This window comes from Kocuria oxytropis (assembly GCF_040981195.1).
Taxonomy (GTDB): Bacteria; Actinomycetota; Actinomycetes; order Actinomycetales; family Micrococcaceae; genus Kocuria; species Kocuria oxytropis.
The window spans coordinates 1-115,343 of the sequence record NZ_JAVFXA010000011.1 but is presented as its reverse complement, the minus strand read 5'-3'; the positions used below and the strand labels follow the sequence as shown (position 1 = coordinate 115,343).

97 protein-coding genes and 2 pseudogenes (1 of these 99 running past the window's edge) are annotated in these 115,343 nt (G+C 73.2%); 50 read left to right on the top strand and 49 right to left on the bottom strand.

All coding sequences use genetic code 11. From position 1 onward, the window contains the following. Positions 1-517, bottom strand: partial view of an FAD-binding oxidoreductase gene (locus QYM41_RS12525; protein WP_368800094.1) — the start only. It extends 878 nt beyond the left edge of the window; 517 of the gene's 1,395 nt are visible here — the first part of the coding sequence; it begins with the start codon at positions 515-517; its stop codon lies beyond the left edge, outside the window. 99 nt (positions 518-616) lie between these two features. Here QYM41_RS12525 and QYM41_RS12520 point away from each other — a divergent pair, with 99 nt between their 5' ends. The 3 genes from QYM41_RS12520 (at position 617) to QYM41_RS12510 (ending at position 7,332) form a co-directional block, all read left to right on the top strand. Then, positions 617-3,541, top strand: coding sequence for an ATP-binding protein (locus QYM41_RS12520; RefSeq protein ID WP_368800093.1), 2,925 nt, complete (start codon positions 617-619; stop codon positions 3,539-3,541). A 252-nt stretch (positions 3,542-3,793) separates the two neighbouring features. Then, entirely contained in the window at positions 3,794-3,994 is a 201-nt protein-coding gene (locus tag QYM41_RS12515) for a helix-turn-helix transcriptional regulator (protein ID WP_368800092.1), read from the top strand. A gap of 92 nt (positions 3,995-4,086) precedes the next feature. Further along, entirely contained in the window at positions 4,087-7,332 is a 3,246-nt protein-coding gene (locus QYM41_RS12510) for a DEAD/DEAH box helicase (protein WP_368800091.1), read from the top strand. Between the two features lie 254 nt (positions 7,333-7,586). On the opposite strand, the gene QYM41_RS12505 is transcribed toward QYM41_RS12510, so the two are convergent. Together QYM41_RS12505 and QYM41_RS12500 are read right to left on the bottom strand one after the other, a co-directional pair. Next, the gene (locus tag QYM41_RS12505) at positions 7,587-8,495 is read right to left on the bottom strand and encodes a CPBP family glutamic-type intramembrane protease (protein WP_368800090.1); all 909 of its coding nucleotides are present in this window, start codon (positions 8,493-8,495) and stop codon (positions 7,587-7,589) included. Between the two features lie 135 nt (positions 8,496-8,630). Then, positions 8,631-9,980, bottom strand: coding sequence for an alkaline phosphatase PhoX (locus QYM41_RS12500; protein ID WP_368800089.1), 1,350 nt, complete (start codon positions 9,978-9,980; stop codon positions 8,631-8,633). A 273-nt stretch (positions 9,981-10,253) separates the two neighbouring features. Here QYM41_RS12500 and QYM41_RS12495 point away from each other — a divergent pair, with 273 nt between their 5' ends. After that, positions 10,254-10,925 carry a DNA alkylation repair protein gene (locus tag QYM41_RS12495; protein ID WP_368800088.1) on the top strand — a complete coding sequence of 224 codons (672 nt, stop codon included), beginning with the start codon at positions 10,254-10,256 and terminating at the stop codon, positions 10,923-10,925. Positions 10,926-11,092: 167 nt separating this feature from the next. After that, positions 11,093-12,310, top strand: a complete 1,218-nt coding sequence (locus QYM41_RS12490; protein WP_368800087.1) for an MFS transporter — start codon at positions 11,093-11,095, stop codon at positions 12,308-12,310. Here the strand turns inward: QYM41_RS12490 and QYM41_RS12485 are convergent. Beyond that, positions 12,305-12,853: a hypothetical protein gene (locus tag QYM41_RS12485; RefSeq protein WP_368800086.1), complete on the bottom strand. Its 549-nt coding sequence runs from the start codon at positions 12,851-12,853 to the stop codon at positions 12,305-12,307. The genes QYM41_RS12490 and QYM41_RS12485 overlap by 6 nt on opposite strands. A gap of 334 nt (positions 12,854-13,187) precedes the next feature. Here QYM41_RS12485 and QYM41_RS12480 point away from each other — a divergent pair, with 334 nt between their 5' ends. Together QYM41_RS12480 and QYM41_RS12475 are read left to right on the top strand one after the other, a co-directional pair. After that, the gene (locus QYM41_RS12480; RefSeq protein WP_368800085.1) at positions 13,188-13,757 is read left to right on the top strand and encodes a dihydrofolate reductase family protein; all 570 of its coding nucleotides are present in this window, start codon (positions 13,188-13,190) and stop codon (positions 13,755-13,757) included. Between the two features lie 147 nt (positions 13,758-13,904). Further along, complete coding sequence (locus QYM41_RS12475) at positions 13,905-14,444, top strand: FCD domain-containing protein (protein ID WP_368800084.1); 540 nt, start codon at positions 13,905-13,907, stop codon at positions 14,442-14,444. A 40-nt stretch (positions 14,445-14,484) separates the two neighbouring features. On the opposite strand, the gene QYM41_RS12470 is transcribed toward QYM41_RS12475, so the two are convergent. From QYM41_RS12470 to QYM41_RS12440, 7 genes are all read right to left on the bottom strand, one after another. Continuing rightward, positions 14,485-16,269, bottom strand: a complete 1,785-nt coding sequence (locus QYM41_RS12470) for an RCC1 domain-containing protein (protein ID WP_368800083.1) — start codon at positions 16,267-16,269, stop codon at positions 14,485-14,487. 177 nt (positions 16,270-16,446) lie between these two features. Further along, positions 16,447-19,077: an AAA family ATPase gene (locus QYM41_RS12465; RefSeq protein ID WP_368800082.1), complete on the bottom strand. Its 2,631-nt coding sequence runs from the start codon at positions 19,075-19,077 to the stop codon at positions 16,447-16,449. Further along, positions 19,074-20,213, bottom strand: a complete 1,140-nt coding sequence (locus QYM41_RS12460) for a metallophosphoesterase family protein (protein WP_368800081.1) — start codon at positions 20,211-20,213, stop codon at positions 19,074-19,076. Before QYM41_RS12460 ends, QYM41_RS12465 begins: the two co-directional genes overlap by 4 nt. A gap of 274 nt (positions 20,214-20,487) precedes the next feature. Continuing rightward, complete coding sequence (locus QYM41_RS12455; protein ID WP_368800080.1) at positions 20,488-21,429, bottom strand: sugar kinase; 942 nt, start codon at positions 21,427-21,429, stop codon at positions 20,488-20,490. After that, positions 21,426-22,061, bottom strand: coding sequence for a bifunctional 4-hydroxy-2-oxoglutarate aldolase/2-dehydro-3-deoxy-phosphogluconate aldolase (locus QYM41_RS12450; protein WP_368800079.1), 636 nt, complete (start codon positions 22,059-22,061; stop codon positions 21,426-21,428). Before QYM41_RS12450 ends, QYM41_RS12455 begins: the two co-directional genes overlap by 4 nt. Further along, the gene (locus QYM41_RS12445) at positions 22,058-22,813 is read right to left on the bottom strand and encodes an SDR family oxidoreductase (protein WP_368800078.1); all 756 of its coding nucleotides are present in this window, start codon (positions 22,811-22,813) and stop codon (positions 22,058-22,060) included. The genes QYM41_RS12450 and QYM41_RS12445 overlap by 4 nt, the downstream gene beginning before the upstream one ends. Further along, entirely contained in the window at positions 22,810-23,835 is a 1,026-nt protein-coding gene (locus tag QYM41_RS12440; protein WP_368800077.1) for a zinc-dependent alcohol dehydrogenase, read from the bottom strand. The genes QYM41_RS12445 and QYM41_RS12440 overlap by 4 nt, the downstream gene beginning before the upstream one ends. A 156-nt stretch (positions 23,836-23,991) precedes the next feature. On the opposite strand from QYM41_RS12440, the gene QYM41_RS12435 reads away from it, so the two are divergent. The 11 genes from QYM41_RS12435 to QYM41_RS12385 all read left to right on the top strand — a co-directional run bounded on the left by QYM41_RS12435 (position 23,992) and on the right by QYM41_RS12385 (position 34,876). Next, a complete protein-coding gene (locus QYM41_RS12435) occupies positions 23,992-24,996 on the top strand; it encodes a TRAP transporter substrate-binding protein (RefSeq protein ID WP_368800076.1) in 1,005 nt (334 codons plus the stop codon). Continuing rightward, entirely contained in the window at positions 24,996-25,529 is a 534-nt protein-coding gene (locus QYM41_RS12430; protein ID WP_368800075.1) for a TRAP transporter small permease, read from the top strand. The genes QYM41_RS12435 and QYM41_RS12430 overlap by 1 nt, the downstream gene beginning before the upstream one ends. Further along, positions 25,526-26,833: a TRAP transporter large permease gene (locus QYM41_RS12425; protein WP_368800074.1), complete on the top strand. Its 1,308-nt coding sequence runs from the start codon at positions 25,526-25,528 to the stop codon at positions 26,831-26,833. Before QYM41_RS12430 ends, QYM41_RS12425 begins: the two co-directional genes overlap by 4 nt. Before the next feature lie 21 nt (positions 26,834-26,854). After that, on the top strand, positions 26,855-27,688 hold the full coding sequence (gene kduI / locus QYM41_RS12420) for a 5-dehydro-4-deoxy-D-glucuronate isomerase (RefSeq protein ID WP_368800073.1): 834 nt from the start codon (positions 26,855-26,857) through the stop codon (positions 27,686-27,688). A 7-nt stretch (positions 27,689-27,695) separates the two neighbouring features. After that, positions 27,696-28,493: an IclR family transcriptional regulator gene (locus QYM41_RS12415; RefSeq protein WP_368800072.1), complete on the top strand. Its 798-nt coding sequence runs from the start codon at positions 27,696-27,698 to the stop codon at positions 28,491-28,493. An 81-nt stretch (positions 28,494-28,574) separates the two neighbouring features. Next, on the top strand, positions 28,575-29,219 hold the full coding sequence (locus tag QYM41_RS12410; RefSeq protein WP_368800071.1) for a maleylpyruvate isomerase family mycothiol-dependent enzyme: 645 nt from the start codon (positions 28,575-28,577) through the stop codon (positions 29,217-29,219). Positions 29,220-29,436: 217 nt separating this feature from the next. After that, positions 29,437-30,075, top strand: a complete 639-nt coding sequence (locus tag QYM41_RS12405) for an HD domain-containing protein (protein WP_368800070.1) — start codon at positions 29,437-29,439, stop codon at positions 30,073-30,075. 54 nt (positions 30,076-30,129) lie between these two features. Then, positions 30,130-31,104: a GlxA family transcriptional regulator gene (locus QYM41_RS12400; RefSeq protein WP_368800069.1), complete on the top strand. Its 975-nt coding sequence runs from the start codon at positions 30,130-30,132 to the stop codon at positions 31,102-31,104. A gap of 94 nt (positions 31,105-31,198) precedes the next feature. Then, positions 31,199-31,609 carry a VOC family protein gene (locus QYM41_RS12395; protein WP_368800068.1) on the top strand — a complete coding sequence of 137 codons (411 nt, stop codon included), beginning with the start codon at positions 31,199-31,201 and terminating at the stop codon, positions 31,607-31,609. A gap of 169 nt (positions 31,610-31,778) precedes the next feature. Then, complete coding sequence (locus QYM41_RS12390; protein WP_368800067.1) at positions 31,779-32,888, top strand: DUF8462 domain-containing protein; 1,110 nt, start codon at positions 31,779-31,781, stop codon at positions 32,886-32,888. A gap of 131 nt (positions 32,889-33,019) precedes the next feature. Continuing rightward, positions 33,020-34,876 carry a calcineurin-like phosphoesterase C-terminal domain-containing protein gene (locus QYM41_RS12385; protein ID WP_438612598.1) on the top strand — a complete coding sequence of 619 codons (1,857 nt, stop codon included), beginning with the start codon at positions 33,020-33,022 and terminating at the stop codon, positions 34,874-34,876. A gap of 99 nt (positions 34,877-34,975) precedes the next feature. On the opposite strand, the gene QYM41_RS12380 is transcribed toward QYM41_RS12385, so the two are convergent. Beyond that, complete coding sequence (locus QYM41_RS12380; protein WP_368800066.1) at positions 34,976-36,046, bottom strand: GAF domain-containing protein; 1,071 nt, start codon at positions 36,044-36,046, stop codon at positions 34,976-34,978. 205 nt (positions 36,047-36,251) lie between these two features. Between QYM41_RS12380 and QYM41_RS12375 the strand changes: the two genes are divergently transcribed. After that, positions 36,252-38,060, top strand: a complete 1,809-nt coding sequence (locus QYM41_RS12375) for a flavin-containing monooxygenase (RefSeq protein WP_368800065.1) — start codon at positions 36,252-36,254, stop codon at positions 38,058-38,060. Between the two features lie 22 nt (positions 38,061-38,082). On the opposite strand, the gene QYM41_RS12370 is transcribed toward QYM41_RS12375, so the two are convergent. From QYM41_RS12370 to QYM41_RS12360, 3 genes are all read right to left on the bottom strand, one after another. Continuing rightward, positions 38,083-38,901 (bottom strand): hypothetical protein, encoded by an 819-nt coding sequence (locus tag QYM41_RS12370; RefSeq protein ID WP_368800064.1) that lies wholly within the window; start codon positions 38,899-38,901, stop codon positions 38,083-38,085. Between the two features lie 84 nt (positions 38,902-38,985). Continuing rightward, positions 38,986-39,807, bottom strand: coding sequence for a hypothetical protein (locus QYM41_RS12365; RefSeq protein ID WP_368800063.1), 822 nt, complete (start codon positions 39,805-39,807; stop codon positions 38,986-38,988). Positions 39,808-39,899: 92 nt separating this feature from the next. Beyond that, positions 39,900-40,472: a GIY-YIG nuclease family protein gene (locus QYM41_RS12360; protein ID WP_368800062.1), complete on the bottom strand. Its 573-nt coding sequence runs from the start codon at positions 40,470-40,472 to the stop codon at positions 39,900-39,902. A 168-nt stretch (positions 40,473-40,640) separates the two neighbouring features. On the opposite strand from QYM41_RS12360, the gene QYM41_RS12355 reads away from it, so the two are divergent. Together QYM41_RS12355 and QYM41_RS12350 are read left to right on the top strand one after the other, a co-directional pair. Further along, positions 40,641-41,003: a PadR family transcriptional regulator gene (locus QYM41_RS12355; RefSeq protein WP_368800061.1), complete on the top strand. Its 363-nt coding sequence runs from the start codon at positions 40,641-40,643 to the stop codon at positions 41,001-41,003. After that, positions 41,003-42,352, top strand: coding sequence for a permease prefix domain 1-containing protein (locus tag QYM41_RS12350; RefSeq protein ID WP_368800122.1), 1,350 nt, complete (start codon positions 41,003-41,005; stop codon positions 42,350-42,352). Before QYM41_RS12355 ends, QYM41_RS12350 begins: the two co-directional genes overlap by 1 nt. A 518-nt stretch (positions 42,353-42,870) precedes the next feature. Here QYM41_RS12350 and QYM41_RS12345 read toward each other — a convergent pair. Further along, positions 42,871-43,725, bottom strand: a complete 855-nt coding sequence (locus QYM41_RS12345) for an urea carboxylase-associated family protein (protein ID WP_368800060.1) — start codon at positions 43,723-43,725, stop codon at positions 42,871-42,873. A gap of 528 nt (positions 43,726-44,253) precedes the next feature. Between QYM41_RS12345 and QYM41_RS12340 the strand changes: the two genes are divergently transcribed. Then, entirely contained in the window at positions 44,254-45,492 is a 1,239-nt protein-coding gene (locus tag QYM41_RS12340; protein ID WP_368800059.1) for an RNA-guided endonuclease InsQ/TnpB family protein, read from the top strand. 94 nt (positions 45,493-45,586) lie between these two features. Here QYM41_RS12340 and QYM41_RS12335 read toward each other — a convergent pair whose 3' ends face one another. From QYM41_RS12335 to QYM41_RS12315, 5 genes are all read right to left on the bottom strand, one after another. Next, positions 45,587-46,552: a 5-oxoprolinase subunit C family protein gene (locus QYM41_RS12335; RefSeq protein ID WP_368800058.1), complete on the bottom strand. Its 966-nt coding sequence runs from the start codon at positions 46,550-46,552 to the stop codon at positions 45,587-45,589. After that, a complete protein-coding gene (locus tag QYM41_RS12330; RefSeq protein WP_368800057.1) occupies positions 46,536-47,444 on the bottom strand; it encodes a 5-oxoprolinase subunit B family protein in 909 nt (302 codons plus the stop codon). Before QYM41_RS12330 ends, QYM41_RS12335 begins: the two co-directional genes overlap by 17 nt. Next, positions 47,441-48,829, bottom strand: a complete 1,389-nt coding sequence (locus QYM41_RS12325) for an acetyl-CoA carboxylase biotin carboxylase subunit (RefSeq protein ID WP_368800056.1) — start codon at positions 48,827-48,829, stop codon at positions 47,441-47,443. Before QYM41_RS12325 ends, QYM41_RS12330 begins: the two co-directional genes overlap by 4 nt. Before the next feature lie 3 nt (positions 48,830-48,832). Continuing rightward, positions 48,833-49,072, bottom strand: a complete 240-nt coding sequence (locus QYM41_RS12320; RefSeq protein ID WP_368800055.1) for an acetyl-CoA carboxylase — start codon at positions 49,070-49,072, stop codon at positions 48,833-48,835. A gap of 75 nt (positions 49,073-49,147) precedes the next feature. Continuing rightward, a complete protein-coding gene (locus QYM41_RS12315; RefSeq protein WP_368800054.1) occupies positions 49,148-49,903 on the bottom strand; it encodes a 5-oxoprolinase subunit PxpA in 756 nt (251 codons plus the stop codon). 259 nt (positions 49,904-50,162) lie between these two features. Between QYM41_RS12315 and cspE the strand changes: the two genes are divergently transcribed. From cspE to QYM41_RS12285, 6 genes are all read left to right on the top strand, one after another. Further along, complete coding sequence (gene cspE / locus QYM41_RS12310; RefSeq protein ID WP_035923571.1) at positions 50,163-50,369, top strand: transcription antiterminator/RNA stability regulator CspE; 207 nt, start codon at positions 50,163-50,165, stop codon at positions 50,367-50,369. 152 nt (positions 50,370-50,521) lie between these two features. Then, positions 50,522-51,439: an aminoglycoside phosphotransferase family protein gene (locus QYM41_RS12305; protein WP_368800053.1), complete on the top strand. Its 918-nt coding sequence runs from the start codon at positions 50,522-50,524 to the stop codon at positions 51,437-51,439. Between the two features lie 65 nt (positions 51,440-51,504). Beyond that, complete coding sequence (gene nagB, locus QYM41_RS12300) at positions 51,505-52,305, top strand: glucosamine-6-phosphate deaminase (RefSeq protein ID WP_368800052.1); 801 nt, start codon at positions 51,505-51,507, stop codon at positions 52,303-52,305. Between the two features lie 176 nt (positions 52,306-52,481). After that, on the top strand, positions 52,482-53,000 hold the full coding sequence (locus tag QYM41_RS12295) for an excalibur calcium-binding domain-containing protein (RefSeq protein WP_368800051.1): 519 nt from the start codon (positions 52,482-52,484) through the stop codon (positions 52,998-53,000). 19 nt (positions 53,001-53,019) lie between these two features. Beyond that, a complete protein-coding gene (locus tag QYM41_RS12290; protein ID WP_368800050.1) occupies positions 53,020-53,727 on the top strand; it encodes a class F sortase in 708 nt (235 codons plus the stop codon). Between the two features lie 230 nt (positions 53,728-53,957). Then, positions 53,958-54,539, top strand: coding sequence for a hypothetical protein (locus QYM41_RS12285; protein ID WP_368800049.1), 582 nt, complete (start codon positions 53,958-53,960; stop codon positions 54,537-54,539). 116 nt (positions 54,540-54,655) lie between these two features. On the opposite strand, the gene QYM41_RS12280 is transcribed toward QYM41_RS12285, so the two are convergent. Together QYM41_RS12280 and QYM41_RS12275 are read right to left on the bottom strand one after the other, a co-directional pair. After that, complete coding sequence (locus QYM41_RS12280) at positions 54,656-55,861, bottom strand: MFS transporter (protein WP_368800048.1); 1,206 nt, start codon at positions 55,859-55,861, stop codon at positions 54,656-54,658. Positions 55,862-55,983: 122 nt separating this feature from the next. After that, the gene (locus tag QYM41_RS12275; protein ID WP_368800047.1) at positions 55,984-57,486 is read right to left on the bottom strand and encodes a GntP family permease; all 1,503 of its coding nucleotides are present in this window, start codon (positions 57,484-57,486) and stop codon (positions 55,984-55,986) included. A 192-nt stretch (positions 57,487-57,678) separates the two neighbouring features. On the opposite strand from QYM41_RS12275, the gene QYM41_RS12270 reads away from it, so the two are divergent. Both QYM41_RS12270 and QYM41_RS12265 read left to right on the top strand, forming a co-directional pair. Further along, entirely contained in the window at positions 57,679-58,473 is a 795-nt protein-coding gene (locus QYM41_RS12270) for a FadR/GntR family transcriptional regulator (protein WP_368800046.1), read from the top strand. Position 58,474: 1 nt separating this feature from the next. Next, complete coding sequence (locus QYM41_RS12265; RefSeq protein ID WP_368800045.1) at positions 58,475-59,251, top strand: SDR family NAD(P)-dependent oxidoreductase; 777 nt, start codon at positions 58,475-58,477, stop codon at positions 59,249-59,251. A 78-nt stretch (positions 59,252-59,329) separates the two neighbouring features. Here the strand turns inward: QYM41_RS12265 and QYM41_RS12260 are convergent, their stop codons facing one another. Together QYM41_RS12260 and QYM41_RS12255 are read right to left on the bottom strand one after the other, a co-directional pair. Continuing rightward, positions 59,330-60,307 carry an aldo/keto reductase gene (locus QYM41_RS12260; RefSeq protein ID WP_368800044.1) on the bottom strand — a complete coding sequence of 326 codons (978 nt, stop codon included), beginning with the start codon at positions 60,305-60,307 and terminating at the stop codon, positions 59,330-59,332. A gap of 275 nt (positions 60,308-60,582) precedes the next feature. Continuing rightward, entirely contained in the window at positions 60,583-61,449 is an 867-nt protein-coding gene (locus tag QYM41_RS12255) for an alpha/beta fold hydrolase (RefSeq protein WP_368800043.1), read from the bottom strand. Positions 61,450-61,581: 132 nt separating this feature from the next. Between QYM41_RS12255 and rocD the strand changes: the two genes are divergently transcribed. Further along, entirely contained in the window at positions 61,582-62,847 is a 1,266-nt protein-coding gene (gene rocD, locus QYM41_RS12250; RefSeq protein WP_368800042.1) for an ornithine--oxo-acid transaminase, read from the top strand. A 68-nt stretch (positions 62,848-62,915) separates the two neighbouring features. On the opposite strand, the gene QYM41_RS12245 is transcribed toward rocD, so the two are convergent. Further along, the gene (locus QYM41_RS12245) at positions 62,916-63,422 is read right to left on the bottom strand and encodes a glutathione peroxidase (RefSeq protein ID WP_368800041.1); all 507 of its coding nucleotides are present in this window, start codon (positions 63,420-63,422) and stop codon (positions 62,916-62,918) included. Positions 63,423-63,676: 254 nt separating this feature from the next. Here QYM41_RS12245 and QYM41_RS12240 point away from each other — a divergent pair, with 254 nt between their 5' ends. The 5 genes from QYM41_RS12240 (at position 63,677) to QYM41_RS12220 (ending at position 69,184) form a co-directional block, all read left to right on the top strand. Beyond that, positions 63,677-64,474: a VOC family protein gene (locus QYM41_RS12240; protein WP_368800040.1), complete on the top strand. Its 798-nt coding sequence runs from the start codon at positions 63,677-63,679 to the stop codon at positions 64,472-64,474. A gap of 131 nt (positions 64,475-64,605) precedes the next feature. Next, positions 64,606-66,312 (top strand): carbon starvation CstA family protein, encoded by a 1,707-nt coding sequence (locus QYM41_RS12235; protein ID WP_368800039.1) that lies wholly within the window; start codon positions 64,606-64,608, stop codon positions 66,310-66,312. Between the two features lie 4 nt (positions 66,313-66,316). Next, complete coding sequence (locus QYM41_RS12230) at positions 66,317-66,592, top strand: cory-CC-star protein (RefSeq protein WP_368800038.1); 276 nt, start codon at positions 66,317-66,319, stop codon at positions 66,590-66,592. Continuing rightward, on the top strand, positions 66,583-67,611 hold the full coding sequence (locus tag QYM41_RS12225) for an ArsA family ATPase (protein ID WP_368800037.1): 1,029 nt from the start codon (positions 66,583-66,585) through the stop codon (positions 67,609-67,611). The genes QYM41_RS12230 and QYM41_RS12225 overlap by 10 nt, the downstream gene beginning before the upstream one ends. Positions 67,612-67,624: 13 nt before the next feature. Continuing rightward, a complete protein-coding gene (locus tag QYM41_RS12220) occupies positions 67,625-69,184 on the top strand; it encodes a molybdopterin-dependent oxidoreductase (protein ID WP_368800036.1) in 1,560 nt (519 codons plus the stop codon). A 296-nt stretch (positions 69,185-69,480) separates the two neighbouring features. Here the strand turns inward: QYM41_RS12220 and QYM41_RS12215 are convergent, their stop codons facing one another. The 3 genes from QYM41_RS12215 to QYM41_RS12205 form a co-directional block, all read right to left on the bottom strand. Further along, entirely contained in the window at positions 69,481-70,587 is a 1,107-nt protein-coding gene (locus QYM41_RS12215; protein WP_438612597.1) for an IS110 family RNA-guided transposase, read from the bottom strand. A gap of 303 nt (positions 70,588-70,890) precedes the next feature. Next, positions 70,891-71,916 carry a LacI family DNA-binding transcriptional regulator gene (locus QYM41_RS12210; protein ID WP_368800034.1) on the bottom strand — a complete coding sequence of 342 codons (1,026 nt, stop codon included), beginning with the start codon at positions 71,914-71,916 and terminating at the stop codon, positions 70,891-70,893. Next, the gene (locus QYM41_RS12205; protein ID WP_368800033.1) at positions 71,913-73,640 is read right to left on the bottom strand and encodes a glycoside hydrolase family 13 protein; all 1,728 of its coding nucleotides are present in this window, start codon (positions 73,638-73,640) and stop codon (positions 71,913-71,915) included. Before QYM41_RS12205 ends, QYM41_RS12210 begins: the two co-directional genes overlap by 4 nt. Positions 73,641-73,880: 240 nt before the next feature. Between QYM41_RS12205 and QYM41_RS12200 the strand changes: the two genes are divergently transcribed. The 5 genes from QYM41_RS12200 (at position 73,881) to QYM41_RS12180 (ending at position 80,215) form a co-directional block, all read left to right on the top strand. After that, the gene (locus QYM41_RS12200) at positions 73,881-75,017 is read left to right on the top strand and encodes an ABC transporter ATP-binding protein (RefSeq protein WP_368800032.1); all 1,137 of its coding nucleotides are present in this window, start codon (positions 73,881-73,883) and stop codon (positions 75,015-75,017) included. A gap of 58 nt (positions 75,018-75,075) precedes the next feature. Further along, positions 75,076-76,296: a sugar ABC transporter substrate-binding protein gene (locus QYM41_RS12195; protein ID WP_368800031.1), complete on the top strand. Its 1,221-nt coding sequence runs from the start codon at positions 75,076-75,078 to the stop codon at positions 76,294-76,296. After that, a complete protein-coding gene (locus QYM41_RS12190; RefSeq protein WP_368800030.1) occupies positions 76,296-77,930 on the top strand; it encodes an ABC transporter permease subunit in 1,635 nt (544 codons plus the stop codon). Before QYM41_RS12195 ends, QYM41_RS12190 begins: the two co-directional genes overlap by 1 nt. A gap of 1 nt (position 77,931) precedes the next feature. After that, on the top strand, positions 77,932-78,954 hold the full coding sequence (locus tag QYM41_RS12185; RefSeq protein WP_368800029.1) for a sugar ABC transporter permease: 1,023 nt from the start codon (positions 77,932-77,934) through the stop codon (positions 78,952-78,954). Positions 78,955-79,198: 244 nt separating this feature from the next. After that, on the top strand, positions 79,199-80,215 hold the full coding sequence (locus QYM41_RS12180) for a magnesium and cobalt transport protein CorA (RefSeq protein ID WP_058872993.1): 1,017 nt from the start codon (positions 79,199-79,201) through the stop codon (positions 80,213-80,215). Between the two features lie 9 nt (positions 80,216-80,224). On the opposite strand, the gene QYM41_RS12175 is transcribed toward QYM41_RS12180, so the two are convergent. Continuing rightward, on the bottom strand, positions 80,225-81,046 hold the full coding sequence (locus tag QYM41_RS12175; RefSeq protein ID WP_368800028.1) for an ABC transporter permease: 822 nt from the start codon (positions 81,044-81,046) through the stop codon (positions 80,225-80,227). Then, positions 81,043-82,092 (bottom strand): ABC transporter ATP-binding protein, encoded by a 1,050-nt coding sequence (locus QYM41_RS12170; RefSeq protein WP_368800027.1) that lies wholly within the window; start codon positions 82,090-82,092, stop codon positions 81,043-81,045. The genes QYM41_RS12175 and QYM41_RS12170 overlap by 4 nt, the downstream gene beginning before the upstream one ends. 124 nt (positions 82,093-82,216) lie before the next feature. On the opposite strand from QYM41_RS12170, the gene QYM41_RS12165 reads away from it, so the two are divergent. Both QYM41_RS12165 and QYM41_RS12160 read left to right on the top strand, forming a co-directional pair. Then, positions 82,217-83,545, top strand: coding sequence for an MFS transporter (locus QYM41_RS12165; protein ID WP_368800026.1), 1,329 nt, complete (start codon positions 82,217-82,219; stop codon positions 83,543-83,545). 435 nt (positions 83,546-83,980) lie between these two features. Further along, complete coding sequence (locus tag QYM41_RS12160; RefSeq protein WP_368800025.1) at positions 83,981-85,657, top strand: ATP-binding cassette domain-containing protein; 1,677 nt, start codon at positions 83,981-83,983, stop codon at positions 85,655-85,657. Positions 85,658-85,773: 116 nt separating this feature from the next. On the opposite strand, the gene QYM41_RS12155 is transcribed toward QYM41_RS12160, so the two are convergent. Then, the gene (locus tag QYM41_RS12155; protein ID WP_368800024.1) at positions 85,774-86,448 is read right to left on the bottom strand and encodes an SDR family NAD(P)-dependent oxidoreductase; all 675 of its coding nucleotides are present in this window, start codon (positions 86,446-86,448) and stop codon (positions 85,774-85,776) included. Positions 86,449-86,668: 220 nt separating this feature from the next. Here QYM41_RS12155 and QYM41_RS12150 point away from each other — a divergent pair, with 220 nt between their 5' ends. Next, complete coding sequence (locus QYM41_RS12150) at positions 86,669-87,574, top strand: PT domain-containing protein (RefSeq protein ID WP_368800023.1); 906 nt, start codon at positions 86,669-86,671, stop codon at positions 87,572-87,574. A 153-nt stretch (positions 87,575-87,727) separates the two neighbouring features. Here the strand turns inward: QYM41_RS12150 and QYM41_RS12145 are convergent, their stop codons facing one another. From QYM41_RS12145 to QYM41_RS12130, 4 genes and pseudogenes are all read right to left on the bottom strand, one after another. Further along, positions 87,728-88,573 carry an IclR family transcriptional regulator gene (locus QYM41_RS12145; protein ID WP_368800022.1) on the bottom strand — a complete coding sequence of 282 codons (846 nt, stop codon included), beginning with the start codon at positions 88,571-88,573 and terminating at the stop codon, positions 87,728-87,730. Positions 88,574-88,701: 128 nt separating this feature from the next. Continuing rightward, a complete protein-coding gene (locus tag QYM41_RS12140) occupies positions 88,702-90,708 on the bottom strand; it encodes a BCCT family transporter (RefSeq protein ID WP_368800021.1) in 2,007 nt (668 codons plus the stop codon). Next, positions 90,705-91,806: pseudogene (locus QYM41_RS12135) on the bottom strand (aromatic ring-hydroxylating oxygenase subunit alpha). The gene QYM41_RS12140 and the pseudogene QYM41_RS12135 overlap by 4 nt, the downstream one beginning before the upstream one ends. A gap of 65 nt (positions 91,807-91,871) precedes the next feature. After that, complete coding sequence (locus QYM41_RS12130) at positions 91,872-93,101, bottom strand: NAD(P)/FAD-dependent oxidoreductase (RefSeq protein WP_368800020.1); 1,230 nt, start codon at positions 93,099-93,101, stop codon at positions 91,872-91,874. Positions 93,102-93,458: 357 nt separating this feature from the next. Between QYM41_RS12130 and QYM41_RS12125 the strand changes: the two genes are divergently transcribed. The 4 genes from QYM41_RS12125 (at position 93,459) to QYM41_RS12110 (ending at position 98,314) form a co-directional block, all read left to right on the top strand. Further along, positions 93,459-93,821, top strand: a complete 363-nt coding sequence (locus QYM41_RS12125; RefSeq protein ID WP_368800019.1) for a bifunctional 3-phenylpropionate/cinnamic acid dioxygenase ferredoxin subunit — start codon at positions 93,459-93,461, stop codon at positions 93,819-93,821. Between the two features lie 47 nt (positions 93,822-93,868). Next, positions 93,869-96,337: a GcvT family protein gene (locus QYM41_RS12120; RefSeq protein WP_368800018.1), complete on the top strand. Its 2,469-nt coding sequence runs from the start codon at positions 93,869-93,871 to the stop codon at positions 96,335-96,337. 136 nt (positions 96,338-96,473) lie between these two features. Beyond that, a complete protein-coding gene (locus tag QYM41_RS12115) occupies positions 96,474-97,637 on the top strand; it encodes an S-(hydroxymethyl)mycothiol dehydrogenase (protein ID WP_368800017.1) in 1,164 nt (387 codons plus the stop codon). After that, positions 97,634-98,314, top strand: a complete 681-nt coding sequence (locus QYM41_RS12110; RefSeq protein ID WP_368800016.1) for an MBL fold metallo-hydrolase — start codon at positions 97,634-97,636, stop codon at positions 98,312-98,314. The genes QYM41_RS12115 and QYM41_RS12110 overlap by 4 nt, the downstream gene beginning before the upstream one ends. Before the next feature lie 299 nt (positions 98,315-98,613). On the opposite strand, the gene purU (QYM41_RS12105) is transcribed toward QYM41_RS12110, so the two are convergent. Genes purU (QYM41_RS12105) through glyA form a run of 7 tightly spaced genes read right to left on the bottom strand, consistent with a single transcriptional unit; the run spans position 98,614 to position 107,302 of the window. After that, positions 98,614-99,486, bottom strand: a complete 873-nt coding sequence (gene purU / locus QYM41_RS12105) for a formyltetrahydrofolate deformylase (protein WP_368800015.1) — start codon at positions 99,484-99,486, stop codon at positions 98,614-98,616. A gap of 22 nt (positions 99,487-99,508) precedes the next feature. Continuing rightward, positions 99,509-100,909, bottom strand: coding sequence for an L-serine ammonia-lyase (locus QYM41_RS12100; RefSeq protein ID WP_368800014.1), 1,401 nt, complete (start codon positions 100,907-100,909; stop codon positions 99,509-99,511). Beyond that, a complete protein-coding gene (locus tag QYM41_RS12095) occupies positions 100,909-101,586 on the bottom strand; it encodes a sarcosine oxidase subunit gamma (protein WP_368800013.1) in 678 nt (225 codons plus the stop codon). The genes QYM41_RS12100 and QYM41_RS12095 overlap by 1 nt, the downstream gene beginning before the upstream one ends. Then, positions 101,579-104,494 carry a sarcosine oxidase subunit alpha family protein gene (locus QYM41_RS12090; RefSeq protein WP_368800012.1) on the bottom strand — a complete coding sequence of 972 codons (2,916 nt, stop codon included), beginning with the start codon at positions 104,492-104,494 and terminating at the stop codon, positions 101,579-101,581. The genes QYM41_RS12095 and QYM41_RS12090 overlap by 8 nt, the downstream gene beginning before the upstream one ends. Then, on the bottom strand, positions 104,491-104,778 hold the full coding sequence (locus QYM41_RS12085; protein ID WP_368800011.1) for a sarcosine oxidase subunit delta: 288 nt from the start codon (positions 104,776-104,778) through the stop codon (positions 104,491-104,493). The genes QYM41_RS12090 and QYM41_RS12085 overlap by 4 nt, the downstream gene beginning before the upstream one ends. 14 nt (positions 104,779-104,792) lie before the next feature. Further along, positions 104,793-106,010: a sarcosine oxidase subunit beta family protein gene (locus tag QYM41_RS12080; protein WP_133409847.1), complete on the bottom strand. Its 1,218-nt coding sequence runs from the start codon at positions 106,008-106,010 to the stop codon at positions 104,793-104,795. Then, entirely contained in the window at positions 106,010-107,302 is a 1,293-nt protein-coding gene (glyA, locus tag QYM41_RS12075; RefSeq protein WP_368800010.1) for a serine hydroxymethyltransferase, read from the bottom strand. Before glyA ends, QYM41_RS12080 begins: the two co-directional genes overlap by 1 nt. A 150-nt stretch (positions 107,303-107,452) precedes the next feature. Between glyA and QYM41_RS12070 the strand changes: the two genes are divergently transcribed. Next, entirely contained in the window at positions 107,453-108,124 is a 672-nt protein-coding gene (locus tag QYM41_RS12070) for a GntR family transcriptional regulator (RefSeq protein WP_368800009.1), read from the top strand. Positions 108,125-108,354: 230 nt separating this feature from the next. Beyond that, entirely contained in the window at positions 108,355-109,020 is a 666-nt protein-coding gene (locus QYM41_RS12065) for a GntR family transcriptional regulator (protein ID WP_368800008.1), read from the top strand. A gap of 112 nt (positions 109,021-109,132) precedes the next feature. Here the strand turns inward: QYM41_RS12065 and QYM41_RS12060 are convergent, their stop codons facing one another. The 6 genes and pseudogenes from QYM41_RS12060 to QYM41_RS12035 all read right to left on the bottom strand — a co-directional run. Then, entirely contained in the window at positions 109,133-110,026 is an 894-nt protein-coding gene (locus QYM41_RS12060) for a bifunctional 5,10-methylenetetrahydrofolate dehydrogenase/5,10-methenyltetrahydrofolate cyclohydrolase (protein WP_368800007.1), read from the bottom strand. After that, positions 110,023-110,646, bottom strand: coding sequence for a cyclodeaminase/cyclohydrolase family protein (locus QYM41_RS12055; protein ID WP_368800006.1), 624 nt, complete (start codon positions 110,644-110,646; stop codon positions 110,023-110,025). Before QYM41_RS12055 ends, QYM41_RS12060 begins: the two co-directional genes overlap by 4 nt. A 249-nt stretch (positions 110,647-110,895) precedes the next feature. Further along, positions 110,896-111,816, bottom strand: coding sequence for a formyltetrahydrofolate deformylase (gene purU, locus QYM41_RS12050; protein ID WP_368800005.1), 921 nt, complete (start codon positions 111,814-111,816; stop codon positions 110,896-110,898). Positions 111,817-112,031: 215 nt separating this feature from the next. After that, on the bottom strand, positions 112,032-113,183 hold the full coding sequence (locus QYM41_RS12045; protein WP_368800004.1) for an aromatic ring-hydroxylating oxygenase subunit alpha: 1,152 nt from the start codon (positions 113,181-113,183) through the stop codon (positions 112,032-112,034). An 83-nt stretch (positions 113,184-113,266) separates the two neighbouring features. Next, complete coding sequence (locus tag QYM41_RS12040; RefSeq protein WP_368800003.1) at positions 113,267-114,457, bottom strand: NAD(P)/FAD-dependent oxidoreductase; 1,191 nt, start codon at positions 114,455-114,457, stop codon at positions 113,267-113,269. A gap of 426 nt (positions 114,458-114,883) precedes the next feature. Further along, positions 114,884-115,343, bottom strand: a pseudogene (locus QYM41_RS12035) (inositol-3-phosphate synthase); the annotation flags it as partial.

The following is a 115,343-nucleotide window of genomic DNA, read 5'->3' as shown; positions in this document are numbered from 1 at the left end:
CGGCGGCCAGCAGGTTGTCGATCGTCAGCCCGTGCTTGCGGGTCAGGTAGCCCATCCCGCCGCCCAGGGTCAGCCCGCCGACCCCCGTGGTGGAGATGATCCCGGACGGGCAGGCGAGGCCGAAGGCGTGCGTGGCGTGGTCCACGTCGCCCCACCGTGCCCCGCCTTCGACGACGACGCGGGCGCCGGCGGGATCCACCCGGACCCCGTCCATGGGGGCGAGGTCCAGCACGATCCCGCCCTCGCAGGTGCCCAGGCCGGGGCCGTTGTGCCCGCCGCCGCGCACGGCCAGGTCCAGGCCGGTGTCCCGGGCGGCGTCGACCCCGGCGATGACGTCGGCGACGTCCTGGCACTGCAGGACCAGCGCCGGTCTCCTGTCGATCATGGCGTTGTACACGGCGCGTGCTGCGTCGTAGCCGGGGTCATCCGGCAGGTACATCCGTCCGCGCGTCCGGCTCCGCAGGCGCTCCAGCGCCTCGGGCGTGAGCGCGCCGGCAGTGGTGGCTGGGGCAGCCATGACGGCACCTCCTTCGTGGTCGTGGGCCTGGTGCCCACGATGCTCCCCGGCCCTGTCACAGGCCTTTCATCGCGCGGTCAGTGGCGGAGAATGGGAGACATGGCACAGGACCCGGTGGAGATCGGCGTCCTGGGGGCGCTCGAGGTCCGGCGCGCCGGGACGCCCGCCGCGCTGCCCGGTGCGCGGCCGCGGGCGGCCCTCGCCGCGCTCGCCGTGCACGCCCCGCACCCGGTCTCCGTGGACGCGCTCGTCGCGGCGGTGTGGGGCGATGACGCCGTGCCGGCCCGGCCGCGCGGCGCCGTGCACACCGTGGTGTCCCGGCTGCGCGCGGTCTTGGGCGGGCAAGCCGTGCGGGCGGGACCGGCGGGCTACTGCCTGGCGCTGCCGGACGGGGCGGTCGACGTCGACCGCTTCGAGGCGCTCCGCCGCCGGGCCGCCGGACTGCCGCCGGACCGGGCGGCCGGGGCGCTCGACGAGGCGCTGGCGCTGTGGCGAGGCCCCGCCTACGCCGAGTTCGCCGACCGAGGCTTCGCGGTGGCCGAGGCCGCGCGGCTGGAGGAGCTGCGGTTGCGCACCGTGGAGGATCGGGCCGTGCTGGCCCTGCGGACGGGGGCCGTCGACGACGCCGTGTCCGCGCTCGAGGAGCTCGTCGCCGAGCAGCCGCTGCGGGAGCGGGCCCACGGGCTGCTCATGACCGCCCTCTACCGCGCCGGCCGGGCGGCGGAGGCCCTCGACCGGTTTGCCACGCTGCGCCGCACCCTCGCCGGCGAGCTGGGCCTGGACCCCGCACCGGCCCTGCGGGAGCTGCAGCTGCGGATCCTCGGCCACGACCTGCCGGAGGGGGCGTCGCCCGCGCGCCCGGCGCCGCCGGTCCGGCCGGTGCCGCCGGCCTGGCGGCCGGCCGCGGACGCCTTCGTCGGGCGGGAGGACGACGTCGAGGAGCTGCTGCGGGCCGTGGCCGCGCACCGCCTGGTGTGCGTGACCGGTCCTGGCGGGATCGGCAAGTCCCGGCTCGTCGCCGAGGCCCTGCCCGAGCTGTCCCGGCGGCTCGCCCGCCCGGCCGTGGTGGTCGAGCTCGACGACGCCGCCCCCGCGCAGGCGGACGCCCGCGTCGCGGCGGCCCTGGGCCTGGGCACGACTGACGGGCTGCGGGCGGCGGTGCTCGAGTACCTCGCGGCCTCCTCGCTCGTCCTCGTCCTCGACGGCTGCGAGGGGGTCCTCGGGGCGGTCCGCGACCTGACCGAGGCCGTGGGCCGGGCGGCGCCGCGGGTCCGCGTCCTGGCGACGAGCCGGCACCGGCTGGCGCTGCCCGCCGAGCAGGTGCTCCCGCTGGCGCCGCTGCCGCTGCCGGACCCGGCGGACGCCCCGGACCGGGCCGCGCTCACCGCCTCCGTGCGGCTGTTCCTCGACCGGCTGCGCCGCGTCCGGCCGGCCGCCCCGCTTCCCGCGCCGGTCCTGCACGACATCGGCGAGCTGTGCCGCCGTCTCGACGGCCTCCCGCTGGCCCTGGAACTGGCCGCCGTGCAGGCGGCCGTGCTCGGCGTCCGGCCCGTCCTCGAGGGGATCGGATCGGGTCTGCAGCTCGACGACGGAGCGCACGGGCCGCTGCGGGCCGTCGTCGCCCGGTCCTACGCCCTGCTCGCGCCGCCCGACCGGGCGCTGCTCGGCCGGCTGTCCGCGTTCACCGGCACCTTCGACCTCGAGGCCGCCGAGCAGGTCGCCCCGGAGCCGGGCGAGGCCCGGGCCGGTCTCACCCGGCTCGTCCAGGCCTCGCTCGTGCTGCCCGTGGAGGACGGCGCGGTCACGCGGTACCGGCTGCTCGGGATCATCCGGGCCTTCGCCGCCGAGCGCGCCGACGACGGCACGGCCGCGGCCTTCGAGGGCTGGGCGGCCGGGCACGCCGAGCGGTGCGCCCGCGCAGCGGCCGGTCCCGCCTGCGGCGCGGCGCTGCGCCGGCTCGAGCTGGCCCGCGGGGACCTGGCCTCCGCCGTCGCCGGCGCCCTCGCGGCCGGGCGCCTCGAACCGGCCGCCCGCACCGTGGGGGCCCTCGGCCTGTGCGTGCACTGGATCCCCGGCCCGGTGCTGTCCGAGGTGATCCTGCGGGTGGGGGAGCACCCGGGCCTCGAGGGCGTCCCGGGCGCCGCGCTGGCGCTCGGTGCCGCCGCGCTCGCGGCCGACGAGCGCGGTGAACCGGCCCGGGCGCGCCGGCTCGGGGCCCGGGCCCTCCGGGCGGCCTCGACGCCGGCCGAGCGGTACCTGGCGCTGGCGGCCCGGGGCATCGCGGCCATGTACGCCGGGGACCGGGGAGAAGCCGCGCGCTACTGGCGGGACGTCCTGGCGGTTCCCGGCCTGCCGGACGCGTACGCGGTCGACGCCCACGCGGTGCTGGCGCTGGCGCATGCGGCGGACGGGGCGCAGCAGGCGGCCGAGGAGCACGCGGCCGCGGCCCGCCGGGCGGCCGAGCGCAGCGGCGCGGCGTCCCGGGTCGCGTTCGCCCTCTACGCGAGCGGGGAGGTGCTGCTGCCCGCCGACCCGGGAGCGGCCACCGACGTCCTGCGGGAGGCCGCGCGGTTGGCCGACGGCGTGCGCGCCGAACAGGTCTCGGCGGTCGCCCGGGTGGCGCTGCTCTCCGCGCTCACCCGGACCGGGCAGGCGGCGGAGGCCCTCGAGCTGGCGCGCACGCTGCTCGAGCTGCAGCGGCGCGCCGGCCACTGGCCCCAGCTGTGGACCACGCTGCGGATCCTCGCCGAGCTGTTCGCCGGGGCCGGGCGGTTCGAGGCGGCCGAACTGGTCCTCGCCGCCGCCGAGACGGCCGAGTCGGCCCCCGGGCTGGCCGGCCCCGACGTCGAGCGCTACCGGGCCCTGCGGGCCACCGTCCGGGAGGAGCTCGGCCCGGACCGCGCGCACCGGATCGCCACGCTCGCGCGGCTGCTCCCGCGCACCGAGGTCCTCGACCGCGCCCGGGACACCGCCGAGGAGCTCTATGCGCGCTCGTCCCCCGGCCCGGAATCGGCCGAGAGGTAGGAGACGTGGTCATGTCCTGGGGGTCGGCCTTCCGGGTCGCAGCGACGGCGGTGAGGTCGTGGCTCGCGCAGAACGTCCGGTCGGAGCCGTTGACGGAGTGCCGGCCGGTGGAGGTGCCGCTCTCGCCTCGTGTGGTGCCGTGGAAGAGGGACGCGAGCCGGATCAGCAAGATATGGCCGATTTTCGCTCGTGTGAATCACCATGGGAGAGCGCCGGAGCACATCGGCAGGATGCTGCCGCCAGAGGAGGGTCGTGGGGGACGTCGAGGAGGTGGGCAGAGTGATCCGTGCCGCCCGCAAGGAGGACCGGCTGACCCAGAAGGACCTGGCCGACCCGGCCGGCACTTCCGAGCGGACGGTCCGGGCGATCGAGACCGGCACCGGCAATCCCGCGCTGACAACCGTGGCCGCCGCGGCCGGCGTGTTCGGACTGCGCCTGGCGGTCGAGCAGTGACCGACCTGCACCGGTTGTGGTCCGTGGCCGCCGACGCCCTGGCCCTGAAGACGGTCTCAGCCATGGACCTCACGGGGCGATAGCCTGGTCCGGTGGCTCCCACCCGCTCCGCCATCGACGAGCCCCGGCGCTGGTCCGACCTCCCGCATGCGGAGGCCGTCCGCGCCGCCGTCGGCACCGAGACCTTCGCCCGCGGCGCTGCCTACGCCCGGTCCGGGCGCGTCCACTTCCTGACCAGCGACCCCGGGCGCCGGATCCTCTTCGCCGCCGTGGACGGTACCGCGCGCCAGCCGTACCAGACGCTGGTGCAGGTCGGCGACGCCCGCGGCGCCCGGCCCAGCTCGGGGCGGTGCACCTGCCCGATGGCGGTGAACTGCAAGCACGTCGCCGCGGTGCTGGTCGCCGCGCTCGAGGACCTCGGGACCGCGGCACCCGCCACGCCCGCCTGGGAGCAGCGGCTCGCCGACGTCGTCGAGGAGGCTGATCCGGAGAAGGCGACGGGCACGCCCATCGGGCTGCAGTTCGAGGTCGAGGCCGAGCCCGGCGGGCGCGGCCGCCCGGAGACGCTGCGGGTGCGGCTGCGCCCGGTGGTGCCGGGGAAGAAGTCCGCCTGGATCCGGACCGGGATCAGCTGGCGTGACCTGGCCTACCCCTACGGGGCGCGGGGGCAGAGCGCCGGCCACCGCGAGGCCCTGCGCGCGCTGTACCAGGCCCACCAGTCGACGGCGTACTACTACGGCGAGCCGGCCGTCCTCCTCGACGAGTTCGGCCCGGCACTGTGGCCGCTGCTGCGCGGCGCCGTCGAGGCGGGGGTGCCGCTCGTGCCGGCCAAGCGGGCGATCGGCCCCGTCGTCCTCGCCGACGCACCGGCGTCCCTGTCCCTGGACCTGACCGCGGACGGCCAGGCCATGACGGCCGCCCCCGCCGTCCACGTCCCGGGCGTGGACGAGGACGGCGCCTCCGCCTCCCTCGTCGGCGACCCGGCCCACGGGGTCGTCCTCGCCCGCGCCGGGACCGGGCTCGTCCTCGCCCCGCTGCAACGGCCGCTGACCCGGCAGGCCTCCGCGCTGCTCGCCGCCGGGCCGCTGCAGGTGCCCGGGGAGGACGTCGCCCGCTTCCTCGCCGAGTACTACCCCGCGCTGGTGCGGATCGTGCCCGTCCGCTCACCCGACGGCTCGGTGGAGCTGCCCGAGATCGCCCCGCCCCGGCTGGGCCTCACCCTGTCCTACGACGGCCCCCAGGAGCTCGCCCTGTCATGGTCCTTCCGGTACGACGTCGACGGCGCCGTCCGCTCCGTGCCGCTCGACGCCGCCGGCGGGCCGGGGCGGGACCGTGCCGCGGAGCAGGCCCTGCTGCGCGGCCTCACCCTGCCCGGCGGCCTCGGGGCCGCGCTCGGGGCCGAGCCCGGCTCGCCCGTGCCGGCGCCCACCGCCCGGCTGCGCGGGGTCGACGCCGCGGTGTTCACCGAGGAGGGCGTCCCCGCGCTGCGCGAGCAGGGCGTCGTCGTCGACGTCGTCGGAGATCCGGTCGAGTACCGGCGCTCCGAGGCCGCACCCGTCATCCGGGTCTCGGCCTCGGACTCCGAGGAGGCCGACTGGTTCGACCTCGGCGTCACGGTCGAGATCGACGGCGAGCACATTCCGTTCGAGCCGCTCTTCGTCGCGCTCGCCCGCCAGGACAGCCACCTCGTGCTCGACAGCGGCACGTGGTTCTCGATCGACCGGCCCGAGCTGGACCGGCTCCGGCGGCTCATCGAGGAGGCCCGGCTGCTGACGGACCGCGAGCCGGGCCGGCTGCGGGTCACCACGTACCAGGCCGGGCTGTGGGAGGAGCTCGCCTCGCTCGGCGTCGTCGAGGAGCAGAGCGAGCGGTGGTCCGCTGCCGTCGGCCGCCTGCTCGCCGGGGAGGACGCCGACCCGCCCGCACCGCCCGCCGGGCTGGCCGCCACCCTGCGGCCCTACCAGCTCGAGGGCTACCGGTGGCTCGCCTACCTCTGGGACGCCGGGCTCGGCGGGATCCTCGCCGACGACATGGGCCTGGGCAAGACCGTCCAGACGCTCGCCGCCGTCCTGCGCGCCCGGGAGAACGGCACGCTTCCCGCACCGGTGCTCGTGGTCGCCCCGACGTCGGTGGTGGGCAACTGGGCCGAGGAGGCCGCCCGGTTCGCACCCGGCCTCGCCGTGTCCGCGGTCGAGCGGACGGAGCGCAAGGCCGGGCGTGCGCTCGCGGAGACCGTGGCGGGAGCCGACGTCGTCGTCACGTCCTACGCCTTGTTCCGCATCGACGAGCAGGCCTACCAGGGGCTGACCTGGAGCGGGCTCGTGCTCGACGAGGCCCAGTTCGTAAAGAACCACCAGGCCAAGACCTACCAGTGCGCACGGCGGCTCCCGGCGCCCTTCAAGCTCGCGATCACCGGCACGCCGCTCGAGAACAGCCTCATGGACCTGTGGTCGCTCCTGTCGATCGCCGCACCCGGGGTGTACCCGGACCCGAAGGACTTCACCGAGACCTACCGCAAGCCGATCGAACACGGCGAGGCCCCGGAGCTGCTCGGCACGCTGCGCCGCCGGATCCGCCCCTTCATCCGCCGGCGCACCAAGGAGCAGGTCACCGCCGACCTGCCGCCCAAGCAGGAGCAGGTGCTCGGCGTCGCGCTCAACCCGCGGCACGCCAAGGTCTACCAGACCCACCTGCAGCGCGAGCGCCGGAAGGTCCTGAGCCTGCTCGACGACGTCGACAGGAACCGGTTCACGATCCTGAAGTCCCTGACCCTGCTGCGCCAGCTCGCCCTCGACCCCGCCCTGGTGGACGAACAGTACGCCGCGGTGCGCTCGAGCAAGACCGACGTCCTCCTCGAGCAGCTGCAGGACGTCGTCGGCGGCGGGCACCGCGCCCTGGTCTTCAGCCAGTTCACCGGCTTCCTCAAGGCCGTCCGCGACCGGCTCGACGCCGAGGGCATCACCCACGTCTACCTCGACGGGCGCACCCGCAACCGGTCCCGGCGCATCGAGGAGTTCAAGGCCGGCACGGCGCCGGTGTTCCTCATCAGCCTCAAGGCGGGCGGGTTCGGGCTGAACCTCACCGAGGCGGACTACTGCTTCATCCTCGACCCCTGGTGGAACCCCGCCGCGGAGGCGCAGGCCGTCGACCGGACCCACCGGATCGGGCAGGACAAGACCGTCATGGTCTACCGGCTCGTGGCCGATGAGACCATCGAAGAGAAGGTCGTCGAGCTGCAGGACCGCAAGCGCGACCTGTTCGACAAGGTCGTCGACGAGGGCGGGGAGCTGTCCGCGCCGCTGAGCGCGGCGGACATCAAGGAGCTGCTGGCGCCGTAGCGCAAACGGCCGGGGAGACACGACGGCCCCGACCGTGGCGGCAGACCGGGCCGTTCGGGGTGAGCGGCCTGCGGGACGGGCGACGTCGTCGGACGATGCCACCGAACGGGACGGTGTGCGCGGCTGCGCCTGACACCGTCCGGCCGGTGCGGCCCTCCTTCCTGACGGAGCCGCTCCGGAAGGTCCCGCCCTGCCGAGGGTGAGCAGTCCTGCCGCTGCCCGGATCCACGGTTCTCCGACGCCACCGCGTTCCCTCACGCGCCGTCGCCGGCGGCCGGCGGGCCGGGTCCGCCCGGGTCCGTCCGAGCGGCGGCCGCCCGCCGCTCGGCGTCCCGGCCCAGGGGCCGGGTGCCGCGGCCCCGGAGGCGCCGCTCCAGCGCGACCAGGAGCGTGAGCAGGAGCACCGCCACGATGACCTGCCACTCGCCCTCCACCGCCCCGAGACTGCCCGCGGCGTTCCAGGCGGCGTGCTGGATCCCGATGGCCAGCACGCTGCCGCCGGTGTCGAGCAGGTGCATGCCCAGCAGGTACCGGTAGACGGGCGCGAGCAGGACGAGCAGCGCGAGGTTCCGGGCGGTCTCTCCGCTCCACCCCTCGGCCAGGTACAGGGGCAGGTGGACCGCCGCGAAGGGCAGCGCGGTGAGGGCCGCCGCGACCACCAGGCCGTGCCGGGCGGTGAGCCGGGACTGGAGGAACCCGCCCCAGGCTGTCTCCTCCCACAGGTTCAGCACCAGCGCCCCGAAGACGAGGGTGTTGAACAGGTACCACCCCGCCTCGGCCGCCCAGCCGGCCGGCGGGGTGCGCAGGGACCCGGTGGCCGCCGCCAGGGCCAGGGTGAGCACAGGCATGCCCAACAGGACCACGGCCCAGCGCCCGGCGCCGAAGCGCCACGCGAAGGCCCGTCCCAGCAGCCGCCGGACGCCGCCTGGCCCGTCCGCCAGGCGGGTGGCCAGCAGGGCCGAGCCCAGCAGGGCGACGTACGTCATGACCAGCAGGAACGGCTCCATCGGCAGGCCGGCGAGCAGGGGGACCGTCAGCGCCGCCCAGCCCAGGCCCAGGGCCAGGAGCAGGAACACCGTCGCGGGGTGGCGCGCGGCCGGGGAACCGCTCCGAACCGGGGAACCTTCCCGGGACGCGCGGGACGGATCGGGTCGATGGGCCATGGAGTGTCCTCCTCCGGCCTGCTGCCGGACGCCGACCTGCCGCCGCGCGCCCTCGGACGTCCCTCTCACAGTGCGCGCCCGGTGGGGCGGTGGCAAGGGCGGACCCGGAGAGACGCGTGTGTGTCGACGGTCGCGCTACAGCGCGCCCTTCTCCCAGGGGCCGGTGACGGCGTAGGTGATGCCGGGGCTCTGCACGTTGAAGAACAGGAACCGGCCGTCCGGGCTGAACGTGGCGCCGGCCAGCTCACTGGTGTTGGGCGAGTTCAGCTCCGCCACGTCGAAGATCCGCCCCTCGGTGGTGACCCCGCGCAGCAGGTCCTTGCCGCCGCCGTCCTCGCACAGCACCAGACCACCGGTGTTCGGGGACACGCACAGGTTGTCCGGGGCCTGCAGCACCTCCGGGTCGGTCGACTCGTAGACCAGCACCAACTGGCCGCCGGAGTTCCCGCGGGGCCGGTACTCCCACACCTGGCCGAGACCGGCGTCGCCGCCGCTGGTGGAGTTGATGTAGATCGACCCGTCGCCGTACCAGGCGCCCTCGAGCCGGGCGAAGACCGCGCCGCCCTGCCGGTGGCCCTGCTTGAACACGGCGAGGGTGTCGGTGCTGTCCGGGTCCGGATCGGCGATGTCGACCCATTCGACCGGCAGCGGCTTGCCGACGCGCTGGCTGTAGCGGGTGTCGTACTGCGGCTGGTCCTTCACGGCCAGCATCTGCAGGGTCCCGCCGGCGGCCAGCCGGTCCCGGTCGTTCGGGAGGAACCGGTAGAACCCCGAGGTTCCGCGGTCCTCCGTCTCGTAGACGATGCCGGTCCTCGGGTCGATCGCGACGGCCTCGTGGGTGAACCGGCCCATGGCCTTGAGCGGCACCGGGTCCACCGGCGTGGTGGCGTCGGCGGGGACCTCGAACACGTAGCCGTGCGGGTGCGCCACGTCCAGGCCGGTGAACGTCTCCTCGCAGGTCAGCCACGTGCCCGCCGGTGTGGGGCCGCCGGCGCAGTTGCGGATGGTGCCGGTCAGGGACGGCCAGGTGCTGACCAGCGCCATGGCGGCGGGGTCGAAGACCAGGTTGGTGGTGCCGCCGGCGGCGTTCGGGTCGTAGCTGCGCGCGCCGAAGGCCGGTCCCTCGGCCTGCTCGTGGTTGCGCACCAGGTGGATCATGCCGTTCCCGCCGTCGAACGCGGCCATGCCGTCGTGCTTGCCCGGCGTCGGCGTGCCGTCGCTCATGGGGGTGCCGGTGTGGCCGAAGGCCACGTAGGAGAAGCCGGCCGGCAGCAGCAGCTCGCCGCCCGGAGCGGGCTGGAACGGGCCGTAGCCGCCGTTGTCCGGCGCCTGCATGGTGTCGTCGCCGCGCGCCCGCCCCTGGGCGGCGTGGGCGGTGTTGCCCATCAGCGCGGCCAGGGCGGCGGCGGCGCCCATCGCCCCGCCGGCCTTCAGGAGTCCTCGGCGTCCTACCGGTGCCGTCGTCGGGGTCTGTGCTGTCGTCATCTCGGTGCTGTCCTCACGGGGGTCGGGGGTGCTTCCGTCGACCGAGCCCACCAGGGGAATCCGAACAGCGGGCCAGCACGCCGTGAATGCCGTGCGTCGGGGACGTGGCGGCTTCCTTCGCGTTCGTGAACGCGGACTGTTGTGGTGCGGCGCGGTGGCCTCGTGGCCCGCGGACCGCGTGCCACGCCCGGGACGGCCGACGACGCCGGGAGCGCTCGCCGGCGTCGCGTCCCTCGTAGGCTGGGACGCACCCGAGACGGACAGGAGGCCGAGGTGGCCGGGACGACGGTGGAGGACGTGCTGGCCGAGCTGGCCGCCCTCGAGGACCCGAGGGTGCGCGCGGTGAACGAGCGGCACGGCGACGACCACGGGGTGAACCTCACGAAGCTGCGGGCGGTCGCCAAGCGGCTGGGAACGCAGCAGGACCTTGCCCGCCGGCTCTGGGAGACCGGGGACACCGCGGCGCGGCTGCTGGCGCTGCTGATCTGCCGCCCGAAGGCGTTCGAGCGGGACGAGCTGGACGCCATGATCCGCGAGGCGCGCACCCCCAAGGTGCAGGACTGGCACGTGAACTACGTGGTGCGGAAGGGCCCGCACGCCGAGGAGCTGCGCCTGGCGTGGTTCGCCGATCCCGACCCTGTGGTGGCGAGCGCCGGCTGGGCACTGACCACCGAGCGCGTGGCGAAGCGGCCCGAGGGCCTCGACCTCGCGGGCCTGCTCGACGTCATCGAGGCGGAGATGCGGGACGCCCCGGACCGCCTGCAGTGGGCGATGAACTCGTGCCTGGCGCAGATCGGGATCGAGCACCCCGAGCACCGGGCCCGGGCCCTCGAGATCGGGGAGCGCCTGGAGGTGCTCAAGGACTATCCGACGCCGCCGAACTGCACGTCTCCGTTCGCGCCCGTCTGGATCACCGAGATCGTCCGCCGCCGCGGCGAAGCCTAGATCGGGGCCGTGCCCGTGCCGCACGTGCGGCGGAGGGCGCGGTCCTGCGGGGCGGCGCCGGCGGCGCAGCCGCTCACGACCGATGGGACGGGAGTCCCCGAGATGCGGCTACCGTGAGGTGGACGCGACCACGTCGCGTCGTTCCCGGTCCGTCCCGAAAGGTCCGCATGCCCTCCGTCCCCGGTGCCGCACCGCGCCGCCGTCCCGCACTCTCCGCCCGTGCGGCCTTCTGGGTGCAGGCGTCCGTGCTCGTGGTGCTGCTGGCCGCGTCCAGCGCGCCGAGTCCGCTGTACCCGCTGTACCAGGAGCTGTGGGACTTCCCGCCGGTCGTGCTGACCGTCATCTTCGCCGCGTACGTGGTGGCCCTGCTGACCGCGTTGCTCACGGTGGGGTCGCTGTCCGACCACCTGGGGCGCCGTCCGGTGCTGCTGGCCGCCCTCGTCCTGGAGATCGCCGCGATGGTCGTGTTCGTGGCCGCCGACAGCGAGGCCACCCTGGTGGCCGCCCGCCTGGTCCAGGGCGTGGCGACCGGCACCGCCACCGGCGCCCTCGGCGCCTACGTGATCGAGCTCGAGCCGGAGGGTCGCCGGGGGCTGGGCACCGTGCTCACCGGGGCGGGGCCGATCCTGGGCCTGGCCGGGGGAGCGGTGGCCTCGAGCCTCATCGTCGCGGCCGCCCCGGGGATGATCGACGCCGTCTACCTGGTGCTGCTGGGACTGCTGCTGCTGCAGGTCGTCGGCACAGCGCTCGGCCCCGAGACCGTGGAGCGGGTCCCCGGGGCGCTGGCCTCGTTGCGCCCGCGCGTCTCCTTCCCGCCGGACGTGCGGTCCTCGGCAGTGTGGGTGCTGCCCGCCGCGGCCGCGTGCTGGTCCCTGGGCGGGCTGATCATCTCCCTGGGCCCCAGCCTGGTGCGCTCGCTGACCGGGGCGGACTCCGTGGTGCTCACCGGCGTGGTGGTCGCGGCCCTGACGGGCACCGGCGGGATCGCGATCCTCTGCTTCGGCTCGACCGCACCCCGGCGGGTTCTCGCCGTGGGCATGAGCGTCCTGGTGGCAGGCATGGCCGCCACCATCGCGGCGCTCGCCGTCGGGTCCGTGGGCCTGTATCTCGCGGCGACGGTGCTGGCCGGCGTCGGCTTCGGGACCGGCTTCCTCGGGGTGCTGCGCCTGCTCCTGCCGCAGGCGGCACCGCACGAGCGGGCGGGGCTGCTCTCGGCGATCTACGTGGTCAGCTATCTCTCGCACAGCATCCCGGCCGTGGCGGCCGGGGCCGTCGCGGGTGCCGCGGGCCTGGTGCCCACGGCCGTGGGCTACGCGGCCATGGTGCTGCTGCTGGCCGTGGTCGTGCTCCTGGGCCTGCTCCGGAACCGCTCGCGCCGCTCATGACCTCCGGCGGTGGTGGTAGATGAGCAGGCGCGCGTAGCCGTCCATGAGGCGGTCGATGAGGTCGACCTTCAGGCACTCGTGCTCGGAGATCCTCCGCAGGGTGTGCAGGGAGGTCCCGTCGAACTGCACGGGCGGAGGCAGCTCGAGTCCGTCACCGGGCGGCTCGACGTCCAGCCGCCACGCGCCCAGGTCCTGCTGCGGGGTGGCGCCGTGTTCCCGTCGGCGCGCCCACAGCCGGCCGTCCGTGCCGACGACCAGCCCGCGGACGACGTGCCACCCGTAGCCGCACGCCACCCGGGAGAGCGCGTGGCCGATCAGGGGGTAGGAGCGGGCGTCGCGGGGGACGTGCACGAGCCTGGCCGGCTTCAGGCCTTCTCGGCGCAGCAGCTCGCTCGCCTCGACCCCGACCTTCCGGACCTCGTCCAGGGCCAGTTGCAGCGCTGCCTCGTGGGCTCCGGACACCGGTGGGGTCCCGCGGCCGGGCTCCTGCCGTCTCGTGCTCTGTGCGGCGTCCCGGGGGCGGTGCTCGTCCTCGATGCTCATGTCACCCCTCACGTCGTCGGTGTCGATTCTATGTGCGTCACCTCACATCGACGACGACCAGGGGCGGGCGGGCCGGATGTGTCTCCGCCCGGGCCGGTGGGAGGGCCGGGTGGCCGAGGAGCACTTGTGCGGCACCGGCGACCGACGATGATGGAGGGTGAGCAGCCGCTCGGGCACCGGCCACGGCAGGGATCCCCGTGCCGCGGGGCCGTCGGCGCCGGCTCGGCCGGTCGTCCGTCCCATGGCCGGGTGCTCCGCACATCCGTGCCGGCCGAGGCAGCGCCGGATCCGGCGGTCCGTCCGAGCGGTGGCCGCGACGCACAGGAGGCCTCCGATGACCCGCACCGTCTTCTACACCGCCACCACCCTGGACGGTTACCTCGCCGACGAACGGGACTCCCTGGAGTGGCTGTTCCGGCAGGACTCCGATCCTGAGGGCCCGCACCGCTACGACGAGTTCATCGCCGGGGTCGGGGCGGTCGTGATGGGCCGCACCACCTACGAGTGGGTCCGCGCGCACCTGCAGGCCTCCGGCGAGGACTGGCCCTACGACATGCCCACCTGGGTGGTCACCCACGCGGAGCTGCCGGGCATCCCCGGAGCGGACCTCCGCTTCGCCCAGGGGGAGGTGGCACCGATCCACGCCGCCCTCGCGGAGGCCGCCGGCGGGAAGGACATCTGGGTTGTCGGCGGCGGCGACCTGGCCGCCCAGTTCGCCGAGGCCGGACTCCTGGACCAGCTGATGGTCTCCATCGCGCCGGTCACCCTTGGCGCCGGCCGCCCCCTGTTCCCCCGCCGCTTCGACCTGGAGCTGACGGACGTGGCCCGCAACCGCGCGTTCGTCTGCGCGACCTACAGCGTGGTGGGGCCGATGGCGTCCCCGAGCGGAGGACCGGCCTCCTGACCCCGGGGCGGCTCACATCTCGATCCGGTGGGCCTCCCGCAGGTTCACGAAGCGCTCGGGGTTCGAGGTCAGCACGATCACCTGGGTCCGCTCCCCGGCGGTGGTGATGGCTGAGGCGAGCCGGCGGAGCCGCTGCGGATCGGAGGGGTGCTGGTCAGGCGACGCGGACGCTCCGGAGGAACATTCGTCGCGGATCCCCCCAACACCGAGGCGCTGCGCCGGCTGGTGATCCCGGCGGCGGAGACCGTGGAGGTGCACGGCCTCATCGATCGCCGCATGCTCATGGAGTGCGCCCTGGCGCACTTCGCCGCCCTGCGGGCCACGCACGAGCAGGTCCAGCATCTCGACGAGCTGACCCGCCGCATGGCAGAGGCGCAGAGCTGGTCCGCCTACCACCAGGCCGACGACGAGTTCCACCGCTCCGTTGCTGAGGTCGCCGCCATAGGGACGGCCACGGCGGAGTACCTGAAGGTGCTCGAGCAGCTGTACGGCTACTTCATTCCTTATCCGATCGAGCAGCTGCACGTGTCGAACCACGACCACATCGGGCTGGTCCGGGCGCTGGCCGCCCGCGACTGCGCAGCGGCCGTGCGGATCTCCCAAGAGCACGTGGACCGGTTGCACCGGACCATGTTCGTGGGGCTCCTGGAGGCTCATCCGGTGGGGGACTCCTCCGGATCCGCGTGACGCGCCGCCGCCCGGCGGGCGGTGCGCCGCACTCTTCCGATCAGCCGTTGATCCGGCTCACCCGGGCCGGGACGGGGGAGTCCGCCGTGGTGCCGGTGCCCAGCTGCCCCACCTGGTTCCGGCCCCAGGCCCAGACCGTGCCGTCCTGCGTGAGCGCGTGCGCGGCCAGGTGCATCGGCTCGAGCTCCCGGACCGGGGGGAGGCCGGCGACCTGCACCGGGACGGACGAGTTCGTCGTGGTGCCGTTCCCGAGCTGCCCGAAGCCGTTCAGACCCCAGGCCCAGGCCGTGCCGTCCGCCGTGACCGCGTACGCGGACGAGCCGTTCACCGCGAAGTTCTCGACCTGGGAGAGCCCGGTGACCCGGACCGGGACGGAGGAGTTCGTCGTGGTGCCGTCCCCCAGCTGCCCGGCGTAGTTGCCGCCCCAGGCCCGGACCGTGCCGTCCTCCGTCAGTGCCTGCGCGAAGGCGAGGCCTGCCGCGAGGCTCTCGACCCCGGAGAGCCCGGTCACCTGGACGGGGACGGAGGAGCCCGTCGTGGTGCCGTTCCCCAGCTGCCCGGCGTGGTTGCCGCCCCAGGCCCGGACCGTGCCGTCCGAGCGGAGCGCATAGACCGAAGAACCGCCCGTCGCGAGGCTCTCGACCCCGGAAAGTCCGGCGATCCGGACCGGGACGGAGGAGTTCGTCGTGGTGCCGTTCCCCAGTTCACCGCTCCTGTTATAGCCCCAGGCCCAGACCGTTCCGTCCGTGGTCAGGGCGTACGCGGAGGCACCGCTCGTCGCCAGGCTCTCGACCGGGGGAAGCCCGGCGATCCGGACCGGGACGGAGGAGTTCGTCGTGGTGCCGTCGCCCAGCTCGCCGAAGGCATTCGAGCCCCAGGCCCAGACCGCTCCGTCCGTGGTCACCGCATACGAGGAGCGTCCGTCCGTCGCGAGGCTCTCGACGTCGGGAAGCCCTGTGACCCGGACGGGGACGCTGACCCGGGCGGGGGAGCCCGCCATGGTACCGATCCCGAGCTGCCCGGCGTGGTTGCCGCCCCACGCCCAGACCGCGCCGTCGGCCGTGAGGGCGAACACGGAGGCACCGCCCGTGGCCAGGCTCTCGACGTCGGAGAGTCCGGCGACCTGGACGGGGAAAGAGGAGTTCGTCGTGGTGTCGTTGCCCAGCTGACCGGCGTAGTTGCCGCCCCAGGCCCAGACGGTGCCGTCGGTCCGGACGGCGTAGGCCGCCTCGTAGCCAGCGCCGAGTTCAGCGGTCGGGACGTCCCGGCCCGGCAGGAGCGGGTCGAGGCGGTGGAGGAAGGCGGCCATCTGGTCGCGCAGCACGGGCTGGTAGGGGCGGAAGAGCCGGGTGCCGTCGGGTCCGGACCAGCCGGTGGAGATCCCGGTCTGGGCCAGCCAGGAGATCTCCTCGTAGAAGCCGTGGCTGGTGGGCACGTCCGCGAACGGTGAGGTCGCCGGTGCGTCGATGGCCGGGGAGCCGGCCGTGCGGTGGAGGAAGGCGGCCATCTGGTCGCGCAGCACGGGCTGGTAGGGGCGGAAGAGCCGGGTGCCGTCGGGTCCGGACCAGCCGGTGGAGATCCCGGTCTGGGCCAGCCAGGAGATCTCCTCGTAGAAGCCGTGGCCGGTGGGCACGTTCGCGAAGGGGACCGTCCCGCCGTGCTCGGCCTGCGGCACCGTCAGCGGGACGGCCTGCGGAGCCCCCGGCGGCGCCTGGGCGCGCACCGGAGCCGTGCCGGCCTGGGCGAGACCGGCGGTGCCCAGCAGCAGCAGGGCCACCAGCACACCGAGGATCGAGCGGAAGAGGCGAAATCCGGGACGGAGCATGTCCGCGACTCCTTGCCGGCAGGGGCACCGACCGCGGACGTGCTGCGAGGCCGGCGAGTACTGATGCAAATCATAGCGAGCCGTGCCTCCGGCCGTCCCTGTGTGACGGAGGCGCCCGGGAACGCACCGGTGGGGCCGGGACCCCGAGCGCCCGACTCGTGGCGGTTCCGGCCGGACTCACATCTCGATGCGGTGGGCCTCCCGCAGGTTCACGAAGCGCTCGGGGTTCGAGGTCAGCACGATCACCTGGGTCCGCTCCCCGGCGGTGGTGATGGCCGAGGCCAGCCGGCGGAGCCGCTGCGGATCGGAGTGGCCCAGGGCGTCGTCGAGCAGCACCGGCACGCCGTCCTCCGGGTCCACGAGCAGGGCGGTGGCGAGCCGGATGAGGATCACCAGCTGCTCCTTGGCGCCCGTGGACAGGGCGGCGAACGGGAGCCAGTCGCCGTGGAGCTTGCGCTGCTCGACCTCCAGGGACCCGCTCACCAGGACCTCGAAGTCCGGTCCGTAGACCGCCCTGCCCAGCTGCTCCACCTCGGTGCGGAACGGCTGGACGTACTGGGCGTGGGCGCGCTCGCGGTGCTCCAGCAGGGTCCGTTCCAGGAGCAGGGCGGCCTCCGCCCGTCGTTCGACCCCGGCGAGGTGGCGCCGGGCCGCCTCGAGCCGCGTCCCGGCCTGGTCGTGGGCCAGCTGCACCCGGTCCCGGCCCATGCCCTCGAGCCGGCCCTGCAGGGAGTTGTGGCGGCTGCGCCGCTCGGCCAGCAGCGTCTCGAGCCCCTCGATCTCGTCCGCGACGTGCTGCCGGTCCCCGAGCACCCGGTCGGCGTCGAGTCCGGCGAGGGCGGCCTCGTGGGCCTCGATCTCCTCCTGGACCGTGGCGAGCGCCTCGGCCGCCGCGGCGGCGGCACGGTCCAGGTCCTCGTCCGGCACCTCCCGGCGGGCGTCCTCGAGCCGGGCCCTGCCGGCGGTGAGGGCTCGCTCCTGCTCGAGCGCGGCGCCCTGGAGGGAGTGCAGCGTGGCCTGGGCGGACTGCAGGGCGGACCGGGCCGCCTCGGCGGCCGCCTCGGCGCGGTGCACGGCGTCCTCGGCCTCGGTGAGGGCGGCCTCGGCGGCCTCCACCGCCTCCTGGGCGGCGGCCGCGCTCGCCGGCAGCGGCACCTCGTCGTCGCGCCGGCCGCCGTACTGCTCGATCGCGGCGGCGAGGCGGTCCCGGTCGTCCCGCAGGCGGCTCTCGTCCTCGCCCCCGAGCAGGAGGTCGCGCTGGGCCGCGGCCTCGCGCACCTGCTGCGCCAGCTCCTGGGCCGCGCGCCACTGCGCGCGGGCCTCGGCGACCGACCCGACGCCGTGCCGCGCCAGCAGCGCGGTGCACCGCTCGCGGGCGGTGCGGGCGGCGTCCCGGCGGGTCTCGATGCCCTGCTCCGGGAGGACCCGCACCCGCCACTCGCCGGGGATCTCGACCTCGACCTCGTCCGTCACCGGCACGGACCACGGCTCCTCCGGGCCGACCTCCTCGGTCCCGCCGCCGCGCACGATCGGGCGCGCGCGGCCCAGCGCGGTGAGCTCCACCCGGGCGCTGCCGGCCGCCAGCTCCGCCTCGGCCGTCTCCGCCGCGCGCTCGGCCCGCTCGAGCTCGTCGACGATCTCCTCGTCGATCTCGGTGCCGGGACGGGAACCCAGCTCGGCCAGCTGCGCCCGGACCGCCTCGAGCGAGTCCAGGATCTCGGCGGTGCGGCGGTGGCGCTCGACGTCGTCGAGGTGCTCCCGGTCCTCCCGCGCGGACCGGTGGGCGGCGCGGGCCTCCTGCACCGCGGCCTGGGCCGCGGCCCGGCGCTCCTCGGCCGCCTCGGCGTGCTCGTGCACCGGGGCGAGCTCCTGCTCGCAGGCCAGCAGTTCCCCGGCGAGCGCCGTGCTGCGCTCCTCGTCGGCGGCGAGCGCGGCCACGAGCTCCGCGCGGCGGGCGGAGCGCTCGCGAGCCCGGTCCAGCTCGGCCCGGGCGGCGTCGCGGCGGCGCTGCGCCTCCTGCCGCTGCCGCTGGACGGCCTCGATCTCCCCGGCGGCCCGGTCCAGCTCCGTCTTCTCCGCGCGGGCGGTGCCGAGCTTCCGGCCGGTGGCGGCGATCTCCTCGGTGAGCTCCGCCAGCTCCTCCTCGACCACCGTGATGCCCCGGAGCTCCTCGGCGGTCTCCGCGGCGGCGGCCTCGGCCGCACGGCAGTCCGTCTCGGCCTGGACGAACCGGGCGTTCTTCTTCCGCGTCGAGGTCCAGTACTTGTCGCACTCGGCGCGCACGCGCTCCAGGAGGGAGGCGACCTCGCGGTCGTCGCCCTGGGCCTGGCCGGCGTGGCACTCCAGGGCCCGGCGCAGCGCCGCGCTGTCGGTGAGGGCGTTCTGGGTCAGCCCGCCGGCCTGCATGAAGCGCAGGGCCTTCCACAGCGCGGTGTCGGCCCCGGCCCACAGCTGCTCGGCGGCGTCGTGGGCCTCGCGGCCGGTGAGCGTGCGGCCCTCCCCGCCGACGTGCCGGAGGGTCGTGGACGGCCGCTTCAGCCACTGCTTGGTGTAGACGACCCGGGTGGGCCCGATCGAGAACTCCGCCTCCACGAGGACGGGCACGTCCCGTCCGGCGGGCTTCGCCTCGGCGATCTTCTTGTGCCGGCTGCTGTCCGGCAGCTCGATCAGCGCGTCCAGGGCGTCGATCATCGAGGTCTTGCCGATCTCGTTGCGGCCGGTCAGCACCACGACCCCGCTGTCGGGGAACTCGACCTCGCGGGCGGTCACGCCGCGGAAGTTCTCCAGCCTGAGACGGTGCAGCTTCATCGGACAGCTCCTCCCACGAGGCGGTACAGGAGTCTGAGGGCGTCCCCGGCGGCGGGCGCGTCCTCGGAGTCGGAGGCGGCCAGCTCGCGCAGCTCGGTCACGGCGTCGGCGGCGTACCCGCCGACGTCGAGGTCCTCGAACTCGTGCTGGTCCGGGACGACCGCGAGGTCGGTGTGCCGCTCCCAGGCGTTGAGACTCGCGAAGACCTCGGCCTGCTGCTCGAGCAGCCGGTCCAGCTCCGCGGACTCGGACAGGTTCAGGATGCCGGTGAACACGGTCTTGAGGATGATCCGCTCCTTCGGGCTGAGCGCGGCGAGCTCGGTCCGCAGCGCCTCGACGTCGCCGGCGCCGTCGAGATGGCGTTCGAGCACCCGGTGCTCCCACCGCCCCACCTCGTGGGAGGTGACCCGGGCGTCGGAGCCGTCCAGCGCCACCTCGAGGACGTGTCCGCGGCCGGGCTCGCGGAAGCCCGTGGACTCGTGGGTGCCGGAGTAGTGGATCGCCCCGCGGTCGTCCTCGGGCCAGCGGATGTGCCGGTCGCCCAGCGCCACGTAGTGGATCAGCCCACTGGCCAGCGCCTCGTCCAGGGGCGCGCGGCGCACGGTGACCTGGGAGGTGCGGTCGGGGTCGAGCTCGTCGAGCATTCCGTGGCCCACCACGATGCGCAGGGTGCCGTCCGCGGTCAGGCCCTCAAGGGCCGGGGCCACGGGGTCGGAGTCGGGCCGCTTGCTGCGCCAGGGCGCGGCCACCAGCTCCACGCCCTCGGCGACGGACCAGGGGCCCACCTCGTCCAGGAGGATCACGTTGTCCGGCTGCAGGCCGCGGAAGGCCTCCTGGGCGTAGAGGGATCCCGGTCCGAGGGGGTCGTGGTTGCCGGGCAGCAGGTACACCGGCAGCTGCACCGAGCCCATGGCGTCCAGGGCGCGCCCCACGTCCCGCCGGCTCAGGTTGGCGTGCTCGAAGACGTCGCCGGCCACCAGCACGAACGCGCAGTCCCGGGCGCGGGCCAGCTCCCCGATGCGGCGGATCGTCTCGACCCGGTCGCCCGTGTACCGGGACTGGGCCTCGCCCTCGAGGTAGTGCCGGGTCATGCCCAGCTGCCAGTCGCTCGTGTGGAGGAAACGGATGCTCGTCATCGAGGCTCCTCGTGCGGTCGGGGGTGCTGTCCTGGGGGTGCGGCTCCTCTGCCACGCTATCGGCACCGGCGGACACCGCAGGCCCCGGCACCCCGGTCCGCCCTGCTGCCGAACTCACCGGGAGTCCCCGGAATGCGGGCTGTTGTGCGCACGTCTCGGGCGGAAGCGGTGAGTTCGCGGACGGAAGCGCCGTCGTCCGCCGGTCCGAGCGGGCGCGAGTCGCCCCCGGACGCCGGGGAGGCGACGGGCGGGCCGTCGCCTCCCCGGCGTGCGATCAGCGCTGCACCGGGTCACCGGCGCCGAGCAGGCGCGCGATCGCGCCGCGGTCCGGCGCGGCCTCCCAGTCGCCCGGCGCGGTGCAGGCGACGGCCCCGCACGCGGCGGCCGTGCGGAGCCGCTCCGGCAGCGGCTCGCCGGCGATCAGCTCGGCGAGGTAGCCGGCGACGAAGGCGTCGCCGGCGCCGACGGTGTCGACGGCCTGCACCGCGAACGCCGGCACCTCGGCCCGCTCGCCGTCCTCGAAGCCCACGGCGCCGTCCGCACCGCGCTTCACGACGACCTGCGCCGGCCCCATCGCGGCGACGGCCTCCGCCTGCGCGGTCAGGCCGCGCTCGCCGGTCAGGAGCTCCGCCTCGTCCTCGCCCGCGAAGACGAGGTCGGCGCGGGCGGCGAGCGAGCGGTAGACGGGCACCGCCTGCTCGGCGCCCCACAACCGTGAGCGGTGGTTGACGTCGAAGGAGATGAGCACGCCCGCCCGGTGCGCCGCGTCGATCGCCGCGTCGAGGGCGCGGCGGGCGGACTCGCTGACGGCGGCGGTGATGCCGGTCAGGTGGAGCACGCGTGCGGCTCGGAAGCGGTCGAGGTCGAGGTCCGCGGGTTCGATGCGGGAGCCCGCGCTTCCGGCACGGTAGTAGCTGATGGCGCTGGCACCGGCCGTCGGACGCTCCTTGAGCATGAGTCCGGTAAGGGCGTCCGGATCTCGGGTGACGACCGGCTCGACCCCTTCGGCGCGCAGCTGGCGCTCGACGAGCCGGCCCAGAGCGTCGTCACCGAGCCGGCCCACCCAGGTCACGGGCACGCCGAGGCGGGCGAGACCGATGGCGACGTTGCTCTCCGCGCCGCCGAATCCCAGGTCCATCGACGGCACGAGCTCGAGGCGGCCGATCCGGGAGGCGACGAGCAGCCCGAGGGACTCTCCGAGGGTGATGACGCTCATGCCACCGACTCCTGGACCTCGACCGCCTCGCGCACGGCCGCCTCGATCGCACCGGTCCCGGCCGCGACCCGCTCGTCCGAGGCGATCCACGAACCGCTGGCGGCGAAGACGGCCGGGTGGGCGAGGTACTCGGCGAGGTTCGCCGGGTTCACCCCGCCGCTGGGCATAAAGCCGATGCCGGGGAAGACGGGTGCCAGCGCACCGATGAGCGCCAGCCCGCCGGCGACCCCCGCCGGGAAGAGCTTCAGCCGGTCGAGCCCGAGGCGGATCCCGCGCTGGACGTCGCTCGGTGTCATGATGCCGGGCAGCACGGGCACTCCGGCGGAGAGGGCGGCCTCGACCACCACCTCGTCGAGCCCCGGTGCGACGACGAACGACGCGCCCCTGTCGATGCTGCGCCGCAGCTGCTCAACGCTCAGCACGGTGCCGGCGCCGACCACCACGTCCCCCCTGGCGGCGATCCGCTCGATCGCCGCCAGGCCGTAGTCGTTGCGCAGCGCGACCTCGAGGACCGGCAGGCCGCCGCCCACCAGCCCGTCGGCGATCGTGTCGGCGGCGGCGGCGTCGCGGACAGTCGCCAGCGGCACGACGCCGCCGAGGATCGGGGGGTGGGTTCCGGTGAGGTCGCTCATCGTGCCATCCAACCGCCGTCGACGGGCAGTGTCACGCCCGTGACGTAGGCGGCGGCCGGACTCGCGAGGAACGCGGTGGCCCCCTGCAGGTCCGCCGGCCGTCCCCACCGGCCGGCGGGGATGCGCTCGAGGATCGCCTGCGAGCGGTCCTCGTCCGCGCGCAGCGCCGCGGTGTTGTCGGTGGCGATGTAGCCGGGCGCGATGGCGTTGACGGTCACCCCGTGCGCCGACCACTCGTTGCTGAGCGCCTTCACCAGGCCGGTGATGCCGGACTTCGCGGCGGTGTAGCCGGGCACGTTGATGCCGCCCTGGAAGCTCAGGAGGCTGGCCGTGAAGATGATGCGGCCTGCCCCGCGCTCGACCATCGAGGCGCCGATGACCTGGGTGAGGACGAACTGGTTGCGCAGGTTCACGTCCAGCACCTCGTCCCACCACTCCAGGGGGTGCTCGGCGGCGGGCGCGCGGCGGATGGTGCCCGCATTGTTCACCAGGATGTCGGCACGGTCCCGCACGGCCTCGCCGAAGGCCCGGACGGCCTCCCGGTCGCTGAGATCCACGGCGTGCCCCTCGAAGGCCCGGCCGAGCTCGCGCACGCGGGCGCCGATGGCGCCGCCGTCGGGCTCCTGGCGGGCGGAGGCGGCGATGATGTCGGCGCCGGCCAGGGCGAGCGCCTCGGCCATGGCGAAGCCGATGCCGCGGCGGGCGCCGGTGACGACGGCCGTCGTGCCGGTCAGGTCGAGGGAGATGCTCATCGGGTGCCTCCCTGCACGTCGACCAGGATCTTCATGGCCGCCGCCGACAGCAGGGCGTCGAAGGCGGTCATCGTCTCCTCGAGCGGCACGACGCGGGTGATCAGCGCGTCGGCGGGCACGGCGCCCTCGGCGAGCAGGCCGACGGCGCGCTCGAAGTCCTCGCGCTCGTAGACACGGGCGCCGAGGACCTCGAGCTCCCGCCAGAAGACCCGGTGCAGGTCGACCGGCACCGGTTCCGGGTGGATCGCGACGAACACGACGCGGCCGCGGGTGCGGGCGTGGCGCGTGGCCTCGAGCGCGGTGCCGCGGGTGCCGGCTACCTCGAAGACCACGTCGGCGCCGGCGCCGGCGGTGCGCTCCGCGACGACCGCGGAGAGGTCCTCGCCGAGGGGGTCGACGACGACGGCGCCCTGCTGGGCGGCGAACGCCCGGCGGGCGGCGTCCGGCTCGGCGAGGACCACCTCGGCGCCGGCCGCGCGGGCGACCACGGCGATGAGCTGGCCGATGGGTCCGCCGCCGATGACCACGGCCGTCTCGCCCGCCGTCAGCCGCGAACGACGCACGTCGTGCACCGCGACGGCGAGCGGCTCGACGAGCGCGGCGTGCTGGAGGGAGACGCCCTCGGGCAGCGGCACCACGAGCGACGCGGGCACGGTCCACTGCTCCTGGAGCGCGCCGGGGGAGTCGATGCCGACGAAGTCCAGCCGCTGGCAGATGTGCTGGTGCCCGGCGCGGCAGGAGGCGCACTCGCCGCACCAGCGCAGCGGCATCACGGTGACGGGCCGGCCGACCTCCAGGGTGTCGACGTCGTCACCGACCGCGTCGACGACTCCGCTCATCTCGTGCCCGATCACGACCGGGGTCGCGACCCGCGCGTCCATGTGCCCCTGCACGATGTGCAGGTCGGTTCCGCAGATGCCGTTGTAGGCGACGCGGATGGTCACCTCGCCCGGTCCGGGCCGCTGGGGTTCGGCGCCGCCGACCTCGATCCGCCCGCCGCCGATGTATCTCGCTGCTCGCACTGCCGTCTCCTTCGTGAGGCCGGTCCGCCACATTGTGAAACTCAGTTCTGTTTGAAGTTCCGTGTGGCGCAACTCGGTTCTGTCTGGTTAGAGTAGCCCCTGACCCCGCCAGTGGCGCAAATCACGTCGTCACGGCGACTCACCGAGGAGGAACTCATGCAGGGACGACGGATGCTGGGCACGATGGGCGTCGCAGCGGTCATGACGGCGGGACTGGCGTCCTGCTCCGCGGAGGCGGGAGACGGCGCGCAGACGGTCTTCCGTGTCGCCTTCAACCAGGACATCGACCACCCGCAGGCGCAGGCGCTCACCGAGCTCTCGGACGAGCTCGAGGCCCGCACCGAGGGCCGGTACGCGCTCGAGCTCTACACCGACGAGACGCTGGGCGACCAGGCGGCCACCATCGAGCAGGTGCAGTCGGGCACCATCGACTTCGCGGTCGTGGCGGGACCGCTGCTGGAGAACTTCGAGCCGGACTTCTCGACCGTGAACCTGCCCTACCTCTACGAGTCGCCCGAGCACCAGCTCTCGGTGCTCAACGACCGCGAGGTCGTCGGGGAGCTCTACGACACCCTGATCGACGACGACATCCAGGTGCTCACCGCCTACCACGGTGGGGTGCGCAACGTGTACTCGAGCGAGGGCCCGGTCGAGACGCCCGCGGACCTCTCGGGGCAGAAGATCCGTGTCATCGGCTCGGACACGAACGTGCGCATGATGGAGCTCATGGGCGGCGTGGGCACGCCGATGGCCCAGGGCGAGGTCTACACCGCGATCCAGTCGGGCGTGCTCGACGGTGCGGAGAACAACGAGCTCATCTACTCCTCGCTCTCGCACGACGAGATCGCCCCGTACTACTCGCGCACCGAGCACCTCATGATGCCCGACTACCTGGTCTCGAACCCGGGCGTGTGGGAAGGCATTCCGGAGGAGGACCGAGCGGTGTTCGAGGAGCTGCTCACGGCGTCGGTCGACACCGAGCTGGAGCTGTTCGGCACGGCGGTCGACGAGGCCACCGCGGCCGCGGAGGAGGCCGGCGCGCAGTTCAACGACGTCGACGTCGAGGTGTTCCGCGACGCCGTGCAGCCGCTCCACGAGGAGAGCGTCACCAGTGACCTCGCCCGCTCGGTCTACGACGCGATCGAGGCGGCGCGCGGCTGATGGCCACCAGGGAACTCATGACCACCGCGCGGGCCTGGCTGGACGGTGCGCTCCGCGGCATCTGCGTCAGCCTCTTCGCGCTGCTGGTGCTGCTGGTGGCGTGGCAGGTCTTCACCCGCCTCGTGCTCGGCCAGCCGAGCGCCTGGTCCGAGGAGGCGGCGCGGCACACCTTCGTGTGGGTCAGCCTGATCGGCATCGCGATCGCGGTCGGGGAGAAGGCCGACGTCATCATGGACTTCCTCGTCGAACGTCTGCCGGTCGCCGTCCAGCGCGGCGCCGACGTCGTCGCGTACCTCTCGACGCTCGCCTTCGTGCTGTACGTGATGGTCTTCGGCGGCTTCCAGCAGTCGGTCCTGGCATGGGGGCAGCAGAATCCGCTGCTGCCCCTCACGCAGGGCCAGCTCTACCTCGCCCTGCCGGTCTCCGGAGCGCTGCTGACCGTCTACCTGACGATCCACCTCGTGGGCACCTTCTTCCCCGGCTACCAGGGGCACGTGGGTGTCGACGAAGACCTCGAGGCGGCGGCGCTGTGATCGATCCCGGCACCATCAGTGCGATCCTGATCGGCGGTCTCGTGCTGCTGCTGGCGGTCGGCGCACCCGTCTCCATCTCCATCGGTCTGCCGTCGGCGCTGTGCATGCTGCTGATCGTCGACTTCGACCGGGGTGCGATCACCGCTGCACAGCAGATGGTCGGCGGGGTCGACTCGTTCGCGCTGCTCGCCATCCCGTTCTTCGTCCTCGCCGGCGTGATCATGAACACCGGCGGGATCGCGGAGCGGCTGATCAACCTCGCCCGCGTGCTGGTGGGGCGCACCCCCGCGCCGCTGGTGCAGACCAACGTGATCGCCAACGCGATCTTCGGCTCCGTCTCCGGCTCCGCCGTGGCCAGTGCGGCGGCCATCGGCGCCACCATGTCCCCGATGCAGCGACGGTCGGGCTACGACCGGGCCTTCAGCGCGGCGGCGAACATCGCCTCGGCTCCGGCCGGCATGCTGATCCCGCCGAGCAACACCCTCATCGTGTACTCGCTCGCCGCCGGTGGCACGTCGATCGGCGCGCTGTTCGTGGCCGGCTACGTCCCGGGGTTCCTGTGGGCACTGGCCTGCGGGGCCGTCGGCTTCGTCTACGCGCGCCGGCACCCCGAGCTGCGGGGCGAGCCGTGGCCCGAGCTCTCGGTGCTCCTGGCCACGCTGTGGCGTGCGCTCCCGTCCCTCGGCCTGATCGTGGTGGCGATCGGGGGCATCGTGGTCGGCTTCTTCACGCCGACCGAGGGCTCGGCCGTGGCCGTGGTCTACTCGCTGCTGCTCTCGTTCCTCTACCGCACCATCGCGGTCAAGGACCTGCCGCACGTGCTGTTCGACGCCACCCGGACGAGCGCGATCGTGATCTTCCTGATCGCGGTCTCGACGATCATGTCCTACGTCATGACCTACGCCCGGCTGCCGCAGCTGATCGCCGAGTCGCTGTTCGGGTGGACCGACTCGAAGGTCGTCGTGCTGCTGATCATGATGCTCGTGCTGCTGCTGATCGGCATTCCGCTCGACCCGACGCCGGCGATCCTGATCTTCACGCCGATCTTCCTGCCCATCGCCGTGTCCTACGGCATCGACCCGGTGCACTTCGGCATCGTGATGGTCTTCAACCTCTCGATCGCGGTCATCTCACCGCCCTCGGCGCCCGTGCTCTTCGTCGGCGCCCAGGTCGCGAAGATGAAGCTCGAGCCGGTCATCGTCAAACTGGTGCCGTTCCTGCTCGTGCTGGTCGCGCTGCTGTTCGTCATCGTCTTCGTCCCCCAGCTGTCCCTGTGGCTCCCGGGCCTCATGGGCCTGCTCTGACCCCCACCGGAAGGAAACACCATGACCGCCGTCCACGGCCCCACCTCGCCCGAGCAGATCCCCGGCGCCACCCAGCAGCAGCTGCGCGACCGCTACCTCGTGGAGGACCTCTTCGTCCCCGGCAGCGTCCGCACCGTCGTCACCCACTACGACCGCGTGGTCGCGGTCGGCGCCGTGCCGACCGACGCGCCGCTGGCGCTCGAGGCCGTGCCCGAGATCCGCAGCGACCAGTTCCTCGACCACCGCGAGATCGGCATCGTCAACATCGGCGCGGGCGGCACCGTCGTCGCCGACGGCGTACGCCACGCGATGGCGACCGGCGCGTGCCTCTACCTCGGCCGCGGAGTCCGGGACGTCTCCCTCGAGTCCGACGATTCCGCTGCTCCCGCCCGCTTCTACGGCTTCTCGGCGCCGGCGCACACCACGTACCCGACCGCGCTCGTCGAGCCGGGACGGGGCACGGTGCGCGAGCTCGGCGACCCGCTGACCTCGAACCGCCGCACGCTCAACCAGTACATCCACGAGAACGGGGTGCGCAGCTGCCAGGTGGTCATGGGCGTGACGCAGCTGCACCCCGGTAGCATGTGGAACACGATGCCGGCGCACACGCACGACCGCCGCACCGAGTTCTACGTCTACTTCGACGTGCCCGAGGACGCCCGCGTGGTCCACCTCATGGGCGAGCCGTCCGAGACGCGCCACATGCTGGTCGGCGACGGCGGGCTGGTGCTCTCGCCGTCGTGGTCGATCCACTCGGGCGTGGGAACATCGAACTACTCGTTCGTGTGGGCGATGGCCGGTGAGAACCAGTCCTTCGACGACATGGACGGCGTCTCGATCGTCGACATGAGATGAGGTGGCCATGACCACGGAGCCCCGGGCGCTCGACACGAGACCGGCGCCCTCGGCGGGAGCGAGCGAGAAGACGTTGCGGGTGCTCGAGGCCGCGATCCTCTACGACCGCTTCACCGACATCGTGGAGGAGACCGGGCTGGCCAAGGCCACCGTGCACCGGATCCTCGCGACGCTCGTCGAGCAGAAGTTCATCACCGGTGACAGTGACCGCGGCTACCACCCGGGCTCCCGTTTCCTCGGCATCGCCGGCCGCGCCATCTCCCGGCTGGACATCTCGTTCATCGCGGAGCCGATCGTCGAGGAGCTCGTGCGCGAGGTCGACTGCACCATCCACGTCGGCGTCGTCAACGGTTTCGAGATGGTCTACGTCATCCGCAAGGACTCGTCGAAGCCCTATCGGATGGCCTCCCGGGTGGGCCTGTCCATGCCGATGCACTGCTCGGGCATGGGGAAGGCCGTGCTCGCACACTGGCCGCGCGAGCAGGTGGACCGGCTGATCGCCGAGGTCGGCCTGCCGGCGCGCACCGACAGGACCATCACGGACGCGGAGCGGCTGCACACCGAGCTCGCCGAGGTGCGCCGGCGCGGCTACGCTCTCGACCTCGGTGAGAACGAGCCCGGCACCGTGTGCGTGTCCGCGCCCATCCGTGACCACCTCGGCCACGTCACGTACGGCCTGTCGATCTCGTCGATCGCGCTCGAGCACCCGGATTCCAGCATCGAGCAGTTCGCGCCGCAGGCGATCAGGGCCGCCGACGCCATCTCCCGGGCGCTCGGCTCCTCGGTCGGCCGCGCCGGCGAGTAGCGCGGCGGCGCGCGGATCAGGTCGGCAGACATCCCGGTGGGCGACGCCCGCCGCCCACCGGGGTGTGCTTCGATGGGGTTCATGGAGCCGAGCAGCCGGAAGGACCTGTGGGCCGCCGTCCACGCCGAGCGGACGCGGCTGGCCGAGGACCTGGCCGGCCTGGACGAGACGCAGTGGGCGCAGCCGTCCCTGTGCGCGGGGTGGACCGTGGAGGACGTCGTCGCCCACCTGACCGCCGCCGCGAGCCTCGGCCGGTTCCGCTGGCTCCGGAGCATGCTGGGCGCCCGCTTCGACGCCGGCCTGCACAACCAGCGGCGCCTCGAGGAGCACCGGGGCGCCACCCCGGCCGAGACGCTCCAGCTCTTCCGCGCCGTGGCCGGGAGCACCATGGCCCCCTCCAAGGACACCGCGGCGTGGCTGGGGGAGGTCGTGGTCCACGGCCAGGACGTCCGCCGCCCGCTGGGCCTGCCGTCCGTGCCGCCGGTCGAGGTCGTCACCGCGGTGGCACGCTTCTTCGTGCGCAAGGACTTCGCGGTGCCCAGCCGCAGCGCCGCGCGGGGCCTGCGCCTGGTGGCGACCGACGGCCCCTTCGCCTCCGGCTCCGGGGCCCTGGTCAGCGGGCCCACGCTCGCGCTCGTCATGGCGCTGGCCGGCCGCGCGGCGTGCTGCGACGAGCTCACGGGGGAGGGCGTCCCGCTCCTGCGGTCCCGCTGCCCGGCCGGATAAGCCCTCCGCCGGACTCACCGGCTCCTCCCGAGACCACGGCATGGATGCGCCCCTGACGTGGGAACCGGCGAGTCCGGCGGGGAAGGGATGGCCGGATCTGTGGGGAGGTGGTCCGTTGGGACGGTGTCGGGACGGGCGCGGGTGCGAGAGGCTGAGGAGCAGGGGCCGGCCCGGGGCGGGCCCGCACGCCACCACGCACCCGCGCAGAGGAGACACCGTGCCCGAGACCATCGCCGGCATCACCGTTCCCGAGTCGACCCTCGTCCGCGAGACCACCGAGCTGGTCCGGCGGGCCGCCGACGAGAGCCTGTTCCACCACTCCCGCCGCGTCTTCCTCTTCGGGATGCTCAAGTCCGCCGCGCGCGGGGTCGAGGTGGACCCCGAGCTCGCCTACGTCGGCGCGATGTTCCACGACCTCGGCCTCACCGACGAGCACCGCACGAAGAACCAGCGCTTCGAGATCGACGGCGCCGCCGCGGCCCAGGCGTTCCTGCGCGACCACGGCCGCTCCGCGGAGGAGGCCCGCACCGTGTGGCTGGCCATCGCCCTGCACACCACCCCGGAGATCCCGCTGCACCTGGCGCCCGAGGTCGCCGTGGTCACCCTGGGCGTCGAGACCGACGTGCTCGGCCTGGAGCTGGACGAGATCTCCGAGGAGCACCGCGCCGAGGTCGTCGCCGCCCACCCCCGGCCGGACTTCAAGAACCGGATCCTCCGCGCGTTCTACGACGGCATGGCCGACCGCCCCGGGACCACCTTCGGCACCATGAACGACGACGTGCTCGCCCACTTCGACCCCGATTTCCACCGGGAGGACTTCGTGCGGATCATCCAGGAGAACGCCTGGCCCGAGTGAGGGCGCGTGACCCCGGCCGACGCCGCGGCGCGCCCGGAGCGGTAGCGTGAGCACGTGCTGAACCGGTCCCGGCGTGTGGTGTTCCTCGTCTTCGACGGCGTGAAGATGCTCGACGTCGCCGGGCCCGCCGAGGTCTTCGCCGAGGCCACCGGACTGGGCGCCGACTACGTGCTCCGCTACGCCTCGCCGTCCGGGGAGCCGGTGCGCACCTCCGTCGGCGCCCTGCTGCCCGTGGACACGGCCGTCCCCGAGCTCACCGACGTCGACACCCTGGTCGTGGCGGGCGGGGACGGGCTCGTCACCGAGCCGCTGCCCGAGGCCCTGGTCGAGGCGGTCCGCTCCGCCGGGCCCGGCGCCCGCCGGCTGGTCTCCATCTGCACCGGGTCCTTCGTCCTCGCCGCCGCGGGGGTGCTCTCCGGCCGGCGGGCCACCACCCACTGGCGCCACGCCCCGCTGCTGGCCCGCGCGCACCCCGACGTCCGGGTGGAGCCGGACGCCCTGTTCGTCGAGGACGGCGGGGTGTTCACCTCGGCCGGGGTCTCGGCCGGCATCGACCTCGCCCTCGCCCTGGTCGAGCGCGACCACAGGCCGGAGCTCGCCCGGGAGGTCGCCCGCGGCCTGGTGATGTTCATGCAGCGGCCCGGCGGCCAGTCCCAGTTCTCCGCCCCGCTGCAGGCGCCACCCCCGCGGACCCCGGTGCTGCGCGCCGCCGTCGAGCGCGTCCGCGCGCAGCCCGCCCTGGACCACAGCGCCGACGCGCTGGCCGCCGCCGTCGGCGTCAGCCCCCGGCACCTCGCGCGGCTCTTCGCGGCCGAGCTGCAGATCTCCCCGGCCAAGTTCGTCGAACGGACCCGCCTGGACCACGCCAAGAGCCTCCTCGACGCCGGGCACGGGGTCGCCGAGACCGCCCGCGCCGCCGGCTTCGGCAGCACCGAGACCCTGCGCCGGACCTTCGGGGCGCGCTTCGACGTCTCGCCCAGCCAGTACCGGGCCCGGTTCGGCGGCACCGGCGCCGACCGGCCCCGGTGAACGACGCCGCCGCTCCGGCGCGGTGACACCGTTGTGCCGCGCGCGGGGCAGGAGGACCATGGAATCCCGGTCCGTCCGCGCTCCAGGAGGTCCCGTGGCCTACAAGCTCTTCCCGCACCTGCCCGTCGCGGACCTGGAGCGCTCGCGGTCCTTCTACCAGGCCCTGGGCTGGCGGACGGCTCCCGGCACGGTGGAGGGGCACAGCCTGGTCCTGGACCTGGGCGAGGCCTTCGGCGTCACGCTCGTCGAGCGGCGGGGCGGCCGGCCGGCCGCCGCCCGGGACCAGCGGCTCGCGGACCCCTGCGGCGCGGTGACCGGCTGCTGCACCCTGGTCGTCGACATCCCCGAGGACGTCGACGTCCTGGCGGACCGGGCGGTGGCCGCCGGCGCCGCCGCGGAGGACCGCGCGGACGACCACCACACGAGCCGCCGGACCTTCGCCGACCCGGACGGCCACCGGTGGACCATCGTGTGGCTGGATCCGCTGCTGACCACCCAGGAGTGAGGCGGCCCGGGGGCCGGCACTCCGCCTCCGCGCCGCCGTCGGGGCGGAGGGGCTCCCTGCGGCGGCGGGGCCCCCCTCGTTGCCGGGGACCAGAAGGGGCGGTCGGCGGTACGCTGGATTCACAAGATTCACAAGATTCACAAGATTCACCGAGGTTCACAGGAGGAGCGTGCAGAATCCCTTCCGCCCCACGGCAGGAGCCTCCCCGCCGGAGATCGTCGGCCGCGCCGGGGTCCTGGACGAGTTCGCCTACGGGCTGCGTCTGCGCTCGGGGGCTCCGGGGCTGCTGACCGTCTTCACGGGAGCCCGCGGCGTGGGCAAGACCGTGATGCTGGGGGCGGCCGAGGACCTGGCCCGCACCCAGGGCTGGGCCGTCGTGTCCGAGACGGCGACCCGGGGCTTCACGGGACGCATCGGCCACGCCATGCGCCGTCTGGCCGACGAGCTCGGCAGCGGCCCCCGCGGCCGGCGGCTCACGGCCGTCACGGCGGCCGGGTTCGGCTTCACCACGCAGCTGCCGCCGGAGCAGCAGCTGGAGTGGCGCGAGGAGGGCCTGCGGCTGCTGCGGCTGCTGGAGGAGCAGGAGACCGGGCTGGTCCTCACCGTGGACGAGATCCACGCCGCGGACCGGCAGGAGATCGTCCAGCTGGCCGCGGACGTGCAGCACTTCATCCGCGCGGGCCTGCCCATCGGCCTGCTCTTCGCCGGTCTGCCGGCGGCCGTCTCGGACCTGCTGAACGAGGGGGTGGCCACGTTCCTCCGCCGCGCCGACCGGATCGACCTGCACGCGGCCGCGATCGACGAGGTCCAGCGGTCCTACGTGGAGATCTTCGCGGCGGGCGGCTTCACCCTGGACGAGGGCCGGGCCCGCCGTGCCGCCGAGGCCACCGGTGGCTATCCGTTCCTGATCCAGCTCGTGGGGTACTTCCTGTGGCAGGAGGCGGAGCGGGTCCCCTCCGCGGTCACGGACGAGATGGTGGAGCAGGCGGTGGCCGCCGCGCACCGCCGCAACGAGCGCGTGGTCATCGAGGCCGCGCTCTCGACGGCCTCCCCGCGGGACCTGGACTTCCTCCGTGCCATGGCCCAGGACGACGGGCCCTCCACCGCCGGGGACATCGGCGCCCGGATCGGGGCCAGGCCCAACACCGTGGGCAACTACCGGACCCGGCTGATCGACGCCGGGCTGATCGAGCCGGCCGGGTACGGGCTGGTGCGCTTCGCCATTCCCGGGCTGCGCGAGCACCTGCGGCAGCGCCCGCAGCAGGGGGCTCGGGCGTAGCGCGTACGCACCGACGTCTCCGGGGTTTTGCATCCGCGTGGGGAGGGCGCCGCCTGCCATTCACCCGTGCTCGCCAGACTGGCGGCGGCCGGCCACGGAGCCGGCCGTTCCCGCCGATCAGGAGCTCGTCCGTGAACACGACCCCCCGCACGTTCCGCCCCGCCTCCGCCCGCCCGATCCGCCCGATCCGCACGACCACCGGCGCCGTGGTCCTCGGCCTGTGTGCCGTGCTGCTCGCCCCCGGCGCCGCGACCGCGGCCCCCGCCGCACCCGCGGCCCCCGCCGCACCCGCAGGGCCGGCCGACGGCGCCGACTGGGTCGGGACGGCCTACCGGGGCACCGTCGACGTCGTCGAAGGCCCCGACGAGGACCAGGCGGTGCTCGACGGCACCGTCTTCGACGACCGGGACCGCGACTCCGCCCAGGACCGCAACGAGCGCGGCCTCGGCGGCGTGACGGTGACCAACGGCCGCGACGTCGTCACCACCGACAGCCAGGGCCGCTACGAGCTGCCGGCCTACGAGAACATGACCGTCTCCGTCACCCAGCCGCGCGGCCGGCAGGTGCCGGTGGACGAGGACAACGTGGCCCAGTTCTTCTACCACCACCTGCCCGAGGGCTCCCCGGACCTGAAGCACGGCGGGATCGCCCCGACCGGCCCGCTGCCGGACGCCGTGAACTTCCCGCTGGCGAAGTCGAAGGCCACGCAGTCCCCGGACCAGAGCTGCGTGATCGGCGGGGACATCCAGACCTACACGCAGGAGCAGGTCGAGCACGCCCGCAACGGCGCGTTCACCGATCTGGCCGCCCGCGAGGACTATGCCGGGTGCGGCGCGCTGTTCATCGGCGACGTCGTGGGCGACGACCTCTCCCTGTACCCGCAGACCCGCGAGCTGACCGGGATGCTCAACGGCCCGGCCCGCTTCCTGCCGGGCAACCACGACCTCGACTTCGACGCGACCGACAGCGAGCACACCTTCGACACCTTCCGTGCCCGGCTCGGCCCCGAGTACTACTCCTACGACGCCGGCAAGGCCCACGTCGTCGCCCTGAACACGGTGGAGTACCCGGTCCCCGGCGGGTACAACGGGTCCCTGGACGAGCGCCAGCTCGAGTGGCTGCGCAACGACATCGCCCAGGTCCCGGAGCACAAGGTCATCGTGCTGGCGGCCCACATCCCGCTGCTCGACTACGCCGACCAGGGCTCGGCCAAGCACCAGGTGGAACAGGTCCGGGAGGTCTACGAGATCCTCGAGGGCCGGGAGGTCGTGGCCCTGGGCGGGCACACCCACAGCATCGAGAACCTGCGCGAGGGCGACCGGATGGCGGGCTGGTCCGAGGTCTTCGGCGTCGACGGCCTGCCGTTCACCCACATCACCGCGGGCGCGATCTCCGGGGACTGGTACTCCGGGCGCACCCTGCCGGAGGGCTATCCGCTGGCCGTCCAGCGTGACGGCGGGATGCCGGGCGTGCTGACCCTGGACATCAGGAACACCCGGGTCGAGGAGCGCTTCACCGTCCGCGGCGAGGACTCCGCCGAGCAGATGTCCCTGGGGCTCAACACCCCGCGCTACCGCGCGTGGTACGCCGAGAACGTGGACGACAAGGGCTCCGCGCCGGCGTTCGAGGACGCGCTGACGGTGAGCCGGGAGGACCTGGCCGGCACCAGCTGGCTGACCAGCAACGTCTGGATGGGCAGCACCGGTTCCACGGTGGACGTGCGGATCGACGGCGGTGCGCCGGTCGAGGCCGTGCGCACCCAGCCGATGCAGGGCGAGGGCCAGCGCGTGGGCGCCGAGTGGTCCGACCCCTCGGCCGTGCAGGAGCAGCTGGTGCACGGCGGCAGCCTGGCCGACCGTTCCATGCACCTCTGGCGCCTCGAGCTGCCCGCCGACCTCGCCGCCGGCGAGCACACCGCAGAGGTCACCGCGACCGACGTGCACGGCCGGGAGTTCGCCGAGACCCTGACCTTCCAGGTCACCGGATAGCGCCATGGACCCTGTCCGGGCCGATCGGCCCGGACAGCGGTGGTGCCGGCGCCCCTGCCCGCGGGCGGGAGCGCCGGCGCCGCTGTGCGCCGGGCGGCGTCATCCGCGGCGGTAGGCGTGCCCCATCTCGGTGTGCGACCAGCGGGCCTCGATTCGGGGGTCGCCGCTGTGCCGCACGGCCTGCGCGGTCTCCCGGTCCAGCTCGCAGCGCCACTCCTCGATGGTCAGCAGGTCCGAGGACCGCAGCAGGGGCTGGCGGTAGATGTTCAGCGCCCGGGCGACGTCGCCCTGTTCGAGTGCGGCCCGCAGCTGCCGGAGGTCGCTGGTGACGGAGCCCGGATCGGCGAAGCGGTAGGGGCCGGTGGTGATCACGGGCCCGAGCCGGCGGCGGGCCCGGTGGATCTCCGTGCGGACCGTGCCCGGCGTGCCGTCCTCGCCGTAGAGCTCGTAGGCCATCTCCTCGGCGCTCCACCCGCGCTCGCGCAGGCTGAGCAGAGCCAGGATCTCCGCAGAGCGCGTCGGCAGGACGAACCAGTCCCCGCCGCCCACCCGGGCCGTCGCCGGTTCGGCGAGCAGACGCAGCTCCAGGGACGGGGTTCCGGACGTGCCGGCGGCTCCGGGGCCCGGGGTCGTCTGGGCGGCGAGCAGGGTCTCGACGACGCGCGCGGCCGAGCGCACCAGCCCCCTGGTGTCCGGGGTGGCGGTGCCCCGGGGCCCGGACAGGTCGATGACGCCGAGGACCTCTCCGCTGCCCGGGCGGCGGACCGGGGCGGACGTGCAGTCCCAGGCGTTGTGGGACAGGGCGAAGTGCTCGGTGCCCCGCAGCTCCTCCGCGGACCCGCTGCGCAGCGCCTGGGCGATGGCGTTGGTGCCCACTCCGTGCTCGTCCCAGCCGGCGCCCTCGACGAAGCCGAGCCCGTCGGCGCGCGCCAGCGGGGAGCGTCCGCCGCGCCGCCACAGCACCGTGCCGTCGGGCCCGGTGAGGACGGCGACGCGGGCCTCGGCGGCGTCGCGGACGACGCCCAGGAGATCGGCGACGACGTCGACGTGCGCCCCCAGCGGGGACCGCGCCCGCAGCTGCGCGACCTCGTGGTCCGGGAGCACCTCCCGCGGGCCGTCCAGGTCGCGGGACATGCCCAGGGCGGCGCACCGTTCCCAGGCCGAACGCACCCGGTCCGGTGTCCTGGCCGATCCGCAGCTGTCCACAGCGCGCTCCTCCGTCCTCGGCGCCCGTCCCGATCCCACGCTGTCCCTCGTGCTCTCCCGGTGTCCCGTGCGATGCAACGCCGGGGAAACCCCCGTGGCCGCACAGTGGTGACACGCATCACATCGGACCCTATGCCACTGGGCGTCCTGCGTACACCGAGGAGGAACCATGACCACGATCGACACCGGCGTGGGAGCCGGCACGGACACCGCCCGCTCCTGGCTGGCCGCCCTGGGGGACGCCCTCACGGCCGGCGACGCCGAGGCGGCGGCGGAGCTGTTCGAGGAGGAGGGCTTCTGGCGCGACTTCCTGGCGTTCACCTGGAACCTGAAGACGCTGGAGGGGCGTGAGCAGATCTGCCGGATGCTCGCGCAGACCCTGCCGCACGTCCGGCCCTCCGGGTGGGAGGTCGAGGGCGAGCCCACCACGGCGGACGGGGTGACGCAGTGCTGGGTGCGCTTCGAGGCCTCCGCCGGATCCGGATGGGGCTTCCTCAGGCTGCGCGACGGGAAGGCCTGGACATTCCTGACCACGCTGCAGGACCTGCGCGGGTTCGAGGAGCGGAAGGGCCCGCGCCGCGACCGCGGGGTGGTCCATGAGATCACCCGGGAGCGCACCACGTGGCTGGAGCGGCGCCGGGAGCGGGAGGAGGCCCTCGGCCGGACGGAGCAGCCGTACTGCCTCGTCGTCGGCGGCGGCCAGGGCGGGATCGGCCTGGCCGCGCGGCTGGGCCGCCTCGGCATCCCCACGATCGTGGTGGACCGGCACGAGAAGGCCGGGGACGCCTGGCGCAACCGCTACAAGTCCCTGCACCTGCACGACCCGGTCTGGTACGACCACATGCCCTACCTGCCGTTCCCGGACGACTGGCCGGTGTTCCCCGCGAAGGACAAGGTCGCCGACTGGCTGATGCACTACGCCGACATCATGGAGCTCACCTACTGGTCGCGGACCGAGTGCCGCTCGGCCGAGTGGGACGAGCGGTCCGGGACGTGGAGCGTCGTCGTGGACCGCGACGGGGAGGAGATCACGCTGCACCCCACGCAGCTGGTCTTCGCGCTGGGCGTCTCCGGGTACCCGAGGATCCCCGACTTCCCCGGCGCCGAGACCTTCCGGGGTGCGCAACACCACTCCTCCGCCCACGCCGGCGGCGACGACTGGTCGGGCAGGCGGGCCGTGGTCATCGGCTCGAACAACTCCGCCCACGACATCTGCGCGGACCTCTGGGAGCACGGGGCCGAGGTCACCATGGTCCAGCGCTCCTCCACCCACATCTCCCGCAGCGAGTCGCTCATGGACCTCGTCCTGAAGCCGCTCTACTCGGAGGAGGCGCTGGAGGCCGGCATCACCACGGAGCAGGCGGACATGCTCTTCGCGTCCTGGCCGTACCGCGTCCTGCCGGACGTCCAGCGGCCGGCGTTCGAGGAGATGGCCCGCCGGGACCGGGAGTTCTACGACGCCCTGGAGGCGGCCGGCTTCGACCTCGACTTCGGCGAGGACGGCTCCGGGCTGTTCCTGAAGTACCTGCGGCGCGGCTCCGGGTACTACATCGACGTGGGCGCCTCGCAGCTGATCATCGACGGCCGGGTCCGGCTGGCCTCCGGGCAGGTCGACCACCTCACGGAGGACGCCGTGGTGCTCGACGACGGGACCGAGCTGCCGGCCGACCTCGTCGTCCACGCGACCGGCTACGGGTCCATGAACGAGTGGCTCGCCGACCTGATCTCCCCGGAGGTCGCCGACCGGGTGGGAAAGTGCTGGGGCTACGGCTCGGGCACCACCCGGGACCCCGGGCCCTGGGAGGGCGAGCTGCGGAACATGTGGAAGCCCACCACGGTGGAGAACCTCTGGATCCACGGCGGGAACCTGCACCAGAGCAGGCACTACTCCAAGTACCTCGCCCTGCAGCTCAAGGCCCGGATGGAGGGTCTCCCCACCCCGGTGTTCGGGCTGGAGGAGTCCCACCACCCCCGGTGAGCCGGTCGCAGGCCCGGCGGGGTCACTCCTCGAGCCTCCGGGCCTGCTCCTCCCACGCGGTATGGGCGTCCTGGCTCGCGGTGGGCCGGTGGGTCTCCCGCAGGGCGCGCAGCGCGGCGGTGCGCCGGCGGGCCAGGGCCTCGGCGGCGGCCCTCGTGGCGGCGTCCTCGCGGGCCTGGGCGCGGGCGGTGGTGACGGCGTCCATGATGAGGTCCACGCCCAGCGCCCCGCCCTCCAGGTAGGCGGTGCGGACCGCCCGGTCCGGGTGGTAGAGGTACTGGTCGTTGACCTGGCCGAGGCTGGTGTCGAAATCGTCGGCCGTCGCGTCCGAGATCATGGCCACCACCCGGTCCAGGCGGGCGTCCAGCTCGTCGAGCAGGCCGTGCCGGCGGGCGCCGCCGCGCAGGGACCACAGCGCCCGGCCGTGCGTGCGGAGCCGGTCCGCGTCCCAGTCCGCCTGCGGGACCACGGCCAGCGTCCCGGTGAGGAGCCGGGGGTCCCGGCTGTCCTGCGGCGGGGGCAGGGAGCGCAGGTGCCAGGAGATCCAGGCCGTGCGCATGTTGGACGCCCCGGCCGCCCGGGCCTCCTCCACCGACGCCGGCCCGGTCCAGGAGGCCGCGGGCGGCTCCCCGGCGTCGTCGTCCGCCGGGGCGGGCTGCCGGGCCGCGCGGGTCCGGTGGGTGACGGCACCGGCGCCGAGCCAGATCAGCAGGCCGCCGAGGGCCAGGCCGATCAGGGCCGCGCCGCCGAGAACCAGGAACCGGAACAGGCCGACGACGACCAGCGCGGCGATCAGGGCCACCCAGACGGTGGCGCCGCTGCTGCTCCCGGTGTGCTTCATGGTGGGCCCCCAGAGACCACGGTTCCGTGGAGGCCATTCTACTGCCGTGGACCGGCGGGTCACCGGCGGATCAGGGGCAGGCGGTCAGTCGCCGAGCCGCCGGGCCTGCGCCTCCCAGGCGGCGTGGGCGTCACGGGTCTCGGTGGACTGCCGGGTCTCGCGCAGGGCCTTGAGCGCGGCGTTGCGCTGCTGGGCCAGGGAGTCGGCGGCGGCCCTGGCGGCGGCGTCCTCACGGGCCCGGACGCGGGCGGCGGTGACCGTGTCCATGATGGTCTCCACGGCCTGGGCGCCGCCCGCCAGGTAGGCGGCGCGGACCGCCCGGTCCGGGTGGTAGAGGTACTGGTCGTCGCTCTGCCCGAGGGCGGTGTCGAACTCCTCGTCGGTGAGGTCGGAGATCATGGCGGCCACCCGGTCCAGCCGGGCCTCCACCTCGGGGCGCAGGTGCCGGCCGGGAGTTCCTCCCCGGCGGGCCCAGACCGCCCGGCCGTGCCGGCGCAGCTGCGCCAGGTCCCAGTCGCCCTTGGGGACGACGGCCAGCAGCTCGTCGACCGTGCCGGCTCCCGTGCCGGCCCGCGGGGCCGCCCCCGGCCGGATCTGTGCCTCGAGCCAGGCGGCGCGCATGCGCTGCCGCCCGGCCGTCCGGGCCTCGTCCAGCTCGGCGTCGCGGGCGCGCCGGACCTGTGCCGCGGCGGCGTCCCGGGCCTGCTGCCGGCCGACCGTGCTCCGGTACACGGCGCGGACCACCAGCCCGACCACCACGAGGCAGCCGATGACCACGGCGGCGCCGAGGAAGAACTCCCAGTGCTCGAGGACGAAGCCGATGATCGCCAGGACGATGCCCAGGCCGATCAGGCCCAGGCAGCCGACCGCGGTGTCCTGGTTGCCGCTGCTCTGGGCGTTCGCCACGGTGGCCCCCTGCTCTGTTTGCTTAAGGCAGGAGTGTATGCGGGGGCGCGGACACGGTGCGGTGTGTGACGGCCCCGCCGGTCGGCGGGCGGTCAGGGCCGTGCGGGCAGGTCCTCGCGGTAGACCCGCTTGAGCTCGGTGAGCTGCCCGCCGTGGGAGGTGCTCTCGGTGTTGAGGACCGGTTGGTGCACGGCGATCCACTGCTGCTCGAGGGCGTCGACCTCGTCCTTCGTCCCGCACCGCGCCCAGCCGAGGAGCAGGTGCTCCTGCATCCACGCGGTGAGCCGCTGCTCGTGCTCCTCGTCGAGGACCACCCGGCCCCGCCCGTCCACGGCGGCGCCCTCGCGCCAGGACGCGTCCCCGGGCAGGAGGGCGGCCAGCAGCGTGCGCCGCAGCGCCGACGAGCGGGTGCGCCGCAGGTGCTGGCCCAGGACCCGCCGGTGGAGGTCGCGCCGGGCGCGGCCCACGTAGAGCAGCTCGGCCCGCCCCGCGCTGTGCCGGATCCGGGGCACTCCCGGCAGGTGCAGCCCCGCCGCCTCCGGGGTGGGGAAGCGGGCGGTGTCCAGCCACCAGGCGTAGACGCCGCGGGCGTGGGGGACGTCGGCCTCCAGCGGCGTGCTGAGGGGGAGCTCTGCCGGGCCGGGCCCGGACGGTGCGGTGCGCACGGCCACCACCTTCCGCATGTGTTTTCATGTGCAACTCCCCTCCGACTGTAGGGCCGGGGCGGGCCGGTGCCCAGCCCGCGCGCCCGCGTCGTCGTTTCCCGGGGCCCGCTTGCCATACCTAGCGCTGCTAGGGTTCAATACGTAGCAGAACTAGGTATGGGAGGCGCGATGCGCATCGACAAGGACTTGGTCGCCGCCTCGGCCACCCCGCTCGTGCTGGGGATCCTGGCGGACGGCGACCTGTACGGCTACGCGATCCTCAAACGGGTCAGCGAGCTCTCCGGCGGCTCCATGCAGTGGACCGACGGCATGCTCTACCCGCTGCTGCACCGCCTCGAGCGGCTCGGCTACGTCTCCTCCTCGTGGGGCACGTCCGAGGCCGGCCGGCGGCGCAAGCACTACGCGATCACGGCGGCGGGCCGGACGGCGCTCGCCGACCGGCAGGAGCAGTGGGACGTGGTGGCGGACGCGCTGCGGCAGGTGTGGCAGGCCGCGCAGCAGCCGCCCGCCACGGCGGAGAGGTGGGCGTGATGGAGCTGCACGCGGAGCAGGAGGCCCAGATCGGGCGGTGGCGCGGCTACGTCCAGCGCCGCCAGGCGATCTCCCCGGCCGACGTCGACGAGCTCGAGGACCACCTGCGCGAACAGGTCGCGGACCTGAGGGCCACCGGGCTCGACGACGACGAGGCGTTCCTCGTCGCGATCAAGCGCATGGGCAACCTGGACGCCGTCTCGCACGAGTTCGCCCGCGAGCACTCGGAGCGGCTGTGGAAGCAACTGGTGCTCGTCCCGGAGGACGACGAGGACGCGGGGGCACCGCCCTGGCGGGAGCTGGGGATCGTCCTGGCGCTCGCCGTGGGGGCGGGGCTGGCGGTCAAGGCCGGCACCACCTGGCTGGGCGACGAGCCGGTCCTGGCCCGCAACCTCGGCCTGCTCGTCCTGCCGTTCCTCGGCGCCTACTTCGCGTGGAAGCGCCGGCTCACCGCGCGGACCGTGGTGGGGCTGCTCGTGCCCGTCGCGGTGCTGGCGGTGGTGCTCAACGCCTACCCGTTCGCCCGGGGCGGGTCCACGGAGCTGCTCGCGGCCCTGCACGCGCCGGTGGTGCTCTGGCTGCTGGCCGGGGTCGCCTACGTGGGCGGGCGGTGGCGCTCCGACGGCCGGCGGATGGACTTCGTGCGCTTCACCGGGGAGCTCGTCATCTACTACACGCTCCTGGCCCTGGGCGGGGCCGTGCTGGTCGGGCTGACGTTCGGGGCCCTGCAGGTCGTCGGCGTCGACCTGGAGCCGGTCATGGAGGACTGGATCCTGCCGTTCGCGGTGCCCGGGGCCCTCGTGGTGGCCGCGTGGCTGGTCGAGGCCAAGCAGAACGTCGTCGAGAACATCGCCCCCGTCCTGACGCGCGTGTTCACGCCCCTGACGATCGTCATGCTGGTGGCCCTGCTGGCCGTGCTCACCGCCGCCGGCGGGCTCGTCGACGTCGACCGCGGGCTGCTGATCCTGATGGACGCGATCCTCGTGCTCGTGCTCGCCCTGCTGCTCTACTCCATCTCCGCCCGGGACCCCCTGGAGCCGGCCGGTCTCTTCGACGGTCTGCAGCTGGTGCTCGTGGTCGCGGCGCTGGCGGTCGACGCGGTGATGCTGACCGCCATGCTGACCCGGATCGCCGAGTTCGGCTCCAGCCCCAACAAGATCGCCGCGCTCGGGCTGAACTTGCTGCTGCTGGTGCACCTGGTGCGGACCGGCTGGCTGAGCGCCGGCTGCCTGCGGGGGCGGCGGCCGTTCGGCGCGCTCGAGCGCTGGCAGACGCGCTACCTGCCGGTCTACGGCGTGTGGGCCGCGATCGTGGTGCTGGTCTTCCCGCCGGTCTTCGCCTTCGCCTGATCGGCGGGCTGCGGGCCGCGGGCCACGGGGTTCCCGGGCGGGCTGCGGGTTCACCGAGCGGGCTGCGGATTCACCGGACGGGACGAGAGAGGCGGCAGGTGCCGCCGGGGCCGGGCAGGTGCCGCCGGGGCCGGGCAGGTGCCGCCGGGGCCGGGCAGGTGCCGCCGGGGCCGGGCAGGTGCCGCCGGGGCCGGGCAGGTGCCGCCGGGGCCGGGCAGGTGCCGCCGGGGCCGGGCAGGTGCCGCGGGCGGAGGGCCTGCACGCCCCGGTGGCAGGGGAGTCGCCCCCCGACGACTGACCAGACGGTCCGAGGCCCGCTGCCACCGGGACGGCGGCATCTCGATCGACGTCGTGCCGGCGGCCTTCCGGCCGCTCGCTGCGACGTGATCCTCACGCGGCGGTTCAGCCCCCCGGCTGACCGTCCTGCGTGATGCATCAACACTAACACCGGGTCATTACCCGATCGCTTCGCATCCTGTCCACAGTTGCGCCGACTTGCCGGGGCGGCCCGCCCCGGTTCAGGGGCTGCCCCACGGCCGGGACCGGAGGCCGTGGGCGCCGCGGTAGTCCGGGGAGGCCGGCTCGGACCAGCCCTGCAGCAGCTCGTCGTCGAGGGCGTGGACGGTCACGGCCAGGGGGTGGCAGATCTCCACGGGGTCGGTGACCCCGGGGCCGAACATCGGCTTCGACAGGTCCCCGCCCGGGCACGTGGAGAGCGCCACGAGCAGGTCCTGCTCGGCGAAGAACTCGAAGTGGTCCCCGGGGGCGGCCGGGCAGGTCTTCATGAAGTACTGGTCGTCCGCGTTGAGCCCGGTGCACTGGAAGACGTTGAGCACGTCGTGGACGTCGAACTCCGTGAGCCCCCAGGGCAGCACGGCCCGGACGAGGTTGGAGTGGCAGTGGTAGTCGAAGTCCACGCCGTTGAGCATGCTCGAGACGTAGGGGTCGCAGCGGGTGCCGAGGGTGTCGTGCACGCGCCCGCCCTCGGCGTCCACCCCGTAGCCGGCCAGGGTGTCGCCCACGATCGTGGCCATCGGGCGCAGGAACGGCAGCGTGGACCACAGGCGGTCGAAGGTGCTCACGTGGGCGGCCTGCAGCTGCCGGGTCCGGGAGGCCCAGAAGCGCTCGCGGGGGTCGTGCCGGTTCCAGAGGTTGAGATCCCCCACCTGGGGTCCCTCCACGGTGGCGATCCGGCACACGTGCCCGGCCGGCACCTCCCACGCCATGCCCGAGCGGATGGGCACGGTCAGCTCCTGGACCAGGGTGCGCCGGTGGGTCTCGGCGCCGATGCGCCCGTAGAAGTCCCGGTCGACCTCCAGGGCCGCGCCCTGGTAGGCGGCCTGGGTCAGGCGCGGGTCGGGGTGCGGTGCCATGGGGTGTCCTTGCCTGCCGGGTGCGGAGCGCCGGGGCGTGACGGCGGCCGTGCTCGCCGGGGCGCTGTCGGTGCCTCCGACCCTAGCAATGTCTCCGTGGCGGAGGGCCGCCGCCTTCTGAAGCGTCATCCTGCCCGATGTCTCGATGCAAGAGTCCAGCACGGTGATTCATGTCAGCGAACGGGTCGCTTGTGGTTCCTACCCCGACTTCCCGCTCCGCTCCACCAATCCGTGCCCGTGCAGAGCCGCCAGGACGACGCTCATGCGCGGCGGCACGGACAGCGCGGCGACCATTTGGCCCGGAGGAAGGCAGAGGGCCACATCGCCAGCGTGTCGATGAGCGCGGTCGATGAGCGGAGGAGCAGCTTTCGGGCGTCCAGCACCGCTAGAGTGCCGGCTCAGGGTGACCGTGCTGCGGGACGGGACGAATCGAACCGGGCGGTACGGCCCGGTGCTGCTTACCGTGTCCGTGGCGGTGGATAGCTTCGGAGATAAGGTCCTTCGCACTATCAGCACACAGGGGTCGCGGTGAAGCGCTATCGGTACCGGGCGTACCCGGACGGGAGTCAGAGACGGGCTCTGACCAAGGTGTTCGGATGCGTCCGTGTCGTCTTCAACGATGTAATCGCCGTCCGCCAGTCTTCTTACCGCGCCGGTGAGCCGTATCCCACTGCCGGAGAGCTGTCCAAGAGGTTGCTGACCGCGGCGAAGAAGACCCCGGAACGGGCGTGGCTGTCCGAGGTCTCCTCCGTGCCTCTGCAACAGGCACTGCTGGACGCGGATCGGGCCTACCGCAGCTTCTTCAACTCCATGGCCGACAAACGCAGAGGAAAGCGGGCTGGGATTCCTCGGTTCAGGACTCGGCATGGCAAGCAGTCGGCTCGGTTCACCCGCAATGCAGGGTTCGGTTTGGAGCAATCGACCCACGGGGTCGGGTTTCTCACTCTCCCCAAGATCGGGCGCATTCGCTTCGTGCTGTCGCGACCGGTCCCGTCGGAGCCGTCGTCAGTGACGGTGATTCAGGAGATCGACGGTAGCTACTACGTATCCTTCGTCGTGGCAACCCCCACCCCCGAGCCACTGGCGCCGGTACAGCGCGTGGCCGGAGTGGATGTCGGACTGACCGACCTGGCCGCGATCACCTACAGTGACGGAACCCGCCAGAAGGTCCCGAACCCTCGGTGGTTGCGCACCAAAGAGCGTGAGCTGGCGCGAGCCCAGCGGTCCCTGTCCCGGAAGCAGAGAGGATCGAAGAACCGTGAGAAGGCGCGGCACCGGGTGGCGGTGCTGCATCGGAAAGTGCGGGAAACTCGGGCGGACCACCACCGCAAGCTGGCCCTCAAGCTGATCCGTGAGAACCAAGCAGTCGCGCTGGAGGGTTTGGACGTGGCGGGACTTGCCCGCACCCGCATGGGCAAGTCCGTCAATGACGCCGGCTGGTCGACCCTCGCTCGACTGATCCGGGAAAAGGCTGCTGAGCACGGCCGGGAAGTCATCGTGATCTCCCGGTGGGAACCCACCTCTCAGCTGTGCTCCGTTTGCGGGGTGAAGGACGGGCGCAAGCCCCTCCACGTCCGCGTGTGGACCTGTGTCTTCTGCGGCGCCCTTCTTGACCGAGACTTCAACGCCGCAGTCAACATCATCGTCGCCGCCGGGCTGGCGGAGAAATTAAACGCCTGTGGAGGGGACGTCAGACGCACGCTTGCGTGCGCGGATCCCGATGAAGCAGGAACCCACCGAACCGGCCGCGAGAATGCGGTGGCGTAGGGATCCCTTGTCTCCGGGCAAGGGAGGAGGCCAAATCGAGCACTGGGGATTGGACACCTCGTGGGGCCAGGGCCGGGGGCGTCTCAGCGGTCGGTCACAGCGCCCAGAGCTGCTCCAGCCGCTCGGCCCGCTCCCGGCGCGCCTGCAGCGCCTCCTCCATGGACACCGCGCGGAACCGGGTCACCGCGCCCGGGGCGGCACGGGCCAGCAGGTCCATGTCCGCGGAGATCACCGTGCCCACCATGGCGTAGCCGCCGCCGGAGACCGCGTCCCGGTGCAGCACGATCGGCTGGGTGCCGCCGGGGACCTGGATGGAGCCCACGGCGTAGCCGGCGTCCACGATGTTGGAGGGGTCCGAGCCCGCCCCGAACGGCTGCTCCCGCTCGATCCACTCCACGCCGGGGCCCTCGAAGCGCAGGCCCATGCGGTCCGCCACGGGAGTGAGCCTCCACTCCTCCTCGACCAGCCGGCGCCGGCCCTCGTCGGTGAGCAGGTGGTCGTAGAGGCCCCACATGATGCGCAGCTCCAGCGACCTCCCGAGGGCCGGTCGCAGGCGCTCCGGGACCTCCTCGACCTCGGGCAGCAGCCCGGTCGGCTCGCCCACGGGGACCACGTCCCCGGCCTCCAGCTTCCGGCCCTCCACCCCGCCCAGCCGCCCGATCGCGTAGGTGGAACGGGAGCCGAGCACCTCTGGCACGGCGATGCCGCCGCGCACGGCCAGGTAGAACCGGGCGCCGCCGCGGAGCACCCCGAACTTCACGGCGTCGCCCGTGTCCAGCTCGAGCCGCCGCCACGCCGGGTGCTCCTCGCCGTTGACCAGCACGGGGACGTCCGCGCCGGTCACCGCGATCGTCGTCGGGACGTCCACGGTGAAGGATGGCCCCGTGTAGGTGCACTCGAGCACGGCCTCGGCGGCGGAGTTGCCGACCAGCTTGTTCGCCGCCTGCGCGGACTCCTGGTCCATGGCCCCGCCCTGCGGGATGCCCACGTGGTAGTACCCGATCCGTCCCTGGTCCTGGACGGTGGTCAGCAGTCCGGGCTGCTCAATCGTCAGCGCCATCGAGGGCCTCCAGAAGGGTGCGGTTGTAGCGGTCGGGATCGGCCAGCGCGGCCTCGACGTCGAGGGTCACGGGCGCCTGCTTGTACCGCCAGGTGCCGTCCTCGACCCGCTGCTGGATGGAGCGGTACTCGGCCTCGTCCACGGGCCGGAACTTCACGAGGTCCCCGGGCCTGAACAGGATCAGGAAGTCCCGGAAGTCGTCCAGGGCCTGCTCGGGGTCGTAGATGGGCGCGGCGGCGATGCCGAACATCTGGTACCCGCCCGCGCCGCGCACCGAGTAGATGCACGCGAAGCAGCCGCCGTGGCCCACGGTCAGCGGGGGAGTGTCGGTGCGGGGGCTGAGGTACTTGGGCACTTCGAGCTGCCGGTCCCGGGGCACCAGCTGGTACATGAACGGCAGCCCGGCCACGAACCCCACCATGGACACCAGCCACGGGGACTCGTGGTGGCGCCGGATGAACTCCGCGGCGTCCGCGAGCCCGTTGACCTTCGCGGCGTAGTCGAGGTCGGTGCCGGAGGGGTCCTGGTGGTAGCCCTCGCGGAACCGGGCCACGACCTCGGCGGTGTAGGGGTCCTGGTACCAGACCGGGACCTCGATGATGCGGGTCTCGGCGGTGTACTGCGTGGACTCGCGGGCCCGCCCCTCGAGCTCCTGGGTGCGGCGCTTCAGCTCCTGGGCGCCCAGCACGTCCGGGTCGAAGCGCACCAGCAGGGACGCGTTGGCGGGGCACACGTCCACCACGCCCTCCAGACCCAGGGCGGTCAGTCCCTGCGCCACCGTGGTGGCCAGGTAGTTGGCGGTGAGGTTCATGGCCTCGTCGAACTCCACGAACAGGAACTCGTCACCGCCCCACGTGTACCGGGCGGTGGGCAGGTACAGGGTCTCGGTCATGGTGCGCTCCCCTCACTGGGCTGGTCGCTGCGGTCGTCCTGCAGCAGCTCGGTCTCGATCCACGTGGTGTGGTGCTCCACGGCGGCGAACACCGGGTCCAGCACGAGCCGCCGCAGCAGCGGCACCGTGGTCCGGATCCCCTCGACGTGCGTGGCGGCCAGGGCGGCGCCCATCCGCCGCACGGCCGTCTCCCGGTCCTCGGCGTGGACGATCAGCTTGGCCAGCAGCGAGTCGTAGTACGGGGCCACGGTGTCCCCGCCGCGCACCCCGGCGTCCACCCGGTACTCGGGGCCCTCCGGCCAGTCGAGGCGGCTGATGGTGCCCGGGCTCGGCATGAATCCCTTGTCCGGGTCCTCGGCGTTGATCCGGCACTCCACGGAGTGCCCGTCGAAGCGGATGTCCTCCTGCCGCAGCCCCGTGCGCCCGGTCGAGGCGATCGTGAGCTGCTCGGCGACCAGGTCCACGCCCGTGACGAACTCGGTGACCGGGTGCTCCACCTGCAGGCGGGTGTTCATCTCGATGAACGCCGCCTCCTGCCGCACGGGGTCGTAGAGGTACTCGACCGTGCCCACCCCGGTGTAGGAGCACAGCCGGGCGAGGTTCACGGCGGAGTCCCGGATGCGCTCGCGGACCTCGTCCGGCAGGTCCGGGGCGGGGGCCTCCTCCACGATCTTCTGGGAGCGGCGCTGCAGGGAGCAGTCGCGGTCACCCAGGTGCAGGAACGTGTGCCCGTCGCCGAGGACCTGGACCTCCACGTGCCGGGCCCGCTCCACGAACCGCTCCAGGTACACGGTGGGGTCCCCGAAGGTCGCGCCCGCCTCGGAGCGGGCGGTGTCGACGGTCCGCAGCAGGTCCTCCTCGGCGCGGACCAGGCGGATCCCGCGCCCGCCGCCGCCGGCCGAGGCCTTGATGACGAGCGGGTAGCCGACCTCCCGGGCCAGGGCCAGGACGGCGTCGTCGTCGCCCTCCAGCGGCCCGCCCGAGCCGGCGAGCACCGGCACCCCGGCCGCGACCGCGGCCTCCAGGGCCCGGGTCTTGTGGCCCATGAGGTCGATGACGTCGGGGGAGGGGCCCACCCAGGTCAGCCCCGCCTCCTGCACCCGGCGGGCGAAGGCCGCATTCTCCGAGAGGAAGCCGTAGCCGGGGTGCACGGCGTCGCAGCCGTGCTCCAGGGCCGCGGCCACGAGCGCCTCCGCGTTCAGGTAGGACTTCTGGGCCGGGGCCGGGCCCACGACGGCCACGGCGTCGGCGAGCTCCGCCGCCATGGAGTCCTGGTCCACCTCGCTCACGGCCAGCACGCTGCGCAGCCCCAGGTCCCGGGCCGAGCGCAGGATGCGGACCGCGATCTCGCCCCGGTTGGCCACCAGCAGCGAGGAGATCGGCACGGCTCAGCCCTCCGTGACCACGGCGATGACGTCCCCCGGGTTGACCATGTCGCCGTCCTCCACCTCGAACGCCTGGAGCGTGCCTGCGGCGTCCGAGCGGACCTCCGAGAACTGCTTCATCACCTCGATGAGGCCGATGACCTGGTCGGCCTCCACCGGGTCCCCGTCCTGCACGAACGGGTCCTTGTCGGGGGAGGGGCGGCGGTAGAAGACGCCGGGCATCGGGGACTGGATCTCGGCCATGGTGCGGGTCCTTTCGGTCGGACCGGGAGACGTTCTCCCGGAGGCATCGGGGTCGGACGGCGGCGGGCGCGCGGCTCAGGTGCCGCGCGCCCCGTGGGCGTCGATCGCCTCGCGGACGGCGCGGGCCACCGCGGGGGCCCCCGGGGCGTCGGAGTGCACGCAGACGGAGTCGAAGCGCATCGGCAGCTCCGTGCCGTCCTCGGCCCGCACGACCCCCTCGGCCAGGGCCTGCGTCACCCGCTCGGCGGCGGCGCCCGGGTCGGTGGCGTGGGGCGTGCGCTGGATGATCAGCCCGCCCTCGGCGTTGTAGTCCAGGTCCACGTAGAGCTCGGCCACGAACGGCACGCCGCGCTCCGCGCACACGGACTCGTGGGCGGTGCCGGCCATCCCGAGCACGCTGACACCGTGGTCGGCGGCCACCGCCGCCACCGCCTCCATCAGGGCGGGGTCCTTGGCGACCATCCCGTAGAGCGAGCCGTGCGGCTTGAGGTGGTGCAGGTCCGCCCCGTGCTGGAGCAGGAAGCCGGTGAGGGCGCCCACCTGGTAGCGGACCAGGGACTCGACCTCCTCGGGGGTCAGCACCATGGCGCGGCGGCCGAAGCCCCACTGGTCGGGCAGGGACGGGTGGGCGCCGATCGCGACGTCGTGGGCGACGGCGGCGGCCACGGTCGCGGACATGATGTCCGGGTCCCCGGCGTGGAAGCCGCAGGCGACGTTGGCGAGGTCCACGATCTGCAGCAGCTCCGGGTCGTTGCCGAAGCGGTGCAGGCCGATCCCCTCCCCCATGTCCGAGTTGACGGTGGGCCGGGTGCGGGTCTCTGGTGTGGCCATGGTCACAGCCTAGGGATGCGGGGCGCTGGGGGGAACGGTTCCGGCGGTGCCGTGTGCGGGGCGTGGGACCCGTCACTGTGCTTTTCGCCGAACACCTGTAGAGTCATGACCAGTTGTTGAAGTTTCGTTCTTGCAGTTCAAGCAGTTCGCCCGATTCCGGGCGCAGCAGTTTTTCTGAGAAGACGTTTTGGCAGGCATCGCAACGCCCGAGCACCCCGATCGTCGGGGACGCTCCGTTTCCCAGAAAGACAGGTTCCCCATGACTACTGGCACCGTGAAGTGGTTCAACGCCGACAAGGGCTTCGGCTTCATCACCCCCGAGGACGGCTCCAAGGACGTGTTCGCGCACTTCTCCGCGATCAACTCCGGCGGCTTCCGCTCCCTCGAGGAGAACCAGCGCGTCGAGTTCGAGACCCAGGACGGCCCCAAGGGCCCCCAGGCCGCGAACATCACCGTGCTTGCGTGATCACGCACTGATCTCCTCGTGAGATCACCGGCACGGGGCTGAGGCCCCGGCGCCGACCCGACATCGCCACCCGGCTCACCGGGTGGCGATGTCTTTCTGTCGGTGGGCGCCCGGACTGCCGGCAGACACCACCACCAGCAGGAGGACCGCCGATGCCCGAGGTCGAGGTGCAGCCGACCGCGGCCCAGGTGCGCGGCCTGCTCGAGGCGCAGCTCCCGCCGCAGCTGCACGAGCTCCTGGAGGAGCCCCTGACGCCCGTGGCGCAGGGCTGGGACAACGCGCTGTTCCGGCTCGGCCCGGACCACGCCGTGCGCCTGCCCGTGCGCCGCGCCGCCGTCCCGTGCCTGCTCCACGAGGTGCGGTGGACGGCCGTGGCCGGCGCGCCGCTGGCCGCGCTGGGGATCGCCGTGCCCCGGCCGGTGTTCCGGGGCGGGCCCGGGGCCGGGTACCCGTGGCCCTGGACGGTGGTGCGGTGGATCGAGGGCGAGGCGGTCGCGACCCTGCCGGTCGCCCGGCGCGGACGGCTCGCGACCGACCTGGCGCGTGCCCTGAGCTCGCTGCACCGGCCGGCGCCGGGCGACGCCCCGGACAACCCCTACCGTGGTGTTCCGATCGACGCGCGGCTGCGCTCCGCGCCCCCGTCCTGGCCGGCCACGGCCGCGGCCCTCGGGGAGCGGCGCGCCGAGCGGCTCCGCGGCGTCGTCGACGACGGCCTGCGCGCCGCCCCGTGGTCCCGGCCGGCGGTCTGGCTGCACGGGGACCCCCACCCGTGGAACCTCGTCCACCGGGACGGGCGGCTGGCCGGTCTCCTCGACTTCGGGGACGTCTGCGCCGGGGATCCCGCCTCCGACCTCGCCGGTGCGTGGCTGGCCCTCGACACGGACCAGCGCTCCGCCTTCCGCGCCGTCGCCGACAGCACCGGCCGCTACGACGACGACGTCTGGCGCCGCGCCGCCGCCTGGGCCGCCCTGTACGTGGTGGCGCTGGCGGCCCATCCCGGCGCCGGCCCGGACTTCGGCCCGGTGGTCCGGCACGCGGTCGCGCAGCTGGACCCCTCCACCGGCGTCTGAGCGCACTGGATCCACCCGCGCCGGTGCGGGGACAATGGACGTCCCAGCGCACGGGAGGGGGCCCGATGGACGTGCTCGTCGTGCCGACCGCGGCGGACGTCGGCACCTGCGCGGCCGACCTCGTCGCCGCCCGGATCGCCGAGGAGCCCCGCACCGTGCTCGGGGTCGCCACCGGCTCCTCGCCGGTGGGGATCTACCGCGAGCTCGCCCGGCGCCGGGCCGGGGGATCGCTCGAGCTGGGGCACCTCACGTGCTTCGCCCTCGACGAGTACGTGGGTCTCGCCCCCGGCCACCCGCGCAGCTACGCCGCCTACCTGGAGCGGGAGATCGCCCGCTCCTGGGGCCTGCCCTCCTCGCAGGTCCGGGTGCCCGAGGCCTTCCGGCCGGACCTGGACGCGGCCGCCGAGGAGTACGAGCAGGCGATCGCGGCGGCCGGCGGCATCGACCTGCAGATCCTCGGGATCGGCACCAACGGCCACATCGGCTTCAACGAGCCGATCTCGTCCCTGTCCTCCCGCACCCGGGTCGCGGCCCTGTCCGCGCAGACCCGCGCCGACAACGCGCGCTTCTTCGACCGTCCCGACGCCGTGCCCACCCACTGCCTCACCCAGGGGCTGGGCACCATCCTCGAGGCCCGCCAGGTGCTCCTGGTCGCGCAGGGGCGGCGGAAGGCGGCGGCCGTCGCCGCGGCCGTGGAGGGCCCGGTGGCCGCCCGCTGCCCGGCGTCGGTGCTCCAGTTCCACCCCCGGGCCACGTTCGTCCTGGACGAGGCCGCCGCCGGCGAGCTCACGCCCGGGACCTGTCGCCGCACTGTCCCGGACCGGGGGGATGGGCTTCCCCCGGGGAGCCCCTCGCCGGCGTCATGAACGGCTCGGACGGCGTCATGAACCGTCCGGTGCCCTCGGAGGAGCGGGATCTCCGGCGGTCATCCCGGCCTGTGCGCGGCGACGGCGCGAAGATCACGATTCGGCACCTGACGTCCACCGCCCCCTCGATCTACGATGCGCTTGCAAATCAGCACTCCTGGAATCGAGGGAACACCATGAGAAGCACTGCAGCAGGCGTGGCGGCGGCGATCGGATTCGTGGCTCTGACAGCGTCGCCCGCCGCGGCCGCACCGGGCGACGCGATGGTCTTCACCGACTGCGCCACGGCCGGCCAGTACGGCGTGCACAACATCCCCGTCGGCTCCGTCAGCTACAGCGAGAGCCTCGTCGACGAGGACGGGGACGGCATCGTGTGCGAGAGCGCCGACTGGCCCTACGACCCCACCCGCATCCCGGTGGAGAACGAGTCCGGCGGCTACACCCACACGATCATCGACTGGGTCCCCGGTGCCGGGCCCGGCCCCGACGCCCAGCCCGGCGAGGTGCCCGGGGTCGAGCCCGGCGCGGACCCGTACACCCAGGTGGGCCAGGTGCCCGTGGGCGGCGCGGACACCGGTGCCACGGTGGACACCCGCACCCGCACCGGCGCCGGCACCGGCGCTCTCGCGGCGACCGGCCTCCTGGCCCTGGCGGCCGCCGCCGTGGTGCGCCGGCGCGCCGCCGGCCGGGCCTAGGACGGAGGTCCCGGTCCTCGTGACGGATCCGGCCGCCGAGCGCCGCAGGGGCCTGCTGGTCCCTGCGGCGCTCGCCCTCCTGCTGCTCAGCGGCTGCGCGGGCGAGTCCCCCGCGCCGTCCGCGGCGTCGTCGTCCTCCGCGCCGTCCGCGTCCGCGCCCTCCGCCTCGCCGGCGCGGTCACCGCAGGCCGCCCCCGGGACGCCGGACGCCGCGCCGTCTCCTGCGCCGTCTCCTGTGCCGTCCGCGGCGCCGGGCGCCCTGCCGCCCGTGCTGGCGGAGTCGGCTCCCGTGGCGGTGCGGATCCCCGCGGTGGGCGCCTCCTCCGAGCTGCTGCACCTGGGCCTGCGCCCGGACGGGTCCCTGGACGTCCCGCCCACTCATCCCGGCGCCCCGGCCTCCTGGTACACGTCCTCGCCCACGCCGGGGGAGCGGGGGCCCGCGGTGCTGCTCGGCCACGTCAACGCCACCGGCGGCGGGCCGGGCGTCTTCGCCGGGCTGCGCAGCCTGGTCCCCGGCGACACCGTGGAGATCGCGCGGGCGGACGGCAGCACGGCGGTGTTCGTCGTCGAGCGCGGGGAGCAGTACGCCAAGGACGCCTTCCCCACGAGGGCCGTCTACGGCAACACCGCGGGAGCGGAGCTGCGCCTGATCACGTGCGACGGCTACGACCCCGCCACCGGCCTGTTCGACGACAACTACGTGGTCTACGCCCGTCTCACCGCCTGACCCGCCCTTCTCCCTGCTCCCCTCTCCCTCTCCCCTCCGCGAGGTGGTAGCTGTCGGCCACGGACGGGGCCGTGGTCGCCGACAGATGCCACCTCGCGGGGGCGGGGATGGGCGTGGGGAGGGGAAGAAGGGGACACGCCTCGTTCTTCCGGCGGAGGTGCGAACGCACACGGCGGGAGAAGATGAGAGGGCGCGTCCTGTGCCGCATCCGTTCCACCGAAGGAGATCCCATGAGCAACCCGTATCCCCAGCAGCCCGAGGGGCCCCGCGGCGGGCCGCCCCAGTACCAGGCCGGCGGTGGTGACCAGTACGGGGCCGGCCAGTACGCGGGCGGCGGCCGTCCCGGCGCCGCGCCGCCGGAGGTCAAGCGGCTCCTGACCCTGACCCTCGTCTCGGCGGCGGTCTACCTCCTCAACGGCCTGGTGGACCTCTTCGCCACGGCCACCGTGGACATGACCGAGACCTACCGGGAGATGGGCCTCTCCCCGGAGCAGATCGCGGTGGCCGAGCAGACCGGCGGCGTCGCGACCGTCACCGGCGTCCTGGTGCTGGCCGTGGCGCTGGGCCTCTACGCCCTGGTCTACGTGTTCCTGAAGAAGGGCAAGAACTGGGCGCGCGTCCTGGGCATCGTGCTGTCCGTCCTCAGCGTGCTCGGCACGCTGATCGGCCTCCTCGGCGTGATGGCCTACGGCGGTCTGGGGATCGTCCTGCTGGTCCTCGGGCTGCTGCTGGTCGTGGTGAACGTGCTGTGGCTCGTCACGGCGTTCAAGGCCCCGGTCAAGCACTGGTTCGCGCCGGCCCGCATGGCCTGAGCCACCCGCACGGCCCGAGCCGCACGGGCGCCCGCCGGGTGCCCGGCGCCGCCCACGGACAACGCCGCCCGGCCCTCGAGGCCGGGCGGCGTTGTCCGTGCTGGGTCCCCGGCGGTTCAGCCGTCCTGGCCGATGACGCGGTCCCGGCCGGCGAGCAGGGCCACGCCGCACAGCGCCGCCATGAGACCCGCCATGAGCAGCAGCGGGGGTTCCCACCGGCCTCCGGCGTCGTAGAGGGCGCCGACGACGGCGGGGGCGACCGCCGCCAGCCCGTAGCCCACGGACTGGGCCATCCCCGACAGGGCCGCCGCCTGGCGGTGGTCGGTGGAGCGCAGGCTGAACAGCGACAGCGCGACGACGATGAGGCTGCCGCAGCCGATCGACCCGAGCACGATCCACAGCAGCGTCAGCCCCGGTGCGGCGGCCAGGCCCACGAACGTGACCAGGGCCAGGGCGCCGCCCGCGAAGGCCACGGGCCGCTGGTCGCTCAGGCGGTGCATGAGGGTCCCGGTGCCGAGGCTGGAGCCCATCCCGACGAGCAGGAACAGCGCCATGTGCGCGCCGGCGGCGGTCGCCGGGACGCCGTGGCTGCGCTCGATGCTCGGCAGCCACGCCATGAGCACGTAGAACGCCACCGACTGCAGGCCCATGAACAGGGTGACCTGCCAGCCCAGCGCCGAGCGCCACGGGGACCGGTAGGGGCCCGTCTCCGCCGCGGGCACCCCGGACGCGTGGTGCGGGGCCCGCAGCCCGGGGGAGAGCACCACCAGGGCCACGACGGCGAGCACCGCCCACACCCCCAGGGCCAGGCGCCACCCGGCCGGACCGGCGTGGGCGATGGGGACCACCAGGGCGGAGCCGGCCGCGGCCACCGCGCCCTGGATCGAGGTGTACACGCCGGTCACCTGGCTCACCCGCAGCGGGAACTCCCGCTTCACCAGGGAGGGCAGCAGCACGTTGAGGAATGCGATGCCGATCCCGATCACCGCGGTGCCCACCCACACGGCACCCTCGACCGGGGCGGAGCGGCCGCCGATCCCGGCCGCGAGCAGCAGCAGCGACAGCCACAGGGCCCGGTCCAGGCCCGTCCGGGCGGCCAGGGCCGGGGCCACGGGCGAGAACAGTGCGAACATGGCCAGCGGCAGCCCGGTCAGCAGCCCGGCCTGGCCGGCCGAGATGCCGAGGTCGCGGCTGATCTCCTCGAGCAGCGGCCCCACGGTCACGAACCCGACGCGCAGGTTGACGGCGATCAGCACCACGCCGAGGAAGCCGAAGCCGAGGCGGGCCCGCCGGCCCGTGGCCGAGGACGCGTTGGTGAGCACAGCACACCCTTTCCGGACAGCGGGACGGAGGATCTCCGGACAGCGTAGACGGGGCGGCGTGCCCCGGCACGCCGCCCCGTCCACGTCCGCCCCTCAGCGCTGCTGCGGGGCCCCTGGGCTGCTCAGCCCAGGATGAGGTTGAGGATGAACAGCAGCGGGATGGACCCCGCCCAGACCGCGGTGGTGATGCCGGACCAGCCCTTCAGCGCGTCGGTGCCCTGCAGGCCCGTGAAGCGGGTGACCACCCAGAAGTAGGAGTCGTTGAAGTAGCTGAACACCATGGAGCCCGCGGTGCAGGCCACGGCGGCGACGACGGGGTCGATGCCCAGCGTGGTCACCAGCGGGGCCGAGACGGAGGCGGCGGTGATCATGGCCACCGTGCCGGAGCCCTGGGCGATGCGCACCAGGGTGGCGATCAGGAACGGCACGAGGAACGCGGGCAGCGGGGTGGCGGCGATGGCCTCGGCGAGGGCGTCGCCCACGCCGGAGCTGCGGAGCACCTGGCCCAGCGCGCCGCCGGCGCCCGTGATGAGCAGGATCAGACCGGCCGAGGCGGCGGCCTCGGCGAACCAGCCGTGCGCCTTGTTCCGGGGCGTCCAGCGGGGCAGGAGGATGTAGAGGGCCAGCACCATGCCGATGATCAGGGCGACCACCGGGTTGCCGATGAAGGCGAACGGGACGGCCCAGGCGGAGGGCTCGTACTCTCCGCCGCCGATGACGCCCTGGGCGTTCTGGTCGATCGCGCCGGTGACGGTGTTGAGGATGATCAGCAGCAGCGGGATGATCAGCGGCAGGGACCCGACGAAGGCGCCGACCTTGTGCGGCTTGGCGCCGGCCGGGGGCTCGCCCAGGTCGTAGGACGGGTCCGCGGCGGGGGCCTGCGCGGCCTCGTCGTCGAGCCCGTCCCGGGGGCCCTCCTCCAGGTCGGTGCCGCCGGTGCGGGAGCCGCCCCCGACGCCGGCCGGGGCGACCGTCCCGTAGACGGCCTCGCGCACGTGCTCCTCGACCTTGGACTCCAGCTGCGGGCCGATCCAGCGCGCGTAGAGGACCACGACGGGCAGCAGCAGCACGGTGAAGGCCAGGCCGACGAGGATCACGGCCCCGAGGTCCGCCCCGAGGATGCCGGCCACGGCCAGCGGCCCCGGGGTGGGCGGCACGAGGTGGTGGGTGAGGGTCATGCCGCAGCCCAGCGCCAGGGCGAGGGTCACGTAGCCGGCCTGCTTCACCCGCGCGATGGACCGGGCGAGCGGGTTCATGATGACGTAGCCCGAGTCGCAGAACACGGGGATGGAGACCAGGGCGCCCACGCTGCCCATCGCCCACGGCTCGCGGCCGTGGCCGAAGACGCGGAGGAAGGCGAGGGCGAGGGCGTTGGCGGCCCCGGACACCTCGAGGATCTTGCCGATCCCCACGCCGAGCCCGATCACGATGCCGATCGAGGCCAGGGTGTTGCCGAAGCCGGTGGTGATGGCCGAGACGATGTCGAGCACCGGCTGGCCCGCGACCACGCCGGTGACGAGGGCGGCGATGAGCAGGGCCACGAAGGCGTCCAGGCGGGTGCGGAGCACCAGGACGATGATGGTGGCGATGCCCAGCACGAGTGCCAGGAGTAGTTGCAGATCCACGGTGACGGGCTCCTCGGGGACGGTGGGGTCGTCCGGGCGGTGCGGCCCGGACGGGGGAATTGACGAGAACGATGCTCCATGTGAGGCTAGTCACACATATGACATCTGACAAGAGGAAGGTGCGTCTCGTGCGACCTCAACCCACCGAGCCCCCGGACAGCGCCGTGCGACCCGCCCTGCGACGGCACGCCGATGGCTAGGAAGTCCCTGGTCGAGGCGGTCGCCGAGGAGCTGCTCGAGCGCATCCTGGCGGGCGAGGTGGGCGCGCACGAGGCCCTGCCGCCCGAGGCGGAGATCGCCCGCACGTCGGACGTCAGCCGGCTCACCGTGCGGGAGGCCCTCAAGGCCCTCCAGGCGCAGAACATCGTCTACGTGCGGCGCGGGCTCGGCACCTACGTGAATCCGCCCGACGCGTGGACCGGGCTCGAGGCGATCCTCAAGGCGGCCTCCCGGGGCGCGGCCGCCCACCAGGTGGCGCTGCGGCTGCTGGAGGTCCGGCGCATGGTGGAGACCGGCTCCGCCGCGCTGGCCGCCGCGCACGTGACCCCGGAGGACCTGGCCGCGATGGAGGAGTCCGTCGAGGACCTCCGGCGCGCGCACGAGGCGCAGGACCTCGACGAGGTCACCCGCGCCGACATGGCCTTTCACGACGCCGTCCTGCGCGCCTCGGGCAATCCGTTCGTCCCCGTGCTGCTGGCCCAGCTCTCCCAGCTGCTCTACACCGAGCGGCGGGCGACCTCCGCGTTCCCCGAGGTCCAGCGGCACGCTTTGGAGCACCACCGGCGGATCCTGGCCGCGATCGGCACCCGGGACCCCGAGACGGCCCGCCGGGCCATGGAGGCGCACATCGACCAGACCTACGCCGACTACGAGCACTACATCGGCCTCGGGGGTGCCCCGGCCGACGTGCCCGGGGCGGCGCCCGACCACGACCCCCGTCCGGAACCAGAACCCATGTCCCACCCCGACAGCACAGGAGACCACTGAGATGACCGAGACCACCGTCTTCCCCGCCGAGCGCACCGTCGTGCTCACCGGCGCCGCCTCCGAGCGCGGCATCGGCCGCGCCACCGCCGACCTGCTCGCGAGCCAGGGCTGGCACGTCGCCATCCTCGACGTCGACGGCGACGCCGCCGCCGCGGCCGCCCAGGACATCGCCGGCCGGCACGGGGTGCAGGCCCTCGGGCTGCGCACGGACGTCTCCGACCAGGACTCCGTGAACGAGTCGGTGGCGCGGGTCGAGGCCGAGCTCCCGCCGATCGTGGCGCTCGTCAACCTGGCCGGGATCAGCTCGCCCACCGAGTTCATGCAGGAGACCCGGGAGGCCTGGGACCGGGTCTTCGCCATCAACATGACCGGCACGTTCATGGTGACCCAGCGCGTGCTGGCCGGGATGATCGAGCGCAAGGTGGGCCGCGTGGTCAGCGTCTCCTCGATCTCCGCCCAGCGCGGCGGCGGGACCTACTCCAAGGTGGCCTACAGCGCGTCCAAGGCCGCGATCATCGGCTTCACCCGTGCGGTGGCGCGCGAGATGGGCGAGCACGGGATCACCGTCAACTGCATCGCCCCCGGCCCCGTGGACACCGACATCATGGGCGGGACCCTGAGTGACGAGCGCAAGGCGGACATGTCCAAGGACATCCTCGTCGGCCGCGTGGGCACCGTGCGGGACATGGCCGCCCTGCTCGCCTTCCTCGTCGGCGAGGACGCCGGGTTCATCACCGCGGCGACCTACGACATCAACGGTGGGCTGCAGATCTCCTGACCGCGGCACGGCAACGGGACGGGATCCGCGCGGATCCCGTCCCGTTGCCATGGCGGCGCACCGTGCGCGGCGCGGGGCTCACCAGCGGGGGTGGACCTCCGCCCGGAACCAGGAGTCGTAGATCCGGTGGACCCCGGCGTCGATCTCGCGGCCCAGGTCCCCGGTGTCCGCCGCCGAGGCGTTGGCCCGGACCTGCTCCACGCTGCGGGCGCCGGGGATCACGGTGCTGACCCCGTCCTGGGCGATGACCCAGGCGATCGCGGCCTGCGCCGTCGTCACTCCCTCGGGGAGCAGCCCGGCGAACTCGCGGACGGCCTCGAGGCCGCGCTCGAAGTCCACCCCGGAGAACGTCTCCCCGACGTCGAAGGCCTCGCCGCCGCGGTTGAAGCTGCGGTGGTCGTCGGCCGCGAACCGCGTGTCCCGCGTGTACTTCCCGGACAGCAGCCCGGAGGCCAGCGGCACCCGGGCGATGATCCCCACCCCGGCCTCCTTCGCCGCGGGCAGCACGGCGTCCAGGGACTTGAGCCGGAAGGCGTTGAGGATGATCTGGACGGTGGCGGTGCTGCCGCGGGCGATGGCCGCGAGCGCCTCGTCGGTGCGCTCCACGCTGACGCCGTAGTGCCGGACGGCACCCTCCTGCACCAGGGTGTCCAGGGCGTCGTAGACCTCCTGGTCGCTGTAGACCGGCGTGGGCGGGCAGTGCAGCTGGACCAGGTCCAGGGTGTCGGTGCCCAGGTTCCGGCGCGAGCGGTCCACCCACTGCCGGAAGTTCGCGAGCGTGTAGTTCTCGGGGACCTGGTCCACCCGGCGGCCCATCTTGGTGGCCACGGTCAGGTCCAGGTCGGGGTGCTCGCGCCGGAACGCGCCGATGGTCCGCTCGCTGCGGCCGTCGCCGTAGACGTCGGCGGTGTCGAAGAACGTCACCCCCGACTCCACGGCGGCCTCCAGCACGGCGGCGGCGGGGTCGACGTCGCCCCAGTCCGCGCCCAGCTGCCACGTGCCCAGGCCCACCGTGGAGACCGTGCGTCCGGTCCTGCCGAGTGTGCGGTGCTCCATGCGTGCCTCGTTTCTCCTCGTGCTCGATCGTGGGTCCTCGGCGGGCCGTGGCGACCCGGGGACCGGTGGGGCGGTGCGGCGCCGGCTAGCGGCCGCCGGCCCGCTTGTCGCGCCGCTTCGCCATGATGCGGCCCAGGACCGCGGTGCCGACCATGAACAGGATCTTCCGCATGTGTGTGCTCCTTGTTGTGCTGCTCGGGTGAGGTGCTCGGTCCACGCTACGGGGTGCCCCGGAAAAAGGTAAGGGGGCTGAACGATCCTGTGCCGCGCCGGTCTCAGGACGTCGCGGCGCGCAGGTGTGCCCGGACCGCCGCGCCGACCTCCCCGGGGCGCTCCTCGGCGAGGAAGTGGCCGGCGTCCACGGCACGGCCCGTGGCCCGCGGGAACTGCCGCCGCCACAGCGCGAGCGGGTCCTCCCGGGCGCCGACCCGGCCCCGGGCACCCCACAGGACGAGGGCGGGGAGGTTCCGCTGCTCGTGCTCGTCCGCCTCGTCGATCTCCACGTCCGGGCCGGCGGCCGCGCGGTAGTCGCGGCACCAGGCGTCGACCACGGAGGGGTCCCGCGCCGCGTCGTCGTAGGCGGCGAGCGCCGCCGGGTCGAAGGGGACCTGCGTGCCGCTGAGCCCCTGGAGCGTCCTGCGCACGAAGTCCACGGGGTCGTGGCCGATCAGGGTCTGCGGCAGCCCGTCGCCCTGGGCGAGGAACGCCCAGTGGTAGTACCGCAGGGCCAGCCACGCGTCCATCGACCGCCACACCTCCAGGGTGGGCAGGATGTCCAGCAGCGCCACGGACGCCACGGCGCCGGGGGTGTCGAGCGCCATCCGGTGCGCGGTCCGGGCGCCGCGGTCGTGCCCCACCACGGAGAACCGGTCGTGGCCCAGGGAGCGCATGAGCTGGACCTGGTCGGCGGCCATCGCCCGGAAGGTGTAGTCCTCGCTGCTCGTGCGGGAGCGGCCGTAGCCGCGCAGGTCGGCCGCGACCACGCTGAACTCCTCCGCCAGCACGGGGGCCAGGAGGTGCCACATGGCGTGGGTCTGCGGGAAACCGTGGAGCAGCAGCACGGCCGGGCCGGCGCCACCGGTGACCGCGTGGATCGTGCCGTCGGCCACGGGGACGTCGTGGGCGGTGAAGTCGGGGAACACGGGTCCTCCTGCGGGTCGGGACGGGCCGCGCGGCGCGGGCCGGGACTGGAATGCGGGGCCCGCGGCGTTGTACGTGATGGGCTGGACCGCACACGCTCCAGACAACACCAGCGAGGAACCGGGAGAAACCCCATGAACCACGCCACGACGCAGTTCGTCGACCCCGCGGCCGCGGCCGGTCCCACTGCGAGCTCACGGGAGCTCGCGGCGACCGCCGAGCGGTACACCGCCCGCACGTACTCCCCGCTGGACGTGGTGGTCGCCCGGGCCCACGGCACGACCGTCACGGACGTGGAGGGCCGGGAGTACCTCGACTTCCTCGCCGGCTACTCGGCGCTGAACTTCGGCCACGGCCACCCGGCGGTCCTCGCGGCGGCCCGGGCCCAGCTGGAGCGGGTGACCCTGACCAGCCGTGCGGTGCACAACGACCAGCTCGGCCCCTTCGCGCAGGAGCTGTGCACCCTGCTCGGCCAGGACATGATGCTGCCGATGAACACCGGCGCCGAAGCCGTGGAGTCGGCGATCAAGATCGCCCGGAAGTGGGGCTACGAGCGCAAGGGGGTGGCCCCGGGCCGGGCGCAGATCGTGGTGGCGGCGGGCAACTTCCACGGCCGCACCACCACGGTGATCAGCTTCTCCGACGACGACGACGCCCACCGCAACTACGGCCCCTACACGCCGGGCTTCGTGACCGTCCCGTTCGGGGACCTCGCCGCCCTCGAGGCGGCCGTCACCGAGGACACCGTCGCGGTGCTGCTGGAGCCCATCCAGGGCGAGGCCGGGGTGGTCGTGCCGCCGCCCGGCTACCTGCAGGGCGTGCGGCGGTGCACGGCCGAGCAGGACGTCCTGCTGGTCGCGGACGAGATCCAGTCCGGGCTGGGCCGCACCGGCCGGACGCTGGCGTGCGAGCACGAGGACGTCGAGGCGGACCTCTACCTGCTGGGCAAGGCCCTGGGCGGGGGCGTCCTGCCCGTGTCCGCGGTGGTGGGCCGCGGCGACGTCCTCTCCGTGCTGCGGCCCGGCCAGCACGGCAGCACGTTCGGCGGCAACCCGTTGGCCGGCGCCGTCGGCCGCGCCGTCGTCGCCCTCCTCGCCACCGGGGAGCCCCAGGACCGGGCGCGGGTCATGGGGGAGAAGCTGCACGCCGGCCTGGCGGAGCTGGCGCCCCTGGGCCTGACCGAGGTGCGCGGGCGCGGGTTGTGGGCGGGGATCGACATCGACCCGCGGCTGGGCACCGGGCGGCAGTGCTGCGAGCGGCTGGCGGCCCACGGCGTCCTCGCCAAGGACACCCACGGCTCCACCATCCGGCTGAGCCCGCCGCTGGTGATCACCGACGAGGAGCTGGACCGGGGACTGGCCGCCCTCGGGGACGTGCTGCGGGAGATGGGCCGCAGCTGATCCCCTGCTGATTTACGGTCGGCCTGCTCCTGCTCCTGCTCCTGCTCCTGGTCCGTCGCGGCGCCGCCTCAGCCCGCGTCGGCGTGCTCGTCCCCGTGGGCCAGCGCCGACTCGATGCTGCCGGCGAGCTGCGCCGGGGCGGTCTTCGGGGCGAAGCGGCGGATCACCCGGCCGTCCCGGCCCACCAGGAACTTGGTGAAGTTCCACTTGACGGCGTCGCCCATGATCCCGCTCCGCTCCTGGCGCAGCCACGTCCAGAGCGGGTGGGCGCCGGGGCCGTTCACGTCGACCTTCTCGAACATGGGGAACGTGACCCCGTAGTTGCGGCTGCAGAAGTCGGCGATCTCCTCCTCCGTGCCCGGCTCCTGACCCCCGAACTGGTCGCAGGGGAACCCCAGCACCACGAGGCCGTCAGGCCCGAAGTCCCGCCACAGCAGCTCCAGGCCCTCGTACTGCGGCGTGAACCCGCACTCGCTCGCGGTGTTGACCACGAGCACCACCTTCCCGGCGTAGGCGGACAGCGGCTGCTCGCGCCCGTCGAGGGTCGTGGCGGTGAAGTCGTACAGCGTGGTCACGGAGGCCTCCAGGATGCTGGGGAACGGGCGTCTGCCCCCATTCTCCCCGTTCCTCCACGAACGCACCCGCGCCCCCACGCACCCGCGATCGCCGAGGTCGCGGATGTCGGCGACCCAACCGTGCGCGGTGGCCGACATCCGCAACCTCGGCACCGAAGGGAGGAGGAGGGGAGCGGGTGGGTAACGATCCCGCGGGTCCGGGGCGGGGGGTGCGGGGGTGCGGCGTACCCTGGCCGTGTCGGAAGGAGTCCGTCATGACGCAGCGCACCGAAGCGTGGCCCGCCGGAACGCCCTGCTGGGCCGATCTGACCGCGTCCGATCTCGGCCGCACCCAGGAGTTCTACCGGTCGGTGCTGGGCTGGGACTACACCAGCCCGGACCCCGAGCACGGCGGCTACTGCACCGCCCTGGTCGGCGGCGCACCGGTGGCCGGGCTGTCCCCGGCCGCCCCGGACCTGACGGGCGTCCCGCACGTCTGGCAGGTGTATCTCGCCACCGCACGGATCGAGCTCGGCGCCGAGCGGATCCGCGCCGCGGGCGGCACGCAGCTGACGGCGCCCGAGGAGATGGGCCGCTCCGGCCGGAGAGGGCTCTGGCAGGACCCCACCGGGGCTTCCTTCGGGCTGTGGCAGGCCGGGGAGCACATCGGGTTCACGGCGGTCGACGTGCCCGGGAGCGTGGTGTGGTGCGACCTCACGACCCCCGACCACCACGCCGCCCGGGACTTCTACGCCCAGGTCTTCGGCTACCACTACGAGGACGTCGCCGGGGAGGGCGTCCCCTACGCCACGTTCACGGTGCCGCACGGGCAGCGCCCGGCCGGCGGGATCGGCGGGACCGATCCCGCCGCGGAGAACGCGCCCGCGGTCTGGTCGGTCTGCTTCCAGGTCGAGGACGTCGACGACGCCGTCCAGCGCGTGCGCGACTCCGGCGGGTCGGTGGCGGAGGAGCCGCTCGACTCCGGGTACGGGCGGCTGGCGGTCGTGGCCGGCCCGGACCGGGAGTCCTTCGCGATCATGGCGCCGGCGGACGCGCGGTCCGCGGCGGCGTAGCCCGCCCCACTCCGGCCAGGTCCCCGGAACGGGCCCCGGGCGGCCAGGACGTGCGTCGTGACCGTGGTCACGCGGCGGTAGCATGGTGACCCAGCGACCACCACCGCCACACCTGCAGAGATCGGAGCACCATGAACTCCATCGTCCTCGCCGTGGTCGGCGTCGCCATGATGATCCTCGGGTACCTCCTGTACTCGAAGTTCGTGGCCCGCCGGATCTACAAGCTCCAGGACTCCTTCGTCACCCCCGCCCACGAGATGGGGGACGGTGTGGACTACGTGCCCACCAACAAGTACGTGCTGTGGGGCCACCACTTCACCTCCGTGGCCGGGGCGGCCCCCATCGTCGGTCCCGCCATCGCGGTCATCTGGGGCTGGCTCCCGGCGTTCCTCTGGGTGACCCTCGGCACCGTCTTCTTCGCCGGCGTGCACGACCTCGGCGCCCTGTGGGCCTCCAACCGGCACCAGGGCCGGTCCATCGGATCACTGTCCGGGAAGTACATCGGCCACCGCGGCCGGAACCTCTTCCTGGTCGTCATCTTCCTCGTGCTGCTCATGGTCAACGCCGCGTTCGCCGTGGTGATCTCCAACCTGCTGGTCGGCACGCCCACCTCGGTCATCCCCACGTGGGGCGCCATCGTCGTCGCGCTGCTCATCGGCCAGGCGGTCTACCGCTACAAGTGGAACCTCGCCGTCGTGTCCGTCGTCGGCGTCGTGGCCCTCTACGCCCTCATCCTGCTCGGCGACCGCTTCCCCGTGGTGCTCCCCGAGACGGTCCTGGGCCTGCCGGCCAACGCGTTCTGGATCGTGGTCCTGTTCCTCTACGCCGGTGTGGCCTCGGTGCTGCCCGTGTGGATGCTGCTGCAGCCCCGCGACTACATCAACGGCCTCCAGCTGTTCATCGCCCTGGGCATCCTCTACGGCGCGGTCCTGATCTCCGCCCCGACCGTCGTGGCGCCGGCGTTCAACACCGCGGTGCCGGAGGGCACGCCCAGCCTGGTGCCGCTGCTGTTCGTCACCATCGCCTGCGGCGCGATCTCCGGGTTCCACGGGATCGTGGCCTCGGGCACCTCGTCGAAGCAGCTGGACAAGGAGCCGGACGCCCGCTTCGTCGGCTACTTCGGCGCGGTCGGCGAGGGCCTCCTGGCGCTCGGCGCGATCATCGCCACGACCGCCGGCTTCCGCACGATCGCCGACTGGGAAGCCGTGTACACCGCGTTCGGCCAGGGCGGCGTCGCCGCGTTCGTCCAGGGCGGGGCCTCGGTCGTCAACACCGGACTGGGCATCCCCCCGTCGCTGAGCGCGACCATCCTCGCGACCATGGCCGTGCTGTTCGCCGCCACGACCATGGACACCGGCATCCGCCTGCAGCGCTTCGTGGTGCAGGAGGCGGGACACATCATGGGCGTCAACATCGGCAAGACGATCGCCACGCTCATCGTGCTCGTGGTGGCCATGGGGCTCACCTTCAGCGCGGGCGCGGACGGCTCCGGCGGCATGCTCATCTGGCCGCTGTTCGGCACCTCGAACCAGCTGCTGGCCGGCCTGACGCTGTCGATGATCGCGGTGATCCTGCTGCGCAAGGGCCGCCCGGTGCTGCCCGTGCTGGTGCCCCTCGTGTTCCTGCTGCTGATGTCGGTCTACGCGCTGATCGTCCAGCTGGGACAGTTCTGGGCCGCCGAGAACTGGTTCCTGCTCGTCCTCGACGTGATCATCCTGATCGCCGCCCTGTGGGTCATCGTGGAGTCGGTGACGGCGATGAACGCCGCCCGGAAGAACCCGCCGGAGGCCGGCGAGGAGCAGGTGAGCACCTCGGCGGGGGACACCCGCTCCCTGTGAGCCGGTGACGTTCCTCGACCGGCTGCGCACCGTGCAGGCCCGCCTCGGGGCGGGCCTGCACGAGTTCTACGTGGCGCCCTACCGGCGGACCTTCGCCCGCGCCCAGCGCGACGAGGAGGACCTGTTCATGATGCTGGTCCTCTCCGAGGCGCTGGGGGTGCCGAACCCCGCCAGCTACTACACCGTGGAGCTGCTGCCCGTGGTCTACGACCGGTTCCACGACTGGCACCGGCGGATGGGCATGGAGCGCTCCCCCCTGGAGCACATTACATGCTGCTAGAGCTCGCCGCCGCCCGCCGGGTCCTGTTCGTGGGCGGCAAGGGCGGCGTCGGCAAGACCGCCGTCGCCTCCGCCACCGCCCTCGCCCAGGCCCGCGCCGGCCGCCGGGTGCTCGTCGTCTCGACCGACCCCGCGCACAACCTCGGGCACCTGTGGGAGCGCCCGGTGGGGGACCGGACCACCCCGCTCTTCCGCGACCCGGACGGCCCGGGCCTGCTCGACGGCATCGAGGTGGACCCGCTCGCCACGACCGAGGCCCACCTCGCCGCCGTGGGCGCCACGATCCGCCGGCTCATGCCCGAGCACCTCGCCGGCGAGGTCGACAAGCACATGGAGCTCGCCCGGGACTCGCCGGGCACCCACGAGTCGGCGGTGCTGGAGCGGGTCGCCGAGATCGTGGACACGGGCCTGGAGGACTACGACCTCATCGTCTTCGACACCGCGCCGTCCGGGCACACCGCCCGGCTCATGGCGCTGCCCGAGATCATGTCCGCCTGGACCGAGGGCCTGCTGCGCCGCCGGGGCAGGGCGGAGAAGTTCGGCGCCGCCCTGCGCGGTCTCGAGGACCGGGACGCCGCGGGCGAGAGCGTCGTGGGCACCGACCGGCCCCGGGACCCCCGTGAGGAGCGGGACCTCGAGATCCGGCGGATCCTGCTGCGCCGCCGCGAGCGCTTCGAGGCGCTGCGCGCGGTGCTGGTCGACGCCGAGCGCTGCAGCTTCGTCATCGTGCTCGCCGCCGAGCGGCTGCCCGTCCTGGAGACCGTCGAGCTGCACGGGCAGCTGGTCCGCGCCGGGGTGCACGTGGGCGCCCTCGTGATCAACAAGCGCTCCCCGGCGGACGCCGGGGACTTCCTGGCCGAGCGCCGCGCGCTGGAGGAGACGCACGTGGCCACCCTGCGCGAGGCGCTGCCGGAGGTCCCGCTGCTGCAGGTCCCTCTGCTGCCGGGGGACGTGGTGGGGCAGGAGGCGCTGGAGCGCTTCGGGGCCGCGCTCGCCCAGGCGGATCCCAGGGCCCCGTGACACGCTGACGCGCATGACCTCCACCGCGCACCGCCCGGACACCGGACGACGACGGGCCCCCGCCGAGCTCGGGCCCTGGATCCTCGCCGGGGTCGCCGCGACCGCCCTCGCCGTGGGTCTGGCCGAGCTGCTGGCCTGGGTGACCGGGCCGGTCGGCGCCCCGCTCACGGCGGTGGGCGGGGTGATCGTGGACGGGGTCCCCGCCCCGGTCAAGGACGCGGCGATCGCCCTGTTCGGCACCGCGGACAAGCTCGTGCTGCTGCTCGTGATGGCCGCCGGGCTCGTGGCGGCCGGCACCGGCATCGGGGCGGCACAGCGCGCCAGAGCCCCGATGGGCGTGGTGCTGCTCGGGGTGCTGGGGCTCCTCGGGCTGCTGGCGGTGCTGACGCGGGCGGGGGCCTCCGTGGCGGACACGGTCCCCGTCGTCGTCGGCACGGGGGCCGGGACGCTGTTCCTGACGGTGCTCACGCGCCGGGCCGGTCCGTCCCCGTGGCCCGCGGCGGAGCTGGACCGCCGCGGCTTCGTCCGGGCCTCGGCGGCCGTGGCCGTGCTGGGCGCCGTGGCCGGCGTCGCCGGGCGCTGGGCCTCCTCCGCGGCCGCACGGGTGCCCGCGGCCCGGGACATGCTCCGGATCCCCGCCCCCGTGGTGCGGGACCCGATCCCCGCCGGCGCCGACCTCGGCATCGAGGGCGTGGAGCCCTGGCTCACCCCCACCGACGACTTCTACCGCATCGACACGGCGCTGAGCGTGCCCCGGATCGACGTGGCGCAGTGGCGGCTGCGGATCCACGGCATGGTGGAGCGCGAGATCGAGCTGAGCTTCGAGGACCTCGTCGCGCGGCCGCTCGCCGAGCACGTGGTGACCCTGGCCTGCGTGTCCAACCCCGTGGGCGGGGACCTCGTGGGCAACGCCGTGTGGACGGGCGTGCCCGTGCGGGAGCTGCTGGCCGAGGCCGGGGTGCAGGCGGACGCGGACATGGTGCTCTCGACCTCCGAGGACGGGTTCACCGCCGGCACCCCCCTCGACGCGCTGCTGGACCCGGGGCGGGACTCCCTGGTGGCGGTGACCATGAACGGGCAGCCGCTGCCGTTCGAGCACGGCTACCCGGTGCGGATGGTGGTGTCCGGGCTCTACGGCTACGTCTCCGCCACCAAGTGGCTCGTGGACCTCGAGGTCACCCGCTTCGACCGCGACGAGGGCTACTGGACCCCGCGCGGCTGGTCGGCGCGCGGGCCGATCAAGACGGCCTCCCGGATCGAGGTCCCGCGCGCCGGGGGCCGCGTGGACGCCGGGGAGGTCGTGATCGCGGGCACCGCGTGGGCGCAGGACACCGGGATCGCCGCGGTGCAGGTCAGCGTCGACGACGGGCCGTGGCAGGAGGCCGACCTGGGCGAGGTGCCCTCCGACGACACGTGGCGGCAGTGGGTGCTGCGCACGCAGCTGGCCGGGGGGCAGCACACGGCACGGGTCCGGGCCGTCGACCGGGACGGGACCGTCCAGACCGCCGAGCAGGCGCCGCCCGCCCCGGACGGCGCCTCCGGGTGGCACGAGCGGACGTTCACGGTGGCCTGATATGTAGTCGATTCTGTCAAGAGGGCAGGGTGAAGCGGCGTCCTCCGTCGGCCGGTGGAGGACGCCGCTTCGTCGTTCACGGTGGTCGGCTGGTCCGGGGCGGCGTGTCTGTGGCGACGCGCGGTCAGTCTGATATGCGCGGGTTGGGTACCGCAGGACCGTGTTTCGGCAGGAGCCGTCGGGCTTGTCTGAGCTCGAGCGTGGCCCCTCCGGGGAGTGGGCTGCTCACAGGCCAAGCGCTGGTTGCTCCTCGCGCTGCGTTCCGGTGCCGGTGATCGTGAACGAGTCGGTGGGTGCTAGTCCTCCATCACGGCCAGGGACCAGCACCAGCCGGCCAGCTCGCGGGCGATCGCGGTGTTGGCCACGGTGTGCGGCTTGCGGTGGGCGCTCAGCACGGTCCACCGGTGGTGCAGCCTGCGGTTGCCGGCGTCCCCGCGGGCGGCCGCGGCCGCCGGGGCGGCTGCCCACCGGGCGCGCATGGTCGCCCCGGGCGCGTAGCGGGGCTTGTGGTGCCAGGCGGCCTCGATCAGCAGCCGGCGGGCGTGGGTGTTGCCGGTCTTGGTGATGCCGCCCAGGGATCGGCTGGCCCCGGAGGAGTGCTCGGAGGGCACCAGTCCGAGATAGGCGGCGATCGACGCGCCGGTGAACCGGTCCCAGTCGCCGATCTCCACGGCCAGGCCCAGCCCGGTCAGCCGCGAGATCCCGCGCAGGCAGCACAACCGGTCCACGACCGGGGTGAACTCGGAGTCGGCGGCCACCGCCAGGATCGCCGCGTCGAGACGGTCGCGGCGGGCCAGGATCTCGCCCACGCAGTCGTAGCCGGCGTCGAAGGCGGCCAGGGTCCCGGCCCCGGACCCGGCCAGCTCGCCCCGGCGGATCCGGCGCAACCACCCGTCGTGGGCGCCGGTCCAGGCCTCGCCACCGGTGTAGACGTGTCCGTGGCGCAGCAGCAGCTTCGCCAGCCGGTGCCGGGCGCTCATCAGTTCCCGCCGGGCGTCCTCGCGGGCCCGCACCAGGTCCCGGGCCGATTCCTGGGCCACGGTCGGCACCCGCACCGCGGTGAGCTCTCCCATCCGCAGCAGCCGGGCCAGCAGCAACGCGTCCTTCGCGTCGGTCTTCACCTTCTCCCCGGCCGGGCGCACGATCTTGGACGGGGCCGCGACCACGCACCGGTACCCGGCCGCGGTCACTGTACGGGCCAGCCCGTACCCGGTCGGGCCTGCCTCGTAGGCCACCGCCAGCGACCCGTGGCCGGCCCGCAGCTCCTCCAGCCAGGCCAGCACCTCCGTGGACCCTGGGCCCAGCCGGCGGGTGAGCACCTCACCGGTGGTCGTGTCGATCGCTGTGCCGCTGATCGATCGTGCGTGCACATCCAGTCCCACACTCGTATTCTCGGTAAACACCGGGGCCTCCTACGCATGTCGGTACCCGGGCAAGGGCATTCTTGTCCGGTAACCCACGAATCTGCGTACGCGAGGCCCCGGCCCGCAACCCCCGGCACCCAAACCAACGGTCACCTCATAGGGTCTGACCGGCCCTCCCCGCAGCGCTCCGGGCTCTGCCGCCGCTCCCCGACGGCGACAGAGCCCCTCCGCCGAACTCACCGGTTCCACCCGGGGCCACGGCACTGGTGTGCCGCTCCCGGGTGGAACCGGTGAGTTCACGGGGCGGTGGCGCCGACGGGGCGGGCCAGGATCAGAGGTGGGTCAGGTGCCGTGCGGGGCCGCGACCGGTCCGGTGGAGGACCGGGCGACGAAGTGGGCCGGGAGCACCTCGTTCGACGGCTCGTCGGAGCCTCCGGACAGGTGCTCGAGGAGCCGCTCGACGGCACGGGTGCCCTGCTGCCGGGCGTGCTGGTCCAGAGTCGTCAGGCCGAAGGCCTCCCCGATGGGATGGGCGTCGACGCCGATGACGGACAGATCGCCGGGCACGGTGAGACCGAGGTCCCGCGCCGCGAGGATCGTGCCGGCCGCCATCTCGTCGGACGAGGCGAAGACCGCCGTCGGGCGGTGGAAGGGGTCCGCCAGGAGGTTCTTGGCCTGCTGGTAGGCGCCGGTGAAGGTGTAGTCCGCGATGAGCGACCACGCGGGGTCGACGGTCAGCCCGGCGCCCGCCATCGCCTGTTCCCAGCCGTCCCGGCGGTCGCGGGACATCGGGAAGTAGCGCCGGCCCTCCTCCGCGCCGCCGAGGTGGGCGATCCGCCGGTGGCCCAGCCCGATCAGGTGCTGCGTGGCGCGGCGCCCGACGTCGAGGTCGTCGATGCTGACCGTGGGCGCGCCCACCAGCGGGCCCCCGACCCCGACGAGCGGGATGCCGGCGGCGAACAGCTGCTCCGTCTCCGGCGGGTCCAGGGGCAGGGACACGGCCACGGCCGCGTCCAGCCGCTTCCGCAGGAGGAAGTCGGTCAGCACGGTCTCCCGGTAGCGGTCCCCCTCGAAGTTGTAGAGGGTCAGGTCGTAGCCGGCCTCCATGAGGGCGCCGGCCACCCCCTCCAGGACGGTGGAGAAGAACCACCGGTCCACGTGCGGCAGGACCACCCCGATGTTGCGGCTCCGCCCGCTCGCGAGGCTGGACGCGTGGTAGGACACGACGAACCCCAGCTCCTGCGCCGCCTGCTGGACCCGGGCCCGGGCCCGGGGCGAGACGTGCCCCTTGCCGCTGAGCGCCCGGGAGACGGTCGCGGTGGACACGCCGGCCCGGACGGCGACGTCCTGGAGCCGGGGTGGGTTCACCCCTGTGTCACCCCGGGGTCCTCCGTTCGCAGCCATACGCACTCCTCCGGGGCCAGGATATGCGGCGAGGACGTCCGGGGCCCGCTGCGGGCCAGGATCGGCAGGTCGGGCAGCTCCACCGGCGCGGAGCCGGTGTTCAGCAGCACCAGCACGTCGTTGTTGACGAGGCCGAGGCAGTCCCGGCCGCTGAGGTCCTCCGCCCACGCGAGCGAGCCCGACCCGAGCCCGTGCGCCCGCCGCAGCGCCAGCGCGGTGCGGTACAGGGACAGTGTGGAGGCCGGGTCCTCGCGCTGCGCCTCGCGCGAGAGCTGCGCCCATCCCGCAGGCTGCGGGAGCCAGGCCTCACCCGTGGGGCTGTAGCCCAGGGACGCCCCGGTGCTGGTCCAGGGCAGCGGCACCCGGCAGCCGTCGCGGCCGAGCCGGTCCCCGCCGGTGCGGTGGTAGGTGGGGTCCTGCCGGACGTCGTGGGGGAGGGTCGTGTGGTCCGGCAGGCCGAGCTCCTCCCCCTGGTACAGGTAGACGCCGCCCGGCAGGCCGAGCATGAGCAGGGACGCGGCGCGCGCCCGCCGCGTGCCCAGCACGTGGTCCGGCTGCTCGTCCTCGGGGCCGCGGCCGTCGCCGGGGCGGGGGTCGTCCTCGGTCAGCGCCAGCCGGGTGGTGTGCCGGACGACGTCGTGGTTGGACAGCACCCAGGTGGTGGGCGCCCCGACCGCGTCGAACGCCTCGAGGGACGAGGTGATGATCCGGCGCAGCTCCGCGGCGTCCCACGGCGCCGCGAGGTAGGAGAAGTTGAACGTCTGGTGCATCTGGTCCGGGCGCACCCAGTCGGCCAGCCGGTGGAGCGGGTCCACGCTCGCCTCGGCGCACAGGATCCGCTCGCCGGGGTACTCCGCGAGCACCTCCCGCCAGCGCCGGAAGATGTCGTGGACCTGCGGCTGCCCGAACATCGGGGCGTCGGTGAAGGGGTAGCCGGGGATGCTCCCCCCATCGGCCCGCCCGTCCCAGTCGGGCAGGCCCTCCGCCTTGACGAGGGCGTGCGCCACGTCCACGCGGAACCCGGCGACGCCGCGGTCGAGCCAGAAGCGCAGCACCCGGTCGAACTCCTGCCGGACCAGCTCGTGGTCCCAGTTGAAGTCGGGCTGGGACGAGTCGAACAGGTGCAGGTACCACTGGCCGGGCCGACCGTCGGCCTCGGTCACCCGGGTCCAGGCCGGGCCGCCGAAGTGGGACTGCCAGTTGTTGGGGGGCAGCTCGCCGGATCCGCCCCGGCCGTCCCGGAACACGAACAGCTCCCGCTCCGGGGCCCCGGGGCCGGCCGTGAGGGCTTGGCGGAACAGGACGTGCTCGTGGGAGCAGTGGTTGGGCACCAGGTCGATGATCACCTTCACGCCGTGCGACTCCGCGGCCGCCACGAGGGCGTCGAAGTCCGCCAGGGTGCCGAAGGCGGGGTCGACGTCGCAGTAGTCGCTCACGTCGTAGCCGCCGTCGAGCTGCGGTGAGGGGTAGAAGGGGGAGAGCCAGATCGCGTCGATGTCCAGCTCCGCGAGCTGTCCGAGCTCGGCGGTGATGCCGGCGAGGTCACCCACACCGTCCCCGTCGAGGTCCCGGAACGAGCGGGGATACACCTGGTAGATGACCGAGGACCGCCACCACTTCGGTTCCTGGTCGCGGTCGTGGACGGGAGTGAGGCGCTGCGTCCGCAGCGCACCGGAGATCGTGGGCATGCGCTCCATGGTAGAGCTGATCAACACGAACTGGAAGCGCTATCAGGTCTGCAGATTCGAGAACACAAGGGTGCTAGGGGGTGTGGACACCCTTTGTGGTAGCGCTTACAGTAGTGAGCCAACTCACCTTCGGGTGGGCGCCCCGCCGGCCGGACCGGCCCCGGGGTCCCGCCCGTTCTCCCCTCCCGGGTCCCGCCGGTGCGGGAACGACCGCGGGCTCCGTGAAAGGAAGCACCCACCATGTCCTCTGTGCGCTACGCCGACGTCACCTGCCGGTACCCGGGGGCCGAACGCCCCTCGGTCACCGGGCTGGACCTCGAGATCGCCGACGGGGAGTTCCTCGTCCTGGTCGGGCCCTCCGGGTGCGGGAAATCCACCACCCTGCGGATGCTCGCCGGACTCGAGGAGGTCACCGACGGGACCATCCACATCGGGGACCGCGACGTCACCGACGTGCCCTCCCGGGACCGCGACATCGCCATGGTCTTCCAGAACTACGCCCTCTACCCCCACATGACGGTGGCCGAGAACATGGGCTTCGCCCTGAAGATCGCCAAGGTCCCCGCCGAGGAGCGCCGGACCCGGGTGGAGGAGGCGGCGAAGATCCTGGACCTGACCGACTACCTGGACCGCAAGCCCAAGGCCCTGTCCGGCGGGCAGCGCCAGCGGGTGGCGATGGGGCGTGCGATCGTGCGCTCCCCGCAGGTGTTCCTGATGGACGAGCCGCTGTCGAACCTGGACGCGAAGCTCAGAGTCCAGACCCGCACCCAGATCGCCTCCCTGACCCGTCGGCTGGGGGTCACCACCGTCTACGTCACCCACGACCAGGTCGAGGCGATGACCATGGGCGATAGGGTGGCGGTGCTCAAGGACGGGCACCTCATGCAGGTCGACACCCCGCGCAGGCTGTACGACGCCCCGGCCACGGAGTTCGTGGCCGGGTTCATCGGGTCGCCGGCGATGAACCTCTTCCGCGCCCCCGTCACCGAGCACGGCGTGCAGCTGGGCACGGTGACCGTTCCGCTCACGCCCGCCCAGCACCAGTCGCTGACCGGGGACCGGGTGACGGTCGGCATCCGGCCCGAGGACCTGCACCCGGCCGGTGAGGGCACCGGGCTGCCGATCGTGGCCGACGTGGTCGAGGAGCTCGGCGCGGACGCCTTCGTCTACGGCCACCTCGCCCCGGTCACCGCGGCCAACACGGTGGTGCCGGTGGACAACACCACCGGGGCCGAGGAGGACCCCACCGTCCACGAGTTCATCGTCCGGGTCGAGGGCCGCACCCCGCCGCGGGCCGGGAGCACCGTCTGGGTCGCCCCGGACCTCGAGCACGTGCACCTCTTCGACGCCGCCACCGGCCGACGCCTGCCCGACTGACACCGGATCCCACGCTCACGCCGCCGACCGACTACGGACAATGATGAGGAATCCCACCATGAAACAGACTCACCGGGCCGCCGGCGCCGTCGGCGCCGCACTCCTGCTCGCCGGCTGCGCGTCGGCACCCACGGCCGGCCTGGCCGGCGGACCGGGCAGCATCAAGATCCAGGCGGGCGAGGACGAGATCCCGGCCTTGGAGCAGGTCGCCGACAGCTTCACCGCCGACACCGGGGTGGAGGTGGAGTTCATCCAGCGGGAGATCAACGCGCAGGCGATCTCCAACTTCATCTCCCAGTCCCCCACGGGGCAGGCCCCGGACATCATCGTCTCCCCGCACGACAACCTCGGCCAGCTCGCCGCCAACGGCGTGGTGGCCCCTGTGGAGATGGGAGACCGGGCGGAGGATTTCACCGAGAACGCCCGTGAGGCCGTCGTCTACAACGGGGTGAGCTACGGGGTGCCGTACGCGATCGAGAACGTGGCGATGCTGCGCAACAACGAGCTCACCGCCCAGGACCCCGCCACGTTCGACGAGCTGCGCGCGATCGGGCACCGGCTCATGGAGGAGCGGGGGATCGAGTACCCCTTCACGGTGAGCCAGTCGCCCGAAGCCGGCGACCCCTACCACCTCTACGCCCTGCAGACCTCCTTCGGGGCCGAGGTCTTCGAGCGCACCGCGGAAGGGGAGTACACCAGCAACCTCACCATGGGGGGCGAGGACGGCCACGAGTTCGCCCGCTACCTGCAGGACCTCGGACAGACCGGGGACCTGCAGACCTCCATGACCCCGGACATCGCCAAGGAGTCCTTCCTCAACGGCGAGTCCGCCTTCCACCTGGGCGGGCCCTGGGAGCTGACCGACGTCGAGGCCGCCGGGATGGACGTGAGCGTCCTGCCCGTGCCGCCGGCCGGTGACGAGGAAGCACGCCCGTTCGTGGGCGTCCAGGCGTTCTTCGTCAACGCCAACGCCCCCAACCCGGTCGCGGCCCAGGACTTCGCCGCCAACTACCTGACCCGCCCGGAGTCGCAGACGGCCATGTACGAGAGCACGGGCCGGCCTCCGGCCAGCCAGGTGGCGATCGACCGCATGCAGGGCGACCCGTTGCGCGCCGCCTACGCCGAGATAGCCGCGACCGGCCTGCCCATGCCGGCCATCCCCGAGATGGGCGCGGTGTGGAGCTTCTGGGGCACCACGGAGAACGCCATCATCAACGGCCGCGGAAACCCCGTGGAGCTGTGGGACCGCATGATCGACAACATCGAAGGACAGATCTGATGAGCACGCACATCACCGCACGGGGCACCACCGCCGCCCCCGGCGAGGCGGGGGGCGGTGCCGGGCTCGGCGCGCCCCTTGGCCTGCGCAACTCGCACTCCCGGGGATTCGGCCTGGGCTTCGTGGTCAAGCTGGTCCTGATGGCGCTGATCAACGCGTTCGGCCTCTACGGCATCCTCGCGGCCTGGGCCGCCGGCAGCTGGGGCATCCTGGCCTTCCTGGCGTTGGCCCTGATCGTGGCCGACCTCGTCTACTTCCTGCCCAGCCGGAAGATCCTGCCCGCCAAGTACCTCTACCCGGGGCTGATCTTCCTGCTGATCTTCCAGATCTTCGTGGTGCTCTACACCGCCGCCACGGCGTTCACCAACTACGGTGACGGACACAACGCCACCAAGGCGGCGGCGATCAGCCAGCTCACCACCACCTACGAGCAGCGGGTCGAGGGCTCCCAGGCGTACCCCGTCACGGTCCTCGAGGGCGACGACGGACTTGCGCTGGCCACCGTGCAGGACGACCAGGTGCTCGTGGGCGCCGCCGATCAGCCGCTGGCCCCGCTCGAGGACGCCACGGTCACGGACGGCCGCGTCGTCGAGGCGCCCGGCTACGAGGTGCTCGACTACGGCGGCGTCGTGGCGGCCGCCGACGAGCTGACCGACCTCCGGGTGCCCGTGAGCGGAGAGGAGGCCGACGACGCCGCACTGCGCACCGATGACGGCCGGACCGCCTACGTGTACGAGTCCACGCTCGTCCACGACGAGGCGGCCGACGCGATGGTCGCCGACGACGGCACCGTGTACGCGAACAACGGGGAGGGCGCCTTCGTCGGACCCGAGGGCGAGGCCCTGCGGCCGGGCTGGCGGGTCTTCGTGGGACTGGACAACTTCGCGGCGATCTTCGACCCGGCGATCCTGGGCGGCCCGTTCGTCTCCGTGACCCTGTGGACCTTCGCCTTCGCCATCCTCTCGGTGGCCCTGACCTTCTTCCTGGGCCTGCTCCTGGCAATCCTGTTCAACGACGAGAAGCTGAGGTTCCGGAACGTCTACCGGGCCATCATCTTCCTGCCCTACGCCTTCCCCGCCTTCCTGTCGATCCTGATCTGGGCAGGTCTGCTCAACACCGACTACGGCTTCGTCAACGAGATCCTGCTGGGCGGCGCCGGAGTCCCCTGGCTGGACAACCCCTGGCTGGCCAGGATCTCGCTGCTGCTGGTCAACCTCTGGCTGGGCTTCCCGTACATGTTCCTCGTGACCACCGGCGCCCTGCAGTCGATCCCGAACGAGATCTACGAGTCCTCCGAGATGGACGGGGCCGGACCGGTCCGCCAGTTCGGGTCGATCACCCTGCCCATGCTCATGGTCGCGGTCGGCCCGATGCTCATCGCGTCCTTCGCCATGAACTTCAACAACTTCAACGTGATCTACCTGCTCACCGGAGGCGGACCCCAGGACGTGGAGTCCACCACCGGGGTGGGCGCCACGGACATCCTCATCTCGTTCGTCTACAAGATCGCGTTCGCCGGCGGCACCAATGACTACGGTCTGGCCTCGGCCCTGTCCATCCTCATCTTCATCATGGTGGCCGTCATCTCCGGACTGACGTTCCGCCGCAGCAAGGCTCTCGAGGAGATCAGCTGACATGACCACTCCCACCACGCCCACCCCGGACGACCGCCCCGGCCCCGACGGCACCTACGACGCCCCGTGGGCCGCGGCCACGGCCGCTCCGTCCACCGGCACCTCGAACACCGTCCAGCCCACTGACACGCTGCGGCCCCCGGACGCCCCGACCGGGGCTCCCCGGCCCCGTCGGCGCCGTCGCTCCGCCCGCGGCGGATGGAAGCACCTCGCCGCGATCGCCGCGTGCGTCTTCGCGCTCTTTCCGCTCGTCTATGCCCTCTCGGCGTCCCTGTCGGCCTCCGGGTCCCTCCTGGGATCCAACCGGCTCTTCTCCGACGTGACCGGTGCCAACTACACCAACCTGCTCACCGATCCGCAGAACCCCTACCTCACCTGGTTCGCCAACTCGATGTTCGTCTCCGTGACCACGGCCGTGGGCACCGTGCTCATGGGCGCGGCGGCGGCCTACGCCTTCTCCCGGTTCCGGTTCAAGTCCCGCAGGAGCGGGCTCATGTCCCTGCTGATCATCCAGATGTTCCCGCAGCTGCTGGCCTTCGTGGCGATCTTCCTGCTGCTGTTCGCGATCTCCGAGGTCTATCCCTTCCTGGGCCTGAACTCCCGGCTCGGCCTCGTCGCCGTCTACCTGGGCGGGGCACTGGGGGCGAACACCTTCCTCATGTACGGCTTCTTCAACACCATCCCCAAGGACCTGGACGAAGCCGCGGAGATCGACGGTGCCTCGCACGCCCAGATCTACTGGACCATGATCCTGCCGCTGGTGACCCCCATCCTCGTGGTCGTCGGGATGCTGTCCTTCATCGCCTCCTTCTCGGACTTCCTGCTCGCCCAGATCGTGCTGCAGGACCCGGACAAGTACACGCTGGCCGTGGGGCTGTACCAGTTCGTCTCCGTGCAGTTCGGGGAGAACTGGGGCGTCTTCACGGCCGGGGCGATCCTGGCGGCGATCCCGGTGGTCGCGCTGTTCCTCTTCCTGCAGCGGTACATCGTCTCGGGCCTGACCGGCGGCGCGGTGAAGGGCTGACCGCCGGCCCGCCTGCCCGAACCACCGCCCGGCCACCTCTGCGCGGCCCGTCTGCGCCGAGCTCACCGGTTCCGCCCGAGACCAGAGCATCGATGCTCCGGTCCCGGGCGGAACCGGTGAGTTCACGAGGAGGCGAAGCGGGCCCGTGCGGGCGGGGAGCGTGCGCGGGAAGGGGCCGGGCGGGCAGCTGGGCCTGTCATGATGGGGCGGAGCGCACGACGGACCGGACGGGAGGTGGCACGCGGTGCCGCTGGTGGACAACGTGGTGTACGTGGAGGGCCGGCGCGCGTCGACCCCGGAGGACCTGGACGAGACCTACGCGGTGATGCGCGGGCACGGCGGGATGGCCTGGATCGGCCTCTACCGCCCCGAGCCGCCCGAGGTGCAGTCCGTGGCCGCGGAGTTCCGGCTGCACGACCTCGCGGTGGAGGACGCCCTGAAGGGGCACCAGCGCGCCAAGCTGGAGCGCTTCGGGGACACCCTCTTCGTGGTGCTGCGCCCGGCCCGGTACCTGGACGACGTCGAGAAGGTCGAGTTCGGGGAGCTGCACGTCTTCGTGGGCCGCGACTTCGTGGTCACGGTCCGCCACGCCGAGTCCCCCGACCTCGCCGCGGTCCGGCGCCGGCTGGAGGCCGCGCCGGAGCTGCTGGGCGCGGGCCCGCAGGCGGTGCTGTACGGGATCCTCGACGAGGTGGTCGACGGCTACGCCCCCGTGGTCGCCGGGCTCGAGAACGACATCGACGAGATCGAGGACCAGATCTTCGGCGCGGACCGGGACGTCTCCCGCCGGGTCTACGAGCTCTCCCGGGAGGTCATCGAGTTCCAGCGCGCCGTCCACCCGCTGGTGGCCATGCTGGAGGCCCTGCAGCTCGGGGCGGAGAAGCACGGACTGGGCGTCGAGCTGCAGCAGCGGCTGCGGGACGTCCAGGACCACGCCATCCGGGTGGGGGAGCGCGCCGACGCGTTCCGCGTGCTCCTGCAGAACGCCCTCACGGTGCACGCCACCCTGGTGGGGCAGCGGCAGAACGACGAGATGCAACGGCTCACCGAGTCGGCCCTGGCGCAGAGCGAGGAGGTGAAGCGGATCTCCTCCTGGGCCGCGATCCTCTTCGCCCCGACCCTGGTGGGCACGGTGTACGGAATGAACTTCGAGCACATGCCCGAGCTCGCGTGGCCGCTGGGCTACCCGCTCGCGCTGCTGGCCATGCTCGGCATGGGGGTGGCCCTCTACGGGGTGTTCAAGTGGAAGCGGTGGCTCTGAGGGGCGGCCTCAGATGCTGTGGCGCATCGCGCGGATCCCCACGGCCAGGCCCAGGGCGGCCAGCAGGACCGCCGCGAGGGCGCCGGCGGCCACGGCCGGATCGCCGAACTGGCCGTTGAACAGGGCCCGCTCCGCGTCGACCATGTAGGTGAGCGGGTTGAACCGCGAGAGCACCTGCATCCACCCCGGACCGGCCTCGAGCGGCAGGAGCATCCCGGACAGCAGCATGAGGGGGAACAGCAGCCCCTGCTGCACGGTCCAGAACATCCAGTCCCGGTTCCGGGAGACGATGGCCAGGGCGTAGCTCAGCGCCCCCAGCCCCACCCCGAAGACCGCGAGGACCGCCAGGCCCACCGCCATGCCGGGCAGGGACGGGCGGAAGCCGAAGAACGCGGCGACCCCGGAGATCACCAGGGCCTGCAGCACCAGCGGCACCATCTCCTTGCACGCGCGCCCCACCATGAGCGCCGAGCGGGACACCGGGGCCACGAGCATCCGCTCGTGCGCCCCGGACTGGATCTCGAACAGCAGGTTCGAGCCGGTCATGGCGGTGCCGAACAGCGCGATCATCACCACGATGCCCGGCACGAACCACTGGAACGCCTGGTCCAGGGGGAGCCCGGTCATCCCGCCCAGGAGCGGGCCGAAGAAGGCGAGGAACATCAGCGGCTGCATGAGCGAGAAGACCAGGCTGAAGGGGTCCCGGATCACCGGCCGCAGCTCGCGGACGAAGACGCTCACGGAGTCGTGCAGGATCCCCGCCGGGCGGGCCCGCTCGGTGCCGCCGGCGTGCCCGCCGGGCGACTCGCGGGTGGTCGGAACGGTCGTCATCGGGGTGCTCCCACGCTCGTGGCCTCGGCGGCCGGATCGGTCTGGGGGTCCTCCGTCTGCTCCTCGCGCAGGCTCCGCCCGGTGAGCCGGAGGAAGACGTCGTCGAGGGTCGGGCGGTCGAGCTCGGCGGTCCGCACCGTGTGGCCGTCCCGGTCGAGCTCGCGCAGCAGGGCGGGCAGCACGCGCTCGCCGTGGTCGACCGCGACGACGACGCGCGCGCCCTCCCCGGCGGGGGCCGCCTCCGGCTCGGCGCCGCCGGCCCCCGCGGCGGCGGCCGCGCGCCGGACGGCCGCCACGGCGGCCGCCGGGCCGGCGTCGAAGGTGAGGGCGATCCGGTCCCCGGCCAGGTCCGTCTTGAGCCGGGACGCGGTGTCGTCGGCGATGATCCGCCCCCGGTCCACGACCATGACCCGCTCGGCGAACTGGTCGGCCTCGTCGAGGTAGTGGGTGGTGAGGAACAGGGTGGTCCCGTAGCGCCGGCGCAGCCCGAGGATGTGCTCCCACAGGTTGGCCCGGGACTGCGGGTCCAGCCCGGTCGTGGGCTCGTCGAGGAAGAGCAGCTGGGGGCCGGGGATCAGGCCGAGGGCGATGTCCACGCGGCGGCGCTGCCCGCCGGAGAGCTTCATCGTGGGACGGCGCACGAGGTCGCCGAGACCGAGCGCCTCCACGAGCTCGTCCGCGCGGCGCCGGGTCTCCGCGCGGCCCAGCCCGTACAGGGCGCCCTGGCTGAGCAGCTCGTCGCGGACCCGCTGGTACTGCCCGGCCCCGTTCTTCTGCCCGATGTAGCCGATCCGGGCGCGCACCTCGGCCGGCTGCCGGGCCACGTCGAACCCGCACACGGTGGCGGTGCCGCCCGTGGGACGCAGCAGCGTGGTCAGCATCCGCAGCGACGTGGACTTGCCCGCGCCGTTGGGCCCGAGGAACGCCGTCAGCGTGCCCGGCGCCACGTCCATGGTCAGGTCGCTCACCGCGTGGACGGTCCGGCCGCCGGGCCCGCGGAAGCTCTTGCTCAGCCCGCGGGCGCTGATGATGGGTGGGGTGCTCATGGGTCAACGGTAGAGCGCATCCGGCCCTCCCGCTCCCCGCCCGCGGGAGCCCAGCCCGGGCCGGACCAGCAGCTGGTTCCGGGCCGGACCAGCAGCCGGTCCCGGCCCCGTTAGAGTCGGGGGCGTGACCACCCAGCACACCGACCTCGGTCCCGCACGGGTCCGGCGCGCCCGGATCGCGGTCTCCGCGTTCTTCCTCACCAACGGCGCCCTCTACGCCAACCTGCTGCCGCGCCTGCCGGAGGTCAAGGACGCGTTCGGGCTCTCCAACACCGGCTACGGGCTGCTGGTCGTGGCGTTCCCGCTCGGGGCGATCCTCGTGGGCGCCCTGCCCGCCCGGGCCATCCGCCGCTTCGGCTCCGGCCGGGTGGCCGCGCTGGGCACCGTGCTGCTCGCCGTGTGTCTCGCGGCGGCCGGCGCCGGGGCCGGACCGGGCGCCGGCACGGGGGTGGGCGCGGGGGTGTTCCTGGCGGCCATGTTCCTGGGCGGGGCCCTCGACGCGCACGTGGACACCGCCCAGAACGCCCAGGGGATGGAGGTCCAGCGGGCCCGCGGCCGCTCCGTCATCAACTCCCTGCACGCGCTGTGGAGCCTGGGCGCCGTGCTCGGCGGGCTCATGGGAACGGCGGCGCTCGCCCTCGGCGTGCCCCTCGCCTGGCACCTGCCGGTGAGCGGGCTCGTGTGGAGCGCGGTGGCCCTCGCCGCACTGCGCTCCGCGCTGAGCCCGGACGAGGCCCGGGGGCTGCGCACGGTCGGCCCGGACGGCCCGCTGCCGGACGACCCGCTGCCGGACGGCCCGCTGCCGGACGGCACGACGACGACGGGCCCCGGCGCCGCCGGACCCTCCCCGGGCCCGGACTCCGGGCGCGGCGGGACGGGCCGCCGGTCGACCGGGCGCATCGTCGTCGTCAGCCTGCTCCCCGTGGCCGCGATCGCGATGGCGGGGGTCATGGTCGAGGACGCGGGGCAGAACTGGTCGGCCGTGTACCTGAGCGCCGAGCTGGGCGCCCCGCCCGCCGCCGCGGGCCTGGGACTCGTGGCGCTCATGGCGGCGCAGTTCGTGGGCCGGATGCTCGGCGACCCCATGACCGACCGCTGGGGGCGTGCCGGGACGGTCCGCGCCGGCGCCGCCCTGAGCGCGGCCGGGACGCTGCTGGTGGTCCTGGCGCCGGTGCCGGCCTCCGGGATCGCGGGCTTCGCGGTGGCCGGCTTCGGCTGCGCCACGCTCGTGCCCGCGGCCTTCCACGCCGCCGACGACATCCCCGGCCTGCGGACCGGGACGGGACTGGCCCTGGTCAGCTGGCTGATGCGGATCAGCTTCCTGGGCCTGTCCCCGGCCATCGGGGTGCTCTCCGACGCCGTGGGGCTGCGGGCCGCGCTGCTCGTGGTCCCCGTCTTCGCCCTCGGAGCGGCCCTGACGGCCGGTGTGCTGCGCGAGCGCCGCGCACCCTGACCCGGCCCCCGAGCCCCGGCACGCCCTGGGTGCCGAGCCCCCACCACGAGTGCGCCCGGGCGTGCCGAGTCCCCAACCCCGGTGCGTCCGGGGCGTCGAGCCCCCAACCCCGGTGCGTCCGGGGCGTCGAGCCCCCACGTCCAGCTGCCTTTGGGCGACCAGTCCCCAGGCCTGCGCCGTATCCCCATGGATGAACGTGGGGATGCGGCGCAGGCATGGGGGCTGGGCGGAGTGAGCCGCGTGGTCACGGGGGCCCGCGGATCCGGGGATCCCGGGCTATCCTGGAGCCATCATGGTCCACCACTTCTTCCTCTGACGGGTCCCGGATCCCGCCGCACGGCATCTCCGCCGCGGCGGACCGTCCTCCTGCCCACCCGTCCCCTCGCCAGGAGCCCCGGCCGTCGGCCGCGCGCCGCTCCGCACCCCGGAGGAAGCATGTCCACCGCACCCGTCCACCGTCCCACCGTGCCCGCGGGCGAGCACGCCCAGCTGACCGCCACCGGGATCCGCCTGGTCCGCGGCTCCCGCACCGTCCTGGAGGGCCTCGACCTCACGGTCACCGCCACCACCCGCCTCGGAGTGGTCGGGGAGAACGGCCGGGGCAAGACCTCGCTGCTGGAGGTGCTCTCGGGCGCCCTGGCCCCGGACGCCGGCACCGTGCGCCGCACCGGCACCCTCGCCGTGGTCGACCAGGAGCTCCCCGTGCCCCCGGAGGGCACCGTGGGAGACCTCCTGGACCTCGAGCTCACCGCCGAGCACACCGCGGTGGCGCAGGTCGAGGCCGCCGCCCGTGCCCTCGCCGCCGACCGGCCGGGCGCGGCGGAGGAGTACGCGCAGGCGCTGACGGCCGCCCAGGCCCTCGACGCCTGGGACGCCGACCGGCGGGTGGAGCTCTCGCTGCAGGCCCTGCACGCCGTGACGGACCGCTCCCGGGTGCTGGCCACGCTCTCGGTCGGCCAGCGCTACCGGGTGCGCCTGGCCTGTCTGCTGGGGACCGTCCACGACCTCCTCCTGCTCGACGAGCCCACCAACCACCTCGACGCCGCGGGCCTGGCCCACCTGGGCGCGGCGCTGCGCGAGTTCCGCGGCGGCGTGGTCCTGGTCAGCCACGACCGCCGGCTGCTGGGCCAGGTCGTCGACACCGTCCTGGACCTGGACCCCAGCCGGGACGGCCGCCCGCGGTGGTACGGCGGCGGGGTGGCGGGCTGGCGCGCCGGCCGGACCGCCGAGCGCTCCCGGTGGATCCACGACCACCGGGAGCAGCAGGCGGAGCACGAACGGCTCTCCGGGGACCTCGCCCGGGCGCGCTCCCGGCTGGTCGACGGGTGGCGGCCCGACAAGGGCACCGGCAAGCACACCCGCGCCACCCGGGCGCCGGGGCTCGTCCGCTCGGTGCACCGCCGGCAGGAGGACCTCGAGCGGCACCGCGTGGACGTCCCCGAGCCCCCGCTGGTGCTGGCGGTGCCGGAGCTGCCGGTGCTGCCGGGCGTCGAGCTGCTGCGGGCCGAGGGCGTCACGGTGCGGGGCCGGCTGCTCCGGCCCGCCGAGGTGGTGCTGGGATCCGGGGACCGGCTGCTCCGGCCCGCCGAGGTGGTGCTGGGATCCGGGGACCGGCTGGTCGTCGCCGGGCCCAACGGGGCGGGCAAGTCCACCCTGCTGCAGGTGCTCGCCGGGGCGCTGGCCCCGGACGCCGGCCGCCGCACCGCCGCACCCGGCGCGCGGATCGCCCACCTGCTGCAGGACGGGGCCCGGCACGGTGCGCGTCCCGCCCAGGAGGTGTACGAGCAGGAGCTCGTCCGCCTGGTCCTCGCGGGCCGGCTGGCTGAGCAGGAGGTGGTCCCGCTGGCGGCACTGGGCCTGCTGACGGCACGGGACCGTGGGCGACCCCTGGCCGAGCTCTCCGCCGGGCAGCGGCGGCGCCTCGAGCTCGCCGTGGTGCTGGCCTCCCGGCCGCACGTGCTGCTGCTGGACGAGCCGACGAACCACCTGTCCATCACCCTCGTGGACGAGCTCACCGACGCCCTGGCCGCCACGGCCGCGGCCGTGGTGCTCACCACCCACGACCGGCAGCTCCTGCGGGACACGAAGGGCTGGCCACGGCTGCGGCTCTGAGGAACGAGGCCGTCCGCCCCCGGGACCCGGCCGGGCGGGACACCCGTGCCGGGACGGGAGCACGGCGACGGCAGGCGGTGACCTCGGTCCCTGCCGGCCGATCCGGGCGCGGCGGGTCAGTCCACGCGGAGCTCGTGCACCCCGCGCTCGAGGCCGAGCTCCACCGCGGCGAGGACGTCGTCGATGTCGCGCCCCGGGGGCAGCCGGGGCGGCAGACCGGTCAGGGCCCGGTCCACGAGCCCGGTGTCCATGTGGGGCAGGCGCGCGTCCATCACCGCGATCCGGCGACGGCGCAGCTCCCGCCGCAGCGACCCCAGCCACGAGGCCATGGCCGCCTTGCTGGCGGCGTAGCCGGCCATCCCGGCCAGCGGCAGCTCCGCGACCACGCCGGTGAGGACCGCGATCGCGCCGCCGTCCGCGACGTGGGGCAGGGCCGCCCGGAGCACGGCCATGGGGCCGAGGGCGTTGACCTCGAAGAGCTCCTCCACGACGGCCTCGTCCTCGTCCGCCGCCGGACCGAACGCGGCGACCCCGGTGGCGATCACCACGGCGTCGAACCCGCCGAGCTCCTCGGCCGCCCGGTGCACCACCGCGGCGGCCTCATCGTGGTCCACGAGATCCAGCGCGTGGGACGCCCGCAGGCCGAGCCGGCGCCGCAGCTCCTCGGCGCCCGAGGCGGAGCGGCCCGTCACCACGATGTCGGTGGTGCGCTCGCTCAGCCGTTCGCACAGCCGCTGCCCGAGGACGCCGGTCGCCCCCACCACGAGGATCTTCGCGCCGTTCAGCTCCATGACACCACTCCTGTCCCGGGGCGGCCCCGGACCGGGACCGTGCTCCGAGGGTACCCAGGTGCACCGACAGCGCCCAGGGGTGCCCGGTGGCACATCGGTCCCCGGCTGACCGTCGTCATCCGTTGCCGGTCGTGAACCCGGCGGCGTAGATTGCAGTCCTCGGGGACGGTCCGGGCGGGTGCCCGCGGCGCCGGTGCTCCGCGATCGGGGGTCCATCCACATGTCACCGACCACGTCGCGATCGACCCGGGCGCTGGGCGCGGCCGCCGCGGCCTTGCTCCTGCTGTCCGCCTGCGGCACCCCGTCCGGCCAGGATCCCTCCGGGGACGGCACGAGTCCTCCCGCCTCCCCGACCAGCACGGTGGCGCCGTCCCCGACGGGCTCCGCACCGGCCACGGAGACCCCGTCCTCGGCGAGCCCGTCCGGCTCGCCCACCGGTCCCACGGGGAGTCCGACGGCCGGGCCCACAGAGGGCCCGACCGGCACGCCCGCACCGGGCCCCACCGCCGGTCCCACTGCGAGCCCCACGGCCGCCCCCACCGCGGATCCGGCTCCCACGGAGCTCGTCACGCACTCGGGCACGGCCGCCGACGCGGCCTACGCCTTCGAGCTGCCCGCCACGTGGCGGGTGGACGGGGAGTTCTCGGACGTCGGCGGCACGGTCACCGTCGTGGGCCCCGACGGCGCCCCGGTGGGCTATCTGACGGTCCTCCAGGCGTGGGGCGCGGAGTGCGGCCCCGACTGCACCCAGCCGGCGGTGGCCCACCTCGGGGACGTCCCGGGCAAGGTCCCGCTGTCCAGCAGCGGGGAGTTCGTGGTGCGCTCGGTGGCCATGGACCTCACCACCTCGCCTCGGCTGCGCAACATCAACGGCTGGCAGGACAACGTGCGGCTCATGACCTCGCTGACGGACGCGGACACGCCGCCGCCCACCGCGATGCTCCCGCACGTCATGTACGGCCTGGGGCTCGTCGAGACGGGCGTGGTGGCGTCCAACGGCATCACCTACCGGACGGTCATCTTCAGTTCCGCGCACGACTTCCCGACCGTCGCGGCGGCCGAGGAGTACGTCGCGTCCGAGGAGCACCGGCAGATCCAGGCGATGATCGCCTCCTTCCGCGCCTGAGCCGCCCGGCCTCGCGCGGGCGGGACGCGGTGCCGGCCCTGCGAACTCACCGGTGCCGCCCGGGACATCGGCACGTGCGCGCTGATCCCGGGCGCGACCGGTGAGTTCGCGGGAAGAGCTCGGGAAGGAAGGGGGAGGAAGCGGGGTGGCTGCTCAGGCGGAGGTGTCGTGCGGGGTGTATCCCATGCGCCGGCTGACCCGGAGGCCGGCCTCCTTGAGGTCCCCGACGAGCTCGGCCATGTGCTGGTCCGTGAACCGGAACGCCGGTCCTGCCATGCTGATCGAGGCGACGACCGTGCCGAGGTGGTCCCGCACGGGCACGGCCATGGAGTTCAGCCCGATCTCGTACTCCTCGCACGCGATGGCATAGCCCTGGGTGGCCACGTCGATCAGCTGCCGTTCCAGCTGCTTGCGGGAGGTGATCGTGCGGCCGGTGAGGGCACGCAGCCCCTGGGACCGGAGAAGGCGGGCCCGGTCCTCGGAGGGGAGCCCGGCGAGGAGCACCTTGCCGCTGGCGGTGGCGTGCAGAGGGGTCAGGCTTCCGATCCAGTCGTGCATGGTGAGTGCGGAGGGCCCCATCTCCTGGTCCACGTTGACGGCATGGCCCTCCCGGAGGACCGCCAGATTGACCGTCTCGGAGTGGGTCCGTGCCAGCTCGCGGATCTCGTCGCGCGCCTCGGCCACCACGTTCAGCCGGCCGGGGATCGCGTTCGCCAGCCGCAGGATGCCGAAGCCGAGCTGGTACTTGCTCCCGTCGCTGGGGTGGTGCACGAGGCCCCGGGCCTCCAGGGCGCCGAGCAGGCGCGAGGCGGTGGACTTGTGCACGCCCAGCTCCGCGGCGACCTCGGTCACCGTCGAGCCGCCCGTGCGGGCGAGCACCTCGAGCACCGTGATCGCCCGGTCGACGGACTGCACACCGCTCGGGGTCACCCCGTCCGAGCCGGTCTGGTCCTTCGTGTCATCGGGTGCGGTCGGGGAGCTGAGGTCGGAGGAGGGCATGGCCCCATGGTAGTCACTGGTCATCGTCGTCCTCCGGTCGTCCTGTCGGCACCGCCCCGGCCCGGGCGGGCGGGGTGCGCGGAGAGCGCACGGGCTGGGCCGGGCGTGTCCCGGCCCAGCCCGTGCGGTCATGAGCGGATCTTCCCCCTCCTGCGGACCTGCCCGTTGGCCTGTCCGTCGGCCGTCTGCCCGTTGGCCTGCCCGTTCTGCCGGGCGTAGATCGGCTGGCCGCCGGCCGTGGCGTCCACGGCCTGGAACTGGGCCGTGGGCGGGTCCGTGCTCTCCCGGGTCATCAGGGTGAACTTCTGGTGCCCGTACTCGTCCACGGCCGTGCGCACGGTGCGCCGCATGACGGAGTCCGAGAGCCGCTGGCGCAGCCACATCGGGTCCGCGCGGAGGTCGCGGGTGAGGGCGATGCACAGGATGAACATCACGAGGACGAACGGCAGGGCGGCCACGATGGTCATCCGCTGCAGCCCGCCCAGCGCCTCCGCCGGGGTGTCCCCGCCGGCCAGGAGCATGACGGCCGCGACCCCGCCCATCAGCACGCCCCAGAAGATCACCACGGGCTTGGACGGCTCCAGGCTGCCGCGGGAGCTGAGCGAGCCCATCACGATGGACGCGGAGTCGGCGCCGGTGACGAAGAAGATGGCGGTCAGGACCATGGCCAGCACCGCCAGCCCGACGGTGAGCACCTGGGGGGCGCCCAGGCCGGTGAACATGTCGTAGATCGCCCCGTCGAAGGAGATGGTCGGCACGCCGTCCACGAGGGTCGCGATGCCGTCCCCGGGGTCCGGGGTCGCCTCGGCGGACTGCTGGATGTGGATCGCGGTGCCGCCGAACACGGCGAACCACAGCAGGGAGACCAGGGAGGGCACCAGCAGCACGCCGGTGACGAACTGGCGGATGGTGCGGCCCCGGCTGATGCGGGCGATGAACATCCCCACGAAGGGCGTCCACGAGATCCACCAGGCCCAGTAGAAGACCGTCCAGCTGGACAGCCACGCCCGCATCGACTCGTCCCCGACCGCCTCGGTGCGGGCGGCCATCTCCGGCAGCTGCTGGAAGTAGGACCCGATGGCGGACGGGATGAGGTTGAGGATGAACAGGGTCGGGCCCACGGCGAAGACCACGACGGCCATGAGCACGGCCAGCACCATGTTCGTGTTGGCCAAGAACTGGATGCCCCGTTCGATCCCGGACACCGCCGAGGCCACGAAGCAGAACGTGAGGACCGCGATGATCAGCACCAGGAGCGGGGTGGCGACCTGTCCGACGAGGCCGTTGAACTGCAGGCCGCTGCCGATCTGCAGCGCGCCGAGCCCGAGCGAGGCGGCCGAACCGAACAGGGTGGCGAAGATCGCGAGGATGTTGATGATCCTCCCCCCGATCCCGTCGACGGCCCGGCGCCCGAAGACGGACACGAAGGCCTCCGAGAGCAGGTTCTTGCGGCCCAGCCGGAACGTGCTGTAGGCGATGGCGATGCCCAGCACCGCGTACATGGCCCACGGGTGCAGGGTCCAGTGGAACAGGGAGGTGGCCATCGCCGTCTCGATGGCGTCGGCCGTGCTGGCGTCCACCGTGGCCGGGGGCGGGGAGATGTAGTGGAACAGGGGCTCGGCCACGCCGTAGAACATCAGGCCGATGCCCATGCCGCAGGCGAACATCATCGAGATCCACGAGGCGGTCCTGAACTCGGGCCGCTCACCGTCCTTGCCCAGCGGGATGGTGCCGAACCGGCCCAGGGCCAGCCACAGGACGTAGACCACGAACAGGGAGGACAGCAGCACGAAGATCCACCCGGTGTTCTCCAGCACCCAGCTCAGGGCCGTGGTCGAGACCGAGGCCAGGTTCTCCGTGGCCGCGAAGCCCCAGACCACGAATCCGACGACCAGGGCCCCGGTCACGGCCAGGATGACCCGGTCCAGACCCTCCAGTCCGTGCAGGGCGTGCGGGAAGGAGCCCCGCCGCTCGATGACCCCCTCGCGCAGCTCGCCGAGGATCTTCGACTCCTCGGCCTCCGCCTCGTGCAGCATCGTCGTGTCGTCCACCGGGGGCATGGTGGGGGGTTCCCCGGGCGGTGTCGCGGCCTCGTTCGCAGGCGTCGGGTTGATGAGGTTCTCGTCGTGGCTCATCGGGTTCCCCCTTGATTCGGTGCTGCGGCAGGCGCGGGCACGACGTCGCCGACCTTCTCCTGGATCCAGTCGTGGAAGGCGCCGATGTGGTGCTCGGAGGGCACCAGGACCCCGCCCTTGGCGTAGACCTTGGAGCCCATCGCGGGCTGGCAGCGCTCGCAGGCGTCGAAGTCCTGCTGGTTGACCCGGTGGAAGAGCTCCACCGAGGCCGAGACGTCCTTGCCCGACTCCACCACCGCGGGCAGGTAGAGCCAGTCGCACTCCACGACCGTGCGGTCGGCGGCCAGCGGGAACATCCGGTGGATGATCACATGATCGGGCACCAGGTTCACGAACACCGTCGGCTTGATCGTGATCGCGTAGTAGCGCCGGTCGTGGTCCTCGTCCACCCCGGGCAGCTTGTCCAGACCCTCGGAGCCGTCCACGGTGAAGCCCAGGACGTCGTCGCCGAACTCCGCCCCGTGACCTACGAAGTACTGGGCGGCCAGTCCGTCGGCGAACTCCGGCAGCACCTCGGTGAGCTCGGGGTGGATCGTGGCGCAGTGGTAGCACTCCATGAAGTTCTCGATGATGAGCTTCCAGTTGGCCTTCACGTCATAGGTGATCCGCTTTCCCAGCGCCAGGTGGGCCACGTCGTAGCCCTCGATCGCCTCGGTGTCGCCCAGCCGCTCCTGGATGTCACCCATCACGTCCTCCTCGAAGGACGGAGGCTCCTCGGCCAGGCACACCCACACGTAGCCCAGGTACTCCCGCACCGCCACGGTCACCAGCCCGTACTCCTGCCGGTCGATGTCGGGCATCTTCGTCAGGTTCGGGGCCGCGATCAGCTTGCCGTCGAAGTCGTAGGTCCACGCGTGGTAGGGGCACTGGAAGGACCGCCCGGATCCCGTGCTTGCGGTTGCGGGTGATGATGATGGACTCCCGGCCCACCTGCACCGTGCGGAACGCCCCGGGCTTGTCCAGCTCGTCGGCGCGGATCGCGCAGAACCACATCTGCTCGAAGATCCGCTCCTGCTCGGCACGGAACACCGCCTCGTCCACATAGGTGGAACCGGGCAGGGTCGCGATCAGACTCGCGGAGAGTGCAGTGGTCGACAATTCATACTCCTTTGGTGTGCGGAACGATCCGATGGACGGAATGAGTGGTGGATGCAGGGAAGGGCTCAGGCGGAGGCCGGTGCCGCGGTCTGGGCGGCGGCTGCTGCCAGGCCGGCGGCGGCGGTCCGGGCGGCGGCGAGCTTCTCGAGGGTCTTGCGCCAGCGGAGGAACTGCTTGGCCTGGTTCCAGCCCAGCACCGCCACCGGCTCCTCACCCGCGTAGTAGACGGCCAGGAAGGAGTCCTCGTCCGGCCCGCCCTGCTCGTAGACCACCCGGTCCCCGGCCCCGGCGTCCCCGACGAACTGCAGGCGGGTGCCGTACTGGTTCGACCAGAAGTACGCCGGCTTCACCGCCGGCAGCACGGCCAGGTCGGTGCCCAGCAGCGCGCCCACGGCCACCGCGGGCCGCTCGGCCGCCCCGGTCCAGTGCTCCACCCGGTGGTGCCGGCCCGAGACCGGGTCCATCCACGCCGCACAGTCACCGACCGCGACGACCCCGGGCACGTTCGTGCGCCCGACCTCGTCGCAGAGCACCCCGTTGCCCAGCTCGATCCCCGAGCCCTCCAGCCAGGACGTGTTGGGCACCGCACCGATCCCCACCAGCAGCACGTCGGTGGGCAGCACCCGCCCGCCGGCCAGGCGCACCGCGGTGACAGATCCGTCCGAGACGTCGAAGTCCTCGATGTCGGCACCGCACAGCAGCTCCACCCCGGCCTGGGCGTGCAGCCCGGCCACCACCGCGCCCAGCTGCGCGCCCAGCGGGCCGCACAGCGGGGTCGACGCCTTTTCCAGCACCTTGACCTCCAGGCCCAGCTTGTGGGCCGTGGAGGCGACCTCCGCGCCGATGAAACCGGCACCGATGACCACCAGGTGCCCTCCGCGCCCGATCAGGTCGCGCAGCTTCCGCGCGTCCTCCAGGGTGCGCAGGGTCACCACGTTGTCCAGACCCGCGACCTGGGGCAGCGACCGCGGCGAGGCGCCGGTGGCGATCACCAGGCCGTCGGCGTGCAGCGTCCGCCCGTCCTCCAGCACGACCGAGCGCGTGCCCGCGTCGAAGGACACCGCCCGCACGCCCAGCACCCATTCGGCGCCCAGGTCCTCGGACTCGGTCTCCAGCGCCAGATCCTCGAGCTGGAAGGTGCCGGCCAGGAACTCCTTCGAGAGCGGCGGCCGGTCGTACGGACGCTGCGGGTCGTCACCGACAATGACCAGCCGACCGGTGAAACCTTGCGCGCGAGCGGCCCGGGCGGCCGACAGGCCGGCCAGGGACGCGCCGACAATGACGAGGGACTCCATCAAGGACCCCTTTCGGGAGACAGACAACGGATGAGGGGCGACCCGGATCGGCGGCGAGAGGCCTGCTTCCGGATCTGAGGCGCAACTTGTGCAACACGATTCGTAATGTGAGATTCAGAGTGAGCCCCGTCCGGGGGTCCGTCAAGGGGTTGCGCCATTGCGACGCGAGAAATTTACACGGCGACGTTCTGTGGCCTGGATCACGAACCGGGTGGGGCGAAACTCTTGACAGGGCCAGTTCCCTGTCCCCACGCTTGTTGCACATTGCAACACTTGTTGCTCATGGTGAGCCGGTTCGGTCGACGCAGCATCGGCCGGCACGGCAGGCCCGAGCCCCTCAGGAAAGGAACCGTTCCGATGCACAAGGCCTGTCCCCTCAAGGACCTCGCACCCGGTGACGCCCTGCGCCTCGACACCGTCCCACCCATCGCCGTGTTCCACACGGAGGAGGGCGAGCTGTTCGCCATCGACGACACCTGCACCCACCAGGACGCCTCGCTCGCCGACGGCTGGGTGGAGGACTGCGAGGTCGAGTGCCCCTTGCACGCGTCCAAGTTCAACCTTCGCACCGGCGCGGTGGACGCGCCCCCGGCCAAGCTGCCGGTCCGCACCCACAAGGTGGCCGTCGTGGACGGCGACATCATGGTCGAGGAGTCCACCGAGGCGCCGAACCTGCCGCCCGGGCTCACCGTCCACGGCCACGAGTCCCAGTCGAGCTGAGCCACGGCCGACCCCCGCACGTCATCCGCAGGTCAGGAGAACCACCCATGAGCACCACCCCTCGCGTCGTCATCATCGGCGCCGGCATCGTCGGCACGAACCTCGCCGACGAGCTCGTCCAGCGCGGCTGGACCGACGTCACCGTCATCGAGCAGGGCCCGCTGCCCCTCCCGGGCGGGTCGACGTCGCACGCGCCCGGACTCGTCTACCAGACGAACCCGTCACGGTCGCTCACCCACTTCGCGCAGTACACGGTGGAGAAGCTCGTGTCCCTGGGCTGCTTCAACCAGGTGGGCGGCCTCGAAGTGGCCACCACGCCGGAGCGGCTGGAGGAGCTCCAGCGCAAGGTGGGCTACGCGACGTCGTGGGGACTCGAGGGCCGGCTGCTCACCCCCGAGGAGGTGCTCGAGCAGCACCCCCTGGTCAACCCCGAGATGGTCCTGGGCGGCTACCACGTCCCCACGGACGGACTCGCCCTCGCGGCCAAGGCGGTGCAGGTGCTCATCGAGCGCACCTCCCGCGCCGGCGTGACCTACTGCGCGGAGACGACCGTCACCGGCATCGAGAGGTCGAACGGCCGCGTGACCGGCGTGACCACGTCGGACGGAACCGTGCCGGCCGACGTCGTCGTCTCCTGCGCCGGATTCTGGGGACCGGCCATCGGCGAGATGGCCGGCATGCCGTGCCCCATCCTGCCGCTGGCCCACCAGTACGTCTTCACCTCCGCGGTCCCGGAGCTGGTCGGCAAGCACGACGCACCCAACGGCGCGAGCCTGCCGATCCTCCGGCACCAGGACGCGGACCTCTACTACCGGGAGTGGGGGGACCGGATCGGCATCGGCTCCTACGCGCACCGCCCGATGCCGGTGGACCTCTCCGACCTGCCGCACTACGCGCCCCGCGACATCGCCCACGACCGGATGCCCTCCCGCCTGGACTTCACGCCGGAGGACTTCGCCGAGCAGTGGGCCGAGAGCCGGCGCTTTCTCCCCAGCCTGCGCGGCAGCGAGGTGGCCGAGGGCTTCAACGGCATCTTCTCCTTCACCCCGGACGGGGGCCCGCTCATCGGCGAGTCCCCGGACCTCGAGGGGTTCTTCGTCGCGGAGGCGGTGTGGGTCACCCACTCCTCCGGGGTGGCCAAGGCCATGGCCGAGCTGCTGGTGGACGGCGCGCCGGAGACGGACCTGCACGGCTGCGAGGCCACGCGGTTCGACGACGTGCAGCTGTCCCCGGAGTACGTCGAGGAGACGGGCAAGCAGAACTTCGTGGAGATCTACGACGTCCTCCACCCCCTCCAGCCCCGGGAGTCGCCGCGCAACCTGCGGGTCAGCCCGTTCTACCCCCGGGAGGTGGAGCTCGGCGCCTTCTTCCTGGAGAGCCACGGCTGGGAGCGCCCGCACTGGTACGAGTCCAACGGCGCGCTCCTGGACCAGCTGCCGGAGGAGTGGCGCGAGCCGGAGCGGGAGCCGTGGGCGGCCCGGTACCACTCGCCGATCGCGGCGGTCGAGGCGTGGAAGACCCGCACCGCCGTGGCGATGTACGACATGACCCCGCTCAAGCGCGTGACGGTCGAGGGACCGGGCGCCGCCGCCCTGCTGCAGCGGCTCACCACCGGCAACATCCTGCGCAAGCCGGGCGCCGTGACGTACTGCCTCCTGCTGGACGAGAAGGCCGGGATCCGCAGCGACATCACCGTGGCCCGGCTCGACGAGAACCTGTTCCAGGCCGGCATCAACAGCAGCGTGGACGTGGCGTACCTGTCCGCCGAGGCGTCCCGGCAGAGCGCCGAGGACCCCGCCGCCTGGGTGCTGGTCCGGGACACCACCGCCGAGACCTGCTGCATCGGGCTGTGGGGACCGAAGGCGCGGGAGGTCATGGCGAAGGTCTCCCGGGACGACCTGTCCAACGAGGGCCTGAAGTACTTCCGCACCAAGCAGATCCGGGTGGGCGGGCTGCGGGTCACCGCGATGCGCCTCTCCTACGTGGGCGAGCTCGGCTGGGAGCTGTACACCACCGCGGACCAGGGGCTGCGGCTGTGGGACCTGCTGCACGAGGCGGGGCAGGAGTTCGGCATCGTCCCCGCCGGGCGCGCGGCCTTCAACAGCCTGCGCGTGGAGAAGGGCTACCGGTCCTGGGGCACCGACATGACCACCGAGCACACCGCCCTGGAAGCCGGCCTGGACTTCGCCGTCAAGAAGGACAAGGGCGACTTCGTCGGGTCGGAGGCCGTGGCCGCCGACGGCCAGGTCCGCCGGAGGCTGCGCTGCCTGACCGTCGACGACGGCCGCTCCGTGGTCCTGGGCAAGGAGCCGGTCTACGTGGACGGCACCGCCGCCGGCTATGTCACCAGCGCGGTCTTCGGCCACACCGTGGGCCGGCCGGTCGCCTACGCCTGGCTCCCGCCGGAGGTCTCCGAGGGGGACGGCGTGGAGATCGAGTACCTCGGCGAGCGCGTCCGGGCCACGGTCAGCGCCGAGCCGCTCGTGGACCCCGGCATGGAGCGCATCCGCGGTTGAGGTCCCTGCCGCCGCGGCCGGGGCGTGCACTGCTCCGGCCGCGGCTCCCGGTCCCGGCCTCGGGACTCCCCAGTACGACATCTGTGATCGCGCACTGTTCCCGGTGCCGACGACGACAACGAAAGGCAGTTCCAGCATGCACAAGGTCAAGGGCGTGGTGTCGAAGGGCAAGAACCAGCCGGTGAGCGTGGAGACCATCCTGGTGCCGGACCCCGGGCCGGGGGAGGCGCTGGTGGACGTGCTCACCTGCGGGGTGTGCCAGACCGACCACCACTACGTCGAGGGCGGGGTCGGCGACGACTACCCGTTCCTGCTCGGCCACGAGTCCTCGGGTGTCGTCTCGGCGGTCGGTGAGGGCGTGACCGAGGTTGCCGTGGGCGACCACGTGATCCTGAACTGGCGTGCGGTGTGCGGGCAGTGCCGGGCCTGCCGCAAGGGCGAGCCCTGGTACTGCTTCGCCACCCACAACGCCACCCAGAGGATGACGCTCGAGGACGGCACCCCGCTGACTCCGGCCCTGGGCATCGGCTCCTTCGCCGAGAAGACCCTGGTGGCCGCGGGCCAGTGCACGAAGATCGACGCCGACCTCGAGGACCACCAGTACGCGGCCGTCGGGCTGCTCGGCTGCGGGGTGATGGCCGGGATCGGCGCGGTGCTCAACACCGGTGCCGTCAAGCGCGGGGAGTCCGTGGCCGTCATCGGCTGCGGGGGTGTCGGGGCGGCCGCGATCGCCGGGGCGGCGCTGGCCGGGGCCACCACGATCGTGGCCGTGGATCTCGACGACGAGAAGCTGGCCACCGCACGGCAGTTCGGGGCCACCCACACCGTCAACTCGCGCAGCACCGACCCGGTGGCGGCGATCCGGGAGCTCACGGGCGGGTTCGGCGCCGATCTGGTGATCGACGCGGTCGGCATCGCCCCGACCTTCAAGCAGGCCTTCGAGGCCCGTGATCTGGCGGGGCGGATGGTCCTGGTGGGCGTGCCGGCCCCGGGGACCACGTGGGAGATCCCGCTGGACGAGGTGTTCGGCCGCGGCGGGTCGATCAAGTCCGCCTGGTACGGCGACACCCTGCCCTCACGGGACTTCCCGATGCTCGTGGAGCAGTACCGGCTGGGCCGGCTGGACCTGGACGGCTTCGTCACCGAGCGGATCGGCCTGGGCGAGGTCGAGGAGGCCTTCGCGAAGATGAAGGCCGGCACCGTCCTGCGCTCGGTGGTGGAACTGGACCGTGCCGGGACCGGCACGCAGGAGCGCGTCGCGGAGACCGGCGTGGCCGCGACGGCCGGAGCGGGCCGATGACCGCGCGGCAGGCCGCTCAGCAGCGCACCGACGCCTCGGGCCGGGTCCGGGTCGAGCACCTGGTGACCGCCGGGACGTTCTCCCTGGACGGCGGGACCTGGGAGGTCGAGAACAACGTGTGGATCGTGGGCGACGACGACCAGTGCCTGGTCATCGACCCGGCCCACGACCCGCAGAAGGTCGTGGACGCCGTGGGCGGCCGGGCCGTGGCGGCCATCCTGCTCACCCACGGTCACGACGACCACATCCGCGCTGTCGCCGAGGTCGCCGAGCAGCTGCGGGCCCCGGTGTACCTGAACCCGGACGACACGATGCTCTGGGAACAGGTCCATCCGACCCGTCGTTTCGACCGCATCATCCGCGACGGAGACGTCTACACGGTGGGCGGGGTGCGCCTGACCGCGCTGCACACACCAGGCCACTCGCCCGGGTCCGTGTGCTTCTGGGCGCCGGAGCTGGGGGAGGGCGGGGTGCTCTTCTCCGGGGACACCCTCTTCCAGGGCGGTCCCGGCGCCACCGGCCGCTCGTACTCGGACTTCCCCACGATCGTGGACTCCATCCGCGACCGGCTGCTCGTCCTGCCGGAGGCCACGGAGGTGCTCACCGGCCACGGGGACACCACCACGATCGGCGCGGAGGCCCCGCACCTGCAGGAGTGGATCGACCGCGGTCACTGAACAGGAGGAGGCCGGTCCGGGTGAGCTCCCGGAGCGCGACGACCCGATCCCCGCGGAGGCGCGAGAGCCTCCGCGGGGATCGGGTCGTTTCCGGGCTGTCCCGCCCGGGACGACCCGGAACCGTGGCCCTGAACGGCCTGCCCTGCGGATCCGGCCGCCCTGCGGTCTCCGGCAGGCGCCGGGGCCGCCGTGGACGTGGGCCGGCCCGGCCAGGAAGGCCCCGGCCTGTGCGAGCGCAGGGGCACGCACGAGAGCGCCGCCCCGGCAGGATCCCGGGGCGGCGCTCTCGTGCGAACGGCTCAGCGCAGGACGACCGTGCGGTTGCCGTGCAGGATGACCCGGCCCTCGCAGTGCCACTTCACGGCGTTGGACAGGGCCTTGCACTCGGTGTCGCGGCCGGCGGCCACGAGGTCCTCCGGGCCGTGGGTGTGGTCCACGTCCACGAGCTGCTGGGCGATGATCGGGCCCTCGTCGAGCTCGGCGTTGACGTAGTGCGCCGTGGCGCCCACGGTCTTCACGCCGCGCTCGTAGGCCTGGTGGTACGGCTTGGCGCCCTTGAAGCTGGGCAGGAACGAGTGGTGGATGTTGATCACCCGGCCCTCCATCCGGGTGGCCAGCGAGTCGCTGAGCACCTGCATGTAGCGGGCCAGGACCACGAGGTCCACCTCGAAGCGGTCCACGAGCTCCAGCAGGCGCGCCTCGGCGGCCGGCTTGGTGTCCGGGGTCACGGGCACGTGGAAGAACGGGATGCCGTGCCACTCGACCAGGCGCTGGTGGTCCCGGTGGTTGGAGACCACCGCGACGATGTCCACCGGCAGGTCACCCGTCCGGGCCCGGAAGAGCAGGTCGTTGAGGCAGTGGCCGAACTTCGAGACCATCACGAGCACGCGCCGCTTGGCCCCGTGCTCGTTGAGCTCCCAGCGCATGCCGAACCGCTCGGCCACCGGGGCGAGAGCCGTCCGGAGGGCCTCGGGGTCCAGGCCCTCGCCCGTGGCCGGGGCCACGTGCACGCGCATGAAGAAGTGCCCGAGCCGGCGGTCGTCGAACTGGGTCAGTTCCACGATGTTGGCGCCGTGCTCCAGCAGCACGCCGCTGACGGCGTGCACGATCCCCGGCTTCTCGGGGCAGTCGAGGGTCAGCACCAGTTCCGTCGTGGCGGGAACGGTGCGCACCGGCTCCGGTCGGAGTCGCTGGTCAGCATTCGATGACGTTGACGGCCAGTCCACCACGGGAGGTCTCCTTGTACTTGATCTTCATGTCGTTGCCGGTCTCCCGCATGGTCTTGATGACCTGGTCGAGGGAGACCTTGTGCTCGCCGTCGCCGTGCAGGGCCAGGCGGGCGGCGTTGACGGCCTTCGTGCTCGCGATGGCGTTGCGCTCGATGCAGGGAATCTGCACCAGCCCGCCCACCGGGTCGCAGGTCAGGCCGAGGTTGTGCTCCATGCCGATCTCGGCCGCGTTCTCCACCTGGTCGGGGGACCCGCCCAGCACCGCGCACAGTCCCGCGGCCGCCATGGAGCAGGCGGAGCCGACCTCGCCCTGACAGCCCATCTCCGCGCCCGAGATGGAGGCGTTCTCCTTGATCAGGATACCGACGGCGGCCGCCGTCAGCAGGAACTCCACCACGCCGTTCTCGTCCGCGCCGGAGATGAACCGGGTGTAAAAGTGCAGGACAGCCGGGATGATGCCGGCGGCGCCGTTGGTCGGGGCGGTGACGATCCGTCCGCCGGAGGCGTTCTCCTCGTTGACCGCCAGGGCGTAGAGGTTGATCCACTCCATGGCGTGCAGCGGATCGGGGACCGGCCGCCCCGTGGCCGTCGCGGTGGCCTCGGCCTCCCGCAGCCGGGCCCGCAGGGCCGGCGCCCGGCGGCGGACCTTCATCCCGCCGGGCAGCGTGGCCTCGGTGCGGGTGCACCCGTTCTCCACGCACTGCTGCATCACGTCCCAGATGTGCAGCAGCGCCGCCCGGGTGTCCTCCTCGGGCCGCCGGGACCGCTCGTTGGCGAGCATGATCCCGGCGATCGACATGCCCTCCCGCCGGCAGTGCTCGAGGAGCTGGCCGCCGGTGCTGAACGGGTAAGGCACCGTGGTGTCGTCGGCCACGACACGGTCGGCGCCCGTGGCCTCACCGTCGACGACGAAACCGCCGCCCACCGAGTAGAAGGTCCGCTCCCGCAGCAGCTCGCCGTCCGTCCCGTGGGCGAAGAACGTCATGCCGTTCGGGTGCGCCGGCAGGGACCTGCGGCGGTGCATGACCACGTCCTTCGGCCGGTCGAAGGGGACCGGGTGGGTCCCCCCCAGGCACAGCTGCCCCCGCTCCGTGCTGACCCGCACCTGCTCGTCGGCCGTGTCGGTGTCCACGGTCTCCGGGTCCGCACCCTGCAGCCCCAGGATCACGGCCTTGTCGGAGCCGTGGCCGTGGCCGGTCGCGCCCAGGGAGCCGAACAGCTCGGCGCGCACCCGGGTCACGGACTCCAGGAGCCTGTCCCTCCTGAGGCCGTCGGCGAACAGCGCCGCCGCGCGCATCGGGCCCACCGTGTGGGAGGAGGAGGGCCCGATGCCCACGGAGAACAGGTCGAGGACGCTGAGCGCCATCAGGGCACCTCGGGAGCCGAGAACTCCGTCATCGCGTCGAGCAGCCACCGGGCGGTGTACTCCGCGAAGGAGGACCGCGGCATGATCCGCCAGGTCAGCTCCGCGGTCCGCCACAGCAGCACCTGCACCGGGCCCAGGGTCGTGGCCACGGCGGTGCCGACCGCGAAGGACCGGGGGTGCAGGTCCAGGTGGCAGCTCTTCTCGAGCACGGCGCGGGCCGAGGGCCCGGACAGCTCGAGCGTGGTGCGGTTGGCGGACAGGTCCACGGCCTGCCCGGGCTCGGTCCCCAGGGCCCGGGCCAGCCCGGCGGCGGTGCCGGCGTCGTCGGTCCCCGCCTCGCGGAGGTCGCTTCCCGCGGGGCCGATCTCCGCGGGCCCCATCCCCTCGGGGCCGACGAGCAGGAACTCGTCGGGGCCGATCCACAGGATCGCGGTGGCCTCGGCGGAGCCGCTGATCTGGCCGTGGCCGGCCGGCAGAGGCATCCCGGCCGCGGCCGCGACGGCCTCGGCGGCGGGGGTGCCCGGCGCCACCCGGATCCCGACCATGGTCAGGAAGGGGACCTCGCGCAGGGCCACGCCGCGTTCACCCGTCACGGTCTGCTCGCGCATCTGCTGCGCGAGGTGGGCCAGCGGGCTGCGGCGCAGGGCGGTGGTGTCGGTCAGGAGCTGCTCAGCCATCTCGGCGGTTCCCTTCGGGGTCGTAGAGCACGGGTTCTGCGATGACGACGTCCACGAGCTGCCCGTCGAGCGGGGCCTGGAGCGTCTCACCGATGCGGTTGCGGCCGTTCTCGACCAGGGCGAGACCGAAGGTCCGGTCCAGGGCGGCGCTGCGGTAGCTGGAGGTGACGTGCCCGACCATCGGCACGGGGCCCTCCTGCGGGGTGATGGGCGTGCCGTGCTCGACCAGCTGCGCGCCCTCGGGGAGGCGGAAGGAACGGTCCACGGGCAGCACCGCCACGAGCTGCTTGCGCTCGGGGCTGGTCGCGGACGGACGGTCGTAGGACCGCTTGCCGATGAAGTCCTTGGTCTTGGACACCACCCACTCCATCCCCAGGTCCTGCGGGGTGACCGTGCCGTCGGTGTCCTGCCCCACGATGGGGTAGGCCTTCTCCGCGCGCAGCACGTGCATGGTCTCGGTGCCGTACGGGGTGATGCCGTACTCGGCGCCGGCCTCCGCGACGGCCTCCCAGACGGAGAGTCCGTACCAGGAGGAGACGTTGATCTCGAAGGCCAGCTCCCCGGAGAACGAGATCCGGCAGACCCGCGCGGGGATCCCGGAGGCCAGGACCGTCTCGCGGAAGGCCATGAACGGGAACGCCTCGTTGGACACGTCCAGGTCCGGGGCGAGCTTCGCGATGACGGCGCGGGACTTCGGGCCGACGACGGCGACGGTGGTGTACTGCTCCGTCACGGACGTGAAAGTGACGTCCAGCTCCGGCCACTCGGTCTGGGACCACTCCTCGAGCCATTCCAGGACCTTGGCCGCACCGCCGGTGGTGGTGGTCATGAAGTACCGGTCCTCGTCCAGGCGCAGGGTCACGCCGTCGTCGAAAACCATGCCGTCGGGGGTGCACATGACCCCGTAGCGGCCCATGCCGGGCTTGAGCTTCTTGAAGGCGTTGGTGTAGACGCGGTTGAGGAACTCCCCGGCGTCCTTGCCCCGGATCTCGATCTTGCCCAGCGTGGTGGCGTCCATGAACCCCACCGATTCGCGGACGGCCGCGCACTCGCGCAGCACGGCCGCGTCCATGTCCTCCCCGGCCTGGGGGTAGTACCAGGGCCGCTTCCACTGCCCGACGTCCTCGAAGAGGGCCCCGTGGGCCACGTGCCAGGAGTGGACTGAGGTCAGCCGCGCCGGGTCGAAGAGCTCACCCTGCCGCCGTCCCGCCAGGGCCTTGAAGGCCACGGGGGTGTAGGGGGCGCGATAGGTGGTGGTGCCGATGCCGCCGACGTCGGTGCTGTTCAGCGCGGCCGCGATGACGCCGATGGCGTTGACCCCGGAGGTCTTGCCCTGGTCGTTGGCGGTGGAGATGGAGGTGTAGCGCTTGACGTGCTCCACCGACCGCATGCCGGCGCCGGTCGAGCGCAGCACCTCGGCGACCGTCTGGTCGCGCTGGAAGTCCACGAAGTGGCGGCTCCAGTCCGACGGCTCCCCGTCGGGCCCGGGAACCAGCCACAGCGGCCGGACCGGGGCGAAGGCCTCCGCGGCGGCGGCCGGCTCCTGGGCGGAGGTGTCGAACCCGGCGCGGCAGGCGGCCTCGGCGCCGGCGCGGGCGCCCTGGCCGAGGCATCCGGCCAGGTCCAGCACGCCGTTGACGGACCCCGCGGTCTGCTGGTCGCGCACCGGCAGGGCGGGGACGAACCCGGCGAGGTCGTCGTTCCAGGTCAGCTTCCCCTGCCGCTGGCTGTGCAGGTGCACCACCGGGGTCCACCCGCCGGAGACCGCCAGCAGGTCGGCGTCCACGGTCGTGGTGGGACCGGTCAGCCGGCCGTCCTCGTCGATCCCGCTGAGCGTGACGGCGCTGACGCGCCCGTCCGCGCCGTCGCCGGCGGTCTCCACCACGGCGCTGCCGGTCCACACCTGGACTCCCGTGCGGGCGGCGGTGCGCTCGGCCACGGCGGTGAGCTCGGGGCGCGAGTCGACCACGCCCGCGACGTCCACGCCGGCGGCGACCAGATCGGCCACCACGGCGTAGACGGAGTCGTTGGTGGTGGCCGCCACGACCCGTGTGCCGGCGGCCACGGCGTAGCGGTTGAGGTAGGTGCGCACCGCGCCGGCGAGCATGACGCCGGGGCGGTCGTTGTCGGTGAACACGATCGGCCGCTCGTGCGCGCCGGTGGCGAGCACCACCTGATTCGCCCGCACGTGCCAGATCCGCTCCCGCGAGACCCCGGCACCGGGGGCGGTGCCCAGGTGGTCGGTGCGCCGCTGGACGGCGACGACGTAGTTGCTGTCGTAGTTGCCGAAAGCAGTGGTGCGGTGCAGGACCGTGGTCTCGGGGGCCTCCCGGAGGGCGGCGAGGGTCTCGGCCACCCAGTCACGGGCGGGCATGCCGTCGACGGTCTCGTCGCGGCCGGACAGCAGGGACCCTCCGGCCTCCGGCTGCTCGTCCATGAGGATGACCCGGGCCCCTGACTTCGCGGCCTCCCGGGCCGCGGCGAGGCCCGCGGGCCCGGCGCCGACGACGAGGACGTCGGTGTGCACGTGCTTGTGGTCGTAGACGGCCTCGTCCTTGGCCGGGTCGAGCTGTCCGAGCCCGCGCAGATAGGACGCCTGCAGCCCGTCGGTCAGCTCCACCGTGGTGGCCGGGAGCATGGACTCGGCGACGTCGGCCTCGGTGCGCGCGGCGACCTTGACCAGCGCGTTGGGCTCCTCCACGCCGGCGGACATGATCCCGCGCGGACGGCCCAGGTACATCGAGTCGCCGCAGCGGATGCGTCCCGCGGCCAGCAGGGCCGAGGCCAGGGTGTCACCGGCGTACCCGGTGAACTCTTCTCCGTCCACGGTGAAGCGCACCGCCGAGGTGCGGTCGATGCTGCCGGTCGCGCTCTGCTGCGCCGGCAGGCGGTGGGACTGAGCGCTCACTTGACGCCTCCGATCTCGGGCTTGGGCTCGCCCATCCTGTAGACGGCCTTGATCTCATAGGTCACGGTGTCGCGGACGACGTTGAACCAGCGGCGGCAGCCGACGGCGTGGGCCCACCGCTCCGCGATCAGACCCTTGGGGTTGTTGCGGTAGAAGAGGTACTCCGCCCACTCCTTGTCGGAGAGCTGGGAGGGGTCCTCGGGATAGGGCACGTGGGCCTCCCCGCCGTACTGGTACTCGGTCTCGTCGCGCGGCCCGCAGTGGGGGCAGTCGATCAGCAGCATGGTGTTCCGGCCTCCTAGTGGGCCACGGCGGCGGCGCCGTGCTCGTCGATGAGGACCCCGGTCTCGAAGCGCTCCAGGGCGAAGGGCTCGTTGAGGGGGTGGGGTTCGTCGTTGGCGATGGTGTGGGCGAAGGAGTAGCCGGCTCCGGGAGTTCCCTTGAAGCCGCCGGTGCCCCAGCCGCAGTTGACGTACATCTGGTCCACGGGCGTCTTGGAGACGATCGGCGAGGCGTCCAGGGTGACGTCCACGATCCCGCCCCAGGTGCGCAGGACGTGGGCGCGGGCGAAGATCGGGAAGAGCTCCACCGCGGCCGCCATCTGGTCCTCGATGACGTGGAAGGCGCCCCGCTGGCCGTAGCCGTTGTAGGCGTCCACGCCGGCGCCCATGACCAGCTCGCCCTTGTGGGCCTGCGAGACGTAGACGTGCACGTGGTTGGACATCACCACGGTCGGGTGCACGGGCTCGTGCAGCTCCGAGACCAGGGCCTGCAGCGGGTGGGACTGGATCGGCAGCCGGAACCCGGCGAGCTCCGCCAGGACCGAGCTGTGCCCGGCCCCGCAGAGGCCGACCTTGCCGGTGTTGATCCGCCCGCGGGACGTCTCCACGGCCACCACCCGGTCGCCGTCCTTGACGAAGCCGGTGACCTCGCAGTTCTGGATGATGTCCACGCCCATCTCGTCGCACTTGCGGGCGAACGCCCACGCCACGTGGTCGTGCTTGGCGATGCCCGCGCGTGGCTGGTAGGTCGCTCCCATCACCGGGTAGCGGATGTCGTCCCCGATGTTGATGATCGGGCACAGCTCCTTGACCTGCTCCGGGCTGATCCACTCCGCGTCGATGCCGTTGAGCTTGTTCGCGTTGACCCGGCGCACGGACTCGCGGACGTCGCCCAGGGTGTGCGCCAGGTTCATCACCCCGCGCTGGGAGAACAGGAAGTCGTACTCCAGCTCCTCGGGCAGGATCTCCCAGAGCTTCAGGGAGTGCTCGTACATCGCCGCGGACTCGTCCCACAGGTAGTTGGAGCGGATGATCGTGGTGTTCCGGGCCATGTTCCCGCCGGCCAGCCAGCCGCGCTCCAGCACGGCGATGTTGGTCATGCCGTGGTTCTTGGCCAGGTAGTAGGCGGTCGCGAGCCCGTGCCCGCCGCCGCCGACGATCACGGCGTCGTAGGAGGACTTCGGGTCCGGGTTGTGCCACAGGAAGTCCGGGTGCTCCGGCAGCAGATCAGCCATCAGAGGGCTCCGTTCAGGACGGGGGCGGACAGGTTCGGGTAGAGCGGGAACCGCTCGGCCAGAGCCGTGACGCGGTCGCGCAGAGCGCTCAGGTCGGCCTCGGGTCCGGCGATGAGGGCTTCGGCGATGATGTCGGCGACCTCGGTGAACTCGGCGGCGCCGAATCCCCGCGTGGCCAGGGCCGGGGTGCCGATGCGCAGCCCGGAGGAGACCATCGGCGGGCGCGGGTCGAAGGGCACGGCGTTGCGGTTGACGGTGATGCCCACGCGGTGCAGGAGGTCCTCGGCCTGCTGGCCGTCCAGCTCGCAGTCGCGCAGGTCCACGAGCACCAGGTGCACGTCGGTGCCTCCGCTGACCAGGGAGATCCCGCCGGCCATGACGTCGGGGGACAGCAGCCGGGTGGCCAGGATCCGTGCCCCCTCCAGGGTGCGGGCCTGCCGGTCGGCGAACTCCTCGGTCGCGGCGTACTTGAAGGCCACGGCCTTGGCGGCGATCACGTGCTCGAGCGGGCCGCCCTGCTGTCCCGGGAAGACGGCGGAGTTGATCTTCTTCGCCAGCTCCTGCTTGCTCAGGATCACCCCGCCGCGCGGACCGCCGAGAGTCTTGTGGGTGGTCGTGGTCACCACGTCCGCGTGCGGGACGGGGTTGGGGTGCAGCCCGGCGGCCACGAGTCCGGCGAAGTGGGCCATGTCCACCATCAGGTAGGCCCCGACCTGGTCGGCGATGCGGCGGAACTCGGCGAAGTCCAGCTGCCGGGTGTAGGCCGACCAGCCGGCGACGATGAGCTTGGGCCGGTGCTCGAGCGCGAGGCGCTCGACCTCGGCCATGTCGATGCGGTGGTCCTGCTCGGAGACGCCGTAGGCGGCGACCTTGTAGAGCTTGCCGGAGAAGTTGAGCTTCATCCCGTGGGTGAGGTGTCCGCCGTGGGCCAGGTTCAGTCCCAGGATGGTGTCCCCCGGGTCCAGCAGCGCCGACATGGCGGCCGCGTTGGCCTGGGCGCCCGAGTGGGGCTGGACGTTGGCGGCCTCGGCGCCGAACAGTGCCTTGAGGCGGTCGATCGCCAGCTGCTCGACCACGTCGACGTGCTCGCAGCCGCCGTAGTACCGCCGCCCGGGGTAGCCCTCGGCGTACTTGTTGGTCAGCACCGACCCCTGCGCCTCCATCACGGACACGGGAGCGAAGTTCTCCGAGGCGATCATCTCCAGCGTGGACTGCTGGCGGACCAGCTCCTGATCGATGGCCGCCGCGATCTCCGGGTCGGCTTCGGCCAGATGGGTGTTCAGATCGGGCATCCCTGGGCTCCTCAACGTCTCGCATTCTCTGCTGATACGGTTTTGATATATCAGCTGTGGTTCAAAGGTATGCTAGGGGTGAGGGGCTGTCAATGGATGACGGACCGCCTTCCGCCACTGCGGCGTCGACCCCGATCGAGGAGTGCAGACATGAGCGTCACCACGCGTCCCGAGCACGGCACGGAAGCCCCCGTGTCACTGGCCGGCCGGGCCTACCAGCAGCTGCGCGACCGCCTGACCGTGCTCGAGATCCGGCCGGGCGCCATGATCCACGACGCGCACCTGGCGGCCGAGATGGGCATCGGCAGGACCCCGATCCGGGAGGCGCTCAAACGGCTGGAGACCGACCACCTGGTGGTCTCCTATCCCCGGCGGGGGACGTTCGCCACGCAGGTGGACATCACGGCGCTGTCGGACGTCTCCGAGCTGCGTCGCCACCTCGAGCCGCTCGCCGCGCACAAGGCCGCACTGGCCGCGTCCGAGCCCGTCCGGGAGCAGATGCACGACGTGGTCCGCACGCTCGAGGAGCTCGCCGGTGGTGACCCCACGAATCGGGACTTCATGCGCGCGGACCTCGCCGTGCACCGGCTGATCTACCGAGCGGCGGACAACGCCCATCTCGAGGAGACCCTGGTGCGGCTGGACAATCTCGCCACCCGCATCTGGTGCCTCGTGCTGGACCGGGTGCCAGGCGTCTCCGGGCACGTGCACGAGCACGTGCAGCTGCTGGAGGCGATCACCGACGGGCGGGCGGACGACGCCGCCGACCTCGCCCTCGAGCACGTCACGAGCTTCGAGCGGACCATGCGGAACGTGCTGTGAACCGGGCCGGCGGCAGGTGGCTCCTCCGCCCCGGTGACGAGCCCGGCGACCCGGCGGCAGGTGGCTCCTCCGCCCCCGGTGACGAGCCCGGTGACCCGGCAGGGGGCTGCGTGCACGCACCGGTCCGCATCTGCTGATCCATGACGCTACGGTAGGAGAAAGGCCCTTCCGGGAAGCACCCGCCCGCCCGCGGTGGCTGCCCGACGCCAACGGAAAGTGCACACCACGACATGTCCACCACGCCTCTCTCCGCTCCGGACGAGCCGCTCTCCCTGGCCGACCAGGCCTTCTTCCAGCTGCAGGACCGGCTGATCTTCCTGGACATCCCCCCGGGGGCGCCCCTCAACGAGGGTCGCCTCTCGCAGGAGCTCAACCTCGGGCGGACGCCGCTGCGCGAGGCACTCAAGCGGCTCGAGTCCGAGCACCTGGTGGTCACGTACTCCCGGCGCGGGACCTTCGCCACCACCGTGGACATCACCGCGCTCTCGGAGATCTCGCAGGTGCGCGAGGTGCTGGAGCCCCTCGCCGCCCGGCTGGCGGCCGAACGACGCGGCGGGGAGTCCCGGACCCAGCTGGAGGAGCTGCGGAACCGCCTGACCGACCCCGACAACGAGCGGCTGAACAGGGACGAGGCGCTGCGCTGGGACGTGCGCATCCACCGGGCGATCTACGCCGCGGCCGGCAACTCCCACCTGCAGGTCACGCTGGAGCGCTACAGCAACCTGGCCACCCGCATCTGGTGCGTGGTGGCCGACCGCATTCCCGAGCTCCAGGAGCACATCACCGTGCACAGCGCCCTGCTGACCGCGGTCCTGGCGGGCGACGCGGACGAGGCCGCCACCATCATGCTCCAGCACGTCCAGGACTTCGAGACCCAGATCCGGCAGGTGCTCTGAGCCCTGCGGGAGGCACACGGCACCGCACGCCGCCTCGGCGCTGGGCGAGAGCGGCACGGTGTCCGCGTCCCGCCGGCCCGCCTCGTCCCGGCCCTGGGCCGTCCTCCGGTGGTCAGGAGGGGGTGCGCGACGCGAGCGTCCGGGTGGCGGCCGGCTCGCTGCCGAGCCCCAGCGCCGCCTGAGTGGTGTGCAGCAGGAGAAGTGCGGTCGTCACCGTGCCCACGCCGCCGGGGACCGGGGTGAGGGCCGCGGCCACCTCGGCGGTCGAGGCGGGCTCCACGTCCCCGACCAGGTCGCCGTCGTCGAGGACGTTGGTGCCGACGTCGACGACCACCGCGCCGGGCCGGACGTGCTCCCCGGTGAGCAGCCCCGGCCGCCCTGCCGCCGCGACGACGACCTCCGCCTCGGACGTGTACCGCGCGAGCGGCCGGGATCGGGAGTGGCAGACGGTGACGGTGGCGTCACGCTGGAGCAGGAGCTGGAGCAGGGGCTTGCCGACGACCGCGGAACGGCCGACCACCGAGACGTGCCGGCCGGCCAGGGGAACCTCGTAGTGCTCCAGGATCTCCACCACCGCCCGGGCCGTCGCGGGGGCGAACGCGGGCTGCCCCACGGTCAGCCGGCCCAGGCTGAGGGGGTTGGCCCCGTCGACGTCCTTGGCCGCGCTGATGCGGGCGACCAGCTCGTCCACGGCCGCTCCCGGGGGCAGGGGCGTCTGCAGGATGATGCCGTGGACGTCCTCGTCCTCGCTGAGCAGGGTGAGCGTCGAGGCGATCTCGTCCTCGCCGGCGTCGGCCCCGAGATCGACGACCGTGCAGCGCACGCCTGCCGTGTCCGCGGCCCGCGCGATGGAGCGGACGTACCACAGGGTCGCCTCGTTGTCGGTGGCCACGACGACCGCCAGCCCGGGGACCACTCCGCTCCGGCGCAGCGCGGTGACGTTGCCCTCGGTCTCGGCCCGCAGCCGGCGTGCGACGGGGCCCCCGGTCAGCCGGCGCGCGGTCATGCCGTTACCTTCTCGCGCACGCGGTCCGCTACGGCCTGGGCGGACAGGACGGCGTCGTGGCCGTCCTGGAGCTCGTCCGTGAGCTGCGCCCGGGTCCTCGCGTCCGTGATCGCGCTGATGTTCATGTCCAGCGTGATCAGGGCCGTGGCGATGGCGGCCCGGGCCGCCTCCGAGGCGGCGGCCACGTCGCTGATCACGGTGGGGTTGCTGAACTCGGCCAGTTCCCGGCCCAGATCGATGATCTCGGTTGCCAGGCCGATCAGCGCCCGCGGCGGCGCGGCTGCGGCGACCGTGGCGTCCTGGACGGCCCGGGAACGAGCGGCGCGGTCCTCCTCGGAGGCGGAGGGCAGGCGGTAGGCGGAGATCACGGCCGCGAAGGCCTTCTCGTCGTCGTCGGCCAGCTGCAGGGCCTCCGGGATGATGTCGTCGGCGCGGCCGGCGATCCGGAGGGACTGCTCCTCGTGCTGGGCGTACCGCGCGCCGGTGGTGTAGCGCGCCACCATGGCGATCAGGGCAGCCCCCTGGGCCGCGTGCAGCGCCGCGGCTGCCCCGCCCCCGGGCGTGGGTTCCCGGGATGCCAGCCGTTCCAGGTAGTCGTTGAGGGTCTCCGAGCCGATCATGGTCTGCATCCTTCGGTGGGCGTTGACGGACAGCGGTGGGTGCCGGCGGATCGTGCCGGTCCATGGGGAGCTGCGGCCCCGAGCCCGGTGGCGAAGCAGGAACGGGGCCGCAGGACTGGGGGAGGCGGTGCCGCGGGATGAGGGTGGCTCAGCCGCGCGGTGCGGTCGCCTCCGGGTCGCAGGGCGGCGGTCGCCGTGGCCGGGAGGTCCGTGCAGGAGCGTCCGGGACGACGGCCGGGGCCGCACGGATCAGCGGAAGACGACGGTGCTGGCGCCCTCCAGGAGCACGCGGTGCTCGCAGTGCCAGCGGACCGCGCGGGAGAGGGCCAGGGCCTCCGCGTCCTGCCCCACGGTGGACAGAGTTCGCGGGTCGTGGGTGTGGTCCACCCGGATGACCTCCTGCTCGATGATCGGTCCCTCGTCCAGGTCCGCCGTCACGTAGTGGGCGGTGGCACCGACCAGCTTCACGCCCCGTTCATAGGCCTGGTGGTAGGGCCGGGCTCCCTTGAAGCCGGGCAGGAAGGAGTGGTGGATGTTGATGGCCCTTCCCTCCAGTGCACGGCAGAGGTCGTCGGAGAGGATCTGCATGTAGCGCGCCAGCACCACGAGATCGATGTCGTGCTCCTCGACCAGCTCCAGCAGCCGGCGCTCCGACTCCGCCTTGGTCGCCGGGGAGACGGGGACGTGCACGAAGGGCAGGCCCGCTGCCTCGGCCATGGGGCGCAGGTCCTCGTGGTTGGAGACCACCAGGGCGATCTCTCCCCCGAGGCCACCGCCCCGCCACCGGAAGATCAGGTCGTTGAGGCAGTGGCCGCCCTTGGACACCATGACCAGCAGCCGGGGCGGGGTCTGGTCGTGGAGCCGGTGGCGCATGCCGAACCGCTCGGCGACGGGGGCGAAGTTCTGCTCCAGCGTCTCGAGGCTCAGCTCCGGCGGGCCGCTGAACGCGGTGCGCAGGTGGACGAGCCCGTGCACCCGGTCGTCGAACTGCTGGTGCTCCGTGATGTTGGCCCCGTGGGCGAGAAGGAACTCCGTGACGGCATGGACGATCCCTACCTGGTCCCGGCAGGTGAGGGTGAGCACGAACGGGGACGGTGTGTGCCGGAGGGTCGCCTCCGCCGGGGCGGCGGCGGGCTGCGCGGTGGAGGAGAGGGTGTCGACGACGGTCATGGAAGGCTCCTGCCTGGGTGGACGACTACTGGGTGCGACTGACGTACCGGCGCGGCGTCCGGCCGGCCCGGCGCCACGCCGAGGGATGCGGCGTGGCGCCGGGCCGGCCGTCCGCCGCACGACGGATCCGGGGCCCGGTCAGCCGGGCCCCGGCTGACCGGGCCCCGGCTGACCGGGCCCCGGCTGACCGGGCCCCGGCTGACCGGGCCCCGGGCCTACTGGCTCGTGGGACCGGCGGCGGGCACGACGTCGCCGACTTTCTCGGTGATCCAGTCGTGGAAGGCGCCGATGTGGTGCTCGGAGGGCACCAGGACGCCGCCGGTGGCGTAGACCTTGGAGCTCATGGCGGGCTGGCAGCGCTCGCAGGCGTCGAAGTCCTGCTGGTTGACCCGGTGGAAGAGCTCCACCGAGGCCGAGACGTCCTTGCCGGACTCGACCACGGAGGGCAGGTAGAGCCAGTCGCACTCGACGATGGTGTGGTCGGGGGCCATGGGGAACATGCGGTGGATGATGACGTGGTCGGGCACCAGGTTCACGAACACGGTGGGCTTGACGGTGATCGCGTAGTAGCGGCGGTCGTGGTCCTCGTCCACGCCCGGGAGCTTGTCGAGGCCTTCGGAGCCGTCGACGGTGAAGCCCAGGACGTCGTCGCCGAACTCGGCGCCGTGGCCCACGAAGTACTGGGCGGCGAGTCCGTCGGCGAACTCGGGCAGGACCTCGGTGAGCTCGGGGTGGATGGTGGCGCAGTGGTAGCACTCCATGAAGTTCTCGATGATGAGCTTCCAGTTGGCCTTCACGTCGTAGGTGATGCGCCGGCCCAGGGAGAGGTTGGCGATGTCGTAGCCCTCGATGGCCTGGGTGTCGCCGAGGCGTTCCTGGATGTCGCCCATGACGTCGTCCTCGAAGGACGGGGGGTTCTCGGCCAGGCAGACCCAGACGTAGCCGAGGTACTCGCGGACCGGGACGGTGACCAGGCCGTACTCATGGCGGTCGATGTCGGGCATCTTGGTGAGGTTGGGGGCGGCGATGAGCTTGCCGTCGAAGTCGTAGGTCCACGCGTGGTAGGGGCACTGGAAGGAGCGTCCGGCTTCGCCCGTGTCCTCCATGCACAGTTTCACCCCGCGGTGGCGGCAGATGTTGTAGAAGGCGCGGATGCCGTGCTTGCGGTTGCGGGTGATGATGATGGACTCGCGGCCGATCTGGACGGTGCGGAAGGCACCGGGCTTGTCGAGGTCGGCGGCGCGCACGGCGCAGAACCACATCTGCTCGAAGATGCGTTCCTGTTCGGCGCGGAAGACGGCCTCGTCCACGTACGTGGAGCCGGGCAGGGTGGAGATCAGGGACTCCGAGACAACGTTGGTCGACAACTCTTTACTCCTTGGGTCGTGCGGTGCGTCGAGCACGGTGCGGGGAACGGGGTGGGACGGGAGGACGGGGTGGCGCGGGCGGGTCAGGCCGCGACCGGCTGGGCGGCGGTGGCGGCGAGTTTCTCGATGGTCTTGCGCCAGCGGCAGAAGAGCCTGGTCTGGTTCCAGGCCAGCACGGCCACGGGGTGGTCCCCGGCGTAGTAGACGGCCAGCAGGGACTCCTGGCCGGGGCCGCCGTGCTCATAGGCCACGCGGTCGGCGCGGGAGGCGTCGCCGACGAACTGCAGGCGGGTGCCGTACTGGTCGGACCAGAAGTAGGGGGGCTTGACCGGCGGCAGGGTCGCCGGGTCGGCCCCGAGCAGGGCGCCCACGGCCACGGCCGGGCGCTGGGCGGCCCCGGTCCAGTGCTCCACCCGGTGGTGGCGTCCGGTGGCGGGGTCCCACCAGGCGGCGCAGTCGCCCACGGCCACGACCCCGGGGATGCTGGTGGCCCCGGTCGCGTCGCAGAGCACGCCGTTGCCCAGCTCGATCCCGGAGCTCTCCAGCCAGGCGGTGTTGGGCACCGCCCCGATGCCCACGAGCACCACGTCGGCGGGCAGCACCCGCCCGCCGGCCAGGTGCACCGCGGTCACGGATCCGTCGGCGAGGGCGAAGTCGGCGATCTGGGCCCCGCAGATCAGCTCGACCCCGGCGCGTTCGTGCAGTCCGGCCACGACCGTCCCCAGCTGGGAGCCCAGCGGCCCGCACAGCGGGGTGGGGGACTTCTCCAGCACGGTGACCTCCAGGCCCAGGGCGTGGGCGGTGGAGGCGACCTCGGCGCCGATGAACCCGGCGCCGACGACCACCAGCCGTCGGCCCGGGCGCAGCAGGGTGCGCAGCTTCTGCGCGTCGTCGAGGGTGCGCAGGCTGACCACGTTGGCGGCCCCGGCGATCTGGGGCAGGGACCGGGGGGAGGCGCCGGTGGCGATCACCAGCCCGGCGGCGTGCACGGTGGTCCCGTCGGCCAGGTGCACCAGGCGGGTGGCCGGATCGAAGGACACCGCCCGGGTGCCGAGGATCCACTCCGCGTCGAGGTCCTCCTCGTGGGTCTCCAGGGCGAGGTCGGCCGGCTCGATCCGCCCGGCCAGGAAGTCCTTGGACAGCGGGGGCCGGTCGTAGGGGCGCTGGTGGTCATCACCGATGATCACCAGCCGGCCGGTGAACCCGAGGCTGCGCGCGGCCCGGGCGGCCGACAGACCGGCCAGCGACGCTCCGACAATGACGAGGGACTCCATGGAGGACCCCTTTCCCAGGACTGGTGACGGACGATCCGGGACCCCGGCAACACCAAGCAGCCGGCAGACCCGCAGGAGCGTAATACGCAACCTGGTTCGTAATGTGCCCACAGCGTGACCTGTGCCACTTCCCCCTGTCAAGCATTTCGCGGCATCGTCCGGGCTGTCTCCGGCGTAGCGCCGCGAACGGTCGCCGTGGAGCCCGGATCCTTGGCACCACGGCTCCGCCGCTCCGCGATTGTTGCGTACTGTGAATTCAGTTGCACACTTTGAGGTGCTGGTGCGGTTCGCGCCCGTTCCGGCCCCGGTGGAGGGAACGAATTCGCCCGAGGGGCATCTCGCCCCGCGGGGGTGCGCGGGAGGCCCCGACCGCGCGCAGGCCCCCGCACCGTTCGGTGCGGGGGCCTGCGCGTGCGGGGAGGCGGCTCAGCGTTCGCGCTCGCCCCGGATGAAGGCCTCCAGGTCCGCCCTCGCCACGTCGTCGGGCCGCTGGAGGGCCGGGGACTTCATGAAGTACGCCGAGGCCGAGGTCAGCGGACCCCCGATGCCCCGGTCCAGGCCGATCTTCGCCGCCCGGATCGCGTCGATGATCACCCCGGCCGAGTTCGGCGAGTCCCACACCTCCAGCTTGTACTCCAGGGAGATCGGCGCGTTGCCGAAACCGTGGCCCTCCAGCCGCACGAAGGCGAACTTCCGGTCCTCCAACCACGGCACGTGGTCCGAAGGACCGATGTGCACGTCCCGGGTGCCGAACTCCCGGACCACGTTGGAGGTCACCGCCTGGGTCTTGGAGATCTTCTTCGACTCCAGCCGGGTGCGCTCGAGCATGTTCATGAAGTCCATGTTCCCGCCCACGTTGAGCTGGTAGGTGCGGTCCAGCACGTAC

Bases quoted from the DNA above. Each gene is read 5' to 3' on its own strand.
- QYM41_RS12295 (WP_368800051.1), top strand. From the start codon at position 52,482: ATGAGAAGCACTGCAGCAGGCGTGGCGGCGGCGATCGGATTCGTGGCT.
- QYM41_RS12150 (WP_368800023.1), top strand. From the start codon at position 86,669: ATGTCACCGACCACGTCGCGATCGACCCGGGCGCTGGGCGCGGCCGCC.
- kduI (WP_368800073.1), top strand. From the start codon at position 26,855: ATGACCGCCGTCCACGGCCCCACCTCGCCCGAGCAGATCCCCGGCGCC.
- QYM41_RS12115 (WP_368800017.1), top strand. From the start codon at position 96,474: ATGCACAAGGTCAAGGGCGTGGTGTCGAAGGGCAAGAACCAGCCGGTG.
- QYM41_RS12435 (WP_368800076.1), top strand. From the start codon at position 23,992: ATGCAGGGACGACGGATGCTGGGCACGATGGGCGTCGCAGCGGTCATG.
- QYM41_RS12130 (WP_368800020.1), bottom strand. From the start codon at position 93,101: ATGGAGTCCCTCGTCATTGTCGGCGCGTCCCTGGCCGGCCTGTCGGCC.
- QYM41_RS12060 (WP_368800007.1), bottom strand. From the start codon at position 110,026: ATGACCGCGCGCCGGCTGACCGGGGGCCCCGTCGCACGCCGGCTGCGG.
- QYM41_RS12235 (WP_368800039.1), top strand. From the start codon at position 64,606: ATGAACTCCATCGTCCTCGCCGTGGTCGGCGTCGCCATGATGATCCTC.
- QYM41_RS12190 (WP_368800030.1), top strand. From the start codon at position 76,296: ATGAGCACGCACATCACCGCACGGGGCACCACCGCCGCCCCCGGCGAG.
- QYM41_RS12195 (WP_368800031.1), top strand. From the start codon at position 75,076: ATGAAACAGACTCACCGGGCCGCCGGCGCCGTCGGCGCCGCACTCCTG.
- QYM41_RS12170 (WP_368800027.1), bottom strand. From the start codon at position 82,092: ATGAGCACCCCACCCATCATCAGCGCCCGCGGGCTGAGCAAGAGCTTC.
- QYM41_RS12455 (WP_368800080.1), bottom strand. From the start codon at position 21,429: ATGAGCGTCATCACCCTCGGAGAGTCCCTCGGGCTGCTCGTCGCCTCC.
- QYM41_RS12460 (WP_368800081.1), bottom strand. From the start codon at position 20,213: ATGACGAGCATCCGTTTCCTCCACACGAGCGACTGGCAGCTGGGCATG.
- QYM41_RS12040 (WP_368800003.1), bottom strand. From the start codon at position 114,457: ATGGAGTCCCTCGTCATTGTCGGAGCGTCGCTGGCCGGTCTGTCGGCC.
- QYM41_RS12110 (WP_368800016.1), top strand. From the start codon at position 97,634: ATGACCGCGCGGCAGGCCGCTCAGCAGCGCACCGACGCCTCGGGCCGG.
- QYM41_RS12240 (WP_368800040.1), top strand. From the start codon at position 63,677: ATGACGCAGCGCACCGAAGCGTGGCCCGCCGGAACGCCCTGCTGGGCC.
- cspE (WP_035923571.1), top strand. From the start codon at position 50,163: ATGACTACTGGCACCGTGAAGTGGTTCAACGCCGACAAGGGCTTCGGC.
- QYM41_RS12490 (WP_368800087.1), top strand. From the start codon at position 11,093: ATGCCCTCCGTCCCCGGTGCCGCACCGCGCCGCCGTCCCGCACTCTCC.
- QYM41_RS12140 (WP_368800021.1), bottom strand. From the start codon at position 90,708: ATGAGCCACGACGAGAACCTCATCAACCCGACGCCTGCGAACGAGGCC.
- QYM41_RS12285 (WP_368800049.1), top strand. From the start codon at position 53,958: ATGAGCAACCCGTATCCCCAGCAGCCCGAGGGGCCCCGCGGCGGGCCG.
- QYM41_RS12175 (WP_368800028.1), bottom strand. From the start codon at position 81,046: ATGACGACCGTTCCGACCACCCGCGAGTCGCCCGGCGGGCACGCCGGC.
- QYM41_RS12370 (WP_368800064.1), bottom strand. From the start codon at position 38,901: ATGAAGCACACCGGGAGCAGCAGCGGCGCCACCGTCTGGGTGGCCCTG.
- QYM41_RS12465 (WP_368800082.1), bottom strand. From the start codon at position 19,077: ATGAAGCTGCACCGTCTCAGGCTGGAGAACTTCCGCGGCGTGACCGCC.
- QYM41_RS12160 (WP_368800025.1), top strand. From the start codon at position 83,981: ATGTCCACCGCACCCGTCCACCGTCCCACCGTGCCCGCGGGCGAGCAC.
- QYM41_RS12335 (WP_368800058.1), bottom strand. From the start codon at position 46,552: ATGGCGCTGACGATTGAGCAGCCCGGACTGCTGACCACCGTCCAGGAC.
- QYM41_RS12520 (WP_368800093.1), top strand. From the start codon at position 617: ATGGCACAGGACCCGGTGGAGATCGGCGTCCTGGGGGCGCTCGAGGTC.
- QYM41_RS12350 (WP_368800122.1), top strand. From the start codon at position 41,003: ATGGAGCTGCACGCGGAGCAGGAGGCCCAGATCGGGCGGTGGCGCGGC.
- QYM41_RS12415 (WP_368800072.1), top strand. From the start codon at position 27,696: ATGACCACGGAGCCCCGGGCGCTCGACACGAGACCGGCGCCCTCGGCG.
- QYM41_RS12085 (WP_368800011.1), bottom strand. From the start codon at position 104,778: ATGCTGCTGATCGACTGCCCCCACTGCGGGCCGCGCGACGAGACCGAG.
- QYM41_RS12100 (WP_368800014.1), bottom strand. From the start codon at position 100,909: ATGGCGCTCAGCGTCCTCGACCTGTTCTCCGTGGGCATCGGGCCCTCC.
- QYM41_RS12080 (WP_133409847.1), bottom strand. From the start codon at position 106,010: ATGGCTGATCTGCTGCCGGAGCACCCGGACTTCCTGTGGCACAACCCG.
- QYM41_RS12065 (WP_368800008.1), top strand. From the start codon at position 108,355: ATGTCCACCACGCCTCTCTCCGCTCCGGACGAGCCGCTCTCCCTGGCC.
- QYM41_RS12185 (WP_368800029.1), top strand. From the start codon at position 77,932: ATGACCACTCCCACCACGCCCACCCCGGACGACCGCCCCGGCCCCGAC.
- QYM41_RS12270 (WP_368800046.1), top strand. From the start codon at position 57,679: ATGGCTAGGAAGTCCCTGGTCGAGGCGGTCGCCGAGGAGCTGCTCGAG.
- QYM41_RS12305 (WP_368800053.1), top strand. From the start codon at position 50,522: ATGCCCGAGGTCGAGGTGCAGCCGACCGCGGCCCAGGTGCGCGGCCTG.
- QYM41_RS12070 (WP_368800009.1), top strand. From the start codon at position 107,453: ATGAGCGTCACCACGCGTCCCGAGCACGGCACGGAAGCCCCCGTGTCA.
- QYM41_RS12125 (WP_368800019.1), top strand. From the start codon at position 93,459: ATGCACAAGGCCTGTCCCCTCAAGGACCTCGCACCCGGTGACGCCCTG.
- QYM41_RS12330 (WP_368800057.1), bottom strand. From the start codon at position 47,444: ATGACCGAGACCCTGTACCTGCCCACCGCCCGGTACACGTGGGGCGGT.
- QYM41_RS12430 (WP_368800075.1), top strand. From the start codon at position 24,996: ATGGCCACCAGGGAACTCATGACCACCGCGCGGGCCTGGCTGGACGGT.
- QYM41_RS12470 (WP_368800083.1), bottom strand. From the start codon at position 16,269: ATGCTCCGTCCCGGATTTCGCCTCTTCCGCTCGATCCTCGGTGTGCTG.
- QYM41_RS12260 (WP_368800044.1), bottom strand. From the start codon at position 60,307: ATGGAGCACCGCACACTCGGCAGGACCGGACGCACGGTCTCCACGGTG.
- QYM41_RS12485 (WP_368800086.1), bottom strand. From the start codon at position 12,853: ATGAGCATCGAGGACGAGCACCGCCCCCGGGACGCCGCACAGAGCACG.
- QYM41_RS12145 (WP_368800022.1), bottom strand. From the start codon at position 88,573: ATGCCCTCCTCCGACCTCAGCTCCCCGACCGCACCCGATGACACGAAG.
- QYM41_RS12320 (WP_368800055.1), bottom strand. From the start codon at position 49,072: ATGGCCGAGATCCAGTCCCCGATGCCCGGCGTCTTCTACCGCCGCCCC.
- QYM41_RS12505 (WP_368800090.1), bottom strand. From the start codon at position 8,495: ATGGCCCATCGACCCGATCCGTCCCGCGCGTCCCGGGAAGGTTCCCCG.
- QYM41_RS12450 (WP_368800079.1), bottom strand. From the start codon at position 22,061: ATGAGCGACCTCACCGGAACCCACCCCCCGATCCTCGGCGGCGTCGTG.
- QYM41_RS12315 (WP_368800054.1), bottom strand. From the start codon at position 49,903: ATGGCCACACCAGAGACCCGCACCCGGCCCACCGTCAACTCGGACATG.
- QYM41_RS12355 (WP_368800061.1), top strand. From the start codon at position 40,641: ATGCGCATCGACAAGGACTTGGTCGCCGCCTCGGCCACCCCGCTCGTG.
- QYM41_RS12155 (WP_368800024.1), bottom strand. From the start codon at position 86,448: ATGGAGCTGAACGGCGCGAAGATCCTCGTGGTGGGGGCGACCGGCGTC.
- QYM41_RS12055 (WP_368800006.1), bottom strand. From the start codon at position 110,646: ATGATCGGCTCGGAGACCCTCAACGACTACCTGGAACGGCTGGCATCC.
- QYM41_RS12410 (WP_368800071.1), top strand. From the start codon at position 28,575: ATGGAGCCGAGCAGCCGGAAGGACCTGTGGGCCGCCGTCCACGCCGAG.
- QYM41_RS12480 (WP_368800085.1), top strand. From the start codon at position 13,188: ATGACCCGCACCGTCTTCTACACCGCCACCACCCTGGACGGTTACCTC.
- QYM41_RS12445 (WP_368800078.1), bottom strand. From the start codon at position 22,813: ATGAGCATCTCCCTCGACCTGACCGGCACGACGGCCGTCGTCACCGGC.
- rocD (WP_368800042.1), top strand. From the start codon at position 61,582: ATGAACCACGCCACGACGCAGTTCGTCGACCCCGCGGCCGCGGCCGGT.
- QYM41_RS12225 (WP_368800037.1), top strand. From the start codon at position 66,583: ATGCTGCTAGAGCTCGCCGCCGCCCGCCGGGTCCTGTTCGTGGGCGGC.
- nagB (WP_368800052.1), top strand. From the start codon at position 51,505: ATGGACGTGCTCGTCGTGCCGACCGCGGCGGACGTCGGCACCTGCGCG.
- QYM41_RS12265 (WP_368800045.1), top strand. From the start codon at position 58,475: ATGACCGAGACCACCGTCTTCCCCGCCGAGCGCACCGTCGTGCTCACC.
- glyA (WP_368800010.1), bottom strand. From the start codon at position 107,302: ATGCCCGATCTGAACACCCATCTGGCCGAAGCCGACCCGGAGATCGCG.
- QYM41_RS12220 (WP_368800036.1), top strand. From the start codon at position 67,625: ATGACCTCCACCGCGCACCGCCCGGACACCGGACGACGACGGGCCCCC.
- QYM41_RS12205 (WP_368800033.1), bottom strand. From the start codon at position 73,640: ATGCCCACGATCTCCGGTGCGCTGCGGACGCAGCGCCTCACTCCCGTC.
- QYM41_RS12120 (WP_368800018.1), top strand. From the start codon at position 93,869: ATGAGCACCACCCCTCGCGTCGTCATCATCGGCGCCGGCATCGTCGGC.
- QYM41_RS12095 (WP_368800013.1), bottom strand. From the start codon at position 101,586: ATGGCTGAGCAGCTCCTGACCGACACCACCGCCCTGCGCCGCAGCCCG.
- QYM41_RS12500 (WP_368800089.1), bottom strand. From the start codon at position 9,980: ATGACGACAGCACAGACCCCGACGACGGCACCGGTAGGACGCCGAGGA.
- QYM41_RS12375 (WP_368800065.1), top strand. From the start codon at position 36,252: ATGACCACGATCGACACCGGCGTGGGAGCCGGCACGGACACCGCCCGC.
- QYM41_RS12345 (WP_368800060.1), bottom strand. From the start codon at position 43,725: ATGGCACCGCACCCCGACCCGCGCCTGACCCAGGCCGCCTACCAGGGC.
- QYM41_RS12200 (WP_368800032.1), top strand. From the start codon at position 73,881: ATGTCCTCTGTGCGCTACGCCGACGTCACCTGCCGGTACCCGGGGGCC.
- purU (WP_368800005.1), bottom strand. From the start codon at position 111,816: ATGACCGTCGTCGACACCCTCTCCTCCACCGCGCAGCCCGCCGCCGCC.